The 115343-nt window shown below is 71.3% G+C and carries 103 protein-coding genes (1 of these 103 only partly in view); 61 read left to right on the top strand and 42 right to left on the bottom strand.

The features are described from left to right. Window positions 1-112: 112 nt before the first annotated feature. On the top strand, window positions 113-832 hold the full coding sequence (locus FXF51_RS22775) for a metal-dependent phosphohydrolase (protein WP_411268371.1): 720 nt from the start codon (window positions 113-115) through the stop codon (window positions 830-832). Between the two features lie 52 nt (window positions 833-884). On the opposite strand, the gene FXF51_RS22780 is transcribed toward FXF51_RS22775, so the two are convergent. From FXF51_RS22780 to FXF51_RS22800, 5 genes are all read right to left on the bottom strand, one after another. After that, window positions 885-1157, bottom strand: a complete 273-nt coding sequence (locus FXF51_RS22780) for a DUF4031 domain-containing protein (RefSeq protein ID WP_148436549.1) — start codon at window positions 1155-1157, stop codon at window positions 885-887. Continuing rightward, window positions 1154-1873, bottom strand: coding sequence for an HAD family hydrolase (locus FXF51_RS22785; protein WP_148436550.1), 720 nt, complete (start codon window positions 1871-1873; stop codon window positions 1154-1156). The genes FXF51_RS22780 and FXF51_RS22785 overlap by 4 nt, the downstream gene beginning before the upstream one ends. An 18-nt stretch (window positions 1874-1891) precedes the next feature. Further along, a complete protein-coding gene (locus FXF51_RS22790) occupies window positions 1892-3076 on the bottom strand; it encodes a cytochrome P450 (RefSeq protein ID WP_148436551.1) in 1185 nt (394 codons plus the stop codon). Between the two features lie 143 nt (window positions 3077-3219). Next, the gene (locus tag FXF51_RS22795) at window positions 3220-3495 is read right to left on the bottom strand and encodes a hypothetical protein (protein ID WP_148436552.1); all 276 of its coding nucleotides are present in this window, start codon (window positions 3493-3495) and stop codon (window positions 3220-3222) included. Window positions 3496-3607: 112 nt separating this feature from the next. After that, complete coding sequence (locus tag FXF51_RS22800; protein ID WP_148436553.1) at window positions 3608-4036, bottom strand: hypothetical protein; 429 nt, start codon at window positions 4034-4036, stop codon at window positions 3608-3610. Window positions 4037-4241: 205 nt separating this feature from the next. Between FXF51_RS22800 and FXF51_RS22805 the strand changes: the two genes are divergently transcribed. The 3 genes from FXF51_RS22805 (at window position 4242) to FXF51_RS22815 (ending at window position 7260) form a co-directional block, all read left to right on the top strand. Further along, entirely contained in the window at window positions 4242-5483 is a 1242-nt protein-coding gene (locus FXF51_RS22805) for a hypothetical protein (protein WP_148436554.1), read from the top strand. A 109-nt stretch (window positions 5484-5592) separates the two neighbouring features. Continuing rightward, on the top strand, window positions 5593-6294 hold the full coding sequence (locus FXF51_RS22810; protein WP_187414525.1) for a DUF2786 domain-containing protein: 702 nt from the start codon (window positions 5593-5595) through the stop codon (window positions 6292-6294). A gap of 201 nt (window positions 6295-6495) precedes the next feature. Next, complete coding sequence (locus FXF51_RS22815) at window positions 6496-7260, top strand: SDR family NAD(P)-dependent oxidoreductase (protein WP_148436556.1); 765 nt, start codon at window positions 6496-6498, stop codon at window positions 7258-7260. Window positions 7261-7266: 6 nt separating this feature from the next. Here the strand turns inward: FXF51_RS22815 and pgm are convergent, their stop codons facing one another. After that, the gene (gene pgm, locus FXF51_RS22820) at window positions 7267-8898 is read right to left on the bottom strand and encodes a phosphoglucomutase (alpha-D-glucose-1,6-bisphosphate-dependent) (protein WP_148436557.1); all 1632 of its coding nucleotides are present in this window, start codon (window positions 8896-8898) and stop codon (window positions 7267-7269) included. 140 nt (window positions 8899-9038) lie between these two features. On the opposite strand from pgm, the gene FXF51_RS22825 reads away from it, so the two are divergent. The 3 genes from FXF51_RS22825 (at window position 9039) to thrS (ending at window position 12572) form a co-directional block, all read left to right on the top strand. Then, entirely contained in the window at window positions 9039-9896 is an 858-nt protein-coding gene (locus FXF51_RS22825; protein WP_262379759.1) for a TIGR03564 family F420-dependent LLM class oxidoreductase, read from the top strand. Window positions 9897-9935: 39 nt separating this feature from the next. Beyond that, window positions 9936-10532 (top strand): glycoside hydrolase family 25 protein, encoded by a 597-nt coding sequence (locus tag FXF51_RS22830; RefSeq protein ID WP_187414526.1) that lies wholly within the window; start codon window positions 9936-9938, stop codon window positions 10530-10532. 66 nt (window positions 10533-10598) lie between these two features. Then, on the top strand, window positions 10599-12572 hold the full coding sequence (thrS, locus tag FXF51_RS22835) for a threonine--tRNA ligase (RefSeq protein WP_411268370.1): 1974 nt from the start codon (window positions 10599-10601) through the stop codon (window positions 12570-12572). 62 nt (window positions 12573-12634) lie between these two features. On the opposite strand, the gene FXF51_RS22840 is transcribed toward thrS, so the two are convergent. Beyond that, entirely contained in the window at window positions 12635-12838 is a 204-nt protein-coding gene (locus tag FXF51_RS22840) for a TM2 domain-containing protein (protein WP_148436560.1), read from the bottom strand. Between the two features lie 134 nt (window positions 12839-12972). After that, complete coding sequence (locus tag FXF51_RS22845) at window positions 12973-13695, bottom strand: PIG-L deacetylase family protein (protein ID WP_148436561.1); 723 nt, start codon at window positions 13693-13695, stop codon at window positions 12973-12975. A gap of 83 nt (window positions 13696-13778) precedes the next feature. Between FXF51_RS22845 and FXF51_RS22850 the strand changes: the two genes are divergently transcribed. Both FXF51_RS22850 and FXF51_RS22855 read left to right on the top strand, forming a co-directional pair. Continuing rightward, complete coding sequence (locus FXF51_RS22850; protein ID WP_262379762.1) at window positions 13779-14855, top strand: RNA polymerase subunit sigma-70; 1077 nt, start codon at window positions 13779-13781, stop codon at window positions 14853-14855. Between the two features lie 141 nt (window positions 14856-14996). Then, entirely contained in the window at window positions 14997-15422 is a 426-nt protein-coding gene (locus tag FXF51_RS22855; RefSeq protein ID WP_148436562.1) for a hypothetical protein, read from the top strand. A gap of 3 nt (window positions 15423-15425) precedes the next feature. Here FXF51_RS22855 and FXF51_RS22860 read toward each other — a convergent pair whose 3' ends face one another. Beyond that, window positions 15426-15920: an Asp23/Gls24 family envelope stress response protein gene (locus tag FXF51_RS22860; RefSeq protein ID WP_148436563.1), complete on the bottom strand. Its 495-nt coding sequence runs from the start codon at window positions 15918-15920 to the stop codon at window positions 15426-15428. A 76-nt stretch (window positions 15921-15996) separates the two neighbouring features. Here FXF51_RS22860 and FXF51_RS22865 point away from each other — a divergent pair, with 76 nt between their 5' ends. Further along, window positions 15997-16527: an HIT family protein gene (locus FXF51_RS22865; RefSeq protein ID WP_262379763.1), complete on the top strand. Its 531-nt coding sequence runs from the start codon at window positions 15997-15999 to the stop codon at window positions 16525-16527. Here the strand turns inward: FXF51_RS22865 and FXF51_RS22870 are convergent. Beyond that, window positions 16483-18576 (bottom strand): hypothetical protein, encoded by a 2094-nt coding sequence (locus tag FXF51_RS22870; protein WP_262379764.1) that lies wholly within the window; start codon window positions 18574-18576, stop codon window positions 16483-16485. The genes FXF51_RS22865 and FXF51_RS22870 overlap by 45 nt on opposite strands. A 341-nt stretch (window positions 18577-18917) precedes the next feature. Then, window positions 18918-19814, bottom strand: a complete 897-nt coding sequence (locus tag FXF51_RS22875) for a branched-chain amino acid transaminase (protein WP_262379765.1) — start codon at window positions 19812-19814, stop codon at window positions 18918-18920. 98 nt (window positions 19815-19912) lie between these two features. On the opposite strand from FXF51_RS22875, the gene FXF51_RS22880 reads away from it, so the two are divergent. Further along, on the top strand, window positions 19913-21283 hold the full coding sequence (locus FXF51_RS22880; protein ID WP_148436567.1) for a PLP-dependent aminotransferase family protein: 1371 nt from the start codon (window positions 19913-19915) through the stop codon (window positions 21281-21283). Between the two features lie 8 nt (window positions 21284-21291). Here the strand turns inward: FXF51_RS22880 and FXF51_RS22885 are convergent, their stop codons facing one another. The 3 genes from FXF51_RS22885 to FXF51_RS22895 all read right to left on the bottom strand — a co-directional run bounded on the left by FXF51_RS22885 (window position 21292) and on the right by FXF51_RS22895 (window position 26389). Beyond that, complete coding sequence (locus tag FXF51_RS22885) at window positions 21292-22461, bottom strand: PQQ-binding-like beta-propeller repeat protein (RefSeq protein WP_187414527.1); 1170 nt, start codon at window positions 22459-22461, stop codon at window positions 21292-21294. A gap of 101 nt (window positions 22462-22562) precedes the next feature. Next, window positions 22563-24119, bottom strand: coding sequence for a glycoside hydrolase family 10 protein (locus FXF51_RS22890; protein ID WP_148436569.1), 1557 nt, complete (start codon window positions 24117-24119; stop codon window positions 22563-22565). A 131-nt stretch (window positions 24120-24250) separates the two neighbouring features. Beyond that, window positions 24251-26389, bottom strand: a complete 2139-nt coding sequence (locus tag FXF51_RS22895) for an elongation factor G-like protein EF-G2 (protein ID WP_187414528.1) — start codon at window positions 26387-26389, stop codon at window positions 24251-24253. Between the two features lie 144 nt (window positions 26390-26533). Here FXF51_RS22895 and pgsA point away from each other — a divergent pair, with 144 nt between their 5' ends. The 22 genes from pgsA to FXF51_RS23005 all read left to right on the top strand — a co-directional run bounded on the left by pgsA (window position 26534) and on the right by FXF51_RS23005 (window position 50537). Next, the gene (pgsA, locus tag FXF51_RS22900; protein WP_148436571.1) at window positions 26534-27157 is read left to right on the top strand and encodes a phosphatidylinositol phosphate synthase; all 624 of its coding nucleotides are present in this window, start codon (window positions 26534-26536) and stop codon (window positions 27155-27157) included. Then, window positions 27154-28065 (top strand): phosphatidylinositol mannoside acyltransferase, encoded by a 912-nt coding sequence (locus tag FXF51_RS22905; RefSeq protein WP_148436572.1) that lies wholly within the window; start codon window positions 27154-27156, stop codon window positions 28063-28065. The genes pgsA and FXF51_RS22905 overlap by 4 nt, the downstream gene beginning before the upstream one ends. Next, a complete protein-coding gene (locus FXF51_RS22910) occupies window positions 28062-29192 on the top strand; it encodes a glycosyltransferase family 4 protein (RefSeq protein ID WP_148436573.1) in 1131 nt (376 codons plus the stop codon). Before FXF51_RS22905 ends, FXF51_RS22910 begins: the two co-directional genes overlap by 4 nt. Window positions 29193-29223: 31 nt before the next feature. Next, window positions 29224-29766 (top strand): hypothetical protein, encoded by a 543-nt coding sequence (locus FXF51_RS22915; protein ID WP_148436574.1) that lies wholly within the window; start codon window positions 29224-29226, stop codon window positions 29764-29766. A gap of 62 nt (window positions 29767-29828) precedes the next feature. Continuing rightward, a complete protein-coding gene (locus FXF51_RS22920) occupies window positions 29829-30845 on the top strand; it encodes a DUF3048 domain-containing protein (RefSeq protein WP_262379766.1) in 1017 nt (338 codons plus the stop codon). Between the two features lie 105 nt (window positions 30846-30950). After that, complete coding sequence (gene pdxS, locus FXF51_RS22925) at window positions 30951-31865, top strand: pyridoxal 5'-phosphate synthase lyase subunit PdxS (protein WP_148436737.1); 915 nt, start codon at window positions 30951-30953, stop codon at window positions 31863-31865. Window positions 31866-32093: 228 nt separating this feature from the next. Further along, complete coding sequence (locus FXF51_RS22930; RefSeq protein WP_148436575.1) at window positions 32094-33776, top strand: alkaline phosphatase D family protein; 1683 nt, start codon at window positions 32094-32096, stop codon at window positions 33774-33776. Window positions 33777-33880: 104 nt separating this feature from the next. Then, window positions 33881-34315 carry a MarR family winged helix-turn-helix transcriptional regulator gene (locus FXF51_RS22935; protein ID WP_148436576.1) on the top strand — a complete coding sequence of 145 codons (435 nt, stop codon included), beginning with the start codon at window positions 33881-33883 and terminating at the stop codon, window positions 34313-34315. A 58-nt stretch (window positions 34316-34373) separates the two neighbouring features. Continuing rightward, window positions 34374-35549, top strand: coding sequence for an MFS transporter (locus FXF51_RS22940; protein WP_262379767.1), 1176 nt, complete (start codon window positions 34374-34376; stop codon window positions 35547-35549). 14 nt (window positions 35550-35563) lie between these two features. Beyond that, entirely contained in the window at window positions 35564-36403 is an 840-nt protein-coding gene (locus FXF51_RS22945; protein WP_148436578.1) for an endonuclease/exonuclease/phosphatase family protein, read from the top strand. A 27-nt stretch (window positions 36404-36430) separates the two neighbouring features. Continuing rightward, complete coding sequence (gene pdxT, locus FXF51_RS22950) at window positions 36431-37045, top strand: pyridoxal 5'-phosphate synthase glutaminase subunit PdxT (protein ID WP_148436579.1); 615 nt, start codon at window positions 36431-36433, stop codon at window positions 37043-37045. A gap of 3 nt (window positions 37046-37048) precedes the next feature. Beyond that, window positions 37049-37801 (top strand): YebC/PmpR family DNA-binding transcriptional regulator, encoded by a 753-nt coding sequence (locus tag FXF51_RS22955; protein WP_148436580.1) that lies wholly within the window; start codon window positions 37049-37051, stop codon window positions 37799-37801. A 229-nt stretch (window positions 37802-38030) separates the two neighbouring features. Continuing rightward, a complete protein-coding gene (locus FXF51_RS22960; RefSeq protein ID WP_148436581.1) occupies window positions 38031-39683 on the top strand; it encodes a carbohydrate ABC transporter permease in 1653 nt (550 codons plus the stop codon). A gap of 11 nt (window positions 39684-39694) precedes the next feature. Beyond that, complete coding sequence (eis, locus tag FXF51_RS22965; RefSeq protein WP_262379768.1) at window positions 39695-40837, top strand: enhanced intracellular survival protein Eis; 1143 nt, start codon at window positions 39695-39697, stop codon at window positions 40835-40837. Between the two features lie 81 nt (window positions 40838-40918). Beyond that, entirely contained in the window at window positions 40919-41452 is a 534-nt protein-coding gene (ruvC, locus tag FXF51_RS22970; protein ID WP_148436582.1) for a crossover junction endodeoxyribonuclease RuvC, read from the top strand. A gap of 220 nt (window positions 41453-41672) precedes the next feature. Further along, window positions 41673-42293: a Holliday junction branch migration protein RuvA gene (gene ruvA / locus FXF51_RS22975; protein ID WP_148436583.1), complete on the top strand. Its 621-nt coding sequence runs from the start codon at window positions 41673-41675 to the stop codon at window positions 42291-42293. Window positions 42294-42593: 300 nt separating this feature from the next. Beyond that, window positions 42594-43628, top strand: a complete 1035-nt coding sequence (gene ruvB, locus FXF51_RS22980) for a Holliday junction branch migration DNA helicase RuvB (protein ID WP_148436584.1) — start codon at window positions 42594-42596, stop codon at window positions 43626-43628. Window positions 43629-43839: 211 nt separating this feature from the next. Then, complete coding sequence (gene yajC / locus FXF51_RS22985; protein ID WP_148436585.1) at window positions 43840-44232, top strand: preprotein translocase subunit YajC; 393 nt, start codon at window positions 43840-43842, stop codon at window positions 44230-44232. 92 nt (window positions 44233-44324) lie between these two features. Continuing rightward, a complete protein-coding gene (secD, locus tag FXF51_RS22990; protein WP_148436586.1) occupies window positions 44325-46223 on the top strand; it encodes a protein translocase subunit SecD in 1899 nt (632 codons plus the stop codon). A 1-nt stretch (window position 46224) separates the two neighbouring features. Then, window positions 46225-47223 (top strand): protein translocase subunit SecF, encoded by a 999-nt coding sequence (gene secF / locus FXF51_RS22995; protein WP_148436587.1) that lies wholly within the window; start codon window positions 46225-46227, stop codon window positions 47221-47223. Between the two features lie 388 nt (window positions 47224-47611). Continuing rightward, the gene (locus FXF51_RS23000; RefSeq protein ID WP_148436588.1) at window positions 47612-48130 is read left to right on the top strand and encodes an adenine phosphoribosyltransferase; all 519 of its coding nucleotides are present in this window, start codon (window positions 47612-47614) and stop codon (window positions 48128-48130) included. A 214-nt stretch (window positions 48131-48344) separates the two neighbouring features. Further along, window positions 48345-50537, top strand: coding sequence for a RelA/SpoT family protein (locus FXF51_RS23005; protein WP_148436589.1), 2193 nt, complete (start codon window positions 48345-48347; stop codon window positions 50535-50537). An 84-nt stretch (window positions 50538-50621) separates the two neighbouring features. Here the strand turns inward: FXF51_RS23005 and FXF51_RS62735 are convergent, their stop codons facing one another. The 3 genes from FXF51_RS62735 to FXF51_RS23020 form a co-directional block, all read right to left on the bottom strand. After that, window positions 50622-51713: a cupin domain-containing protein gene (locus FXF51_RS62735; RefSeq protein WP_262379769.1), complete on the bottom strand. Its 1092-nt coding sequence runs from the start codon at window positions 51711-51713 to the stop codon at window positions 50622-50624. Between the two features lie 69 nt (window positions 51714-51782). Then, on the bottom strand, window positions 51783-53012 hold the full coding sequence (locus FXF51_RS23015; RefSeq protein WP_148436590.1) for a DUF349 domain-containing protein: 1230 nt from the start codon (window positions 53010-53012) through the stop codon (window positions 51783-51785). A gap of 62 nt (window positions 53013-53074) precedes the next feature. Then, window positions 53075-53956, bottom strand: coding sequence for a peptidylprolyl isomerase (locus FXF51_RS23020; RefSeq protein ID WP_316247635.1), 882 nt, complete (start codon window positions 53954-53956; stop codon window positions 53075-53077). 138 nt (window positions 53957-54094) lie between these two features. Here FXF51_RS23020 and FXF51_RS23025 point away from each other — a divergent pair, with 138 nt between their 5' ends. The 3 genes from FXF51_RS23025 to aspS are packed head-to-tail and all read left to right on the top strand — an operon-like array spanning window position 54095 to window position 57832. Then, window positions 54095-54775, top strand: coding sequence for an MBL fold metallo-hydrolase (locus FXF51_RS23025; RefSeq protein WP_148436592.1), 681 nt, complete (start codon window positions 54095-54097; stop codon window positions 54773-54775). Then, window positions 54775-56037, top strand: a complete 1263-nt coding sequence (hisS, locus tag FXF51_RS23030; RefSeq protein ID WP_148436593.1) for a histidine--tRNA ligase — start codon at window positions 54775-54777, stop codon at window positions 56035-56037. The genes FXF51_RS23025 and hisS overlap by 1 nt, the downstream gene beginning before the upstream one ends. A gap of 43 nt (window positions 56038-56080) precedes the next feature. After that, window positions 56081-57832 (top strand): aspartate--tRNA ligase, encoded by a 1752-nt coding sequence (gene aspS, locus FXF51_RS23035; protein ID WP_148436594.1) that lies wholly within the window; start codon window positions 56081-56083, stop codon window positions 57830-57832. Between the two features lie 56 nt (window positions 57833-57888). Here the strand turns inward: aspS and FXF51_RS23040 are convergent, their stop codons facing one another. Continuing rightward, window positions 57889-58803, bottom strand: coding sequence for a peptidylprolyl isomerase (locus FXF51_RS23040; RefSeq protein ID WP_148436595.1), 915 nt, complete (start codon window positions 58801-58803; stop codon window positions 57889-57891). Window positions 58804-58972: 169 nt separating this feature from the next. On the opposite strand from FXF51_RS23040, the gene FXF51_RS23045 reads away from it, so the two are divergent. The 18 genes from FXF51_RS23045 to FXF51_RS23130 all read left to right on the top strand — a co-directional run bounded on the left by FXF51_RS23045 (window position 58973) and on the right by FXF51_RS23130 (window position 77500). Further along, window positions 58973-59452 carry a DUF2231 domain-containing protein gene (locus FXF51_RS23045; protein WP_148436596.1) on the top strand — a complete coding sequence of 160 codons (480 nt, stop codon included), beginning with the start codon at window positions 58973-58975 and terminating at the stop codon, window positions 59450-59452. Between the two features lie 83 nt (window positions 59453-59535). Continuing rightward, window positions 59536-60837, top strand: a complete 1302-nt coding sequence (locus FXF51_RS23050) for a replication-associated recombination protein A (RefSeq protein WP_148436597.1) — start codon at window positions 59536-59538, stop codon at window positions 60835-60837. Window positions 60838-60864: 27 nt separating this feature from the next. Further along, the gene (locus tag FXF51_RS23055; RefSeq protein WP_148436598.1) at window positions 60865-61599 is read left to right on the top strand and encodes a cyclase family protein; all 735 of its coding nucleotides are present in this window, start codon (window positions 60865-60867) and stop codon (window positions 61597-61599) included. Between the two features lie 126 nt (window positions 61600-61725). Beyond that, on the top strand, window positions 61726-62529 hold the full coding sequence (locus tag FXF51_RS23060; RefSeq protein ID WP_187414530.1) for an oxygenase MpaB family protein: 804 nt from the start codon (window positions 61726-61728) through the stop codon (window positions 62527-62529). 85 nt (window positions 62530-62614) lie between these two features. Continuing rightward, window positions 62615-63016: a DUF948 domain-containing protein gene (locus FXF51_RS23065; RefSeq protein ID WP_148436600.1), complete on the top strand. Its 402-nt coding sequence runs from the start codon at window positions 62615-62617 to the stop codon at window positions 63014-63016. Then, on the top strand, window positions 63013-63246 hold the full coding sequence (locus tag FXF51_RS23070) for a hypothetical protein (protein WP_148436601.1): 234 nt from the start codon (window positions 63013-63015) through the stop codon (window positions 63244-63246). Before FXF51_RS23065 ends, FXF51_RS23070 begins: the two co-directional genes overlap by 4 nt. Before the next feature lie 109 nt (window positions 63247-63355). Next, window positions 63356-66028 (top strand): alanine--tRNA ligase, encoded by a 2673-nt coding sequence (alaS, locus tag FXF51_RS23075; protein ID WP_148436602.1) that lies wholly within the window; start codon window positions 63356-63358, stop codon window positions 66026-66028. Between the two features lies 1 nt (window position 66029). Then, window positions 66030-66509 carry a Holliday junction resolvase RuvX gene (gene ruvX / locus FXF51_RS23080; RefSeq protein ID WP_148436603.1) on the top strand — a complete coding sequence of 160 codons (480 nt, stop codon included), beginning with the start codon at window positions 66030-66032 and terminating at the stop codon, window positions 66507-66509. A 142-nt stretch (window positions 66510-66651) separates the two neighbouring features. Next, entirely contained in the window at window positions 66652-67851 is a 1200-nt protein-coding gene (mltG, locus tag FXF51_RS23085) for an endolytic transglycosylase MltG (RefSeq protein WP_148436604.1), read from the top strand. 211 nt (window positions 67852-68062) lie between these two features. Continuing rightward, complete coding sequence (gene mltG, locus FXF51_RS23090; protein ID WP_148436605.1) at window positions 68063-69214, top strand: endolytic transglycosylase MltG; 1152 nt, start codon at window positions 68063-68065, stop codon at window positions 69212-69214. A gap of 81 nt (window positions 69215-69295) precedes the next feature. Further along, window positions 69296-70165, top strand: coding sequence for a shikimate dehydrogenase (locus tag FXF51_RS23095; RefSeq protein ID WP_148436606.1), 870 nt, complete (start codon window positions 69296-69298; stop codon window positions 70163-70165). Window positions 70166-70345: 180 nt separating this feature from the next. Further along, a complete protein-coding gene (gene infC, locus FXF51_RS23100; RefSeq protein ID WP_262379770.1) occupies window positions 70346-71023 on the top strand; it encodes a translation initiation factor IF-3 in 678 nt (225 codons plus the stop codon). A gap of 124 nt (window positions 71024-71147) precedes the next feature. Then, window positions 71148-71342 (top strand): 50S ribosomal protein L35, encoded by a 195-nt coding sequence (gene rpmI / locus FXF51_RS23105; protein ID WP_090761693.1) that lies wholly within the window; start codon window positions 71148-71150, stop codon window positions 71340-71342. Window positions 71343-71369: 27 nt separating this feature from the next. Next, window positions 71370-71753 (top strand): 50S ribosomal protein L20, encoded by a 384-nt coding sequence (gene rplT / locus FXF51_RS23110; protein ID WP_043622113.1) that lies wholly within the window; start codon window positions 71370-71372, stop codon window positions 71751-71753. Window positions 71754-71830: 77 nt separating this feature from the next. Next, window positions 71831-72634 (top strand): TrmH family RNA methyltransferase, encoded by an 804-nt coding sequence (locus tag FXF51_RS23115; RefSeq protein WP_148436607.1) that lies wholly within the window; start codon window positions 71831-71833, stop codon window positions 72632-72634. Between the two features lie 50 nt (window positions 72635-72684). Next, on the top strand, window positions 72685-73776 hold the full coding sequence (locus FXF51_RS23120; protein ID WP_148436608.1) for an ATP-binding protein: 1092 nt from the start codon (window positions 72685-72687) through the stop codon (window positions 73774-73776). Window positions 73777-73907: 131 nt separating this feature from the next. Then, window positions 73908-74948, top strand: coding sequence for a phenylalanine--tRNA ligase subunit alpha (gene pheS, locus FXF51_RS23125; RefSeq protein WP_262379780.1), 1041 nt, complete (start codon window positions 73908-73910; stop codon window positions 74946-74948). After that, window positions 74948-77500, top strand: a complete 2553-nt coding sequence (locus FXF51_RS23130; RefSeq protein WP_148436610.1) for a phenylalanine--tRNA ligase subunit beta — start codon at window positions 74948-74950, stop codon at window positions 77498-77500. Before pheS ends, FXF51_RS23130 begins: the two co-directional genes overlap by 1 nt. 48 nt (window positions 77501-77548) lie before the next feature. Here FXF51_RS23130 and FXF51_RS23135 read toward each other — a convergent pair whose 3' ends face one another. Next, window positions 77549-78154 (bottom strand): Uma2 family endonuclease, encoded by a 606-nt coding sequence (locus FXF51_RS23135; protein WP_262379771.1) that lies wholly within the window; start codon window positions 78152-78154, stop codon window positions 77549-77551. 63 nt (window positions 78155-78217) lie between these two features. Between FXF51_RS23135 and FXF51_RS23140 the strand changes: the two genes are divergently transcribed. Continuing rightward, a complete protein-coding gene (locus FXF51_RS23140) occupies window positions 78218-78466 on the top strand; it encodes a hypothetical protein (protein WP_148436611.1) in 249 nt (82 codons plus the stop codon). A gap of 82 nt (window positions 78467-78548) precedes the next feature. On the opposite strand, the gene FXF51_RS23145 is transcribed toward FXF51_RS23140, so the two are convergent. From FXF51_RS23145 to FXF51_RS23170, 5 genes are all read right to left on the bottom strand, one after another. Next, complete coding sequence (locus FXF51_RS23145; protein ID WP_262379772.1) at window positions 78549-79163, bottom strand: Uma2 family endonuclease; 615 nt, start codon at window positions 79161-79163, stop codon at window positions 78549-78551. A gap of 381 nt (window positions 79164-79544) precedes the next feature. Further along, window positions 79545-80822, bottom strand: a complete 1278-nt coding sequence (locus tag FXF51_RS23155) for an MFS transporter (protein ID WP_262379773.1) — start codon at window positions 80820-80822, stop codon at window positions 79545-79547. Window positions 80823-80967: 145 nt separating this feature from the next. Beyond that, on the bottom strand, window positions 80968-81321 hold the full coding sequence (locus tag FXF51_RS23160) for a nuclear transport factor 2 family protein (RefSeq protein ID WP_148436612.1): 354 nt from the start codon (window positions 81319-81321) through the stop codon (window positions 80968-80970). 115 nt (window positions 81322-81436) lie between these two features. Beyond that, window positions 81437-81844 carry a hypothetical protein gene (locus FXF51_RS23165; RefSeq protein ID WP_148436613.1) on the bottom strand — a complete coding sequence of 136 codons (408 nt, stop codon included), beginning with the start codon at window positions 81842-81844 and terminating at the stop codon, window positions 81437-81439. 221 nt (window positions 81845-82065) lie between these two features. Beyond that, window positions 82066-83727: a class I adenylate-forming enzyme family protein gene (locus FXF51_RS23170; RefSeq protein WP_148436614.1), complete on the bottom strand. Its 1662-nt coding sequence runs from the start codon at window positions 83725-83727 to the stop codon at window positions 82066-82068. Window positions 83728-84006: 279 nt separating this feature from the next. Here FXF51_RS23170 and FXF51_RS23175 point away from each other — a divergent pair, with 279 nt between their 5' ends. Both FXF51_RS23175 and FXF51_RS23180 read left to right on the top strand, forming a co-directional pair. Beyond that, the gene (locus FXF51_RS23175) at window positions 84007-85620 is read left to right on the top strand and encodes an endo-1,4-beta-xylanase (RefSeq protein ID WP_262379774.1); all 1614 of its coding nucleotides are present in this window, start codon (window positions 84007-84009) and stop codon (window positions 85618-85620) included. Window positions 85621-85761: 141 nt separating this feature from the next. Continuing rightward, window positions 85762-86577: a maleylpyruvate isomerase family mycothiol-dependent enzyme gene (locus FXF51_RS23180; protein ID WP_148436616.1), complete on the top strand. Its 816-nt coding sequence runs from the start codon at window positions 85762-85764 to the stop codon at window positions 86575-86577. 347 nt (window positions 86578-86924) lie between these two features. Here the strand turns inward: FXF51_RS23180 and FXF51_RS23185 are convergent, their stop codons facing one another. The 3 genes from FXF51_RS23185 to FXF51_RS23195 are packed head-to-tail and all read right to left on the bottom strand — an operon-like array spanning window position 86925 to window position 89985. After that, window positions 86925-87746 (bottom strand): carbohydrate ABC transporter permease, encoded by an 822-nt coding sequence (locus tag FXF51_RS23185; protein WP_148436617.1) that lies wholly within the window; start codon window positions 87744-87746, stop codon window positions 86925-86927. Beyond that, a complete protein-coding gene (locus tag FXF51_RS23190; protein WP_148436618.1) occupies window positions 87743-88660 on the bottom strand; it encodes a carbohydrate ABC transporter permease in 918 nt (305 codons plus the stop codon). Before FXF51_RS23190 ends, FXF51_RS23185 begins: the two co-directional genes overlap by 4 nt. After that, entirely contained in the window at window positions 88657-89985 is a 1329-nt protein-coding gene (locus tag FXF51_RS23195; RefSeq protein ID WP_222871419.1) for an extracellular solute-binding protein, read from the bottom strand. The genes FXF51_RS23190 and FXF51_RS23195 overlap by 4 nt, the downstream gene beginning before the upstream one ends. Before the next feature lie 120 nt (window positions 89986-90105). Between FXF51_RS23195 and FXF51_RS23200 the strand changes: the two genes are divergently transcribed. Beyond that, window positions 90106-91287, top strand: a complete 1182-nt coding sequence (locus tag FXF51_RS23200; protein WP_148436620.1) for an ROK family transcriptional regulator — start codon at window positions 90106-90108, stop codon at window positions 91285-91287. 9 nt (window positions 91288-91296) lie between these two features. Here the strand turns inward: FXF51_RS23200 and FXF51_RS23205 are convergent, their stop codons facing one another. Continuing rightward, the gene (locus FXF51_RS23205) at window positions 91297-94287 is read right to left on the bottom strand and encodes an alpha-mannosidase (protein WP_148436621.1); all 2991 of its coding nucleotides are present in this window, start codon (window positions 94285-94287) and stop codon (window positions 91297-91299) included. Between the two features lie 139 nt (window positions 94288-94426). On the opposite strand from FXF51_RS23205, the gene FXF51_RS23210 reads away from it, so the two are divergent. Continuing rightward, window positions 94427-95029, top strand: a complete 603-nt coding sequence (locus tag FXF51_RS23210) for a VOC family protein (RefSeq protein WP_148436622.1) — start codon at window positions 94427-94429, stop codon at window positions 95027-95029. Window positions 95030-95041: 12 nt separating this feature from the next. On the opposite strand, the gene FXF51_RS23215 is transcribed toward FXF51_RS23210, so the two are convergent. After that, on the bottom strand, window positions 95042-95851 hold the full coding sequence (locus FXF51_RS23215) for an alpha/beta fold hydrolase (RefSeq protein WP_148436624.1): 810 nt from the start codon (window positions 95849-95851) through the stop codon (window positions 95042-95044). A 157-nt stretch (window positions 95852-96008) separates the two neighbouring features. Between FXF51_RS23215 and FXF51_RS23220 the strand changes: the two genes are divergently transcribed. After that, complete coding sequence (locus tag FXF51_RS23220; protein WP_148436626.1) at window positions 96009-99701, top strand: S8 family peptidase; 3693 nt, start codon at window positions 96009-96011, stop codon at window positions 99699-99701. Here FXF51_RS23220 and FXF51_RS23225 read toward each other — a convergent pair. Beyond that, the gene (locus FXF51_RS23225; RefSeq protein WP_148436628.1) at window positions 99686-100264 is read right to left on the bottom strand and encodes a TetR/AcrR family transcriptional regulator; all 579 of its coding nucleotides are present in this window, start codon (window positions 100262-100264) and stop codon (window positions 99686-99688) included. The two genes, FXF51_RS23220 and FXF51_RS23225, sit on opposite strands and share 16 nt — an antisense overlap. A 72-nt stretch (window positions 100265-100336) precedes the next feature. On the opposite strand from FXF51_RS23225, the gene FXF51_RS23230 reads away from it, so the two are divergent. Next, window positions 100337-101146 carry an SDR family NAD(P)-dependent oxidoreductase gene (locus tag FXF51_RS23230; protein WP_148436630.1) on the top strand — a complete coding sequence of 270 codons (810 nt, stop codon included), beginning with the start codon at window positions 100337-100339 and terminating at the stop codon, window positions 101144-101146. Here the strand turns inward: FXF51_RS23230 and FXF51_RS23235 are convergent. From FXF51_RS23235 to FXF51_RS23290, 12 genes are all read right to left on the bottom strand, one after another. Further along, entirely contained in the window at window positions 101124-104357 is a 3234-nt protein-coding gene (locus FXF51_RS23235) for an ATP-binding protein (protein ID WP_262379775.1), read from the bottom strand. The genes FXF51_RS23230 and FXF51_RS23235 overlap by 23 nt on opposite strands. Then, on the bottom strand, window positions 104339-105031 hold the full coding sequence (locus tag FXF51_RS23240; protein WP_148436634.1) for a hypothetical protein: 693 nt from the start codon (window positions 105029-105031) through the stop codon (window positions 104339-104341). The genes FXF51_RS23235 and FXF51_RS23240 overlap by 19 nt, the downstream gene beginning before the upstream one ends. Window positions 105032-105034: 3 nt before the next feature. Then, window positions 105035-106042 carry an endonuclease domain-containing protein gene (locus FXF51_RS23245; RefSeq protein ID WP_148436636.1) on the bottom strand — a complete coding sequence of 336 codons (1008 nt, stop codon included), beginning with the start codon at window positions 106040-106042 and terminating at the stop codon, window positions 105035-105037. 47 nt (window positions 106043-106089) lie between these two features. Further along, window positions 106090-106788, bottom strand: a complete 699-nt coding sequence (locus FXF51_RS23250) for a sensor domain-containing protein (RefSeq protein ID WP_148436638.1) — start codon at window positions 106786-106788, stop codon at window positions 106090-106092. A 72-nt stretch (window positions 106789-106860) separates the two neighbouring features. Further along, entirely contained in the window at window positions 106861-107595 is a 735-nt protein-coding gene (locus FXF51_RS23255) for a carbon-nitrogen hydrolase family protein (protein ID WP_148436640.1), read from the bottom strand. A gap of 4 nt (window positions 107596-107599) precedes the next feature. Beyond that, a complete protein-coding gene (locus tag FXF51_RS23260) occupies window positions 107600-109192 on the bottom strand; it encodes an ABC transporter ATP-binding protein (protein WP_148436641.1) in 1593 nt (530 codons plus the stop codon). Further along, entirely contained in the window at window positions 109189-110205 is a 1017-nt protein-coding gene (locus FXF51_RS23265; protein ID WP_148436643.1) for a serine hydrolase domain-containing protein, read from the bottom strand. Before FXF51_RS23265 ends, FXF51_RS23260 begins: the two co-directional genes overlap by 4 nt. Next, a complete protein-coding gene (locus FXF51_RS23270) occupies window positions 110202-111413 on the bottom strand; it encodes an anhydro-N-acetylmuramic acid kinase (RefSeq protein WP_148436645.1) in 1212 nt (403 codons plus the stop codon). The genes FXF51_RS23265 and FXF51_RS23270 overlap by 4 nt, the downstream gene beginning before the upstream one ends. After that, the gene (gene murQ / locus FXF51_RS23275; protein ID WP_148436646.1) at window positions 111410-112309 is read right to left on the bottom strand and encodes an N-acetylmuramic acid 6-phosphate etherase; all 900 of its coding nucleotides are present in this window, start codon (window positions 112307-112309) and stop codon (window positions 111410-111412) included. The genes FXF51_RS23270 and murQ overlap by 4 nt, the downstream gene beginning before the upstream one ends. Further along, on the bottom strand, window positions 112306-113124 hold the full coding sequence (locus FXF51_RS23280) for an ABC transporter permease (protein ID WP_262379776.1): 819 nt from the start codon (window positions 113122-113124) through the stop codon (window positions 112306-112308). Before FXF51_RS23280 ends, murQ begins: the two co-directional genes overlap by 4 nt. Next, a complete protein-coding gene (locus FXF51_RS23285; protein ID WP_148436648.1) occupies window positions 113121-114086 on the bottom strand; it encodes an ABC transporter permease in 966 nt (321 codons plus the stop codon). The genes FXF51_RS23280 and FXF51_RS23285 overlap by 4 nt, the downstream gene beginning before the upstream one ends. Next, window positions 114083-115343, bottom strand: partial view of an ABC transporter substrate-binding protein gene (locus FXF51_RS23290; protein WP_148436650.1) — the 3' portion only. The gene runs 287 nt beyond the window's last position; 1261 of the gene's 1548 nt are visible here — the last part of the coding sequence; its start codon lies beyond the right edge, outside the window — the gene reads right to left on this strand; its stop codon occupies window positions 114083-114085. The genes FXF51_RS23285 and FXF51_RS23290 overlap by 4 nt, the downstream gene beginning before the upstream one ends.

The following is a 115343-nucleotide window of genomic DNA, read 5'->3' on the forward strand; positions in this document are numbered from 1 at the left end:
GGACCTTAACATCGCGGGGGCCGCGTACGGTGGGGTGGTGATCGACGAATCGGCGGCCGGGCCCGAACGCGGCGGCGCGCCCGCTCACGACGCCGCGCCCGCGCGCGGGGGCGTGGACGATGGCCTTCGTGCTGAGCTTGTGCGCGGCTGGGTCGCGCTGGTAGGGGACACGCCCGCCGCGCTCGCACAAGGAGCCGAGCTGATCACCCGCTGGGCGGAGCCGCATCGCCGCTACCACACCCTCACCCACCTCGCCGCCGTCCTGACCGCCATCGACGACCTCACCACCGAGCCCACCGAGCCCACCGAGCCCACCGAGCCCACCGAGCCCACCGAGCCCACCGAGCCCACCGAGCCCACCGAGCCCACCGTGCCCGGCGAAGGCGACCTGGCAGCCGTCCGCCTGGCGGCCTGGTTCCACGACGCGATCTACGACGGCCGCCCGGGCTGGGACGAGGAACGCAGCGCCCAACTGGCCCAGGCCCGCCTCCCACGCTGCGGCGTCCCCACCGGAGGGGTGGCGGAGACGGCCAGGCTGGTCCGCCTCACCGCCGCCCACGACACGCTCCGCCCAGGCGACCGCGACGGCGCCATCCTGTGCGACGCCGACCTGGCCGTCCTCGCGGGCCCCGGCTACGACGCCTACGCGCGGGCGATCCGCCAGGAGTACGCCCACGTCCCGGACGCCGCGTTCGCCGAGGGCCGCTCGGCGGTGCTGCGCCGCCTGCTCGCCACCCCCGCCCTGTACCGCACCCCGCGCGCCCGCGACCTGTGGGAGGAACGGGCCCGCGCCAACATGACGGCGGAGCTGCGCACCCTCCAGGACGGCTGACCGCGTGAAGGCCCGGGCACTCACCGCCGATGACAAGCCCGGCCGCGACCCGTCAGCGCGGCCGGTGCCGTTTGCGGCGCCGCAACCCCGCCTCCACCAGCCGCCGCAACAGCTCCCGCGAACTGACCGCCTCGGCCCCCAGCTCCACCGCCCGCGCGTGCACGGTCTCGGGCACGTCGTAGTGATCGCGATCGAACGCCCGCGACGGCACCCCCAGCCGCACCGCGAACTCGTGCAGCTCGTCCAGGGACCTGTCGCTGACAAGATGCGACCACATGAGCCCGCGCGGCCCCGGCCAGTTGGGCGGATCGATGAGAACGGTCACGACGTCAAGGGTAGAACCCTCCCACGCACCTCGATCGCCCCCAGATCGGGCACCGCCGCACGATCCTCCTCGACCACGACCACCAGCCCGAACCCGCCCTTGCCCACGGCCTCGATGGCGGGCAGCGCCGAGACCGCCACAGCGACCTTGGCCGCGGGCAGGTCCAGCCGCCGCGCCGCCTCCAGGAAGAGGGCCGGGTCGGGCGTGCCGGGGAGGTTGAGCAGGGCGGCGTCGTTGCCGTCCACCATGAGGTCGAACAGGTGCATGACGCCCGCGGAGCCCACCAGCCTGCGTCCGTGCAGGCTGGCGGAGACGGCGGCCGTGCGGGCGCCGCGGTGCCGCAGCTCGTGCAGGAGCGCCACGGTGGCGGGGAACGCGGCGACGCCGTACTTGTCCACCTGTTCCATGAACACGCGGTCCTTGGCCAGGCCCAGCCCGTGCACGGTGGGGGCGCCCGGCTCGTCGTCGGGCGACCCCTCGGGGACGCTGAGGCCGCGGGAGGCCAGGAAGGTGCGGATGCCGTCGAGGCGCGGGCGCCCGTCCACGTGGCGCAGGTAGTCGCCGCGGATGTCGAACGGCGCCGAGCGGCCGCGCAGGAACGCGTCGAAGACGTGTTTCCAGGCGGCCGCGTGCCCCCGAGCGGTGTCAGTGACCACGCCGTCGGTGTCGAAGACGACGGCGCTGATCGCGGTCAGGTCGATGACAGGCTCGTTCACACAGCGAACGTAACCGCTCTACCAGGCGACGGGTAGCTCTTTGACGCCGTAGACGATAGCGAGTTCCCTGAACGGCACCTCTCCGGCGACGTGCAGGTCCGGGAAGCGGCGCAGCAGCGCGGGGAAGGCGATGCGCATCTCCATCTGCGCCAGGGGCGCGCCGATGCAGCGGTGGATGCCGTGCCCGAAGGCCAGGTGTGAGCCGGCCGTCTCGCGGCCGGGCCGCACCTCGTCCATGCCGTCGCCGATCGCGGGGTCGCGGTTGGCGCCGGTCAGCGAGCACAGCACCATCTCGCCCTTCTTGATGGGCACGCCGTGCAGCTCCAGGTCGTCGCGGGCGAAGCGCGGGAAGGCGACCTGCACGACCGTCATGTAGCGCAGCAGTTCCTCGACCACGTCCACGACGTAGCCGTCCACCTCGCGCACCTTGGCGGCCTGCTCGGGGTTGCGCAGCAGCCACAGCGTGCCGAGCGCGAGCATGCTGGTGCTGGTGTCGTGGCCGCCGGTCAGCAGGCCGTCGGCCATGCTGGCGAGCGTGCGGTCGTCCAGCTCGTCGCCGTGCTCGCGCAGGAGCTGGCCGAGCAGCCCGTCGCCCGGGTTCTGCCGCTCCCTGGCGACGAGGTCCGTCAGGTACGCCATCGCGTCGTTGATGGCCTGCAGCGACGCCTCGGGGCCCGCGGTGAAGTCGAAGCGGTCCTTACTGAGCTTGACGAAGTCGGCGCGCTCGTCGTAGGGAACGCCGAGCAGCTCGCACACGACGAGCGACGGGATCGGCAGGCAGAACTCCTCGACCAGGTCGACCGGCATCCCGTCGGCTGCGCCCCTGGCCTCGATGCGGTCGAGGCACTCCGCGACCATGGCCTCGATGCGCGGCTCCAGCCTGCGCAGGCGGCGCATGGTGAACTCGGGCGTGAGGTACTTGCGCAGCCGCGTGTGCTCGGGCGGGTCGCGGAAGCCGAGACCGCCGGGGTCCTCCTGGTTGGAGCCGAGCCCGATCACGCCCGCGAAGTCGTTGCTGAAGCGCTCGTGGTCGCCTAGCACCGAGCGGACGTCGTCCCAGCGGGTGACGAGGTACACCGTCTGGTCGCCCGGGATCCGCATGGGGAAGACCGGGTGCTCGGCTCTGATGCGCGCGAGCTCGCCCACGGGGTCGAACCCGTCGCGCATGAACTGGACGAGCGGGAACTCTTCTGTCTCTGACATCGAAATCCGTCCTGGCTGGGATGCATCACACCATGTTGGGATAAATCCCTGCATAGATGGTCCCATCCGGAAAGGTGAATGGTGCCCTCCGAAAGGACGAATTTACATCTCACTCTCACCGCCCTTGGCGGCGCGGGTGACGATCATGTCCCGGCTAATGTGCTGGTCACCTCCTCCGGCGGCGGCAGCGTCCTGTCACGGGCATGAACGGGCGGATCGGGCGGCACCGCCTCCGCCGACAGGGCGGGCGGCGAGGGCTTGGGCCTGCGCGGCTCCCGCACCCCGCCCTTGCCTCCCGGCGGATCGGTGAAAGGCGGGTAGTCGCGTTCGGTCCAGTGAGGTTCGCCGGGGCCGAAGCCGGGCGGCCAGACGGGTGCGCCGCTGGAAAGAGCACGGCGCCGTCGCGATCGCTTGCTCACATTGCCCTCCTCCGCGTCCCATTGTGCGCCCGGCCACGGCCCGTGACCAGCCGGAATCGGAGCTGTCACCACGACGGCAGGGGCTGCGACGCCAGGTTCGCCGATCTCGCGGTCACGCCGGTGGCGGCGCGGCGTTCTCCGCTGTGGCCTGGCCCGGAGCGCTGTCCATGGCTGGAGGGGCGGAAGTGGCGACGGCGGCGTGAGTGGGCGCCGGGGTCGACTGCTGGCGGACGAGCACGGCGCCCAGCAGCGCGACGAACGCCATGATCGACGCCGTCTGCTGCTCCGTCAGCGACACCCCGAACACCAGCCCCAGCGTGACGAGCGCCTGCGCGAACCCCAGCGCCGCCGCCTTGACGCTCCTCCCGCCGTCCAGATCCCGCGTCGCGAACGCCGTCCACACACCGAGCCCCGCCGCCGCGATCGAGTTGATCGCCGCGACCTGCTCGGTCGTCAGCGGCAGGAAGAGCGCCGTCAGCATCTGCAGGCCCGCGCTCAGCAGGCCGAGCGCGAGCGCCGGCTCGCGGCCGAAGAACTTCATGGTCGGTTCCCCCTCCGGTGAATCGGGCCCCTGTGACGGCAGAGGGGGAGAGCCCCGCCCTGATACACCTCCGTGAAGTGCCCTGAACTGCAGTGAAAGCAGGGCAAACTGGGGCAGCAGACGGCGTTTGGCGTACAAGATGGCGACATTCTGCGATGATCTCGTCGCATAGAGCCGGAGTTTGAGCCATCACGGATAGTGACTGATGCCGACATTTGAGGAAATAGCAGCCTTCATCACCGAGAAGCCGCTCGCCACCGCCGTCATCGCGCTGCTGAGCCTGGTCGGCCTGGTGCTCGCGGTCCTGGCGCTCAGGGTCGCCTGGCGAGCCGTGGCCTGGTTGTTCACCAGGTACGTCGCGTTGCGACCGGTCGAGGACGTGCTGACCATCGTGGCCGCCTCCATCGCCACGGGCGTCTCCGCCCAGGGCATGTGGCGCTTCTCGGGAGACGTGCTGGGCCTCGACGGGCCGCTGCGGTTACTGCTGTTCGCGTTCATCGAGGTCGCGATCATCACCTCCGCCGTACGCGCGCGCCGCAACATGCGCGAGAACTTCTCGGCCGGCATCGACGGCATCGCCGTGTGGGCCCTGACCTGCCTGACCGCCGTGCTGTCCTCGATGGACGCGCGCAGCCTGCCCGAAGCCGTCTTCCGCCTGGCAGCCCCGCTCGTGGCCGCCTGGCTGTGGGAGCGCGGCATGGCCATCGAACGCCACCGCATCCGCGGCACCGGCCGCATCAACTGGCGGCTCACCCCGGAACGGCTGCTGGTCCGGCTCGGGCTGGCCGAGGTCAGCGACCGCACCGCCAGCGAGGTCGACGCCCACCGCAGGCTGACCAGGGTCGCGCTGGCCGCCAAGAAGGCCAAGGCGCTGCGCGAGGCCGGCGCCCCCGACCGCAAGATGCGCGCCGCGCTGGCCAAGCTCGACAAGGCCATGGACCAGGCCGTCGAGCACACCGGCCTGGCCGTCGACCCGGCCCGCCAGGAGGCGCTGCTGGCCCAGATCGCCGCCCTCTACAACACCTCCGCCCTCATCGACGCCGCCCCCCGCGTGCCCTGGGAGCCCGAGGCCGACCACCATCCCGTCCCGGCCAGGCCCGCCCTGCCGCCCGCGCTGGCCGAACTGGTCAACGACGAGGACGAGGACGCCGTGGTGTTCGACACCACCCCGCAGGTCGTCAGCACCGCCGAACGCGCCGCGCTCATGCGGGCCGCCCGCGAGTTCTGGGACCGGCAGATCGCCAAGGGCATCGTGCCGCGTACGGTGGACATCGCGCAGGAGATCGGGATCTCGCTGGGCACGGCTCGCGAGTACCGGGCGCTGTGGAAGCTGGAGCCGGCGGCGCACGCGCTCATCGAGGCGCTGTACCAGCAGCACGGCATCGTGGACACCGGCGCGTTCCCGGCCATCGCGGACGACGGGCGGGTGCTGACCACCAAGTCGTAAGCTGGTCCTCCGTCCCCGACCTCCGTCCCCCGGCCGGGTGCGGCGGGATCGGGACGCGCCCTCGCGATCGGGGCGCGGCACGCGGGCGGTGCGGGCCGGTGGAGACGGAGTGGGGGCGCGGGTGCGGGAGCGGACGCTCGAACGCGTCAGGAAACTGCTGGCCAAGGCCGAGCGCACCGACAACGAGCACGAGCGTGCCACGTTCATGGCCGCGGCCTCCGCGCTGATGGCCAAGCACGGCATCGACTCGCTGCCGCCCGCGGGCACCCGCCAGGTCCCCGGCGACAGGATCGTCACCCTGCCCGCCCCCTGGGCCAGGGAGAAGGCCCGGCTGGTCAGCCTGGTGGCGCAGGCGTCGCGGTGCCGGCCGCTGCTGATCGGGCGGGGCGACGGCGGGCAGCGGGTGCACGTGTTCGGGTTCGCGGCCGACCTGGAGCGGGCCGACCTGCTGGCGACGTCGCTGCTGCTGCAGATGGCCTCAGGGCTGGCCAGGGTGGAGCCGCCCGAGGACGTCACCGCCGTGCGGGCCTACCGCAGGTCGTGGCTGCTGGGCTTCACGGACGAGGTGTACCGGCTGCTGTGCGCGGCCGAGTCCAGGGCGGAGGCCGAGTCGGCCGGTACGGGCACCGCGCTCGTCCTGGCCGACCGCAACGCCGAGGTGGCGCGGGTGGTGGCCGCCCACTATCCCGATATCCGCATGAGCGTGCCCAGGACCAGCGGCACCGGCTACCGCGACGGGGTCGCCGCCGGGCGCGAGGCCGATCTGGGCCGCACGGGGATGGCCACGGCGACCGCGCCCGAGCTGACCTGAAAGGGCCGGCGCCGACACCATGTCTCCCGCGCGCGGACCGGCGTGCGTCCGGGGTTCGCGCCACAGGTGGCCGTGCGGCCGGTGTTCCACGCCGAGCCGTTCGGGGCACGGGTTCGGTACACGGGTCCGATATCCGGGGGTCGGTACGGCGGTGATTCTCGCGGCGTTCCACGCCTCGCGTGAGAGCAAGGAGACGGACATATGGACATGAACGGCACGGTCGCGGTGGTCACCGGAGGCGGCACGGGCATCGGCGCGGCCGTCGCGGAGAGCCTGGCCAGGAAGGGCGCGGCGGCCGTCGTCGTCAACTACTCGCGCTCGGCGGGCGAGGCGCAGGAGACGGTCGCCCGGCTGGAGAGCCTCGGCTGCAAGGCGGAGGCGGTGGCCGCCGACGTGTCGGACGACGCCGCCGTCCGCCGCCTGGCCGAACGCGTCAGGGCCGACTACGGGCGGGTGGACGCCCTGGTGTGCAACGCGGGCACCACGAAGTGGGTGCCGTTCCCCGACCTGGAGGGGCTCACCGACGAGGTGTGGCAGCGCGTCATGGGCGTCAACCTGATGGGCGCCTTCTACTGCGCCCGCGCCTTCGCTCCCGCGCTGCGCGCCTCGCGCGGCGCCATCGTGAACGTGGCCTCCGTCGCCGGGCTGCTGGCCACCGGCTCCTCCATCGCGTACGGCGTCAGCAAGGCCGCCCTGCTCCAGCTCACCCGCGACCTGGCGGTGGCGCTCGGCCCCGACATCCGGGTGAACGCGGTCGCGCCCGGCATCGTGGCCACCCGCTGGCACATCGACCGGGTGGGTGAGCAGGTGTACGCCGAGATGGCCGCCAAGGAGGAGCTGAAGGCGCCGCTGCGCCGCACCGCGCGTCCCGAGCACATCGCGCAGCTCGTCACGGCCCTGCTGGAGTCGGACCTGGTGACGGGCGAGGTGCTGGTCGGCGACGGCGGGCGGCACCTGCAGTACTGAACGAACTCAGCTCAGCGCGCCGGACACCAGCGAGCGGGCCTCCTCCTGCACCTGGGCCAGGTGGTCTGGGCCCTTGAAGGACTCGGCGTAGATCTTGTACACGTCCTCGGTGCCCGACGGCCGGGCCGCGAACCAGGCGCTGCGCGTCGAGACCTTCACCCCGCCGAGCTTGGCCCCGTTGCCCGGCGCCGACGTCTGCACGGCTTCGACGGGCTCGCCCGCCAGCGAGCCGGCCGTCACCTGCTCGGCCGACAGCTTGCCGAGCACGGCCTTCTCCTCGCGGGTGGCCGGCGCGTCCACCCGCGCGTACGCGGGCTCGCCGAACCGCTCGACCAGCCCCCGGTAGCGGGCGCTCGGCGACTCGCCGGTGACGGCCAGGATCTCCGAGGCCAGCAGCGCCAGGATGATGCCGTCCTTGTCGGTGGACCACACCGAGCCGTCGCGCCGCAGGAACGACGCGCCCGCGCTCTCCTCGCCGCCGAACCCGAGGGACCCGTCCAGCAGCCCCGGCACGAACCACTTGAAGCCGACCGGCACCTCGTACAGCCGCCGCCCCAGCGACTTGGTGACCCGGTCGATGATGCCGCTGCTGACCATGGTCTTGCCCACGCCCGCGTCGGACGGCCAGCCGTCGCGGTGGGTGTAGAGGTAGTCGATGGCGACGGCCAGGTAGTGGTTGGGGTTCATCAGCCCGCCGTCGGGGGTGACGACGCCGTGCCGGTCGGCGTCGGCGTCGTTGCCGGTGGCGATGTCGTAGGTGTCGCGGCCGGCGATGAGCGAGGCCATCGCGTACGGCGACGAGCAGTCCATCCGGATCTTGCCGTCCCAGTCGAGCGTCATGAACCGCCACGTCGGGTCGACCAGCGGGTTGACCACGGTCAGGGCCAGCCCGTGCCGTTCGGCGATCTCCCCCCAGTAGGCGACGCTGGCCCCGCCCAGCGGGTCGGCGCCGATCCGCACGCCGGCCGACCTGATCGCGTCGAGGTCGACGACGGACGGCAGGTCGTCCACGTACGTGCCGAGGAAGTCGTAACGCCCGGCCCTGCCGAGCGCCGCCGGGTACGGCACCCGGCGCACGCCCTTGAGCCCGTCCTGCAGCAGCCGGTTGGCGCGGTCCTGGATCCACCCGGTGGCGTCGGTGTCGGCGGGACCGCCGTGCGGCGGGTTGTACTTGAAGCCGCCGTCGGCGGGCGGGTTGTGCGACGGCGTGACGACGACGCCGTCGGCCAGGCCGCTGGTGCGGCCCTTGTTGTGGCGCAGGATGACGTGGGAGACGGCGGGCGTGGGCGTGTAGCCGTCACGCGAGTCGATGAGCACCTCGACGTCGTTGGCCGCGAACACCTCCAGCGCCGACACCCGCGCGGGCTCCGACAGCGCGTGCGTGTCGATGCCCAGGAACAGCGGCCCGCCGGTGCCCTGCGCCTGCCGGTACTCGCAGATCGCCTGGCTCGTGGCCACGATGTGGTCCTCGTTGAACGCCGCGTTCAGCGACGACCCCCGGTGCCCCGACGTGCCGAACGCCACCCGCTGCGCCACCTTACCGGCGTCGGGGTGCAGCGCGTAGTAGGACGTCACCAGCCTGGCGACGTCGACCAGGTCGGATGGCCGGGCGGGCTGTCCCGCGCGTTCATGCGTCATAGAGGTCACTTTACAAATCCGGTGCGGCCCGGCGGGTGACCGCATGGCCGGGTGGGGAGATACATTCGCGTCAGTCACCAGAACGGAGTTCTGTTCCCATGCGCTATGGATGTTTTCTCGCCGAACCTCAGGGATCCGACGTGATCGGCGGCCTGCGCGACCAGATCGCCCAGGCGGCGGAGGACGGCTTCACCTCCGCCTGGCTCTCCCACATCTTCGGGCTCGACGCCATCACCGCCCTGACGGCGGCCGGCGTCCAGGCGCCGCCGATCGAGCTCGGCACCGCCGTCGTGCCCACCTACCCGCGCCACCCGGCCGCGCTCGCCCAGCAGGCCATGACCGCCAGCGCCGCGCTCGGCGGCCGGTTCGCGCTGGGCATCGGCCTGTCACACAAGATCGTCATCGAGGACATGTTCGGCTACAGCTTCGAGCGGCCCGGCCGGCACATGAAGGAGTACCTCGACGTCCTGATCCCTGCCTCGCGCGGCGAGCAGGTGGCCTACCAGGGCGAGACGCTCAAGGCGAACGTGCGGCTCACCGGCCCCGGCGCGGGCTTCCCCGTGCTGGTCGCCGCGCTCGGCCCGCGCATGCTCAAGCTCGCCGGCACCGTCGCCGACGGCACCGTGCTCTGGATGACCGGGCCGAAGACGGTCGCCGAGCACATCGCGCCCACCATCAAGGCCGCCGCGGCGGAGGCGGGCCGCGAGGCGCCCAGGATCGTCTGCGCGCTGCCCATCAGCGTCACCGACGACCCCGCCGCGGCCGTCGCGCGCGCCGACGAGATCTTCAAGATCTACGGCCAGCTCCCGTCCTACCGTGCCATGCTCGACAGGGAGGGCGCGGCCACGCCTGGCGGGGTGGCCATCGTCGGTGACGAGGACACCGTCCTGGCCAGGCTCGACGAGCTGAAGCAGGCGGGAGTGACCGACTTCGTGGGCTCGACGTTCGCCAACCGGGAACGCACCAGAGCGCTGCTGATCGGCGCGGCGAAGGGCTGATCAGCGCACATCTCCATAAAATCCGGCAAGGTGAAGCGCGTGCTACAAGGCATCGATGTGTCGAACTGGCAGGGCACCGTCGACTGGGCCGGCCATGCGGACTCCGGCGTGGCCTTCGCCTTCGCCAAGGCGACCGAGGGCGGTGACTACACCGACAAGTGGTTCGCGCGCAACTGGAACGGCATGCGCGAGAGCTGGATCGTCTGCGGCGCCTACCACTTCGCCAGGCCCAAGGGCGATCCCATCGAGCAGGCACGGTACTTCCTGGGCGTGATCAGGTCGGCGGGCGGGCTGCGCCGCGGCGACCTGATCGCGCTCGACCTGGAGACCAACGACGGCCTGCGCCCGGAGCAGGTCGCCAGGTACGCCCGCCGCTGGTGCCACCACGTCGAGCGGCACGCCGGCGTGCGGCCGTTCATCTACACCTTCCAGGCGTTCGCGCGCGGCGGGCACTGCGCCGGGCTGGCCGAATACCCTCTCTGGATCGCCAGCCCCGAGAGCCCGCGCGGCAACCCGCCGGTGCCGCGACCCTGGCGTGACTGGACCATCCACCAGTACGCCAACAGCCCTCTCGACCGCAACCTCTTCCACGGCACCCGGCAGGAGCTGACAAAGCTGGGGTTTCACCCGCGATAGCATCGGGTGCCTACCGACGAACCTGCCTCGGTGCCGGGCATCGAGCGCGATACTCAAGGAGTCACCGTGTCAGCCGAGCTACGCATCACCCTCGCCGGAGCCGAGCGTGTGGTCGCGGCCGGCACGACGGCCGGGGACGCGCTGGAGGCCGACGGCCGCACCGTCATCGCCGCGAAGGTCAACGGCGAGGCCCGCGACCTGGCCTGCGAGCTGGCCGACGGCGACGCGGTCGAGCCGATCGAGGTCTCCAGCGAAGAGGGCAGGGCGATCGTCCGCCACTCCACGGCGCACGTCATGGCGCAGGCGGTGCAGGAGCTGTTCCCCGAGGCCAAGCTGGGCATCGGGCCGCCCGTCGAGAACGGGTTCTACTACGACTTCGACGTCGCCCAGGCGTTCAACCCCGACGACCTCAAGCGCATCGAGAAGCGCATGCGCGAGATCGTCAAGCAGGGGCAGCTGTTCTCCCGCCGCCCGGTCAGCGACGACGAGGCGCGCGCGGAGCTGGCGGCGGAGCCGTACAAGCTGGAGCTGATCGGGCTCAAGGGCGGCGCCGCCGACACCGATGAGCACGCGAGCGTCGAGGTGGGCGTGGGGCAGCTCACCATTTACGACAACCTCGACGCCAAGAGCGGCGAGCTGTGCTGGAAGGACCTGTGCCGGGGCCCGCACGTGCCCTCCACCCGGTCCATCCCGGCGTTCAAGCTGATGCGCTCCGGCGGCGCGTACTGGCGGGGCAGCGAGAAGAACCCGCAGCTCCAGCGCATCTACGGCACCGCGTGGGAGTCTCGCGACAAGCAGGACGAGTATCTCAAGCTGCTCGAAGAGGCGGAGAAGCGCGACCACCGCAAGCTGGGCGCCGAGCTCGACCTGTTCAGCTTCCCGCCGGAGCTGGGCAGCGGCCTGCCGATCTTCCATCCCAAGGGCGGGATCATCCGCAAGGAGATGGAAGACTACATGCGCAGGCGGCAGGCCGAGGCGGGCTACGAGTTCGTCAACACGCCGCACCTGACCAAGAGCTCGCTCTTCGAGACCTCCGGCCACCTGCCGTGGTACGCCGACGACATGTTCCCCGCCTTCGAGCTGGACGGCACCGAGTACCGCGTCAAGCCGATGAACTGCCCGATGCACAACCTGATCTACCGGGCGCGCGGGCGTTCCTACCGCGAGCTGCCGCTTCGGCTGTGCGAGTTCGGCTCGGTCTACCGCTACGAGAAGTCGGGCGTGGTGCACGGCCTGACCCGCGTGCGCGGCATGACGCAGGACGACGCGCACATCTACACCACCCGCGAGCAGATGGCCGACGAGATCAAGTCGCTGCTGCGGTTCGTGCTGAGCGTGCTGCGCGACTTCGGCCTGGAGGACTTCTACCTGGAGCTGTCCACCCGCGACGACTCCGAGAAGTTCATCGGCGACCCCGCCGAGTGGGAGGAGGCGACCGAGGCGCTGCGCCAGGTCGCCACCGAGTCCGGCCTGGCGCTCAAGGACGACCCGGGCGGCGCGGCCTTCTACGGCCCCAAGATCTCGGTGCAGGCCAAGGACGCCATCGGGCGCACCTGGCAGCTGTCCACCATCCAGCTCGACCTCAACCAGCCCAAGCGCTTCGGCCTCGAATACCAGGCGGCCGACGGCTCCCGGCAGACCCCGGTCATGATCCACCGGGCGCTGTTCGGCTCCGTCGAGCGCTTCCTCGGCGTGCTCACCGAGCACTACGCGGGCGCCTTCCCGCCCTGGCTGGCCCCGGTGCAGGCGGTGGGCATCCCGATCGCCGAGGCCCACGTGCCCTACCTGCAGGACGTCGCCAAGCGGCTGCGGGCCGCCGGCATCCGGGTCGAGGTCGACGCGGCCGACGACCGGATGCAGAAGAAGATCCGCAACGCGCAGAAGGCCAAGGTGCCCTTCATGCTGCTGGCCGGTGACGACGACATCGCCAACGGCGCGGTGTCCTTCCGCTACCGCAACGGCGAGCAGAAGAACGGCGTGTCCGTGGACGAGGCGATCGGCGAGATCGTCAGTGCCGTGGAGCGCCGCGTCCAGGTGTGACCCCCCGACGTCGCGGAAGCGGGCCGTGCCTGGTGGCACGGCCCGCTTTCCGTTTCGCCGGCTTACTTGGCGAGCGGCTGACCCTGCTTGTCGGTGAACTTGCCGATGAGGATCATGATGAAGTCGATCAGCACCCAGACGCCGAGGCCGCCGAGCGTGACGATCTGGAGGATGCCCGTCCCGACCTTGCCGACGTAGAAGCGGTGCACGCCGATCGCGCCGAGGAAGAAGCAGAGTAAGACGGCGACGATCCAGGACTTCTGCATGGGAAATGCCTTTCGCGTGAGGGGGTGGGCCGGGCGCGAGAACTGGCGCGTCCGGCCGGCTTCTGCGGGAAGGATCTCCGCAGGGCACGAAACCCTAGCAAGCTCCTGTGGCTCGCCGCAGACACTCGCGCAAACTAGCGGCTGAACAGGCGGAACGTCACCGCGGGGCGCCCGCCGAAGCGTTCCGCCTGCTCCCGGGCGAAGCCCTCGATGAGGGTGCGGGCGTAGGTCTCCGGGTCCTCGTCGGTGAGCGCCTCGATGTAGGCGCGGTGCTCCAGGAGGGATCGCACGCCCCGCTCCAGGCCGTCGGTGACGTCCACGGCGTGGGTGGGCTCGTCGGAGCCGGCGACGGCGATCCAGCGCACGCCGTTCCACGGCGCCGCCTCGGTGTCCGGAAATATCCAGCGATTTCCGGCGTCTCCGACCGCGTCCATCACGGCCCGGCCGACGGCCCGGTGGTCGGGGGTGTTCCAGTACGAGCCGCCCCAGGTGTCCTCGTAGTTGAGCGTGATCACCAGCTCGGGGCGGTGCCTGCGGATGGCGGCGGCCAGTTCCCCGCGCAGCGCGACGCCGTACTCGATCACGCCGTCGGTGTGGTCGAGGAACTCCACCTCCGTCACCCCGGCCACGGCCGCGCCGGCCCGCTGCTCCCGTTCGCGCACCGGGCCCGCCTTGGCGGGCTCCAGCGTGTCGATGCCCGCCTCGCCGCGGGTGGCGAGCAGGTAGGAGACGGCGCGTCCGGCGTCGGTCCAGACGGCCACGGCGGACGCGCAGCCGTACTCGAGGTCGTCCGGGTGGGCCACGATGGCCAGGGCGCGCTGCCAGTCGTCCGGCATGGGTTCGAGCTGATCCGTCATGCCTGTCATCCTGACAGCCGCCGCCACCGGCCGACAGCGTGCGGCGAGTGGGCTTCGCGGCGAGTGGGGTTCACGGCGGGCCGGTGCTCGTGCGACGCTTGCGCCGGGAGGGCGAGAGCGGCACGTGGGCCAGGGGAGGCGACGTGGGCGACGTGGGCGACGAGAGCGAGGCCGTCGCGGCCGTCAGGCAGGGCGGGCAGGCCGTGTTCGGCGAGCTGGTCGAGGAGCATCGGCACGAGCTGCACGTGCACTGCTACCGGATGCTCGGCTCGTACACCGACGCCGACGACATGGTCCAGGAGACCATGATGCGGGCCTGGCGGCGGCGTGAGACGTTCGAGGGCCGCTCCACGCTGCGGGCCTGGCTCTACCGCATCGCCACCAACGCCTGCCTGGACCTGCTGTCCGGGCCCGCCCGCTCCCGCGAGATCACGGTCGGCGTGGGCGGCGAGCCGCGATCGCCGTTCGCCGAGGTGCCGTGGCTGCAGCCGTACCCCGACCGGCTGCTCGACCTGGCCGCGCCGGGGGAGGGCGCGCCGGACGCGGTGGCGGTGGCCAGGGAGACGATCGAGCTGGCGTACCTGGCCGCGATCCAGCACCTGCCGCCGCGCCAGCGGGCGGTGCTGATCCTGCGGGACGTGGCCGGATGGTCCGCCGAGGAGACCTCGCAGGCGCTGGAGCTGAGCGTGGCGGCCGTCAAGAGCGCGCTGCAGCGGGCCCGCGCGACGCTGCGCATGCACCTGCCCGCCCGGCGCACGCAGTGGGGGCCCGCCACGGCGCCGAACGAGCAGGAGCGGGCCGTGCTGCGCCGCTACATGGAGGCCTCCGTGGAGGGCGACCTGTCGGCGCTGGCCGAGCTGCTGCGCGAGGACGCCCGGCAGACGATGCCGCCGGCGTCGCAGGTGTTCGACGGGCGGCAGGCCATCCTCGACATGTGGCGTCCCGTCATGGTCGGTCCGGAGGCGTGGGGCGACTGGCGGGCGCTGGCCACCCGCGCCAACCGGCAGCCGGCCGTCGCCAACTACGTACGCCGCCCGGGCCGGAGCCGCTTCACGGCGGTCAACATCGACGTGCTCCGCGTCGAGGACGGCCTGATCGCCGAGATCACCACGTTCGGCGCCGAGCTGCACGCCGCCTTCGGCCTGCCGCAAGAGCTCTGACCCGAAGAGCTCTGCCCCCGAGAGCCGCCGGAGAAGCCCCGATTCGAAGAGAAGGGAGATTTCCCGATCCCGACCGATTCCTTTCCCGCAGCCGCGCCGTCATATGGCCGTACGACCACTCACTAGAGAGGAAATCCCGCCATGACCGAGCACAACGACCCCAAGCTCAAGGCCCTGGACCGCCTCGTCGGCACCTGGAAGGTCACCGGCGCCGCCCCCGGCACCGTCACCTACCGCTGGATGGAGGGCGGCCACTTCCTCATCCAGGACGTGGACCTCACGCAGGACGGCGGCACGGTCAAGGGCACGGAGTTCATCGGCAGGAAGCGCCCGTACGGGGCGGAGGCGCCCAGCGAGGACGTGCACTCCTGGTACTTCGACAGCGACGGCAGCACCCTGGCCTACGTGTACGAGGTCGAGGGCGACACGCTGACGATCTGGGCGCACAAGAGGGATTCCGGCGCCTACTACCGCGGCACGTTCAGCGCCGACGGGGCGAGCGTCACCGGCGCCTGGGTCTACCCGGGAGGCGGCGGCTACGAGTCGAACATGACGCGGGTGGGCTGAGCCTCAGCCCGGCTCCCCGCCGTCGTCGAGGTCCTCGGCGGGGTCGCGGTCAGCGGCCCGGCCCTCGCCGGGGAGCCGGACGTCGTCGACGGTGACGTTCACCTCCATGACGCGCATGCCGAGCATGCGGCTGACGTTCCTGGCGACGTTCGTCTTGACCTCGGCGGCCACGTCCATGACGACGTGGCCGTACTCGACCACGATGGTCAGGCTGACCGCCACCTGGCGGTCCTGGATCTGCGCGCTGACGCCCTGGGTGCCGCGGCGTGAGCCGATGCCGATGCGGTCGCGTACGGACTCGAAGGCCCGCGCCAGGTCCCCGCCCATGTCGGCGACCCCCGCCACCTCCAGCGCGGCCAGCGCGGCGATCTTCTCGATCACCTCGTCGGCGACCTTGATCCGGCCCTTGACCACCGCGCCGCCGGTGGGCGCCTCGATGTACGAGGGAGTGGGCTCCTCGGTTGACGGTGCGGGCTGCTCGGCTAACGCTTCACTCATCGCGGCCTCCTGTAGGCAATGCTCAGGATTGTGCCGGAAGGGGACCCCGTTTGTCCGGGGTCCTATGCTGCTAGTTATGCACGATCAGGCAGGGGCCGGGGCCCCGGACAACTTCGACCGGCTGTGGACCCCGCATCGCATGGCCTACATCAAGGGCGAGAACAAGCCGACCGGCACGGGCCCTGAAGACGGCTGCCCGTTCGACGCCATCCCGAAGATGAGCGACGAGGACGGCCTGATCGTGAAGCGGGGGGAGACGGTCTACGCCGTGCTCAACCTGTACCCGTACAACTCGGGACACCTGATGGTGGTGCCCTACCGGCACGTGTCCGACTACGACGAGCTGGACACGGCCGAGGTGGCGGAGCTGGGCGAGTTCACCCAGAAGTCGCTGCGTGCGCTGCGCAAGGCCAGCGGCGCGCAGGGCTTCAACGTCGGCATGAACCTCGGCCACGTCGCGGGCGCGGGCATCGCCGCCCACCTGCACCAGCACGTGGTGCCCCGGTGGGGCGGCGACACCAACTTCATGCCGGTCGTCGCGCGGACGAAGGTGCTGCCGCAGCTACTTCGCGACACCCGCCAGTTGCTCGCCGACGCCTGGGACTGACTCGCTCTCGCGGCGCAGCGCGCCGATGCCGGTGGCCAGCAGCAGCGGCACGGCCAGCGCCAGGGCCATCGACAGCACGGCCGCGCCGGAGTCGTTGACCAGCATCCCGACCACGCCGCTGACGAGCGTGCCGATCAGCCCGGCACGCAGCGCGGGGGAGTGCTCGAACGCCGCGGGCACGACCCCGGCCGACGCCTGCTCGGGGCGCAGGATCGCGTACACCAGGAACGCCACCGCGGCGATCACGATCGGCATCAGGTTCGGGTTGGCCAGGGTGGAGATCATGGCGACGAACTTGCGCCAGATGACGTCGAACGCCTCCCCGGTCAGCACCTGCCCGACGAACCTGCCCAGGTGCGACTGCTCGGCGGGCGGCCGCAGGTAGTTGAGCCACGCGAAGCCCATCACGATCACGCCTCCGGCCACGCAGAACGCGCCCAGCTTCACCAGCGAGACCCGCCTGCCCGACAGAATCAGCGCGGTCACCGCGATGCCCGGCACGAACGCGATCACGCCGCCGAAGTCGCTGCCCATCCCGGAGCCGCCCAGCACCATCGCGAACGCCCCCAGCACCACGATCGCGGTCACCCCCACCTTGCCCGGCCAGCGGTGCGCGATCACCGTGGTGGCCAGCAGCGTGCCGGTCGCCAGCAGCGCGAACGGGATGTTGCCCAGCCCGAAGTAGCGGGCGCCCTGCTCGGCGCTGTATCCCATGAAGCTGTTGAGCTGCAGGGTGGTGCCGGTGAGCAGGTCGCCGACGAGCGTGAGCGCCGTGATCGCGGCGACCACGGCCAGCGGGCCGAGCGGCCTGCGCCGCCACGGCCCCGCCAGGGCCAGCGCGGTGATCGCCGCCCACCAGGCCGCCATGCCGCCGAACAGCTCCAGGTGGCTGTCCCACGGCAGCAGGTTGACCAGGAACGAGGTGACGGGCAGCGCCGCCAGCGCCACGGCGGCGCGGCGCACCCAGGGCAGGCTCCTGCGGCGGCGCAGCAGCAGGAAGGCCAGCACGTAGAACAGCACCTGGAACACCGCCAGGGCGGTGAAGTAGGCGGCCTTGGCCGAGCGCATGGTCTGGGCGGTGGCGTCGGCGCTCGCCAGCTGCTCGAAGGTGCCGGCCCTGTCGCCCAGCCTGTCTCCCAGCCGCAGCGGCGCCCCCACCACCGTGCTCGGCACGGCCACGCCGGCCTTGTCCAGCACAGTGGCGGTCAGGTCGGTCAGGATCGAGATGTCGTCGCGGCGGGTGGAGGCCGCGCCCAGCAGCCGCCCCTCGGCGCCGGGCTCGCGCAGCGCGGCCACCCGCAGGTGCGGCACGGAGCCGTGGTCCGACAGGCCAGCTAGCAGCACCGTCGTGTCCGCGGGCAGCTTCGACAGCAGCGCGCCCGCCTTCGCGTCCGCCAGCCGCAGCGCCTGGCGGCGCTCGGCGGCGCCGAGCTTCTCCGGCACCTTGGGCAGCTTGCCGGGCTCGCCCGCCAGGTAGGCCTGGACGAGGTCGTCCACGTCCATCGCGACCGTCCGGCACCTGTCCAGGTCGGCGGCGCCCACCTGGGCCGGCGTTGCGCGGTAGTGCGCCACCGCGCCCTGCTGGTCGGCCAGCGCCAGCGCCGCGCCCGGCCCGATCGCCACCGAGCACTGCCCGGCCGCCTTCAGCGCCTCGCCCAGCGTGCCCGCGGTGCGCTGACCGGCCACGTCGATGAGGTAGCGGTAGTCGGGGATGACGGCGCCGTCACCTTGGACCTCGGGCTTCGGCGGTGCGCCGCACGCGTACCCGGCCGCCGCCCTGGTGCCCGCCGACACGGTGAGCCACCCGTCGTAGGGGCAGGTCACGTTGCCGACCGTGCGGACGGACAGGGAGCCGACCGCGCTGGACCCGGCCAGCGCCCACAGATGAGGGGTGTCGGACGGGGTCAGGTCGTTCCAGTGCAGGCCGGGCACTCCGATGAGCGCCACCCGGCCCGCCTCCGCCCGCGCCCCGGCGGGGCCGGCGAACCAGGCATGACCGATAATCAGCTGACCGACCAGCACGGCCAGCACGACCAGCGCGCGCCTCACTCCGATGACCTCCCGTGATCGCAGAGTTCTGTGGCACGGCCGAGCTAGGTAGTGCTAGGTCATGTTCCGGCGCCACCAGACGCGACTACCCTCTCATGGGTGGCGAGCGCGGGGGGCCGTTCCGGGCTCGCCGGGCGGCGATCGTACGGATCGATCGCCGCCTTCCGGGCAGCGTCGCAGCCGGTGTGGTGGGCGGTCCCCGGGGCTGGGCCGCGGCCCGTGTGGCGGGCGGCCCCCGGGGCTGCGCCGCGGCCCGTGTGGCGGGCGGCACTCGGGGCTGCGCCAGCCGGTGTTGCGGGCGGCATCCGGGGGCTGCGCCTCGGGCGGCCGTGCAGGGGCCTTCAGGCGGTCACCGCGGTGAGCCAGTGGCGGTAGCGCTCGTCCCTGCCGTGCACCACGGCGTCGTAGGCGTCGGCCAGCCGGGCCGTCACGGGGCCGTGGCCGAGCTCCCGCTTGTCCACCGAGGTGACGGGCACGATTCCGGCCGCCGTGCCGCACAGGAACACCTCGTCGGCGGCGTACAGGTCGGACCTCATCAGCTCCCGCCTGACCGCCCGCACCCCGAGATCGCCGGCCAGCCGCTCGACGGTGTCCTGCGTCAGCCCCTCCAGCGCGCCCGCGCTGGCGGGCGGCGTGGCCAGCAGCCCGTCACGCACCACGAACAGATTGGCTCCCGTGCACTCGCTGACGTAACCGGCGGCGTTGAGCAGCACGGCCTCGTCGTAGCCGGCGTCGAGTGCCTCCTGCTTGGCCAGGACGGAGTTCAGGTAGGGGCCGGTGGCCTTGGCCGAGGTGGGCACCACCATGGGGTCGTTACGCCGCCACGAGCTGGTCATCAGCCGCACGCCCGACCCGAGCAGCGCGCCCCACTCCCAGGTGGCGATGGACACGGCGGTGGGGCAGTTGCGCGCCGCGATGCCCATCTCGCCGTAGCCGCGGTGCGCGAGATGGCGGATGTAGCAGGACGGCAGGCCGTTCGCGGCCACCGTGCGCAGCGTGGCCTCCCGCAGCTCCGCCAGCGTGTACGGCATCGCCAGCCCGATGATCCGCGCGCTGAGCAGGAGCCGCCGCAGATGCTCGTCGAGCCTGAACACGGCGGGCCCCCGCGCCGTCTCGAACGCCCTCGTGCCCTCCAGGACGGCGGTGCCGTAGTGCAGGGCGTGGGACAGCACGTGCACCCGGGCCTCGCCCCACGCCACGAGCTCCCCGTCCATCCAGATGAACTTGGCCTCCTCCACCCGCACTCCTTCCCTCAGTGGCCCTCAGTGGCCGATTCGGCGACATTCCGATGGGCCAATCGCACGGCGAGTGGCACATTATCTGGATAATGGTGGCTATGGGAAGGGAAGACACCCTCGTCACGCTCGTCCGCGACCGCCTCCGGCTCCACCAGGGCCCGCCCAGCCGCCGGCTGGCCGGCGCGCTCGCCGACCTCGCCCAGACCGGGCTCATCAGCCCCGGCACCCGCCTGCCCTCCGAACGCGACCTGGCCCAGGCGGTCGGGGTCAGCAGGGGGACGGTGGCGGCGGCGTTCAACGCCTTGTGCGAGGAGGGGCTGTGCGAGCGGCGGCACGGCAGCGGCACGTACGTGCTCGGCACCCCCTCCTTCGGCGGGCTCCTGCAAGCGGGCGCCGTCCGCGCGGACCTGTCCACCTCCGTGGTGCCCGACCCGTCGCACCTGGTGCTGCCGGCGGTCGATCCGGCGGAGTTGATGAGGGTGCCGAGCGGGCACGGCTACGACGCGATGGGCGACCTCCGCCTGAGGACCGTGCTGGCAGCGTCCGGGATGGCGGCGACCGGACAGCCGGGGAGCGGCACGGCGGGCGGCGGGGGCGCAGGTCCGAAGGACGTCCTCGTCACGGCGGGCGCGCAGCAGGGCATCGACCTGGCCGCCCGCGTGCTGCTGCGGCCCGGGGACCGCGTCCTGGTGGGGGATCCGGCCTACGGCGGCGCGCTGAGCGTGTTCCGCCGGGCGGGCGCGCACGTGGTGCCCGTCGATCTCACCGCACCGCGGGCCGTGGCGGACGCCCTGGCCCGCCACCGCCCGGCCGCCGTGTACGCGGCGGGCGTGGACAACCCGACGGGCGCGGTCGCGCCGCTGCGGCACGTCGCCGAGCTGGCCAGGGACGCCGACGTGACCTTGGTGGAGGACCGGGCGCTGGCGGCCCTCGTCCACGACGGCGCGCCCCCGCCCGAGCCGCTGGCGGCGGCGCATCCGTACGGGACGGTCACGGTCGGGTCGTTGTCGAAGGTGTTGTGGGGCGGACTGCGGGTGGGCTGGCTGACGGCGCCGGAGCCGCTGCTGGCCCGGCTGACCGAGGCCAAGGTGGACGCCGACCTGGCCACCAGCGCGGTCGCCCAGCGGCTGGCCACCGACCTGCTCGAACGCAACCCCGTGGCGCCCTGGCTGGCCGAGGCGGGCCGGCGCAGGGAGCACTGCCTGGCGGCGCTGTCCGCGCACCTGCCCGAGTGGACGTGGACGCGGCCCGCGGGCGGGCTGTCGGTGTGGGCACGGCTGCCCGGCGCCGATACCGACAGGTTCGCGGCCGTGGCGCGGGAGCACGGCGTGGCGGTCGCGCCCGGCTCCCTGTTCTCGCCCGACGGACGCCACCGCGACCGGCTGCGCCTCAGCTTCGCCCTGCCACCCGACCTCCTGGACCAGGCGATCGCGGATCTCGCCCAGGCCTGGCGGGCCTACGGAAGATGACGGGGGCGTCAGCCGACCACCACGTCGTCACCGTAGAGGACGCTGATGCCCGCCAGCCCGTCCCGCATCCAGATCGGGCTGATGTCGGCCTCGAAGCGGTGTCGGTCGATGAGGCGTCCGGTGCGGGCGTCGAGCTTGGCGAGCGTTCTGGTGTCCTCGGCGACGTAGGTGTGCACGCCGTCGGTCAGCACGGTGTCGTTCCACGCGTCCCCCAGGTCCCGGCGCCAGGCGAGGCCGCCGTCGGCGGCCCGGAAGGCGGACACCTCTGTACGTGTCCGCACGGTCACCAGCCCATCCGACACGCCCATCGACTCCCCGCCGGAGGCCTCGCCGCTTCCGGCCGGCGGCACTCGCCAGACGAGCTTCCCGTCCCCGGCCCCGCGGACGTTGAGCCGTCCCTTCTCGTCCACGTAGGCCAGGCGGCCGTCCCCGAGGTCGCGTGCGTGCCACAGCGCGCCGCCGTCGTGGCGCCACAGCGGCCTCCCGTCCGCGGCGCTGAGCGCGACGTCGGCCTCCGGGCCCGGGTTCGCGCAGTTGCTGGAGACGAGCACGACCTCGCCCACGCCCCGGGCCGAGCCGGGCACCTGGCAGGAGCCCGCCGGGCCGGGCGGGTAGGACCAGCGAATCGCCCCTGTACGGCCGTCCAGCACGTCGAGGCGCCCCTCGTGCAGGATCACCAGGACCGGGACGGAGCCGTCGCGGCCCACGCTGATCTCCCAGGCCGCCCCCCATTCCTCGTCGTAAACCCGGTTGGCCTCGTGGCCAGGCCCCGGCGGGATGTCGGTCTGCCAGACGATGCGGCCGTTCGGCGCGTCGACGAGGGTCACCCGGCCGTCCCGCCAGACGGCCGCGAGCCGGCGATCGTCCAGCGCCAGGTGGCCGACCAGGTCGTCGCCCCAGTCGTTCCGGTACGTCCAAGCCGTGGCCCCGTCGCTGATCCGCTTGCCGGACAGGGTGTCGCCGGTGAGCCCCCACCGCCCGGTCACCGCCACGCCGCCGACGACCTCACTGGTGGCGGCGACCCTGCCGACGACGTCGATCGGCGGCGTCCCGCGCCCAGCCGGGCGCCACGGCCGCGTGGCGTCCCCGGCCGGGACGACGATCTCTCCTGGGACGCCGACGAGGCCCAGAAGGAGGACACAGGCCACCGCGCTGGACAGCAAGTGAATCAGCCGCATGGGCCCCAGCATGGCCGACAAGACGGAGGAAATGGCGAAAGGCCGGTCGAATCGACCGGCCTTTCGTTGTCAGGCGATGGCTGGACCGCGTCAGGCGGTGGCTAGACCGCGTCCACCTTGACCTTCACGGCCTTGCTCTCGTGGTGCAGCCGGTCCAGCGAGGTGACCAGGTACGTCCCCGCCGACTTCACGGTGTAGGACGGGCCGCTCACCACGGCCACCAGGTTCCGCGCGTCGGTGGTGTGGCAGTCCTTGCCGGACTTCGGCACCTGGTACACGGCGTACCCGCGGGCCCCCTCGGAGGCCTTCCACGACAGCTTCGTGCCCTCGGCCTTGGCCCCGGCGGGCACGGCCGGCGCGGACCCGCCGAGCGAGTCCTTCACCGGCAGCAGCGCCGGGCGGCTGTAGTGGGTCTTGGCCAGCCGGTCGACCGACCCGAGCGGGTTGGCCACCAGGTTCTTGGCGCTGAAGTAGACGGCGCCGTCGACCTGCTTGCTCGCGCGGTTGACGCCCACCTGGGCGGCCAGCTCGCCCGGCTTCAGCCAGCTCTTGTCGTCCTTGGCGCCGACGCGGTAGAGGCCCTGGCCGATGTAGAGCTGCACGTCGCTGCCCTTGACCTCGTTGGACCACCAGCGGGTCAGCGTGGTGTAGTCGGCCAGCTTGTGGCCGCGCGGCCAGTAGAGCTGGGGCAGCACGTAGTCGACGGTGCCGGCCTTGATCCAGGCGCGCGCGTCGGCGTAGATCGAGTCGTAGGCGGACATGCCGGACGTGCTCGACCCCGTCGGGTCCTGGGCCTTGTTGCGCCAGATGCCGAACGGGCTGATGCCGAACTTCACGTGCTCCTTGGAGGCGTGCACGGCCTCGTCCACCTGCGCGACGAGCTTGTTGACGTTGCCGCGCCGCCAGTCGGCGAGCTTGTCGCCCTTGCCGTACTTGCGGAAGGCGGCGGTGTCGTCGAACTTCGCCCCTGCCACGGGGTAGGGGTAGAAGTAGTCGTCGAAGTGCACGCCGTCGACGTCGTAACGGTCCACGACGTCGGTGATGACCTTCGTCACGTGCTCGCGCACGGCGGGCAGGCCGGGGTTGTAGTACAGGCGGCCGCCGTACTTGACGGTCCAGTCGGGGTGCTGTCGTGCCGGGTGGTTGGCGGGAAGCGCGGCGGTGCTGTCGCCGTAGGAGGCGCGGTACGGGTTGAACCACGCGTGGAACTCCATGCCGCGCTTGTGCGCCTCCTCGATGAGGAACGGCAGCGGATCCCAGCCGGGGTCCTTGCCCGCGGTGCCGGTGAGGTACTGCGACCAGGGCTCCAGCGAGCTCTTGTAGAGGGCGTCGGAGGCGGGCCTGACCTGTACGAAGACCGCGTTCATGTTCCGCTTGGCGGCACTGTCGAGGATCTTGACGTAGTCGGCCTTCTGCCTGTCGGCGCTCTGCCCGGCCTTGGAGGGCCAGTCGATGTTCTGGGTCGTGGCGATCCACACCCCGCGCAGCTCACGCTTGGGATAGCGGGCGTCGGCCTTGCAGGCCGCAGCGGGGGGTGCGGCGACGGTCGTCTTCTTCTCGCTCGCTGCGGGGCTCTCGCCGGGTCCGAAGACGTAGGCGGCGGTCGTCGTGGCGACGGCCAGGGCAGCAGCGGCTAGGAGTGGGCGTCCAGTTCGCATAGTGCCACCCAGTGTGACAGCTGCTCCGGCATGCTCGGTACGAAAAACCGAAATCAAGTCGTGACACTTTTGTGACAAAAGCCTACGGCTGGGCCGGGAGGGACATATCCCTCCCGGTCCTCAGACGGGCCTCAATCCGTTGCCGTCACCTTGGTCGCGAGGTTCGGCGGCAGCGGTTCGTAGCGCAGGAACGTGCGGGTGAACGTGCCCGTCCCGTGTGACATGGATCTCAGATCGATCGCGTACCGCGTTATCTCCAGCTCGGGCACCTCGGCCTTGACCAGCGTACGGCCGGTGCCGACCGGCTCCGTGCCGAGCACGCGCCCGCGCCGCGACGACAGGTCGGACATCACCGAGCCGACGTAGTCGTCGGCCACCAGCACCGACAGCTCGTCCACGGGTTCGAGCAGCAGCGTCGAGACCTTCGCCGCGGCCTCCTTCAGCGCGAGCTGCCCCGCGATCTGGAAGGCCATGTCGGAGGAGTCGACGGAGTGCGCCTTGCCGTCGTACAGGGTGACCCGCACGTCCACCATCGGATAACCGGCGACGACGCCGCGCTCCATCTGGGCCCGCACGCCCTTCTCCACCGACGGGATGAACTGCCGGGGCACCACGCCGCCCACGATCTTGTCGACGAACTCGAAGCCCCCGCCGGACGGCAGCGGCTCGACCTCCAGGTGGCAGATGGCGTACTGGCCGTGGCCGCCGGTCTGCTTGACGTTGCGGCCCATCGCCTGGCACTTGCCGCCGAACGTCTCGCGCAGCGGCACCCGCAGGTCGATCCGCTCCACCTCCACGCCGTGGCGCTTGGCCAGGCGATCGAGCAGCACGTCGGTGTGCGCCTCGCCCATGCACCACAGGACGAGCTGACGGGTCTCGGCGTTGTTCTCCAGCCGCAGCGTCGGGTCCTCGGCCACCAGCCGGCCGAGAGCCTGCGACAGCTTGTCCTCGTCGGCCTTGGACTTGGCCCTGATCGCCACCGGCAGCAGCGGGTCGGGCATGGTCCAGGAGGTCATCAGCAGCGGGTGCTCGACCTCCGACAGCGTGTCGCCGGTCTCGGCGCGCGACAGCTTGGCCACGGCCACGATGTCGCCCGCCATGCCCTTGGCCGCGCCGCGCTGCTGCTTGCCCAGCGGGCAGGTCAGGGTGCCGATGCGCTCGTCCACGTCGTGGTCCTCGTGCCCGCGGTCGGCCAGGCCGTGCCCGGAGACGTGCACGGTCATGTCCGGGCGCAGGGTGCCGGAGAAGACGCGGACGAGGCTGATGCGGCCCACGTACGGGTCGCTGGTGGTCTTGACGACCTCCGCCACGAGCGGCCCGTCAGGATCGCACGCGACGCCCTTGACCGGCTTGCCGGACAGGTCGGTGATCTCGGGCATGGGATGTTCGAGCGGGGACGGGAAGCCCTGCGTGATCAGCTCCAGCAGCTCCTGGGCGCCCACGCCGATGCCGCTGCACAGCACCGGGTAGAAGCTGCCGCGGGCGACGGCCTTCTCCAGGTCCTCGATGAGCACCTTGGTGTCGATGGGCTCGCCCTCCAGGTATCGCTCCATGAGCGACTCGTCCTCGCTCTCCTGGATGATGCCCTCGATCAGCGTGCCGCGGTGCTCCTCGATCTGTGCCTCGTACTCCGCGCCGGGCTCCTTCACCGTGCGCTCGCCCGTGGCGTAGTTGTAGAACTTCTGTGTCAGGAGCCCGATCAGCCCGTTGACGTGGCCGTTGGTGATCACCGGGAGGTAGAGCGGCGCGACACCGTCGCCGAAGATGTCCTGGCAGGTCGCGAGCACCTCGTCGAAGTCCGCCCGCTGGTGGTCGATCTTGGTGATCACGACCGCCCGCGGCATGCCGACCTGCGAGCACTCCTCCCAGAGCATCTGCGTGAGACCGTCGACCCCGTCGGAGGCCGACACCACGAACAGCGCCGCGTCGGCCGCGCGCAGCCCCGCGCGCAGGTCACCGACGAAGTCGGCGTAGCCGGGGGTGTCGAGAAGGTTGATCTTGATGCCGTTGTGCACCAGCGGCGCCACGGCGAGGTTGACCGACCGTTGCTGCCGGACCTCCACCTCGTCGAAGTCGCTGACCGTGTTGCCGTCCTCCACCCGTCCCGGGCGCTGAATGGTGCCCGTCGCGGCCAGCAGCTGCTCGACGAGGGTCGTCTTACCCGCTCCTGAGTGGCCGACCAGCACGACATTGCGTATCGCATCCGCCCTGTCGGCCTCGGGTGCCCTGCCCGCGGCTCCCACGGCGCCACCAGAGTTTCTTTCCGCCACATCGGCCTCCCGCGTCGTCGGTTGTCGCCAACGCCGCGCCCGCGCGGAGGGAGTGAGAAACCGCATGGACGCGGTGTGTTCACCAAATACCCGTGTGGCGGATATCACAAGGGGGGCGGGGCAAAGAAAGTTGTCAGGCGCGTCATGGCCTACGATCGGACCGCGATGCTCAAACTCCTGCGCCCGGCCATGACCCGGATACTCACCCCGCTGGGCAGGGCCCTCGTCGGCCGCGGGATCGGCCCGAACGCCGTCACGGCGGTCGGCACCCTCGGCACCGTCGTGTCCGCCCTGCTCTTCTTCCCTCTGGGGCACCTCACCTGGGGGGCTCTCGCCATCACCGTCTTCGTGCTGTTCGACCTGCTCGACGGCGTGGTGGCCCGGCTCGGCGGGAAGGGGGGCAGCACCTGGGGGGCCTTCCTCGACTCCACGCTCGACCGGGTCGCCGACGCCGCCATCTTCGCCGGCCTGATCCTGTACTTCATCTCCGTCGACGACACCCTGATGGCCGCGGTCACGCTGCTCTGCCTGGTCGCCGGCGCCGTGGTCTCCTACGCCAAGGCCAGGGCGGAGGGGCTCGGGCTCACGGCCGACGTCGGGCTCGCCGAGCGGCCGGAGCGGCTGGTGGTGGCGCTGGTCGCCGCCTGCTTCGCCGGGCTGGGCGTTCCGTACATCCTGCCCGTGGGCATGTGGCTGCTCGCGGCGGCCAGCCTGATCACCGTGGGCCAGCGGGTGGTGGCCGTTTACCAGCAGACGAGGGAGCCATGAGCGAGAAGGTGTCCTTCGGCGACCGCGTGGTGGCCGCCGGGTTCGCGGCCGGGTGGAAGCTCGTGCCGCTGCTGCCGCAGCGCCCGACGGCCGCGGTCTTCCGCTTCCTGGCCGACCGGGTCTGGAGCAGGCGCGGCAAGTCCGTACGCCGCCTGGAGTCCAATCTGGGCAGGGTGACCGGCCTGGCGCCCGGCAGCCGGGAGCTGCGCGAGCTGAGCAGGGCCGGGATGCGCTCCTACTTCCGCTACTTCCACGAGATCTTCCGCCTGCCGTCGATGGACCGCGGCGAGCTGGTCCGCCGCACCCACGTGATCGGGGCCGAGCACGTCCACGACACCGTGGCGGCCGGGCGGGGCGTGGTGCTGGCGCTGCCGCACATGGGCAACTGGGACCAGGCGGGCGCGTGGCTGGTGGGGGTGGGCCACCCGTTCACCACCGTGGCCGAGCGGCTCAAGCCCGAGTCGCTGTTCCACCGCTACGTGGCCTTCCGCGAGGGGCTCGGCATGGAGGTGCTGCCGCTCACCGGCGGCGACGGGCACAACTTCGGCACCCTGGCGACGCGGGTGCGCAAGGGCGGCGTGGTCTGCCTGCCGGCCGAGCGCGACCTGACCAAGGGCGGCGTCGAGGTGAGCTTCTTCGGCGCGGCCACCAAGTACCCGGCCGGGCCGCCGCTGCTGGCCGTGCAGACGGGTGCGGCGCTGCTGCCCGCCATCGTCTACTTCGTGGGCGACGACTGGGGCATCCACATCCACCCCGAGCTGCCCGTCCCCGCCGAGGGCACCAGGCAGGAGAAGGTCGCCGCCGTCGCGCAGGGCCTGGCCGACGTGTTCGAGAAGGGCATCTCCGAGCATCCCGAGGACTGGCACATGCTGCAGCGGCTCTGGCTCGACGACCTGGAACCCCGATGAGGGTCGGCATCGTCTGCCCGTACGCGTGGGACGTGCCGGGCGGCGTCAAACAGCACATCGACGACCTGGCCCAGGCCCTGATCGCGCAGGGGCACGAAGTCTCGGTGATCGCGCCCGCGGCCGACGACGAGGAGCTGCCCCCGTACGTGACGGGGGCCGGGCGGGCGATCCCCGTGCCGTACAACGGGTCGGTGGCCCGGATGTCGTTCGGCTTCCTGTCGGCCGCGCGGGTGCGGCGCTGGGTGCGTACGGGCGGCTTCGACGTGCTGCACATCCACGAGCCGCTGATCCCCAGCCTGGGCGTGCTGGCCTGCTGGGCGGCCAAGGGGCCGATCGTGGCCACGTTCCACGCCTCGTTCACCCGCTCGCGCGCGATCGCGGTGGCCGAGCCGCTGTTGCGCAGCGCGCTGGAGAAGCTCAGCGGCCGCATCACGGTCTCCGACGCGGCCCGCAAGAGCCTGGTCGAGCAGTTCGGCGGCGACACCGTGCTCATCCCGAACGGCGTCACCGTCGCCCGCTACACCGAGGCCGAGCCGCTCGACGGCTGGGGCCCCCACGGGCGCACGCTGGGTTTCCTCGGACGCATGGACGAGGAGCGCAAGGGGCTGCCGATCCTGCTGGAGGCGTTCGGCGCGCTGGCGGCCGAGCGGCCGGACGTGAAGCTGCTCATCGCGGGCCCCGGCGACGAGAAGGACGTCTACGACCAGGTGCCGAAGCGGTTCCGCGACCGGGTGACCGTGCTGGGCATGGTGAGCGAGGCCGACAAGATCCGCGCGTACCACTCGGTGGACGTGTTCGTGGCGCCCAACACGCGCGGCGAGAGCTTCGGCATCGTGCTGGCCGAGGCGATGGCGTCCGGGGCGACGGTGCTGGCCAGCGACATCCCGGCGTTCCGCAAGGTGCTGGGCGACGGGCAGGCGGGCGCGCTGTTCGCCAACCGCGACCCGGCCTCGCTGGCGCGTGAGGCCGCCGCGCTGCTGGACGCGCCGGAGCGGCGTGCCAAGCTGGCGGCGGAGGCGCTGGTCGCGGTCAGGAAGTACGACTGGTCCACGGTCGCGCGCGACGTCGTGCGCGTCTACGAGACCGTCACCATGAGCGGCGCCGGGCGCGTGGAAGAGGACCTGTGACGAGCGGCGGCGGCCGTGCGGAGGAAGACCTGTGACATCCACGATGATCGTGCTGATCGTGGGCATCGTCGTGGTGCTCACGGCCGTCTACATCTCCTGGCGGGCGGGCCGGCTCGACCGCCTGCACATCAGGCTGGAGCTGGCCCAGGAGTCGCTGGACGCCTCGCTGATGGGCCGCCGCGCGGTCGTGCTGGAGCTGGCCGGGTCGCGCCTGCTCGACCCCGCCACGTCCCTGGTGCTGGCCGCGGCGGCCCACGAGGCCAGGTCGGCGGGGCCGGAGGAGCGCGAGCACGCCGAGAGCGACCTGTCGCGCACGTTGCGGGCGGTGGTGGACCAGGACCGGTTCAGGGAGAAGCTGTCGGAGTCGCCGGGAGGCCGCGAGCTGCTGGAGGAGCTCGACGCCGCCGTGGCCAAGGTGGTCTACTCGCGCCGCTTCTACAACAACGCGGTGGGGGTCACGCGCGCGGCTCAGGACCGCTGGCTCGCCAGGACGTTGCGCCTGGCCGGGCACACCGAATACCCACAATTCTTCGAGATTGATGACAATCCGCCCGCAGCTATGGCAACTGAATGACCTGATTTGGGGAAGCCAGTAAGCTTCATCCCGTTTTCGGGCTGAAGCGAGGAGAGTTACACGTGCGGCTACCCCGGATGATCACGGTCTACCTGGCCGGAGCGGCCGTGCTGCTGCCCGTGGCGGCCTGTTCCCCGGACGACCCGGCGGCCGGACAGGCCCCCGCGCCGTCCGCCACGGCGGCGCCCAGCGAGGAGCCGGAAGAGGTCAACGCCCATCCGTTCACCGGCAAGCCGTACGAGACGCTCAAGCCCGTACTGGCCGTGAAGATCGAGAACACCGCGGCGGGCAAGCCGCAGCTCGGGCTCAAGAGCGCGGACATCGTCTACATCGAGCAGGTCGAGGCGGGCCTGACCCGGCTCATGGCGATCTTCTCCTCCAAGCTGCCGGCCAAGGTGGGCCCGGTGCGCAGCGCGCGCATCTCCGACCTGCACATCGCCCCGCAGTTCGGCAAGCCGGCCTTCTCCTACTCCGGCGCGCAGACCAAGATGCTGCCGTTCATCGCCGAGGCCTCCCTGTGGGACGTCGGCGACACCCGCAACCCCGGCGCCTACTTCCGCCAGCCCGGCCGCTTCGCCCCCTACAACCTGTTCGCCAACACCAAGCAGCTCCTGGCCAAGGCGCCCAAGGCGAGCAAGGCCAAGGACGTCGGCTTCACCTTCGGCGACGCCCCGGCCGAGGGCGGCGTGGACAAGAAGTCGTACACCGTCAGGTGGCCCGCGGCCCGCTTCACCTTCGCCTGGTCGCAGGACAAGGAGCAGTGGCTGATCTGGCAGGACGGCAAGAAGGACATGGCGGCGGAGGGCGGCCAGCTCGGCGCGCCGACGATCGTCATCCAGTACACCAAGACCGAGCGCTCGGAGTTCCACGACAAGAACGACAGCTACACGCCGCTCGTGCACACCACGGGCAAGGGTTCCGCGATCGTGCTGCGTGACGGTAAAGCTTTCAAAGCGCGGTGGGAACGGGAATCGGAGGAGAGCGGCACGACGTTCACCACTGAGAGCGGCGAGCCGATGAACTTCGCCCCCGGCCAGGTCTGGGTCGCCCTCGCCAGCCGCAAGCCTGTCATTCCGTAGAAGTCGGAGCGCGAATCCTGACATCTTGGCATGTCGGGGGAGGGGTCCTCCAGGACCTACGATGGGCTTGAAAAACTTACCGAATCGCCGTGAGAGCCCGTGAGGATGACCGTGTCGACCAGCACGCCAGAAAGCACCCCCGTCACCGGAACCGCGCGCGTCAAGCGCGGCATGGCCGAGATGCTCAAGGGCGGCGTCATCATGGACGTCGTCACCCCCGAGCAGGCCAAGATCGCTGAGGATGCCGGCGCGGTGGCCGTCATGGCCCTGGAGCGCGTGCCCGCCGACATCCGCGCCCAGGGCGGCGTGTCCAGGATGAGCGACCCCGACATGATCGACGGCATCATCTCCGCCGTCTCGATCCCCGTCATGGCCAAGGCCCGCATCGGTCACTTCGTCGAGGCCAGGGTGCTGCAGGCGCTCGGCGTCGACTACGTCGACGAGTCCGAGGTGCTCACCCCGGCCGACTACGCCAACCACATCGACAAGTGGCAGTTCACCGTGCCGTTCGTGTGCGGGGCCACCAACCTCGGCGAGGCCATGCGCCGCATCACCGAGGGCGCGGCCATGATCCGCTCCAAGGGCGAGGCCGGCACCGGCGACGTCTCCAACGCCGTCACCCACATGCGCACGATCCGCGCCGAGATCAAGCGGCTCACCTCGCTGCCCGAGGACGAGCTGTACGTCGCCGCCAAGGAGCTGCAGGCCCCGTACGAGCTGGTCGTCGAGGTCGCCAAGACCGGCAAGCTGCCGGTCGTGCTGTTCACCGCGGGCGGCATCGCCACCCCGGCCGACGCCGCGATGATGATGCAGCTCGGCGCCGAGGGCGTGTTCGTGGGCTCGGGCATCTTCAAGTCGGGCGACCCGGCCAAGCGCGCCGCGGCCATCGTCAAGGCCACGACGTTCTACGACGACCCCGACGTCATCGCCAAGGTCTCGCGCGGCCTGGGCGAGGCGATGGTCGGCATCAACGTCGACGAGATCCCGCAGCCGCACCGGCTGGCGGAGCGCGGCTGGTAGTCAGCGCGTCGTTGCAGGTCACAGCGGTGGCAGCGTGAGACGATCACTTCCGGCAGGCCGACGGCGGCCTGCCGGGGGCGCCACCGCGCGACGGTGAAAATTGCCAAGTAAGGCGGCATCCGCGAAGGATGTCGCCTTTTTGGTGTTGTGTGGCGTTCACCACGTAGTCATGATCCTCAGTAAAGCTACGGGTCAACCCTCGTCCCCAGATCGTCCCGGGAGCCACACGTGTCCAAGCTGAACCGCAGGCATTTCCTCGTCACAGGGTTAGCCGCAGGCGCGGCCGCGGCGATCCCCGCGGGTGCCGCGCACGCCGACCCCGACCCGTCCGCCGAGACGGCCCAGACCCTGGGCTCGCGCGGCCTGACCACCGATCCGTTCACGCTCGGCGTCGCCTGCGGCGACCCCGACAGCGAGGGCTTCGTCATCTGGACCAGGCTCGCCCAGCAGCCGATGGCCGAGGACGGCTTCGGCGGCATGCCCCAGCGGCCCTTCCCCGTGCAGTGGCAGATCTACGCCGACGAGCGGGCCCGCCGCGTCGTCCGCACCGGCGTGTCCGTCGCCGCCCCCGAATGGGGCCACAGCGTGCACGTCGAGGTGAAGGGGCTGAGCTCCGACCGCGAGTACTGGTACCGCTTCCGCGTCGGCCCGTACGTCTCGCCGCTCGGCCGCGCCCGCACCGCCCCGCACCCACTCTCCTACGGCGGCGGCCTGGCCATGGCCTTCGTCTCCTGCGCCCAGTACGAGCACGGCTACTTCACCTCCTACCGCCGCCTGGCCGAGGAGCACCCGGACCTCGTCCTGCACCTCGGCGACTACCAGTACGAGTACACGAAGAACACCTACACGATCCCCGGCGGCAACGTCCGCCACCACGAGGGCCCCGAGACCGAGACGCTGGCCGGCTACCGCCAGCGGCACGCCCAGTACAAGGCCGACCCCGACCTCCAGGCCGCGCACGCCGCCGCGCCCTGGCTGGTCGTCTGGGACGACCACGAGCTCGACAACAACTGGGCCGACGAGGTGCCGGAGAAGCCCGAGATCCCCCAGCCGAACTTCCTGACCAGGCGCGAGGCCGCCTTCCGCGCCTACTACGAGAACATGCCGCTGCGCCGCACCTCGATCCCGCGCGGCATCGACATGCAGCTCTACCGGCGCATCCGGTGGGGCCGGATGGCCACCTTCCACATGCTCGACACCCGCCAGTACCGCGACGACCAGGGCTGCGGCGACGGCTACAAGGACTGCCCCGCCTCCGTGGACCCGGCCCGCTCGATCACCGGCGCCGAGCAGGAGGAGTGGCTGCTGCACGGCTTCCGCCACTCCCGCGCGCAGTGGGACATCCTCGGCCAGCAGGTCTTCTTCGCCCAGCGCGACAACAACGCGGGCCCCCTCAAGGTCACCTCCCAGGACTCCTGGGACGGCTACGTCGCCTCCCGGCAGCGGATCACGCAGGGCTGGATCGACGCGCAGGTGCGCAACCCCGTCGTGCTGACCGGCGACGTGCACGCCCACTGGGCCAGCGACCTCAAGCTCGACTACGACGACCCCACCGGGCCGACCGTGGGCTCCGAGCTGGTGGCCACGTCGATCTCGACCGGCGGGAACGGCGCCGACTCCGACCCGGCCCAGCACCCGTTCCTGGCCATCAACCCGCACCTGAAGTTCTACAACAACCAGCGCGGCTACGTCCTGACGAGGATCGAGCGGGACCAGATGTCCGCCGACTTCAAGGTCGTGCCGACGGTGCAGACGCCGGGCTCCGAGGTGTACACGCGGGCCACGTACGTCATCGAGGACCGGGTGCCCGGCGTGCAGCAGACGTACCTGCGGCCGCTCGACCCGACGATGCGCAGCGCGGCGGGGATGACCGTGGAGGACACGGTCCGCCTGGAGACCGAGCGCCCGTAACCCTCCCCCCACCTGGACCAGCGTGGGCACGCCGAACCTCCTGGGCGTGCCCACGCTTCTTTTGTGCCCGGAATATTAGCCAGGCTAAGTTAGTTGGGCTAAGCATGAGGGACGATCCCACCCGCCTGGCCGAGCAGGTCTCCACCGTGCTCCGGCACCTGGTCCTCCTGCTCAGGCGCACCGTCGCCGGCCAGCCCGTGACCAGCCAGCAGTACGGCGTGCTCGGCTCGCTCGAAGCCGGCCCCCGCCGGATGACGGAGCTGGCCGAGGAGCACGCCGTACAGCTCCCCACCATGACCGTGCAGATCAACCGCCTGGAGGACGCCGGCCTGGTGGCCCGCGGCTCCGACCCCGCGGACGCCCGCGTCAGGACGGTCGAGCTCACGGCGGAGGGCCGCGACCGGCTCGGAGCCGTCCGCAGGGCCAGGATCGCCCGCCTCACCACGGAACTGGCCGCGCTCACGGAGGACGAGCGCGCCACCCTCGCGGCAGCCCTGCCCGTCCTGGCCAAGCTCGGACGCGCCCAGGAACGCCCTTAGGAGAAGGAGCACCATGCAAACCGGCGTGCAAACCGGCGGCGGAATCCTTCGCCAGCCCATGTCCGTCTGGGCCACCGCGTTCGCCGCGGTCGTGGCCTTCATGGGCATCGGGCTCGTCGACCCCATCCTGCCTTCCATCGCCCAAGGACTGAACGCCACCCCCAGCCAGGTCTCACTGCTGTTCACCAGCTACTTCCTGGTCACCGCCGTGGCCATGTTGATCACCGGCTGGGTCTCCAGCCGCATCGGCGGCAAACGCACGCTGCTCGTCGGGCTGGTGCTGGTCGTCGTGTTCGCGGCGCTGGCCGGCACCTCCACCAGCGTCGCCGAGCTCGTCGGCTTCCGCGCCGGCTGGGGCCTGGGCAACGCGCTGTTCGTGGCCACCGCGCTGGCCGTCATCGTCGGAGCCGCCAGCGGCGGCGCGGAATCGGCCATCATCCTGTACGAGGCCGCGCTCGGCCTCGGCATCTCGCTGGGCCCCCTCGTCGGCGCCCTGCTCGGCGACTGGAACTGGCGGGCCCCGTTCTTCGGCACCGCCACGCTCATGGCGGCCGGCTTCGTGCTGATCGTCACGATGCTCCGCGCCACCCCCAGACCGGCCCAGAAGACCCGGCTGAGCGCCCCCATCAGGGCGCTGGCGCACGGCGGCCTGTCCACGACCGCCTTCACCGCGCTGTTCTACAACTTCGCATTCTTCACCGTGCTGGCGTTCACGCCGTTCATCCTGGGCATGACCGCCTACGGCATCGGCGCCGTCTTCTTCGGCTGGGGCGTCTGCGTGGCGCTGTCGTCGGTCTTCGCCGCGCCGCCGCTGCAGCGCAGGATCGGCTCGGTGAACGTGCTGCACCTGGCGCTGGCCCTGCTGGCCGTCTGCCAGATCGGCATCGCGCTGTCCGGCCACGCGGGCGTCATCGTGTTCACCATCCTGTCCGGCATCCCCATCGGCCTCAACAACACCGTCTTCACCGAGTCGGCCATGGAGGTCTCCGACGCGCCCAGGCCGGTCGCGTCGGCGGGCTACAACTTCGTGCGCTGGATGGGCGGCGCGCTGGCCCCGTTCATCGCCACGAAGCTGGGCGAGGAGATCGGGATCGCGGTGCCGTACGTGGTGGGCGCGCTCTGCTGCGTCATCGGCATGGCCATCCTGTACACCAGGCGGCACCACCTGCGTGCCCTGTCCCGCGTGGACGCCGACCACAAGGTTCACGACGCCGAGACCGTGCCCGCCACGTGATTGGATGTCCCACCATGGTGGGACACATCATCCTGCTCCTGTCCGCTCTCCTTCCCGTCCAGCAGGCGAACCTGGCCGTGATGACCTGGAACGTCTGCACCGGGACCAACGCGAACTGCCGCCTCTACCGGGCGACCGCCGTCGAGCTCGCCGGGCACGTCGGCGGGCAGGCGCTCGCGCGCCGGTCAGAAGTGATCTTCCTCCAGGAGTTCTGCACCGGCGCGACGGGCGCGCTGGAGCTGTGGCTCGAACAACGCACCGGGCGGTCCTGGACGGTCGGCTCCTGGGGCCTGACCAACCAGGACGGCACCCCGTACGCCTGCCATCCCGACCTGCTCGGCCGCCCGCGCGGCGCGCAGAGCATCGCGGTCGCGGTGGCGGGCGACGCGGCCGTCGAGGTCCACCCGCTGCCCGCCCCGCCCTGGTACGTCAAACGAGCCGCCATCTGCGCGGACCTGCCCGCCAGGAAGGTCCGCGCCTGCGGCGCCCACCTGTCCGCGGGCACCGCCTACGACGACCGCCAGCCGGGCGCCCCGTACCGCACCAGGCAGCTCCGGCGGCTGCTGGAGATCTCCGCCAAGCCCGGGTACCGCAGCGTCGTCGGCGGCGACCTCAACGTCTCGCCGCCCGACAGCGGCTACGGCAGCGCCGCCGGACGCCGGGCCGTCGCCCCCTTCTACCGCGCCTACCAGGAATGCGACCAGCGGGGGGCGCGGCGTACCGGCGGCTGGACCAGGGAAGGCAAGAAGCTCGACTACCTCTTCGCCCCCAAGGGCAGCGTGCGGCGCTGCCACGTGGCCCGCGAGGTCACTCTGTCGGACCACAAGCCCGCACACATCGAGGTGACCCTCTAGGAAGACTCCAGGCCATCCTGGTGTTGAATGTTCGGAACCCGTACACGGACGAAAGGATCGACTGTGCCCTCGATCGGTGTGCTCGCCCTCCAGGGGGACGTGCGCGAGCATCTGCGCATGCTCCAGGAGGCAGGCGCCACGGCCACCGCCGTGCGCCGTCCCGCCGAGCTGGACGCGGTCGACGCCCTGGTCATCCCCGGCGGCGAGTCGACCACGATGTGGAAGCTGGCCGAGACCTTCGACATGCTGGAGCCGCTGCGCCTGCGCGTCAAGGAGGGCATGCCCGCCTACGGCTCCTGCGCCGGCATGATCATGCTGGCCGACCGTATCGAGGACGGCATCGCCGGGCAGCAGACCATCGGCGGCATCGACATGGTGGTCAGGCGCAACGCCTTCGGCCGTCAGGTCGACTCCTTCGAGTCCGACCTCGACTTCGCCGGGGAGCAGGTACACGCGATCTTCATCCGGGCTCCCTGGGTCGAATCCCTCGGCGCGGACGTCGAAGTGCTGGGCAGGTGCGAGCCTGGGGATAGGATCGTCGCGGTCCGTCAAGGGCCGTTGCTCGCTACGTCGTTCCATCCCGAGCTCACCGGGGACGTACGCGTGCACCGTTACTTCGTAGACATGGTGAGGGAGCTCTAGGTAATGTCCGGCCACTCCAAATGGGCGACGACGAAGCACAAGAAGGCCGCGCTCGACGCCAAGCGCGGCAAGCTGTTCGCCAAGCTCATCAAGAACATCGAAGTGGCGGCACGGACCGGTGGCCCTGACCCGGACGCCAACCCCACCCTCTTCGACGCCATCTTCAAGGCGAAGAAGAACTCCGTGCCCAACGACAACATCGAGCGGGCGCGCAAGCGGGGCGGTGGCCTGGAGGCGGGCGGCGCCGACTGGCAGACGATCATGTACGAGGGGTACGCGCCCGGCGGCGTCGCCGTGCTCATCGAGTGCCTCACCGACAACCGCAACCGTGCCGCCTCCGAGGTGCGCGTCGCGCTGACCCGCAACGGCGGCTCGCTGGCCGACCCCGGGTCCGTCTCGTACATGTTCAACCGCAAGGGCGTCGTGATCGTGCCCAAGGCCGACGGGCTCGACGAGGACACCGTGCTGATGGCCGTGCTCGACGCGGGCGCCGAAGAGGTCAACGACCTCGGCGACACGTTCGAGGTCGTCTCCGAGGCCGGTGACCTGGTGCCGGTGCGCAAGGCGCTGCAGGACGCCGGGATCGACTACGACTCCGCCGAGTCGGGCTTCCTGCCGACGATGAGCGTGCCGCTCGACGAGGAGGGCGCCAAGAAGGTGTTCCGCCTCATCGACGCGCTGGAGGACAGCGACGACGTGCAGAACGTCTTCGCCAACTTCGACGTCTCGGACGAGGTGCTGGCGGCGCTCGACTAGCGCACGGACGCTTTTCGCAAGGGCCTGGCGCACGCCGGGCCCTCCGTCATGCCCGCGTCATGCCCGCTGCCCGCCGCATTCGGTGCATATCAGGCCGTATGGCGATCTTCCCTGCCCAACGCGTTTCATCGCGTGCGAGAGGGCGCAGGGCAGCGTAGGGTCTGGCGACGTGACTTCCCCCACCCCTCCTCAGACGTATGTGTCATCCGCTCTCGGCTGGCTTCTGGCCGTGCCTGCGCTGCTCGGCACCCTCATCACCCTGGTGCTGCCGACCGCCCAGACGATCTGGCTCAGCTTCCAGAGCGGCGGCGTGCTGCGGGAGAGCACCTACGTGGGGCTGGCCAACTACGGCGAGCTGCTGGGCGAGGCCGCCTTCTGGCGGGCGCTGGGCTTCACCTTCTCGCTGACCGTGATCCCGCTGCTGGTGGCCGTCGTGGTGGGGCCGCTGCTGGCGCTGGCGCTCGACAGGGCGGGCACCTGGACCCGCCGCGCCGGGCGGATCGTGCTCTCGCTGGCGATCGTCGCCTTCTCGCCGGTGGCGGTCGCGGGGGCGTGGCTGCGCGGCTCGATCGGGCAGGCGTCCGGGCTGGTCAGCCTGGCGGAGGGGCTGCGCGAGCCCGCGACCGCGCCGGGCACGCTGCGGCTGATCGTCGCGGCGGCCACGTTCGGGCTGGTGTGCGCGCTGGCCGTGATCGCGTTCCTGCCCGCGCTGCGCGGCGGCACCCCCGGCCCCGCGACACTGGTCGTCGGCGTGCTCGTCGGCCTCGCCGTGGTCGCCGTGGGGCTCCAGACGTTCTCGATCGGGCTGGTGCTCACGCGAGGCGGCCCTCAGCGGGCCACAGAGACGCTCGCGGGGCTGCAGTTCGACTACGCCTTCCGGCTGGCCGAGTTCGGGCCTGGGGCGTCCGTGGCGGCCCTCACGGGGGTGATTCTCGGCGTGCTGGGGATCGTCGCCACGGTCGTCGCGGCGGCCACCCGGCTCAGTATCACGCTGACCCCGCACACCCCTGCCCCGCACACCCCGGGCGCGCACACCCCTGCCCCGCACACCCCGGGCGCGCACACCCCGGGCGCGCACACCCCGGGCCCGCACACCCCGGCCCCGGACAGCCTTTCTTCGGGCACCAGGGCCCCGGCCGCCGGGCTGACCGCGGTGGGCGTCGCCGCGCTCGTGCTCGTCACCGCGGTCGGCATCGTCCTCACCTGGCCCTGGATGGACGGCGTCCTCGCCTCGCCCGCCACCCCGGCCGGCACCGTCACCGCCCAGGTGAACACCTGGGCGCCCGCCATCGCGGGCGCGATCGTCTCGGTGGGCGTGGCCTACCTGGCGGCCCTCGGCATCGGCGGCCTGCGCCCGCTGGGCAGGGCCAGCGAGTGGCTGCTGCTGCTCTTCGCCCCCTGGCTGTTCGTCGGCCCCGGCCCGCTCTCCGTCGCCAACTGGCAGAACGTCCACAACCTCGGCCTCATCGACACCTTCCCCGCGCTCCTCCAGCCCCTCCTGGTGAGCGTCCCCGCGCTGCTGGTGCTCACGCTCCTGTGCAAGGGCCTGGCCGAGCGGGCGCGCCCCGGCGACTTCTTCGGCGGCGTGCTGCTGCCGTCCCTGCCCATGGCGGGCGTCCTGACCGGCGCCGCCGCCCTCCTGAACGCCCACGACCTGCTCTGGCCGATGCTGGTCGTGCAGAAGCAGGACCTGTTCACCACCCCGCTGGCCCAGGCGAACCAGCTCACCGGCTTCGCCGTGACCTCGCCCGACGTGGCCGCCGCCACGCCGCTGGTCGTCGTCGCCGTCGCGCTGGCCGCGCTGGTGGCCGCCCAGCTCCTGTACCTGGACCGGCTCGCCATCCGGACAAACGGCTCGCACCTTCGCACACCGGGTGCGTAGGGTGGCCGCTTGTGGAGATACGCGACCTGACTGCCGAAGACCTCGACGACGTCCTTGACCTGCGTAAGCGCTCGTTCGGCCCGCTGTCGGCCGACGACAGGGAGAAGTGGCGCAAGGCCGTGCTCCCGGCGCTGGGGGAGGGCCGCTACCTGGGGGCGTTCGACGGCACCCGGCTGGCCGCCGCGGCGCGGCTGCGCCGGTTCACGCAGTGGTGGCACGGCAGGCCGCAGCCCATGGCGGGCGTCGCGGGCGTCACGGTCAACCCGGAGGACCGCGGGCGCGGCGTCGGCAGCGCCATCATGCGCGCGGTCATCGGCCGCGCGGCCGAGCTCGGCGACGCCGTCTCCGCGCTCTACCCGGCCACCACGGCGATCTACCGCGGGGTCGGCTTCGAGCACGCCGGAGCCCAGTACAACGTGCGCCTGCCGGCCGAGTCGCTGCGCGGGATCCGGCCGTCCGGGCAGGTCAAGCTGCGCAGGATGGGGCCGGGCGACGGCGCCGAGCTGATGGCGGTGCTGCACCGCGTGCACGGGGCCGCCCGGTCGAGCGGGCCGATCTCGTGGGACGAGGACACCTGGAACCTGTGGCTGGCCAACGAGGACGACTTCCTCTACCTGGCCGACGACGGCTACGTCGTCTACCGGTGGAGCGGCGACGACGTGGAGGTCGAGAACCTCGTCGCCGCCTCCTCCGACACCCTGCGGGCCCTGTGGTCCATGGTCGGCAGCGCCTCCACGATCGCGCGCGAGGTCGTCGCCTCCGTGGCGCCGGACGACCCGGTGCTGTGGCTGCTGCGCGAGCGGACGAAGGAGCAGGTGCAGCAGGTGCGCTGGATGTTCCGGGTGCTGGACGTGGGCGCGGCCGTGGAACGCAGGGGCTTTCCTTCGAACGCGTCCTGTGAGGCCGTCGTCACCGTCGACGACCCGATCAGGGGCGGCGGCACGTGGCGGCTGTCCGTTTCCGAAGGATCCGGCGCTGCCACGCCTTGCGGGGAGCCCGGCGTCAAGCTCTCAGTGAACGGCTTCTCCGCCCTGTACGCCGGCGTTCCCACCCGAACCCTCCGCCTCGCCGGCCTCATGTCCGGACATGAACGATACGACGGCGCACTCGACGCCGCCTTCGCCGCCAAGCCCTACATGCTCGACTACTTCTGATCCCCGCTTCCGCTGCACACCCCTCCCAGCCGGGGTAAAGTCTCATGCCGAACAGATGTTCGGCGACGGGATGGTGGGCCGGTGCGGGTGATGGGCGTCGATCCGGGGCTGACCCGGTGCGGCCTCGGTGCTGTCGAGGGGCGCCCAGGCGCGCCACTGAGCCTGGTGGCCGTCGGGGTGGTGCGCACGGGGGCCGACGAGGAGCTCGGCGCCCGGCTCGTCGGCATCGAAGCCGGCATCGAAAGCTGGCTCGACGAGGTCCGGCCCGACGCGGTTGCGGTGGAGCGCGTCTTCAGCCAGCACAACGTACGCACCGTCATGGGCACGGCCCAGGCCGCGGGCATCGCGGTGCTGTGCGCGGCCCGGCGCGGCCTTCCGGTGGCCCTGCACACGCCGTCGGAGGTCAAGGCCGCCATCACCGGCAGCGGCACGGCCGACAAGAAGCAGATCGGCGCCATGGTCACCCGGCTGCTGCGCCTGTCCGAGATGCCCAAGCCCGCCGACGCCGCCGACGCCCTGGCGCTGGCCATCTGCCACGTGTGGCGCGGCGGCGCCCAGCATCGCCTTGCCGAAGCCCTGGCCCGCGCCACCAGCCGAAGGAACCCGGCCCGATGACGGCGCGGCCCGCCGTGCGTGGCGCGAGTGGGCTCTTCGGCACCGGATGCGCTATGACAGGAAGCCGGAACGTGGTGCGCTCCTCGGCAGTAGGCCGGGGCACGGCACGATCTTCGATGGGACGCCGGACCGCGATGCGGCCAGTGGCTGGCCGCCGAATCGTGACGCGGCTTTCGGCTGGCCGCCGGGTCGTGGCGCGGCTGACGACAGGAGGACGGGTGTGATCGCTTCGGTGGCGGGCAAGGTGGCGGCGATCGCGCCCGACGGGGCCGTGATCGAGGTCGGCGGCGTGGGCATCCTCACCCACTGCACCCCCGGCACGCTCGCGACCCTCAGGATGGGCGAGCAGGCGCGCCTGGCCACCTCGCTGGTGGTGCGTGAGGAGTCACTCACCCTGTACGGCTTCGCCACCGACGACGAGCGAGCCGTGTTCGAGCTCCTGCAGACCGCCAGCGGCGTCGGCCCCAAGCTGGCCCTGGCGATGCTCGCCGTGCACACCCCCAACGCGCTCCGGGTCGCCGTGGCCAGCGCCGACGTCAAGGCGCTCACGCAGGTGCCGGGCATCGGGCAGAAGGGGGCGCAACGCATCATCCTGGAGCTGAAGGACCGGCTCGGCACGCCTGAGGAGGCCGTGGACGCCGCCCTCAACGGCCGGCGCCGGGCGGCGGCGTGGCGCGACCAGGTGCACTCGGGGCTGGTGGGGCTCGGCTATTCCGGCAAGGACGCCGACGAGGCCGTCGCCGCCGTCGAGCCGGACGCCGACGCCGAGCTCGCCGCCGGCCGCCAGCCGCAGGTGGCCGCCCTCCTGAAGGCCGCCCTCCGCTCGCTGAGCGTCCGATGACTTCCACGCCCGCCGCCCCGAAGCCCGCCGGGCGCCTGACGGCTGCCGCCCTCCACGCTCGAAGGCCCGCAGAGGGGCGAACGATCCCTGCGCTCTGCGCGGAAAGGCCCGCCAAGCGGCTCTGCGCCCGTGAGCCCGCCGGGCGTCCGATGGCTTGCGCGTCCTCGGCCCAGAAGCCCGCCGGGCAGGCGAGGGCTCGCGTGCCCTCCCCCCGCGACCCGCACCCGTACAGCGCCGGGGTGAGGGCTGCGGGCGGCAGGGTGACATCTTCGGATCCCGAGACCCAGAGGAGGTGCGGGCGTGGGGCTTGAGCGGGAGGAGATCCTGTCGTCCACGGCCGACGGCGACGAGCTGCAGATCGAGGCGGCCCTGCGTCCGAAGCGCCTGAGCGAGTTCATCGGCCAGGGCCGGGTGCGCGAGCAGCTCTCGCTGGTGCTGGAGAGCGCCCTGCGCAGGCAGAGCACTCCCGACCACGTGCTCATGAGCGGCTCGCCTGGCCTCGGCAAGACCACCCTGGCCATGATCGTCGCAGCCGAGCTGAACGCCCCGCTGCGCATCACCTCAGGGCCCGCCCTGGAGCGCGCAGGCGACCTGGCGGCGATCCTTTCGACGCTGTCGGAGGGCGAGGTGCTGTTCATCGACGAGATCCACCGGATGGCCAGGCCCGCCGAGGAGATGCTGTACCTGGCGATGGAGGACTTCCGGGTCGACATCGTCGTCGGCAAGGGCCCCGGCGCCACCGCCATCCCGCTGGACATCGCCCCGTTCACGCTGGTCGGAGCCACCACGCGGGCTGGGTTGCTGCCCGCGCCGCTGCGCGACCGCTTCGGCTTCACCGCGCACATGGACTTCTACGAGAGCTCCGAGCTGGAGCAGGTGCTGCGCCGGTCGGCGAGGCTGCTCGGGGTGAGCCTGCCCGACGACGGCGCGCACGAGATCGCCAGGCGTTCGCGCGGCACGCCCCGCATCGCGAACCGGCTGCTGAGGCGGGTGCGCGACTTCGCCGACGTGCGGGCCGACGGTGTGATCAACCAGGACGTGGCGGCGGCGGCGCTCAACCTGTACGAGGTAGACGGCGAGGGGCTCGACCGGCTCGACCGGGCGGTGCTCGGCGTGCTGCTGAAGAAGTTCGGCGGCGGCCCGGTCGGGCTGTCGACGCTGGCGGTGGCCGTGGGGGAGGAGCCGGAGACGGTCGAGGTGGTGGCCGAGCCGTTCCTCGTCCGGCAAGGGCTGCTGGCCAGGACGCCGCGCGGCCGGGTCGCCACGGCGGCGGCATGGGTGCATTTGGGGATGACACCGCCACCGGATGCGTTCGGAGCGTCACTTTTCGAGTGATCACAGATCGGTTGCAACCGTTTCAAAATGGGAACTTCCCCGCGCGCCGGAACGCTGCCTCGTTGCCGCGTTTCATAACAAGCGCCTACACTCCGTGGCTTGGCTGGCTGTGTAGGCTGACGGGCTGAGCGGCGCGGCCCGACGCAACGCACGGAATTTCCGGCGCGAGGCCGGTGTCAACTTCTTGTACGACAATGGAAGGTCGCCCCTTATGGACATGGGACAACTCGGAAGCATCCTGCCGCTGATTCTTCTGGTGGTGGTGTTCTACTTCCTGCTGATCCGCCCCCAGCGCAAGCGCCAGCAAGAGGCGGTCCAGATGCAGAACTCCCTGACGCCGGGCAGCCGGGTCATGACCACGACGGGCCTGTTCGCCACCGTCGTGGCGGTCGACAACGAGGACGTCGTCCTCGAGGTCGCGCCAGGGATCGAAACCCGCTGGGTCAAGGCCGCGATCGGCCGAGTCGTCACTCCTGGCGACGCCCCGGTGAGTGACGACGAGTCGGCCGCTGACCAGGTCGAACTCGACGAAGAGGGCAAGAAGGAGTCCGAGGCCACCGTAGAGCGTGACGGCGACCAGGGCTCCAGTACCAAGCAGTCCTGACTAAGCTCTGCGACACAACCTCTATCTGAAAGAACTGACGACCAGTGGCCCGACCGACCAGCCGCCACAGCCGACCGGGGCGTACGCTCCTCGTGCTTCTGGCGCTCATCCTCGCCCTGGGCGGGACGATGTTCCTGCAGCAGGCGTACACGCCGAAGCTGGGACTCGACCTCGCGGGCGGCACCACGGTGACTCTGACACCCGTGACCCAGAACAACGCGTCGCCGCCTGAGGAGATCCTCGACCGCGCGGTCAACATCATCCGCGACCGGGTCAACGGCACCGGAATCTCCGACGCCGAGGTCGCCAAGTCCGGCGACAACATCATCATCTCGATCCCGGGCGTCGGTCAGAACGAGGCCATCAAGCTGGTCGCGACCACCGCGGAGCTCCGCTTCCGCCAGGTGCTGGCCGTGGCGGCCACGCAGGTCCCGCAGAATCTGGCCACCAACGCGCCGACGCCGAGCGGCTCGCCCTCGGGCTCCACGAGCCCGTCGGCCGGCACCTCCACCTCTCCGACGGCCCAGCCGTCCACGCAGCCTTCCAGCTCGCAGTCGATCACGACGCCCAGCGCCTCCCCGACGGGTAAGGCGCTGTCGTCGGCTCTGACCGCCCCGACGCCCGCGGCCTCGGGTGCCGCGGACCCGTCGGCCAAGCCGGCCGAGACGCAGAAGACCGGCCAGGACGGCAAGACCCAGACCGGCCAGGACGGCAAGACCCAGACGGGCCAGGACGGCAAGCAGCAGACCGGCCAGGACGGCAAGCAGGAGCAGGGCGGCAAGAAGGGCCAGGAGGCCAAGACCTCCCCGACGGCCAAGGCCACCCCGACGGGCAAGGCCACGCCGAGCGCGCAGGCCAGCACGCCTCCCGCGCAGCAGGACCCGAACGCCGGCATCGACACCACGGGCATCGACCCGGCGGTGCTGGCCCAGTTCAACAAGCTCGACTGCTCCGACCCCGCCAACCGCGGCCAGGGCGTCCAGGACGACCCGGCCAAGCAGTACGCGGGCTGCGAGACCGACGGCAGCTACAAGTACGTCCTCGACGTCGCCAAGGTCGTCGGCACCGACATCGACACGGCCTCGGCGGGCGTGCGCCAGGGCACCACCGAGTGGGTCGTCCAGCTCGACTTCAAGAGCAAGGGCGCCGGCGAGTGGGGCAAGCTCACCACCACCGCCTACAACTCGCCCGAGCCGCGCAACATGGTCGCGGTCGTGCTCGACGGCGTGGTCATCACCGCCCCGGTCATCCAGAGCCCGATCCCCGGCGGCCGCGCAGAGATCACCGGCGGCTTCGACCAGGCCAGCGCCACCAACCTGGCCGACCAGCTCAAGTACGGCGCGCTGCCGCTGAAGTTCAACCGCAGCTCCGTCGACACGGTGTCCTCGACGCTGGGCCAGGACCAGCTCGAAGGCGGTCTGATCGCGGGCATCATCGGGCTCGGCCTGGTCGTGCTCTACTGTCTGCTCTACTACCGGGGCCTGGGCATCGTCGCGGTGCTGAGCCTCGTGGTGGCGACGATCCTGACGTACACGGCGGTGGTCGTGCTCGGCCACAACGCCGGCTTCCGGCTTTCGCTGCCGCACATCATCGGCCTGGTGGTCTCGATCGGTATCACCGCCGACTCCTTCATTGTGTATTTCGAACGTATTCGTGATGAGATGAAGGAAGGACGGCGGACGCTCCGCGCGGCCGTCGAGGTGGCCTGGGTCCGTGCCCGGCGCACGATCCTGATCGCCGACGCCGTCATGTTCATCGCCGCCATCGTGCTGTACTTCCTGGCGGTGGGCGGTGTGGCCGGGTTCGCGTTCGCGATGGGCCTGACCACGCTGATCGACATCGTGGTGGTGTTCCTGTTCACCAAGCCGTTCATCGCTCTGCTGGCGAGGATGAAGTTCTTCGCCAAGGGGCACCCGCTGTCGGGTCTCGACGCCGAGCGCATGAGCGAGACGTCGTCGACCGGCCGCACGACCACTCCGCAGGAGGCCTGAGATGGGACTTGCGCGTCGCCTCTACCGCGGCGAGATCGACGTCGACTTCGTCGGCAAGTGGCGGTTGTGGTACAGCCTGTCCGGCCTGCTGCTGGTCGTCTCGCTGGCCGGTCTGCTGTTCAACGGGCTCAACCTGGGCGTGGAGTTCAAGGGCGGCACGATCTTCTCGTTCAAGGCCACCCAGACCTCCGTCCAGGAGGTGCGTCAGGCCGTCCTCGACGAGGGCGTGCACCAGGTGATCGTCCAGCAGGCCGGCACCGACGGCTGGCGGGCGACCACCGAGAGCCTGTCGGAGGACACCCGGGTCCAGGTGCAGAGCGCCATCGCCAAGGACTTCAGCGTCCCGGTCGACCAGGTCAGCATCCAGGCCATCGGCCCGTCCTGGGGCGGTGAGGTCTCGCAGAAGGCGTGGATCGGCCTCGGCGTGTTCATGCTGGCGATCATCCTGTACCTGTCGATGGCGTTCGAGCCGAAGATGGCGCTGGCCGCGATCGTCGCGCTCGTGCACGACCTCGTCATCACGGCCGGCATCTACGCCTGGTCGGGCTTCGAGGTCACGCCCGCGACGCTGCTGGGCTTCCTGACCATCCTCGGTTACTCGCTCTACGACGCGGTCGTGGTGTTCGACATGATCAAGGAGGTCACGGCCAAGCTGGGGCACACGTCCAAGCAGACGTACTCGATGGCCGCCAACAACGCGCTGAACCACACGCTGATCCGGTCGCTGAACACCTCGCTGGTCGCCATCCTGCCGGTGGCGGCGATCCTGTTCATCGGCACCACGGTGCTCGGCGCGGGCACGCTGAAGGACCTGTCGCTGTCGCTGTTCGTCGGCATGATCGTCGGTACGTACTCGTCGCTGTGCGTCGCCACGCCGCTGCTGGTGACGCTGAAGGAGCGCGAGCCGAAGTACCAGGCCATCGCCAGGCGGCTGGCCTCCACCGGAGGTGGGGGCAAGGGGTCGAAGGGCTCCAAAAGCGCGGCGGTAGCCAAGGGGTAGCCGCCCCGAGGCTCCGTACGGCGCCCTCGCCCCTCGAACGGGGCGGGGGCGCCTTCGTGTGCGCCCGAACGCCGTGCGCGCGCTTGCGGGGCGCACAAGGTCCGCGGGACGCTGTTCGCGCGTGAGGGGCCGCCCCAGGCTCGCGCGCGCGACGCTGTTCGCGGGCGCGCCGGCCGCGCCAGGCTGGCGAGGCGCTGTTCGCGGTCGCGCCGACTGCGCCAGGCTGGCGAGGCGCTGCTCGCGTACGTGTGGCAGGGGCGCGCCAAGCTTGCTCGCGTACGTGTGCGGAGCCGCACGGGCTCGCGGGGGGCGGTACGGGGTGGCGCCGGGATGCACCATCATGGAGCCCGGCAGACGGCCGGCTGGATGAAATGCGAGGGAAACACCGATGACCGAGCTGAGCGCGCTGATCCTGGACCGGATCAGGGACGTGCCCGACTACCCCAAGCCGGGCGTCATGTTCAAGGACATCACCCCGCTCCTGGCCGACCCGGTCGCGATGGCGGCCGTGGTGGACGAGCTGGCCGGGCTCCGGCAGGTGGACAAGATCGTGGGCATCGAGGCGCGGGGCTTCATCCTCGCCGCGCCGGTGGCCTACCGGGCGGCGGCCGGGTTCGTCCCGGTGCGCAAGAAGGGGAAACTGCCCGCCGCGACCCTCGAAGAGTCCTACGATCTGGAGTACGGCTCCGCGACCATCGAGGTGCACCGCGACGCGTTCGCGCCCGGTGACCGGGTGCTGGTGGTCGACGACGTGCTGGCCACGGGCGGCACCGCGAAGGCAGCGGTGGAGCTGGTGCAGCGGGCCGGGGCCGAGGTCGTCGGCATCGCCGTGCTGATGGAGCTGGCGTTCCTCAAGGGGCGTGAGCGGCTGACGGGGGTGGACGTGCACTCCCTGCTGATCGTCTGAGCCCGGCCCCCGGCGGTCCAGGTTCGCCACCTGGATACACTGGGGGATCTGGACTCGAAACGTGAGGAGCTTTACGTGGGGAGTCAGTGCGGGAGGAGTCTGAGTGCCCCGTGATGTGGTCGTGCCCGAGGTAACCGAAACCGGCGGTGCAACCGGCAGCGCCGAGGCGCCCGGCGTGCCCGCGGTGCGTCGCAGGCGGTTTGGGGGTGGGGCCATGAATCCGGTGCTGGAGCCGCTGTTCCGTACGGTCAGAGCCACCCATCCCAAGGCCGACCTGCGGCTGATCGAGCGCGCCTACGACGTGGCCGCCTACCACCACCGTGACCAGAAGCGGAAGTCGGGAGACCCGTACATCACGCATCCGCTGGCCGTGGCGACGATCCTGGCCGAGCTGGGCACCGACGACGAGACGCTGTGCGCGGCGCTGCTGCACGACACCGTCGAGGACACCGCCTACAGCCTCGACGAGCTGCGCGGCGACTTCGGCGACACGATCGGCTCCCTGGTCGACGGCGTCACCAAGCTCGACAAGGTCAAGTTCGGCGACGCCGCGCAGGCCGAGACCGTCCGCAAGATGGTCGTGGCGATGTCGCGCGACATCCGCGTGCTGATCATCAAGCTGGCCGACCGCCTGCACAACATGCGCACCATGCGGTACCTGCCGGAGCACAAGCGGCACCAGAAGTCGCGCGAGACGCTGGAGATCTTCGCTCCGCTGGCGCACCGCCTGGGCATGAACACGATCAAGTGGGAGCTGGAGGACCTCGCGTTCGCCATGCTCTACCCCAAGCGGTACGACGAGATCGCCCGCATGGTGTCGGAGCGGGCACCGCGCAGGGACCTGTTCCTCCAGGAGGTCATCGAGAAGGTCCACGGCGACCTGCGCGAGGCGAAGATCCGCGCGGTGGTGAAGGGCCGGCCGAAGCACTACTACTCGGTCTACCAGAAGATGATCGCCAGGGACGTCGCCTTCGACGACATCTACGACCTCGTGGGCATCCGCGTGCTGGTCGACAGCGTGCGCGACTGCTATGCGGCCCTCGGCACGATCCACGCCAGGTGGAACCCGGTGCCGGGCCGGTTCAAGGACTACATCGCGATGCCCAAGTTCAACATGTACCAGTCGCTGCACACGACGGTGATCGGTCCCGAGGGCAAGCCGGTGGAGCTGCAGATCCGCACCCACGCGATGCACCACAGGGCCGAGTACGGCGTGGCCGCGCACTGGAAGTACAAGGAGGAGGTCGGCGCGCCCGGCCCCACGGGCAAGGTGAAGCCGGGCAGCGACATGGCCTGGCTGCGCCAGCTCCTCGACTGGCAGAAGGAGACCTCCGACCCGGGCGAGTTCCTGGAGTCGCTGCGCTTCGACCTGTCGGTCTCCGAGGTCTACGTGTTCACGCCGAAGGGCCAGGTCATCGCCCTGCCCGAGAGCGCCACGCCGGTCGACTTCGCCTACGCGGTGCACACGGAGGTGGGCCACCGCTGTATCGGGGCCCGCGTCAACGGCCGCTTGGTGCCCCTGGAGTCGCGGCTCGGCAACGGCGACACGGTGGAGATCTTCACCTCCAAGTCGCCGGACGCCGGGCCGTCGCGCGACTGGCTGAAGTTCGTCAAGTCGGGCCGGGCCCGCAACAAGATCCGTCAGTGGTTCTCCAAGGAGCGCCGCGAGACCGCGATCGAGGCGGGCAAGGAGGCCATCGGCCGGGCGATGCGCAAGCAGGGCCTGCCGCTGCAGCGCCTGATGTCCGGCGAGGCGCTGCTGGCGCTGGCCCGCGACCTGCGCTATCCCGACGTGTCCGCCCTGTACGCGGCCGTCGGCGAGGGCCACATCGCGGCCCAGGCGGTCGTGCAGAAGCTGGTGGCCTCGATCGGCGGCGTCGACAGCGCCGAGGAGGACATCGCCGAGACCTCGCTGCCGACGCGGCTGCGCGGCCGTCCGCGCGGCGGTGGCGGAGCGGGCGTGGTGGTGGCCGGCGACGCCGACGTGTGGGTGCGCCTGTCGAAGTGCTGCACCCCGGTGCCGGGCGACGAGATCGTCGGCTTCGTCACCCGGGGCCACGGCGTGTCGGTGCACCGGGCCGACTGCACGAACGTGCAGTCGCTGAAGTCGCAGCCGGACCGCCTGGTGGAGGTGAGCTGGTCGCCCAGCGACGACAGCGTCTTCCTGGTGGCGATCCAGGTGGAGGCGCTCGACCGGCCGCGGCTGCTGTCGGACGTCACCCGTACGCTGTCGGACCAGCACGTCAACATCCTCAGCGCGTCGGTGACGACGTCGCGCGACCGGGTGGCGATCAGCAAGTTCACGTTCGAGATGGGCGACCCGAAGCACCTGGGGCACGTGCTCAAGGCCGTGCGCAACATCCAGGGCGTCTTCGACGTCTACCGGGTGAGCGGCGCCGGCGGCTGAAACGTTCAGCGTCCACCGGGTGAGCGGCGCGGGCGGCTGAAACGTTCAGTGTCCGCCGGTGAGCGGCGCCGACGGCTGAAACTTTCAGTGCTGGCGCAGGTCGGGCAGGTTGACGACGATGGCCTCCTGGGTGCTGCGCGCGATGACCACGACCGCCTCCTGTGACGGGTCGGGGTTCTCCTCGCGGTGAGGCACGTAAGGCGGCACGAACACGTAGTCGCCGGGGCCCGCGTCGATGCGCCGCTCCCGCCCGTCCTCCAGGAACACGAACGACGGCGCGCCGCTGACCACGTAGATGGCGGTCTCGGAGGCGCCGTGGTGGTGGTCGGACGAGCGGGTGGCGGGGGAGACGTGGGTCTGCCCCATCCACAGCCGCGACGAGCCGGTGGTGACGCCGCTGACGGCGGCCAGCCGCCGCATTCCGGTGCTTTGGGCTGTTTCGCCCGAGAGCGTCCCTGCGGGCACGTGGCGCAGCGGCTGGTGGAAGGGGTCCCCCTGGGCCCGGTAACCCTCCCAGAGGCGCCCTCCGGCCCGCTCAAGGACGTCCGTGGCCACCGCGGCCAGCCTGGCGGGGTCGTCGCGGACGGCCAGCAGCTCATCCGCCAGCTTCACATCGTAGGCGCGCAGCTCGCGCAGCAGCCACTTGCCGTTGCCCTGCCACGCCCGCCCCAGGCCCAGCGCCGTCCGCGCGGTCGCCTGGACGACCTCCCAGCCGATGAACGCCTGCTCGCCGGGGTCGGTCGCGCCCGACAGGTCGTCCAGCAGGTCGGACAGCACGTACCTGAACCGCTCGGCCTGGCCGGTGGTCAGCCCCGTGGGGCCGTCGGCGAGGCGCTCGGCCAGCTCGTTCTGCAGGTCGCTGGCCCGGCCGCCCGTCCTGTCGGTCACCACCGCGCCCTCGGCGCAGATGCGCGCCAGGACGGGGCGCCGCTGCTCGAAGCCGTCGCCGACGTAGACGGCCAGGCTGGTCTCGCTGTGCGCGAACAGCTCCACCGGCCACTCGCGCCAGCGCAGCGACTCCCTGTAAGGGGTGGCCAGGCCGTCGAGCACCACGATCACGTCGAGGCCGGAGGTGCTGGTGCGGTGCCCGGTGAGCACGCTGCCGCCGACGAAGGCGTACAGGGCGCCGGGGAACAGCTCTTCGACGAACGCGCGCGCGGCCGAGACGGGGTCCATGCCCGCCAGCCTAGATCCCGGGCCCCGTCGCGCGCCGCCCGATCGGCGACGGCGACCCGGGGGAGAGGCCTAGCTGAACTCGGTGAGCGTGCGCTCGGCCTCCGCCAGCCACGAACGGCGGGCGATCAGCGCCTCCTCGGCCTCCTTGACGTCCTTGGCGCGCCCGGCGGCCTGCGCCTTGGACAGCCGCTTCTCGAGCTGCTCGATGGAGGTGCGGAGCTGGTCCACCGCGCTCTGGGCGCGGGCCCTGGCCTCGGGGTTGGAGCGCTTCCACTCGGCGTCCTCGGCCTTGCGCACGGCCTCGTCCACCTTGCGCAGCCCGCCCTCCAGCCGGTCGCGCTGCTCGCGCGGCACGGGGCCGGCGGCCTCCCAGCGCTCCAGGATGTGCCGCAGCGCGCCCCTGGCCGTGCGCACGTCGGTGACCGGGAGGATCTTCTCGGCCTCGGCCAGCAGCTCCTCCTTGACCTCCGCGTTGGCGGCCAGCGAGGCGTCACGCTCGGCGAAGACCGCGGAACGGGCCTGGAAGAACTGGTCCTGGGCGGCTTTGAAGCGCCCCCACAGCTCGTCCTCGGCCTCGCGGGAGGCCCTGCCGGCGTTCTTCCACTGCTGCATCAGGTCGCGGTAGACGGCCGCGGTCTGGCCCCAGTCGGTCGAGTCGGCGATCGCCTCGGCCTCGGCGACGATGCGCTCCTTGGTCGCGCGGACGCCCTCGCGCTGCTCGTCCAGCCCGGCGAAGTACTGCTTGCGCCGCTTGGCGAACGCCGTGCGCGCGGCCGACAGCCGCTTCCACAGCGCGGCCTCGGTGACCCGGTCGATGCGGTCGGCGGCCTTCCACTCCTCGACGAGCTGGCGCAGCCGTTCGCCACCCGACTTCCAGTGGGTGGTCTCCTCGGCGATGCGCTCGGCCTCGCCGACGATCCGCTCCTTGACCGCCCTTGCCTCGGCCCTGGCGTGCTCGCGAGCCGCCTTGACCTCCTCGCGGCGCTGCGCGACGAGCTCGGTCAGGCCGTCCAGCCGCCGCGTCAGCGCGTCGAGGTCGCCGATGGCGTGCGCTTCGGAGACGGCCTCGCGCAGCTTGGTGATGCTCGCCTCGGCCTGCGCCGGAGCCAGATCGGTGCCCCTGACACGCTGTTCGAGCAGCTGCACCTGACCGGCCAGCTCGTCGTACTTGCGATGGAAGTAGGCCAGTGCCTCTTCGGGTTCACCGGCCTGCCAGGAGCCGACGGCCCGCTCTCCCTCAGCCGTACGCACGTAGACGGTGCCGTCGTCGTCTACCCGGCCCCACGGGTCGGTGCTCACCGTGTCCTCCCGCACTATCCATCAGACCCTTCGGGACTACTTCGTCCCTAGTTTGTATTACGTCAGCTCTTGCCGGCGATTGTCACGTCTTTGATTTCGACGGTTTGCTTCGGTGCTCCGGTCCCATCTCCCATGGCGCTAGGGATGTTGCCTGCTTTGTTCACCTTGTCCAGGATGTCGAGCCCCTTGGTGATCGTACCCACCGGCGTGTAATCCGGGGTGAGTCCGATGTCCCCGTAAACGAGGAAGAACTGGCTGCCCGTGCTGCCGGGGGCGGAGGTCTTGGCCATGGCCATGACGCCGCGCTTGTACTGGGCGCCCTCCAGGTTCTCCTCGGCCATCACGTAGCCGGGGCCGCCCTGGCCGTCGGTCTCGTTCTTGCCGTCCGCCTTGGCGGTCGGGTCGCCGCACTGCAGCATCGGGAACTGGTCGCCGCCGAGACGGTGGCACTTGCTGCCGTCGTAATAGTTCTTCTCCGCCAGGAACTCCAGCGAGTTCGTCGTGCACGGAGCCTTGGCGTTGTTCAGCTCGACCACGATGTCGCCCTGGTTCGTCTTGAACGTCATCGTCTTCGTGGCGGGCTCGGTCTTGACCTTCGCCGGCGGCATGCCGACGTCCTTGACCGTGCCGCCGGAGGTGTCCTTCACGTAGTCGCACGTGCCCGTCTTGGCGTCGTACGGCTTCGGGCCCGTGCTCGCCGATGCCTGCGCGGTGTCGGCGGGCGAGGCCGAGGCCGACGGCGACGCCGCGGCCTCCGTGCCCGTGTCGTTGCCGCCCAGCAACGCGACCGCCGCCACGATGCCGCCGACCACGATCACCACGCCCACGGTGGAGCCGATGATCGCCGTGCGCTTGGCCTTCTGCTCGCGCTCGATGCGGCGCTGCATCTGCCGCTCGTAGTGCTCGCGTGCCAGCTGCTTCTGCCGGTCCTTCCCCGTGGCCACCGCTTTGCCTCCCATAGTCAATCAACTGAGGTGGGCGAATCGTATCGGCCAACGGGTAATGATTCGCAGCCCGGCGACCCGCACCGGTACCCTTCGGTTACATTCCCATTGGCTTTTCGACGAGATCACCTGAGGCAGATGCTCATCGCCGGCTTCCCCGCAGGGGCCTTCCAGACCAATTGTTACGTCGTCGCGCCCGCCGCCGGCGAGGAGTGCGTGATCGTCGATCCAGGTCAGGACGCGACGGAGGGCGTCGAGGAGCTGCTGCGCGAGCACCGGCTCAAGCCCGTGGCCGTCCTGCTCACCCACGGTCACCTCGACCACGTCTGGTCGGTGGCCCCCGTGTGCGGCGCGCGCGACGTGCCCGCGTGGATCCACCCCGACGACCGCCACCTGCTGAGCGACCCCGCCGCGGGCTGGTCCGACACCAGTGCCTCGCTGTTCGGCGGCATCACGCTGAGCGAGCCCGACGACGTGCGCGAGCTGTCCGACGGCGCCGTCCTGTCGCTCGCCGGCCTGGAGCTCGTGGTCGACCACACGCCCGGCCATACCAGGGGGTCGGTGAGCTTCCGCACGCCCGGCGACGAGACCATGTTCTCGGGCGACCTGCTGTTCGCCGGCTCCATCGGCCGCTCCGACCTTCCCGGCGGCGACTACCCGACGATCCTGCGCAGCCTGGCTACCAAGTGTCTGCCGCTGCCTGACGATACGGTCGTCTTGCCGGGCCACGGACCACAGACCACGATCGGCCGCGAGCGCGCGACCAACCCGTACCTGAAGGAAGCAGCGCCGCACGCCGGTCCCACACGAGGGATCTAATGAGCTTCCAAGCACCGAAAGGCACCTTCGACTGGCTGCCTCCCCGCTCCGAGCGGGTCCTCGCCGTACGCGAGGCCTTGGCCGAGCCGCTGCGGCGGGCGGGGTACGGCTACATCGAGACGCCTGTCTTCGAAGACACACAGTTGTTCGCCAGGGGCGTAGGCGAGTCGACCGACATCGTCACCAAGGAGATGTACACCTTCTCCGACAAAGGCGGCCGCTCCCTGACGCTGCGCCCCGAGGGCACGGCCTCGGTCGTGCGCGCGGTGCTCCAGCACAACCTGCACACCGGCCAGCTCCCGGTGAAGCTGTGGTACTCCGGCAGCCAGTTCCGCTACGAGCGCGCCCAGCGGGGCCGCTACCGCCACTTCTGGCAGGTCGGCGCCGAGGCGCTCGGCTCCGAGGACCCGGCGCTCGACGCCGAGCTCATCGTGCTGGCCGCGCGCGGCTTCGCCTCGCTCGGGCTGAAGAACGTCACGCTGCTGGTCAACTCGCTCGGCGACAAGAACTGCCGGCCCGCCTACCGCGCCGCGCTGCAGGAGTTCCTGCGCGGGCTCGACCTCGACGAGGAGACCCGGGCGCGCATCGAGATCAACCCGCTGCGGGTGCTCGACGACCGGCGGCCCGAGGTGCAGCAGCAGCTCGAAGGCGCGCCCCTGGTCGTCGACCACCTGTGCGCGGACTGCCGGGCCTACCACGAGGAGGTGCGCGCCCTGCTGAGCGCCTCTGGCGTGGCCTTCACCGACGATCCGCGTCTGGTGCGCGGGCTCGACTACTACACGCGCACCACGTTCGAGTTCGTGCACGGCGGGCTCGGCTCGCAGTCGGCCGTGGGCGGCGGCGGCCGCTACGACGGGCTCAGCGAGATGCTCGACGGCCCGCCGCTGCCCAGCGTCGGCTGGGCACTCGGCGTCGATCGCACCCTGCTGGCGATGGAGTCGGAGGGTTTGCTCGGCGAGGAGAGCGCACAGCGGCGCGTGCAGGTGTACGGTGTCCCGCTGGGTGACGACGCCCGCCGCCGCATGTTCCTGCTCGTGGGCGAGCTGCGGGAGGCGGGCATCAGCGCCGACATGGCCTTCGGCGGCAAGGGGCTCAAGGGCGCGATGAAGGGCGCCGACCGTTCGGGCGCCGCGTTCGCGCTGATCCTGGGCGAGCGTGACCTGGCGGCCGAGGCCGTGCAAGTGAAGGACCTGGCCACCGCGGAGCAGATCCAGGTGCCGCTGGCCAAGGTCGCCGACGTCTTGAAGGAGAAGGTGAAGTGATCGGCTCGCCTTCCTCCCCCTATCCGTACGAAGGGATTGTGCAGTGATCCGCACGCATACGGCCGGGTCGCTCCGTGAGGAGCACGCCGGGCAGCAGGTGACGCTCGCGGGATGGGTGGCCCGCCGCCGTGACCACGGCGGCGTCGTCTTCATCGACCTGCGTGACGCCTCCGGCTCGGCGCAGGTGGTCTTCCGCGAGGAGGACCACGCCCACGACCTGCGCGCCGAATACTGTGTGCAGGTCGTCGGCCAGGTCAGGGTCCGCCCCGAGGGCAACGAGAACCCCGACCTGCCGACCGGCGCCATCGAGGTGGTGGCCGACAGGGTCGAGGTGCTGAGCGAGTCGGCGCCGCTGCCGTTCCCGATCGAGGGCAACGTGGGCGTGTCGGAGGAGGCGCGGCTGAAGTACCGCTACCTCGACATCCGCCGCCAGCAGGTCGCCAACGCGATGCGCACCCGCTCCAAGGCCACCTACCTGGCCAACGAGGTGATGCACGAGCTCGGCTTCGTCTACGTCGAGACGCCCACCCTGACCCGCTCCACGCCCGAGGGCGCGCGCGACTTCCTGGTGCCGGTCCGCCTGCAGCCCGGCAACTGGTACGCCCTGCCGCAGTCGCCGCAGCTGTTCAAGCAGCTCCTCCAGGTCGCCGGGCTTGAGCGCTACTACCAGCTCGCCAAGTGCTACCGCGACGAGGACCTGCGGGCCGACAGGCAGCCGGAGTTCACCCAGATCGACGTCGAGATGTCCTTCGTCGACCAGGAGGACGTCATCGAGGTCGGCGAGAAGCTGATCAGCCGCCTGTGGCGGGAGATCGCCGGCTACGAGCTGCCGCTCCCGCTGCCGCGCATGACCTACGCCGACGCCATGGCCCGCTACGGCTCCGACAAGCCGGACCTGCGCTTCGGCCAGGAGCTGGTCGAGATGACCGAGTACTTCTCGGCCACCTCCTTCCGCGTCTTCCAGGCGGCCTACGTCGGCGCCGTCGTCATGCCGGGCGGGGCCTCGCAGACCCGCAAGGAGCTCGACGGCTGGCAGGAGTGGGCCCGCTCGCGCGGCGCCAAGGGCCTGGCGTACGTGCTCGTGCAGGAGGACGGCACGCTCGGCGGCCCCGTCGCCAAGAACCTGTCGGAGGAGGAGCTGTCCGGCCTGGCGGCCAAGGTCGGCGCCGTGCCCGGCGACGCGATCTTCTTCGCGGCCGGCGCCAGGAGCGCCTCCCGCGACCTGCTCGGCGCGGCCCGCCTGGAGATCGGCCGCCGCTGCGGCCTCATCGACGAGTCGCAGTGGTCGTTCCTGTGGGTCGTCGACGCCCCCATGTTCGAACCTGTGTCTGATGAGTCTGGCGGCGAGGGCGGCTGGACGGCCGTGCACCACCCGTTCACCGGCCCCAAGCCCGAGTGGGCCGACAACTTCCAGGACCACCCGGGCGAGGCGCTGGCCTACGCCTACGACATGGTCTGCAACGGCATGGAGATCGGCGGCGGCTCCATCCGTATCCACCGGGCCGAGATGCAGCAGCGCGTGTTCGACGTGCTCGGCATCTCCAAGGAGGAGGCGGAGAGCAAGTTCGGCTTCCTGCTGGAGGCGTTCAAGTACGGCCCGCCCCCGCACGGCGGCATCGCCTACGGCTGGGACCGGATCTGCATGCTGCTGTCCGGCGGCGACTCGATCCGCGACGTGATCGCGTTCCCGAAGACGGCGTCCGGCTTCGACCCGCTCACCGGGGCGCCGACGCCGATCACGGGGGAGCAGCGCAAGGAAGCGGGCGTGGACGCCAAGCCCAAGTCCGAGGTCTAGCGGTCATGACGAAGGGCCGGGGCGATCGCCCCGGCCCTTCGTCTGCGCGCGTCGCGTCAGGAGAACGTGATCCGCTTGATGATCACCGGGTTCTTCGGCGCGGTGGTGCCGCCGTCGCCCGTGATGTCCGCCTCGTTGACGATCAGGTCCTTGCCGCTGGAGGCCAGGCCGACGAGCATGTCCATGCCCTCGCTGACCATGCCGACGACCGAGTAGCCCGCGCCGATCTGCACGTTCTCGTCCGACAGCGAGATCGCGAACTGGCTGTTGTTCTGGCCCGCCGCGTCACCCGGCTGCGTCATGAACACCACGCCCTTGCCGAGCGGGATGTCGATGTTCTCGTCGGCGTAGACGTACCCGGCCGTGCCCTGGCCGTCGGTCGGGTTCTTGCCGTCGGCCTTGGCCTGCGGGTCGCCGCACTGCAGCATGTGCACGCCGGACACGTCGGGGGTGACCAGGCGGTGGCACTTGTTGTTGTCGTAGAACTTCTTCTTCGCCAGGAAGTTCAGCGAGTTGATCGAGCACGGCGCCGCGTCCGTCATGAGGTCGACGACGACCGTGCCGCGGTTCAGCTCGATCGTCATCTTCTTCAGCTTCATGTTCGGCTTCTTGCCGGGCAGGCCCACGAACTTGTTCGGCACCGACTTCTCGCGCTTGTAGGTGCAGCTCACGGGGGCGGCCTTCGACGGGCTCGTGGACGGCACGGGGACGGACGCCGATGCCGACGGCGACGCCGATGCGCTGGGCGAGGCGCTGCTCTGCGCCGCCGCCTCCCCGGAGTCGTTGTTGACCAGGGTGGTCGCGGCGAAGATGCCGCCCGCGACCACGACGACGGCCACGGCCGCGCCGATGAACGTGTTCCGCCTCGACTTGACGCTCTGCTCAGCGGCGCGCTTCGCCTGCCGTTCCTTGTGCTCCCGCGCCAGCTCGCTCTGGCGGTCCTCTTCGTTCTGGCGGTCGTCGCCGCTCACCGCTATGTCCTCTCGTCTTTGCCAAGGGATGACCAAACAACTCCGCGCATGCTACCGGCCTCCGATATGTGACGGACGTAAGTGGCGAAAGCCGCGGGTGCGACGGTTGTGGTCGCGAACCTTATGGTGTCGGCAAACGTAGTTGAAACAAGCACTAAGGAGGCGTTCCATGTTCGACGAGATCATGGGCCTGCCGGCCCACCCCTTGATCATTCACTTCGCCGTGGTGCTGACCCCGCTGCTCGTCGCGGTCGCGATCGCGTACGCGCTGTTGCCGCGCTGGCGCGCGAACGTCGCATGGGCGGTGGTGCTGCTCTCCCTGGCCGCCCCGGCGGCGGTCTTCGCGGCCAGGCAGAGCGGTGAGAGCCTCAAGGCGGCCCGCTTCGGGTCGGCGGAGGGCGAGATGGCCGCGCGCATCTCGGCGCACCAGAGCTTCGCCACCCCGCTGCTGATGTCGGTGCTGGGGCTCGGCGTCGCGGCCCTGCTGCTCGTCTACGCCACCCGCCCCGCCCGCGACTCCGTCGGCCGCGACCGCTTCGGCCGGGCCGTCACCGTCATCCTGTCGGCGCTGACGGTGGTGCTGGCGGCCGTCTCCGGCTACTACGTCTTCCAGGCCGGCGACTCGGGGGCCAGGGCCGTGTGGTCGTGACGCGGACCGGCCGGCCTGGAGGCGGCGGGTCGTACGGTCGTCAGGCGGACCGGTGACGGCGGCGCAGCGTGTAATCTCGCGTTGTGGATAGCCTGTTCGACTCGGCGGCTGAGGAGGCCACCCCGCAGCCTCTCGCGGTGCGCATGCGCCCGCGCACGCTCGACGAGGTGATCGGCCAGCGGCACCTGCTCGGCTCGGGCACCCCGCTGCGGCGCCTGGTCGAGAGCGAGGCTCCCATGTCGCTGTTCCTGTGGGGGCCCCCGGGCACCGGCAAGACCACGCTCGCCTACGTCGTCTCCAACGTCACCAAGCGCCGCTTCGTCGAGGTCTCGGCCGTGTCCGCGGGCGTCAAGGACGTCCGCGCCGCCATCGACAACGCCCGCCGCGAGCTCGGCATGTCGGGCCGGCAGACGGTGCTGTTCGTCGACGAGGTGCACCGCTTCAACAAGGCCCAGCAGGACGCCCTGCTGCCCGCCGTGGAGAACCGCTGGGTCACCTTCATCGGCGCCACCACGGAGAACCCCTTCTTCTCGGTCATCTCGCCGCTGCTGTCGCGCTCGCTGCTGCTCACGCTGGAGTCGCTGACCGACGACGACGTGCGCGCCGTCCTCCGGCGTGCCGTGGCCGACCCGCGCGGCCTGGCCGGGCGCGCCACCCTCGCCCCTGAGGCGCTGGAGCATCTCGTCCGCCTCGCCGGCGGCGACGCGCGCCGCTCACTGACATACCTGGAGGCGGCGGCGCTGCTGGCCGACGACATCACGGTCGAGGTGGTGGAGAAGGCCGTCGACAAGGCCGCCGTCCGCTACGACCGGCAGGGCGACCAGCACTACGACGTGATCAGCGCGTTCATCAAGTCGATGCGCGGCTCCGACGCCGACGCCGCCCTGCACTACCTGGCCCGCATGATCGAGGCCGGCGAGGACCCGCGCTTCATCGCCCGCCGCATCGTCATCTTCGCCTCCGAGGACGTCGGCATGGCCGACCCGACGTGTCTGCAGACGGCGGTGGCGGCGGCGCAGGCGGTGCAGCTCATCGGGCTGCCCGAGGGGCAGATCAACCTCGCGCACGCCGTCATCCACTGCGCGATGGCGCCCAAGTCCAACGCCGTGGTCAAGGCCATCGGCGCGGCGATCGGCGACGTGCGCAAGGGGCTGATCGGGCAGGTGCCGGGGCATCTGCGCGACGCCCACTACCCGGGGGCGGCCAAGCTCGGGCACGGCGACGGGTACAAGTACCCGCACGACTTCGAGCACGGGCTGGTGCGCCAGGACTACGCGCCCGAGCAGGTGCGGGAGCGGCGCTACTACGAGCCGACGCGGCACGGGGCCGAGGCGCCGGTGGCCGAGCGGTGGGCGAAGATCCGCGACTTCCTGCGCAAGTCCTGACGGTCGCGGCGGTAAGTTGAGCGGGACATGATCGAGTACCGCGCCTCCTTCGACGCCCGCATCGCCTTCAGCAACGGCGGCGACCTCACCGTCCACGGCTTCCGCGTGGACCTGCCCGGCCCCGGCGCCTCCGAGAACGACATCGCCGTCCTGTTCGTGGCATCGCTCGGCCTGCTCATGACCGACACCGTGGAACTCACGAACGTCCAGGTCTTCCCCGAGCCGCACAAGGGCACCAGAGGCGGCCCGTCGGACCACCGGCGGCCGGAACCGGGCGAGGGCCGGGGCGGGCTCGTGGAGCTCGACCACCTCCCGCAGGAGGGCGGCACCTACCTGGAGGCTCCCGACCTGGCGGTCGTCGAGCTGGCGCGCGTGGTGGACCTGCCCGCCGTGGTGGTGCGGGTGACGGGCGCGCGCCGCAGCCCCGTCGGGGTCGGCTCGCTGGCCCCCTTCGACGTACGCGGCCACGCCGTGCTCCTGCACACCGGCGTGCGCGAGGGCCACTGCCTGGCCCCCGAGGCGGCCACCTGGCTCGTGGAGCACGGGGCGGTGCTGGTCGGCACCGACGCCGACGGTCTCGACGACTGCGCGCGCGAGGGGCGTCCCGCGCGGGAGGCGCTGCTGGCCGGCGGTGTTCCCGTCGTGGAGAGGCTGACGGGGCTGGAGCGGCTGCCGCCGACCGGCGCGCTGTTCACGGCCGCGCCGCCGCGCCTGCTGGGCGTCGGCCGCGTCCCGGTACGCGCCTACGCCCGCCTCCCCTGAGTATCGCTTCGCTGACGAATCGTGCAATGTCGTACTAAGCAAGCGATCGCTGGGAATCACCATCATGTGAAGGCAACGGTTACCCCCGGCGGCGGCCTTTTCGGCCCCCGGTCGATCAGCTGGCGAGTGCATACCGAGACGCCCGGCTGGCCGGCCGCCGTACGCGCCTTCCAGCTCCAGTCCCTGCACCCGCGCACGATCCGCGGCATCGCCCAGAACTGCCTCCTCGACGACCCCGAGGTCTCCAGGGCCCGGCTGCGGCGGCAGCTCGACTACCTCGCGGTGCGCACGTTCGGCACCCGCGAGCAGGCCGAGCACGCGGCCGAGCGGGCACGGCGCGTGCACGCCAGGCTGATCGGCCTCGACACCGACACCGGCACCCTGTTCCGGGTGAACGAGGAGGAGAACCTGCGCTGGGTGCACTGCGTGGAGGTCTCCTCGTACCTGGAGGTGGCCGGGCGCGCGGGCGTGCGGCTCAGCGCGGCCGAGCGCGACGCGTACGTGGCCGAGCAGTGCCGCAGCGCCCGCCTCGTCGGCCTCGGGGACGTCCCGTGCGACGCGGGTGAGCTGGACGACTACCTCGACGGCATGCGCCCCTACCTGTCGGCCACGCAGGAGGCGCGCGACGCGCTGCGCCGCAGCGTCAGCCCGCAGCTCTCGCTCAGGCTGGCGTTCATCGCGCCGCCGCTCGCGCTCGGCTCGCTGCCCGCCGTCGGCGCGCTGGCGTTCGCGACGCTGCCCGCGTGGGCCAGGCAGATGTACGGCTGCCGCGGCAACAGGGCGGCCGAGTTCGCCGCGGACGCGGCGCTGAAGGCGCTGCGCGCGGCGGCCATGGCGCTGCCGGAACGGCTGGTGGCGCCGGAGATCAGGGCGGCACGAGGGCTCATGCGGGCGGTCACGGAAGTGCCAGGGGCCGACGTGGCGGCCTGAACGAGGGGGCATTCGCCACTAACGTTGTCACTCGAACGCGATAGGGTCTTGCCGTTCCGGCCCAGCGTACGAGGGAGATGCGCGGATGCTTACCGCTGGAGAGGTCGCCGGGCTGATCGCGGCCACGGGCTGGGTGGTCCTGGTCTGCGTCATGGCCATGGTGCTCGTCAAGCTCGCGAGGCTGCTCACCGAGACCACCAAGGCGGTCTCCGACCTGAACAACCGCCTCGCGCCGCTGCTCGACGACATGAGCGTCACGGTCAACGAGACCAACAGGCAACTGGTCGCCGTCGAGGCGATCGCCAAGGACGTCAAGCAGGTCAGCGCGCACGCGGCCAAGCTAAGCGCCGTCACGCAGACCATCTTCACCGGCCCCCTGATCAAGGTGTCCTCGCTCGGTTACGGCGTGCGCCGCGCCATCGAGGCCCGCCGCGTCAGCCGGCCCCGGCCTCGCGTGAGACGGCCCGAGCAGGGGCGAGTGCGATGATAAGAAGGCTGTTCTACCTGTCGCTCGGCGCGTTCCTGGCCTTCTGGGTGATGCGCAGGCTGCAGGCGCTGCATCCCGACCACGTCGCGCGCAGGACCGCCCACGGCGCGGCGGGGATGCTCCGGAGGGTGAGAGACTTTACTACCGACGCGCTCGGCGAGGCCGCGGAGCGCGAAACGGAGTTGCGGGCACGCTTCGGGCTCGACAAGGCTGAGGACAGCAACCGCTGACCGCCTGAGTCCGGTCGTGCCGCCGACGGCGGCGCCCGCCGCAGGCGCGCCGCCACGTGCGGCGACCGGCAACGCTACAGACAACTGACTACAGCAAAGGATGGCCACAATGGAGTCGGCAGAGATCGCCCGCCGCTTCCTACGCTTCTTCGAGGAGCGTGGGCACAAGGTAGTGCCCTCGGCCAGCCTGATCGCTGAGGACCCGACGCTTCTCCTGGTCAACGCGGGTATGGTGCCATTCAAGCCGTACTTCCTGGGGCAGCGTAAGCCTCCGGCGCCACGGCTGGCCACCGCGCAGAAGTGCGTGCGCACCCCCGACATCGACGAGGTCGGCAAGACGACCAGGCACGCGACGTTCTTCCAGATGCTGGGCAACTTCTCGATCGGCGACTACTTCAAGTCCGAAGTGATCCCGTTCGCCTGGGACCTGCTCACCAAGTCCGAGTCCGACGGCGGCTTCGGCTTCCCCGAGGACAAGCTGTGGGCGACGGTCTACCAGGACGACGACGAGGCGTTCGGCATCTGGCGCGACAAGGTCGGCCTGCCCGAGCACCGCATCCAGCGTCGCGGCCTGGAGGACAACTACTGGCACATGGGCGTGCCCGGCCCCGGCGGCCCCTGCTCGGAGATCTACTACGACCGCGGCCCCGAGTACGGCAAGGAGGGCGGCCCCGTCGCCGACGAGGACCGCTACCTCGAGGTGTGGAACCTCGTGTTCATGCAGTACCAGCTCAGCCAGGTCCGCTCCAAGGTCGACTTCGACATCGCGGGCGAGCTGCCGGCCAAGAACATCGACACCGGCATGGGCCTGGAGCGCATGGCGGCCATCCTCCAGGGCGTCGACAACATCTACGAGATCGACACCACGTACAAGATCCTCGACAGGGCGGCGGAGCTCACCAAGACCCGCTACGGGCGCGACCACCGCTCCGACGTCAGCCTGCGCGTGATCGCCGACCACGTCCGCACCGGCACCATGCTGGTCGCCGACGGCGTGCTGCCCGGCAACGAGGGCCGCGGCTACGTGCTGCGCCGCATCCTGCGCCGCTCGATCCGCAACCTGCGCCTGCTCGGCTCGGGCGACGAGCGCTACATGCACGAGCTCACCGACGTCGCGATCAACGTCATGGGCGAGCAGTACGAGCAGCTCAAGACCGACGCGCCGCAGATCCACTCGGTCATCGACGCCGAGGAGGCGAGCTTCCTCGGCACGCTGCGCACCGGCACGGCGATCTTCGACGTGGCCGTCGAGGAGACCAAGCGCAAGGCCGGCACCACGATCTCCGGCGACCAGGCGTTCAAGCTGCACGACACCTACGGCTTCCCGATCGACCTGACGCTGGAGATGGCCTCCGAGCAGGGGCTCAAGGTCGATGAGGAGGGCTTCCGCCGCCTCATGGCGGAGCAGCGGCAGATGGCCAAGGCCGACGCGGCGGCGAAGAAGACCGGCAACGCCGACATCTCCGTCTTCGGGCAGCTGCTGGAGTCGGCGGGCAAGGTCGAGTTCCTCGGCTACGACGAGACCGAGGCCGACACCAGCGTGGTCGGCATCCTCGTCGACGGCGTGCCCGTCCCGGCGGCGGGCGCGGGCACCACGGTCGAGGTCGTGCTGCAGCGCACGCCGTTCTACGCGGAGGGCGGCGGCCAGCTCGCCGACCAGGGCGTGATCCGCACCAGCGGCGCCGAGGTCGAGGTGAGCGACGTGCAGACGCCGATCGCCGGCCTCGTCGTGCACCGCGGCAAGATCCGCACCGGCGAGCTGAAGGTCGGCGACGAGGCGCAGGCGGAGATCGACATCGAGCGCCGCCGCGCCATCTCGCGCAGCCACAGCGCCACCCACCTCGTCCACCGCGGCTTCAAGAACGCGCTCGGCGAGACGGCGGCGCAGGCCGGCTCGGAGAACTCGCCCGGCCGCTTCCGCTTCGACTTCACCTCCGCCGGCGCCGTGCCGCCCAGCGTGCTGCGTGACGTCGAGGACGAGGTCAACGCCGTCCTCATCAACGACCTCAAGGTCAACGCGTTCTACACCTCGCAGGCGGAGGCCAGGGCGATGGGCGCGCTGGCGATGTTCGGCGAGAAGTACGGCGACGAGGTCCGCGTCGTCGAGATCGGCGACTACTCGCGCGAGCTGTGCGGCGGCACCCACGTTCACAGCTCCGGCCAGCTCGGCCTGGTCAAGGTGCTGGGCGAGCAGTCGGTCGGCGCGGGCGTGCGCCGCGTCGAGGCGCTCGTCGGCATCGACGCCTTCCGCTTCCTGGCGCGCGAGAGCGTCCTGGTCGCGCAGCTCACCGAGCAGCTCAAGGCGCGCCGCGAGGAGCTGCCCGAGCGCATCGACGGCATCGTCACCCGGCTGCGCACCGCCGAGAAGGAGCTGGAGCGGCTCCGCTCGGCCCAGGTGCTCGAAGCGGCGGGCGAGCTGGTGTCCCAGGCTCGCGACCTGCAAGGTGTCTCCGTGGTGACACACCGCGCGCCTGATGGCACGGGCGCCGATGACCTGCGTAAGCTCGCGCTTGATGTGCGTGGCAGGTTCCCGGCCGACAGGCCGGCGGTCGTCGTGATCGCCGGTGCCCCCTCCGACCGGCCGGTGGTGGTTGCCGCGGTCAACGAGGCGGGGCGCGAGCGGGGGCTCAAGGCCGGACGACTGGTCGGCGTCGCCGCCAAGGCTCTTGGGGGTGGCGGTGGCGGCAAGGACGATGTCGCGCAAGGCGGTGGCACGCGGCCGGAGGCGATCGGCGACGCGCTGCGACTGGTCGAAGAGGCGATTTCTGGGCAGCTCGGCTGACATGAGGTTCGGTTCACGGATCGGCGTCGACGTCGGCTCCGTACGCGTCGGCGTGGCCCGCAGCGACCCGAGTGGGCTGCTGGCCACGCCGGTCGAGACCGTCAGGCGAGGCAAGGGCGACCTCGACCGCATCGCGGCGATCGTCGCCGAGCACGAGGCGATCGAGGTCGTCGTGGGGCTGCCCACCTCGCTGTCGGGGCGTGAGGGGCAGGCGGCGGGGCTGGCGCGCGAGTTCGCCGCCAAGCTGGCCGCCAAGCTGGCTCCCACGCCCGTACGGCTGTTCGACGAGCGGCTCACCACGGTCGCGGCGCAGCAGGGGCTGCGGGCCAGCGGCGTGCGGGCCAAGAAGCAGCGGGGGGTCGTCGATCAGGCGGCTGCCGTCGTGCTGCTGCAGGACGCGCTCGATTCCGAGCGTGCAACGGAAAGACCACCGGGCAGGCCCGTCGAACCGCCATCCGCGGCCGACGGACCTGCCTCATGAGCGGGCGTCCGACGGGGGGTCGTCCCGCTGCGGGCCATGTCACCCAGGCCGAGGGCCGTGTCGCGCGAGTCGCGGCACGCGCCCTGGGCCACGCACCGGACGCCGCCGATCGCGCCGCGCACGCCGAGGGTGGGGTGGTCGCATGACCGGGACGCCAGAGGACGAGGACGACGTCGGTGACGTGATCCCGTTCCGGCAGAGCGAGGGCCAGGGCCAGGGCGAGGGCCAGGGCGACCAGCCCGGCCCGCAGCCGGCCGCGAAGGAGACCGTTCCCGACGCGGAGGTCATCCCGCTGCCGGCCGCCCCGGGCAAGCGGGCCGTCCGGAAGGTGGGCCTGCTCTCGGCGGGCCTGCTGGCCGGCGTGCTGGCTCTGGGCGGGGGCGCCATCGCGGTGCTCAAGCCGTACCTGAGCCCCGACGACTTCGACGGCCCCGGCAGCGGCGCGGTGACGGTGCGGATCGCGCCCGGTTCGAGCGCGGAGGCGATCGGCGCGGTGCTGGCCGACGCCGGCGTGGTGGCCAGCTCGGGCTCGTTCGTGAACGTGACGGAGGACCGCGCGGTCAGCGACCGGCTGCGGCCCGGCCACTACCGCCTGCGCAAGGGCATGGCGGCGGGTGCGGCGCTCGACCTGATGCTGAGCCCGGCCGCGAGGATCGTGCGGCGGGTGACGTTGCCGGAGGGCATGCGGGTGGCGGAGGTGCTGGCCCGCCTGTCGAAGCAGGCCGGGCTGTCGCTGCAGGCGCTGAAGAGCGTGGACAAGGCTCTGGTGGGCCTGCCGGAGTACGCGGGCGGCCTGGAGGGCTTCCTGTTCCCCGCCACGTACGAGATCGAGCCGGGCGACACGGCCGTGGACGTGCTGGCGGCCATGGCGGAGCGGTTCGCGGCGGCGGCGCGGCACGTGGGCCTGGAGGATCTGGCGCCGCAGGTGAAGCTGACGCCGCTGCAGGTCGTCACGCTGGCGAGCCTGATCCAGGCGGAGGGCGGCACGGACGCCGACTATCCGAAGATCTCGCGGGTGATCTACAACCGGCTGGCGAGGAACATGCCGCTGGAGATCGACAGTACGGTGCTGTACGCGCAGAACAGAAGGACACTGAAGGTCACGGAGCGTGACACCAAGGTGAACTCTCCCTACAACACCTATCGCCATAAAGGACTGCCGCCAGGGCCCATCGCCAATCCTGGAGAGAAGGCGCTGATGGCGGCCCTGAACCCTGCCGAAGGTGATTGGCGGTGGTTTGTAACGACGGATCCAGCGCATAGAATCACCAAATTCACCAGCAAAGAGAGCGAGTTCGTGAGATACCGGGAAGAGTTGAACAAGAACCTCGGGACGAGCTGATGTTCGACGGAACCCCCTCCGTTCGCGACCAAAGGTCCCAAAGTGGGGCGTGTGTCCTCTTTCCGTCCCCTAGCATGGCTACCCAGAGTGATTCCCGCCGTGCGGTGCAGAGCGCACGGCGGCTCCCCCAGTTTCGCTCGGTGACACCAGCCGATTGGGCAGTTCCGCTTGACGTCCGACCGGCGGTACCGGGAGATTGGCCAGCGCACCTATGAACGATCTCGATCTGAACACCCTGCTCGGTCCCGAGGACGACGAAGGCTCTCCCCGGCGCCGCTCCCGCAATTCCGGCAAGCGCGGCGGCGGTCGCAGGCGGCGCCGCAGGCGCAACCGGGGCGGCTTCATCGCCCCGCTGCTGGCGTTCGTCGTCCTGGCGGGCATCATCGGCGGCGGCGGCTACTACGGCTACATGTGGCTCAACGACGCTCTCGTACCCGACGACTACACCGGCCAGGGCACCGGCGAGGTCGTCATCGAGATCAAGATGGGCCAGAGCGCGTCGGAGGTGGCGCAGGAGCTGGAGCGGCAGGGGGTCGTCGCCAGCGCCAGAGCGTTCACCAACGCCGTCTCCAACGCCAACATGAGCGCCTCGCTGCAGCCCGGTGAGTACAAGCTGCGCAAGCAGATGTCGGCCGCCGCGGCGGCCGCGGCGCTCGTCCCGGGCAACAAGCTGCTCGCCAAGGTACGTCTCGCGGAGGGCCTGCGCCTCAGCCAGATCTACAACGAGCTGGCCAAGCAGACCGGCAAGCCGGCCAAGGAGTTCGCCGCCGCAGCGAAGGACGCCGACGCGCTCGACCTGCCGTCGTACGCCAAGGGCAAGCTGGAGGGGTACGTCTTCCCCGCGACCTACGAGTTCCAGCCCAAGACCGAGCCCAGGCAGATGCTGGCGGCGATGGTCGACCGCTTCAAGCAGGCGGCCGAGCAGGCTGATCTCGAAGCGGGCGCCAAGTCGCTCGGCTACACGCCCCACCAGATCATCGTGATCGCGAGCATCGTCCAGGCCGAGGCGGGCCGGCAGGAGGACATGGCGAAGATCGCCAGGGTCATCTACAACCGGCTCAAGCTGCCGATGAAGCTGCAGATGGACAGCACGACGATGTACGCGCTCAACAAGTTCGGCACCGCGGCCACGCACGCCGAGACGGAGACCAAGCACCCGTACAACACGTACTACGTGGACGGTCTGCCGCCCGGCGCCATCACCAACCCCGGTGACCACGCCATCGAGGCCGCGCTGAACCCGGCCAAGGGCAACTGGCTCTACTTCGTCGCCACCGACCCGAAGAGCAACGTCACGAAGTTCGCCAACACGGAGGCGGAGTTCAACCAGCTGCTGGCGGAGTACCGCGCGAACGGCGGCTGACACGCGACCGACCTGAGGCGGCCGTCCGGATCTCCGGGCGGCCGCTCGCTGTAAGGTCGTCTCGTTCGGAAGGAGTGGGGGATGCGGGCTGCGGTGATGGGGTCGCCCATCGGCCATTCGCTCTCGCCCTACCTGCACAGGGCCGCCTACCAGGCGATGGGGCTCGGCGGGTGGAGCTACGAGGCGTTCGAGTGCGACGAGGCGCGGCTGCCGGGGCTGCTGGCGGAGCTGGGGCCGGTGCGCGGCCAGGCGGGCGCCGGCACGGACGCCGGCACGGGCGCCTGGGCGGGCCTGTCGCTGACGATGCCGCTCAAGCGGGCCGTGCTCCCCCTGCTCGACACGGTCTCCGACCTGGCCGTCGAGGTGGGCGGGGCCAACACCGTGGTGTTCCGCGACGGGCGGCGGCACGGCGACAACACCGACGTCTACGGCATCGGGCAGGCGCTGGCCGAGGCGGGCGTGCCGGCGCCGCGCTCGGCCACCGTCCTGGGCGGCGGGGCCACGGCGGCCTCCGCGCTGGCGGCGCTGCGCGAGCTCGGGCTGTTCTCGGTCACGCTGCTGGTCCGCGATCCCGCGCGGGCGGGCGAGACGGTCGCGGTGGCCGAACGGCTGGGCGTGGCGCTGGCGGTGGAGACGTTCGACAAGCTCGACGCGTTCACGGGGGTGGACCTCGTGGTGTCCACGCTGCCGGGCGGGGCCGCCGACGTCCTCGCGGGCCGGCTGGCGCGGGTGCCGGCGCTCTTCGACGTCATCTACTCGCCCTGGCCGACCGAGGCGGCGGCGGCCGTCACGGCGGCGGGCGGCATCGTGGTCGGCGGGTTCGCGATGCTGCTGCACCAGGCGGTGCGGCAGGTGCAGCTGATGACAGGGGAGACACGGGTGCCGGTGGCGGCCATGCGCGCCGCGGGCGAGGCCGAGATCCTCCGCCGGGCGGCCGCGCGAACGGGATGATTCGAGCGGGCTCGGGCGTTGTGGTAATGTAGCTCTCTGATCGGTCCGGCATGCCTTGCTGGACGCGCAAGCGGAGGTCTCCTCCCACCTGAGTCACCGCGAGGTGGCCGGGTCCAGGATCACGCCGGACTACTCCGGGGAGCTCGAGGCCACGAAAGCCACAGAGCTCAGTGGCCCCGCATGCGCGACGTGCGGGGCTTTTCGCATTCGGGGGAATGCGTCAAGCTCCGATACGACGAGCACGTAGGGATCGCAAACCTAGGAGGCCCCATCAGCACTGAGCCCCGCATCAACGAGCGTATCCGAGTTCCCGAGGTTCGCCTCGTGGGCCCGAACGGCGAGCAGGTAGGCATCGTCTCGATTCACGACGCCCTCAAGCTCGCCCAGGAGGCCGACCTCGACCTCGTCGAGGTCGCGGCCACGGCTCGACCGCCCGTGTGCAAGCTCATGGACTACGGCAAGTTCAAGTACGAGTCCGCGATGAAGGCGCGCGAGGCGCGCAAGAATCAGGCGCACACGATCATCAAGGAGATCAAGCTCCGGCCGAAGATCGACCCGCACGACTACGAGACCAAGAAGGGTCACGTGGTGCGGTTCCTCAAGGCGGGGGACAAGGTCAAAGTCACGATCATGTTCCGCGGACGTGAGCAGTCCCGGCCGGAGCTCGGCTTCCGGCTGCTGCAGCGGCTGGCGGACGACGTCCAGGAGCTCGGCTTCGTGGAGTCCCACGCCAAGCAGGACGGCCGTAACATGATCATGGTGATCGGTCCGCACAAGAAGAAGGCCGAGGCCAAGGCCGAAAAGGCCGCAGCCAAGGCCCAGCGTGGCGGCGAGGAGCTCTCCGAACCGGAAGAGTGACCCGCGGTTGGGGTTAGCCTTACAGCACCCCAGCAGCAGCCACCGGCAGACGTAAGACGCCGCGACCGGGCCGGCCAGCACCGGCCCGGCCACCGGCACGACCGAAACGAGGAGAGACGGCGACATGCCGAAGATGAAGACGCACAGCGGTGCGAAGAAGCGGTTCCGGGTCACCGGCACCGGCAAGATCAAGCGTCGCCGTGCCAACCGCGCGCACTACAACGAGTGGAAGTCGTCCACGCTGACGCGCCGTCTCAAGAACGAGGTCGTCCTTTCCGACGCCGATTCCAAGAAGATCAAGAAGCTGCTCGCCAAGTAGCGCGAACTTTCCCCGGGGAGAAGAAACATGGCACGCGTGAAGCGGGCGCTCAACGCCAAGAAGAAGCGCAGGGTCGTCCTCGAGAGGGCGAGCGGTTACCGTGGCCAGCGGTCGCGTCTCTACCGCAAGGCCAAGGAGCAGATGCTCCACTCGATGACGTACGCCTACCGGGACCGCAAGGACCGTAAGGGCGCCTTCCGTCGTCTGTGGATCCAGCGCATCAACGCCGCCGCTCGTCAGAACGGCATGACCTACAACCGCCTGATCCAGGGTCTGCGGCTGGCCAACATCGAGGTCGACAGGAAGATCCTCGCCGACCTCGCGGTGAACGACAGCCAGACCTTCGCCACGCTCGTCGAGGCCGCCAAGAAGGCGCTTCCGGCGAACGTGAACGCTCCGGCCGCGAGCTGAAGCGGTCGAACTGACCGAGGGGCCCACCGAACGACGGTGGGCCCTTTGTTGCTGTCTGCACGAGTTGGGGGAAGTTTGTGGCCGGGTCTGAGCTGACCAACGTCAGGTCGCCGCGGGTGAAGGCCGCCCGGCGGCTCACCAAGCGCGCCTTCCGCGAGCAGGACAGGAAGTTCCTCGCCGAGGGCCCGCAGGCGGTGCGCGAGGCGCTCAGGCTGGACGACGTGGCGCTGGAGCTGTTCGTCACGGCCGAGGCCGAGCTGCGCCACCCCGAGCTGGTCAGTGAGGCCGCGCACAAGGACGTCCCCGTGCACCGGGCCAGCGGCGAGGTCATGTCCGAGCTCTCCCAGACCGTGACCCCGCAGGGCATCGTGGCCGTCTGCCGGCTCGTGCACGTGCCGCTGGAGCAGGCGCTGAGCGGCGAGCTGAAGCTGGTCGCGATGCTCGCGCACGTGCGCGACCCGGGCAACGCGGGCACCGTGATGCGGGCCGCCGACGCCGCCGGGGCCGACTCGGTGATCTTCACGGACGCCTCCGTGGACCCGTACAACGGCAAGTGCGTGCGCGCCAGCGTCGGCAGCCTGTTCCACCTTCCCGTCACGATCGGTGCACCGGTGGGCGCCGCCGTGCGTCAACTCAGGGAGCGGGGCCTGCGCGTGCTGGCGGCCGACGGCGCGGGCAAGCACACGCTCGACGATGTCGATCTGTCAGGACCCACCGCGTGGATCTTCGGCAACGAGGCCTGGGGACTGCCTGAGGAGATACTCGCCGAGGCGGACGATGTGGTCAGAGTGCCCATCTACGGACAGGCTGAAAGTCTGAACCTGGCCACCGCCGCGGCGGTATGCCTTTACTCCTCGGCCAGGGCTCAGCGAGTGCCCTAGGCGGCCGGAAACCCGCTATTGTCGGCGTTGTAGGCGGAGGAGGCGAGGTCGTGCACGGCGCAGACACCGACGGGCGAGTTGTGGCCGCCGCGTGCACGATAGCCATCGACGATCTTCCCGACGGCCTCATCGTGACCGACCGATATGGGTGCGTCCTGGCCGTCAACCGGGCCGCGGCGCGGCTCACCGGCGTCGCCATGGAGCGCGCGGTCGGCCGGCACATGACCGACGTGTTCCCCTTCCGCGACCACGACGGGCGCGACTGGTGGAAGGCGCTCGACCCCGAGGGCGGGCTGCGTACCAGGAGCCGGGTCCCCGAGCGTCCGCTGCACCTGCCCGGCGGGCAGGAGCTGTACGTGGCGGCCAGGCTCGTGCGCGAGCCCGAGCGCGCCGGCGAGGTCGAGCGCGTCACGATCACCCTGCGCGACGGCGGCGCCCGCGCCCGGCTGGAGCGCAGCCGCGCCGACCTGGTCTCGACCGTGGCCCACGAGCTGCGCTCGCCGCTGACCAGCGTCAAGGGCTTCACCGCGACGCTGCTGGCCAAGTGGTCCCGCTTCACCGACGAGCAGAAGCGGGTCATGCTGGAGACGGTCAACAACGACGCCGACCGCGTCACCCGGCTCATCACCGAGCTGCTCGACGTCTCGCGCATCGAGTCCGGGCGGCTGGAGGTGCGCCGCCAGGTCGTCGACCTGCCCTCCAGGGCGCGCAGGCTCATCGCGGGCCGGGTCGCGGCAGGCGAGGCGGAAGACCGGTTCCGGCTCATCGTGGGCGACGACCTGCCCGAGATGTGGCTCGACCAGGACAAGGTCGACCAGATCCTGGGTAATCTGGTGGAAAACGCGCTGCGCCATGGGCGCGGCACCGTGACAATGGAAATCGAGTCCGTCGGATGGGGAGTTGCCGTGTCGGTGCGCGATGAGGGCGAGGGCATCGAGCCCGAGCTGGCCCCGCGCGTCTTCAGGCAGTTCTGGCGGGGCGGCAACAGCCGTCGCCGCGGTGGCACCGGGCTCGGCCTGTTCATCGTGAAAGGCCTGGTCGAGGCACACGGCGGCACGATCACGGTGCAGCGCGCGCCCGAGGGCGGGGCGGAGTTCCGATTTACCGTGCCCACCGGCACGCCCGACTTCGCCAGCGTCTAGTTGCCGAATGCGGGCCCGGTGGGCGGGCCCCACTAGACTCTTTTCCGCTCAAGCCCTGGATACGGAGCCCACTCTTGTCTGACTACGATCCCGTCGAGGTGACACCGTTGCACGCCGACGAGCTGTCCCGGATGGAGGCCGACGCCATCGCGGCGATCAAGGCGGCCGGCGACCTCGACGCACTCAAGCAGGCCAGGCTGGCGCACGCGGGCGACCGCTCGCCCATCGCCCTGGCCAACCGTGAGATCGGGGCCCTGCCCCCGGCCGCCCGCGCCGAGGCGGGCAAGCGGGTCGGCGGCGCCCGCAAGGCGATCAACGAGGCGCTGGCCGCTCGCCAGGCCGAGCTCGAGGCCGAGCGCGACGCGCGCGTGCTCGTCGAGGAGACCGTCGACGTCACCCTGCCGTGGGACCGCCGGCCGCGCGGCGCCCGCCACCCGCTGACCACCCTCCAGGAGCGCATCGCCGACGCGTTCGTCGCCATGGGGTACGAGGTGGCCGAGGGGCCCGAGCTCGAAGGCGAATGGTTCAACTTCGACGCGCTCAACATCGCCAAGGACCACCCGGCCCGCTCCGACCACGACACGTTCTTCGTCGGGTCCACCGGCTCCGGCATGGTGCTGCGCACGCAGACCTCGCCGGTGCAGATCCGCGCGCTGCTCCAGCGCGAGCTGCCGGTGTACGTGATCTCGCCGGGCAAGACGTTCCGCACCGACGAGCTGGACGCCACCCACACCCCGGTCTTCCACCAGACCGAGGGCCTGGCCGTCGACGAGGGCCTGACCATGGCCCACCTCAAGGGCACCCTCGACCGGTTCGCCGAGGTGATGTTCGGCAAGGGCATCACCACCCGCTTCCGGCCGAACTACTTCCCGTTCACCGAGCCGTCCGCCGAGATGGACCTCAAGTGCTTCGTCTGCCGCGGCGCCTCGGCGATCCCCGGCAACCCGCCCTGCCGCACCTGCAAGTCGGAGGGCTGGATCGAGTGGGGCGGCTGCGGCATGGTCAACCCGCGCGTGCTCGTCGCGTGCGGCGTGGACCCGTCGCGCTACTCCGGGTTCGCCTTCGGCATGGGCATCGAGCGGACGCTGATGTTCCGCCACAACGCCGAGGACATGCGTGACATGGTCGAGGGCGACAACCGGTTCACCCTCCCGTTCGGAATGGAGATCTGATGAGGGTCCCGCTCTCCTGGCTGCGGGAGTACGTCGATCTCCCGGCGGTCACCGCGCACGAGGTGGCCGAGAAGCTGACCGCGGCCGGGCTCAAGCTCGAGTCGATCTCCTCGCACGGCTACGACGTCAAGAACGTCGTGGTCGGCGAGGTGCTCGAGATCGAGGAGCTGACCGGCTTCAAGAAGCCCATCAGGCACTGCAAGGTCGAGGTGGGCGAGGCGACGCCGCGCGAGATCGTCTGCGGCGCCACCAACTTCGCCGCCGGTGACCGCGTGCCCGTCGTGCTGCCTGGCGGCGTGCTGCCCGGCGGGTTCGAGGTCGGGGCGCGCAAGACGTACGGGCGCATGTCGGAAGGCATGATCTGCTCCGAGCGCGAGCTGGGCCTCGGCGAGGACCACAACGGCATCATGGTGCTGCCCGCGGGCACGCCCATCGGCACCGACGTGGTCGAGCTGCTCGGCCTGCGCGACGACGTGATCGAGCTGGAGATCACGCCCGACATCGGCTACGCCCTGTCGATCCGCGGCGTCGCCCGCGAGGCCGCGACCGCGTTCGGGGTGGCCTTCCGCGACCCCGCCGACATCGAGCTGCCCGCCGAGACCGCGCCGGCCTGGCCCGCCTCGATCGCCGACCCGACGGCGTGCGACCGGTTCGTGCTGCGCGAGGTCAGCGGCTTCGACCCGGCCGCGCAGAGCCCGCTGTGGATGCGCGTACGCCTCACGCGGGCCGGCATGCGCCCCGTGTCGCTGGCCGTCGACATCACCAACTACCTGATGCTGGAGCTGGGGCAGCCGCTGCACGCGTTCGACCGCTCGAAGCTGCGCGGCGAGATCGTCGTGCGCAGGGCCGCGGCCGGCGAGCGGCTGGAGACGCTCGACCACGTGGTGCGCGAGCTCGACCCCGACGACATCCTCATCACCGACCAGTCCGGGCCCATCTCCATGGCCGGCACGATGGGCGGGCTGGAGACGGAGATCTCCGGCGTCTCCACCGACATCGTCATCGAGGCCGCGCACTTCTCCGCGACCGGCATCTCCCGCGAGTCGCGCCGCCACGGGCTCGTCTCCGAGGCGTCCAAGCGGTTCGAACGCGGCGTCGACCGCGAGCTGCCGCTCGTCGCCTCCTGGCGGGCCGTGCGCCTGCTGGCCGAGCTCGGCGGCGCCACCGTGCAGCCCGGCGTCACGCACGCCGAGGTCGAGGTGGAGCCCGCGCGCATCGCGATCCCGTCCGGGCACCCAGGCCGGGTCGCCGGCGTCGAGTACTCCCGCGACACCGTCATCGCGCGGCTGGAGCAGATCGGCTGCGTCGTGGCCGACGGCGACGACCCGGCCGTGCGCAAGGGCGGCGTGGCCCCCACCGGCGTCGTGACCGGCGGGGCCCTGGCCGCCAGGCTGGCCGTCACCGGCGACGACATGATCACCGTGACGCCGCCGTCCTGGCGGCCCGACCTCACCGACCCCAACGACCTCGCCGAGGAGGTCATCCGGCTGGAGGGCTACGAGAGCCTCCCGTCGGTGCTGCCCTCCGCGCCCGCCGGCGCCGGGCTCACCGAGGGCCAGCGGTTGCGCAGGCGGGTCGGCAGGGCGCTGGCCGAGGGTGGCTACGTCGAGGTGCTCAGCTACCCGTTCATCAGCGGCGACGACTTCGACCGGCTGCTGCTGCCCGCCGACGACGCGCGGCGCGTGGCCGCCCGGCTGGCCAACCCGCTGTCCGAGGACGAGCCGCTGATGCGCACCACGCTGCTGCCCGGCCTGCTGAAGACCCTCGTCCGCAACGTCGGGCGCGGCTTCACCGACGTGGCGCTGTTCGAGACCGGCGCGGTCTACCGTCCCCGCACGGGCGCGCCCGACGTGGCGCCCGTGCTCGGCGTCGAACGCCGGCCGACCGCCGAGGAGATCGCCTCCATCGAGGCGGCCCTGCCCGACCAGCCGCTGCGGGTCGCGGCGGTGCTGGCCGGCGAGTTCGAGCGGTCCGGCTGGTGGGGCGGCGGGCGCGCCGCCTCCTGGGCCGACGCCGTACAGGCCGCACGCCTGGTGGCGGGCGAGGCGCGGGTCGAGCTGTCCATCAGCGCCGACCAGCACGAGCCATGGCACCCCGGCCGGTGCGCCGCCCTCTACGTGGGCGACACGCTGGTGGGGCACGCCGGTGAGCTGCACCCGCGGGTGATCGAGGCGTACGGGCTGCCGCCGCGCACGGCTGCCATGGAGGTCGAGCTGACCCGGCTGGAGGCCGTCATGCCGGGGCCGGTGCAGACGCCCGCGGTGTCGGCCTATCCGGTTGCCACGCAGGACGTCGCGCTCATCGTGCCCGACTTCACGCCGGTGGCCGACGTGGAGGCCGCGCTGCGCGACGGGGCCGGGGAGCTGCTGGAGTCGATCCGGCTGTTCGACGTTTACGCCGGGGCGCAGGTGGGCGAGGGGAACAAGTCGCTCGCTTACTCGATGCGGTTCAGGGCCGGCGATCGCACGTTGACCGTGGAGGAGACCACGGCGGCGCGGGATGCGGCTGTGGCGATGGCGGCTGATCGGGTGGGGGCTCAGCTTCGCGGGTGAGCGCCTGGTGGGGGCCGGTGCGGCGGGTGCTGTGCCGGCCCTTTCGCGTCACATGCGGTCGATCTCGGTGAGGTCGATGTCGACGTCGAACGGGACGGTCAGCTTCAGCCTGTCGTGGTGAACGCCCGTGGGGACGTAGCTCCTCGTCACGGGGTCGAGCTCGAAGACGTGGACGTCCGGCTTGCCGGAGTCGTTCTCGACAAGCCAGAAGTGGCGGATGCCGGCTTCGGCGTAGAGCTCCGGCTTGCGGCGACGGTCGCGGGTGCGGGACTCGGGGGAGACCACCTCGATGACGAGCAGGACATCGCGCGCGTGGTAAAAAGTCTGCCTGCCGCTTTCGACGGCGGTGGCTGAGATCACACAGAGGTCAGGCTCCGGGCGCTGGTCCTTGTCGAGGATGACGCTCATCTCACGGCGCACACGCAGGTCTCCCGGGGCGGCACGCCGGAGCTCGTTCTCCAGGAGCGAGATGACGAGCATGTGGAAGGAGGCTTGGGGACTCGCGAAGACCAAGCTTCCGTCAATCAACTCTGTGTGCGCAGGCAAATCCGGAATGTGGTCGAGGTCCTCGGCGGCGAAGCCTTGCGGCGGCGGGAAGACCCGGTCGGGGAGCGAGGGTGGTGTCATCTCAACGATCACCGCTTCGGCAGTCATGGCGCAACGCTACCAATCTATTGTTCTCACGCCTGGTGAACGTCACGGAATGGAGGGTGATCGATGACCCAGTTGCTCGTCTTCAGCGAGAGGGACGACGCCGAAGAGGTCGCCGAGACGCTGGGCGAGTGGTTCCCCGCGCTGGGCGTGCCCAGGGTGGTGCGGGAGACGCTCGCCGGCGAGGACGACGCCGAGGACGCGCAGTGGCTGGTCGTGCTCGAAGGCCTGGACGGGGAGGCTCTGGACAAGGTGGATGAGCTGGCCGAGCGGTACGACGGGTGGCGGGAGGCGGCCGGCGGGTTCGCCGGGTAGCGGCACGGGCCTCCGGTGCGCTACGGCGCGGGAGAGTGCAGTGCCGGGCTGGAGCCGGTGCGGCGGGGTGCTGTGTCGGTCCTCAACCGGTGCGGGGCGTGTAGAGCTTGGTGAGGTCGATGTCGATGTCGAACGGAACCGTGAGCTTCAGCCACTCGTGGAAGACGCCGGCGGGAGCGTAGGCCTTGGTGGCGGGGTCGAGTTCGAAGACGAAGACCGCCGGCTTCTCGTTGATCTCCTTGATGCGCCAGAAGTGCGGGATTCCGGCCTCGGCGTAGAGGACGGGCTTGCGATGCCTGTCCCGCAAGTCGGACTCCGCTGAGACGACTTCGATGGCGAGCACCACATCCGCGGCGTCGAAGCAGGTGACATCGGGAGCGATTCTTGCTTGAGGTCCCACGACCATGAGGTCAGGCTCTGGACGTTGCCGCGGACCCAGCTTGACGGTCATCTGCGAGAGCACCTCATGACTCGTGGGTGCCAGGGTCTCCAGCAGGTTGTGCAACCGATGAATGACCGCCTGACGGAAGTGTCGCTGTGGGCTCGCGAAGACCAAGCTTCCATCAATCAACTCTGTGTGCGCAGGCAGATCCGGAATGTGATCGAGATCTTCTGCTACGAAGCCCTGCGGTGGCGGGAACACCCAGTCGGGGAGCGAGGAAGGCGTCATCTTAACGATCACCGCTTGGGCAGTCATGGTTCAACGCTAACAATCCATTGTGCTCACGCCATGTGAACGTCAGGACACGGACGTGGAAGTTTCGGGGGTCGCTCCATGTCGCTGTGGCTGGTCGTGGCCGAGTGGGCGCGGGAGAGTCTGGGCATGCGAGTCGCCGTGCTGTCCGGCATTCATGCGGTGCTGCCCGGGCTCGAAGCCGTGCTGCCCGAGCCCGACGTGGCCGGGGCCGAGCTGATCGTGCTGACCGGTGACATGGCCGCGGGGCCGATGCCGGTGGAGACGCTCGATCTGCTCGTCTCGCTGGGGGAGCGGGCGCTGGGGTTGAGCGGGAACGCCGATCGGGAGCTGGTCGAGGTGGCGGCCGGGGCTGAGCGGGCGGGGCTGGGCCTGCGAATGCTGTCAGGTGGTGGCTTCTGCCGCTGCCTGGGTGGCCTCGGCTGCTGCGGCGGCCTCGCGGCGGGCCTTCTCCCGCAGCGCGTGCTCGTCCGTCCTGGCGTCGTACCGCAGGAACTTCGGCAGTGCGGCGGCCAGCCCCAGGACGGCGGCCACGCACAGGATACCGCCGCTGGTGAGCGAGAAGCGGGTGCCGCCGAAGTTGGCCATCAGGCTGGCCCTGGCGTTGCCCAGCATCGGGCCGCTGGCGTAGGAGAGCAGCTCGATGCCGGCCAGGCGGCCGCGGTACTCCGGCGGGATCGTCTGGTTCCACATCGTCATGCGGAAGATGCCGCTGATCATGTCGGCGGCGCCGGCGAGGGCGATGCAGATGAAGACCAGCCAGACGTTCGGGGCGAGGCCGGTGAGGGCGACCGCCACGCCCCAGAGCACGGCGGCGACGATCACGCCGAGGCCCTGGCGCTGCACGCGCGCCGTCCAGCGGCCGGTGAGTGAGGCGATCAGGGCGCCGGCGGCGGCGGCCGAGTAGAGCAGCCCGAGCGCTTGCGGCGCGCGCAGCTCGTCGGCCAGGAACGGGTACAGCGACGTGGCCATGGCGAACACCATGGCCGCGATGTCCACCAGGTACGTGCCCATCAGGTCCTTGCGGCTGACCGCGTACCGCACACCCTCGACCAGCGACCGCAGCGACGCCGGCGCGGCGTCCTCGGCCGGCGGGATGGACCGGACGCGCCACAGCAGGACGAGCGACACCACGAACGTGAGCGTGTCCAGGCCGTACGCGGCGGCGGTGCTCCAGGTGACGAGCAGGCCGCCGAGGGCCGGGGCGACGATGGCGCCGAAGTTCCAGCGCAGGCTCGACAGCACGGCGGCCGCGGCCTGCTGGTCGTGCTTGACGACCTGCTGGATCACGGCTTCGAGGCTCGGGCGTTGCAGGGAGGCCAGGCCGGTGGACAAGGCGCCGACCACGTACAGGACCCAGATCTGCGGGGTGGGCAGCAGCGCGTTGACGAACAGGGCCGCGGAGGTGACCAGCAGGCCGAGCTCGCTCAGGAAGATGATGTTGCGGCGGTCGAGCGCGTCGGCGATGGCGCCGCCCCACAGGCCGCACACCACCATCGGCACGAACTCCGCCAGGCTGACCAGGCCGACCGCCAGGTAGGAGTCCGTCAGCTCCTTCATCTGGTACGGCACCGCGACCATGGTGATCATCGTGCCGAACATGGTGATGACGCCGGAGCCGAAGAGCAGCCGGTAGTCGCGCGAATCGCGCAGCGGGCTCAAGTCCAGCGAAAGGTGACGGAGAAGGCGTTTCACGGCAGGTAGCACGAAGTGCAATTGTCCGTGAGCGGTGGACCGTTGAGCAAATCGTTTTCGGCGGCACGCGAAACGGCCCTCCGGAGGTCCGGAGGGCCGTTTCGCGTGGGATTCAGGCGGCGGGAACCTTGTCCAGGAAACCGAGGACCTTGCTGATCCTGCCGTCCTCGGCCAGCTCGATCACGTCGAACCCGACCGCGACCGGCTCCCCGCCCGCCGGCCCCAGGTGCCAGGTGAAGCGGGCGAGGTGGTGGTGGGCGTCGTACAGCTCGCCGGGGGTGAAGACCAGGCCGGGGAACATGCCCTGCGCGCCCTCGATCACCGCGGCGATCCCGGCGTGGCCGGCGACGTCGGCGAGCGGGTCGGTGTAGGTGGCGTCCTCGGTCCACAGCTCGGCGACGGCCTTGGCGCGGGTCTCCGGGTCGGTCTCGTTCCAGCAGGCGACGTAGCGCTCGACGATGTTCATGGGATGTCTCTCCTCAGGTCGTTCGGTCGGTGCGGCTCTTGCGCGAGGTCGTCTCGGCTGGCGCGGCTCTTGCGCGAGGTCGTCTCAGTTGGTGCGGCTCTTGCGCGAGGTCGTCTCAGTTGGCGCGGCTCTTGCGCAGGCCGGTGATCTGGAGCTCGGCGAACCCGGCGACCACCAGCGCCTGGGCGATGGCCCAGACGGCGCCGATCGTGGTGAAGCCGGCCGCGCCGGTGACGACGGCGGCGACGCTGGCCAGGGTCCAGATGATGTTCAGGGCGATGACGGCCTTGGTGGCGGCCGGGCTGATGTCGCGGCGGGTGGCCAGGAGGCCGACGGCGGCGCCGTACACGAGCAGGAAGACGCCGATGCCGCGCAGCAGGCCGGTGTCCGGGCCGAGCAGGTCGCCGACCGGGCCGGCGAAGGCGAGGTAGACCAGCCCGTTGCCGCCCGTGACGACGGCGTCGGCGGCCAGCGCCAGGCGCAGGAACTTCATGCGGTCGGTGGTGACGGTCAAGGCGGTCATGTCGGGCTCCTCGTGGATGGCCTCGTTTGTGCGGACATCTGAAAGATGCCAGGCCAGGAGTAGGGGCCGCGATTACGCGCCAGGTAAAGCGGGGCGGCGATCCCCACGTCGAGCAGGGGAAAGTGACCATATGTGACGGTGGTCACAACGGCAAGCCTGAGGCCGTCACGGCGACGGCCGCCGTCCGGAGGCGGGCGGCGGCCGTCGTGTGGCGGAGGGGGTCAGACGCCCAGGACCTCCCGGCGCAGGTGCGTCTTGAGGATCTTGCCGCCGGGGTTGCGGGGCAACTCGCCGTCCCGGAACCACACGTGCACCGGGATCTTGAACTTGGCGATCCGCTCCGCCAGGAACGCCTGCAGCTCCGGCACCTCGACCGTCCTGCCGGGGGCCAGCCGGACCACCGCGCCGACCTCCTCGCCCAGCTCGTCGTGCGGCACGCCGATCACGGCGGCGTCGTCCACGGCCGGGTGCTCGAACAGGGCCGCCTCCACCTCGGCGCAGTAGACGTTCTCGCCGCCCCTGATCACCATGTCCTTGGCGCGGTCCACGATGTAGACGAAGCCCTCGTCGTCGATCTTGGCCAGGTCGCCGGTGTGCAGCCAGCCGCCGACGAACGTCTGCGCGGTGGCCTCCGGTTTGTTCCAGTAGCCGAGGATGACGTTCGGGCCGCGTACGCACAGCTCGCCGACCTCGCCCGGCGGCAGCTCGTTGCCCATCGGGTCCACCACGCGCACGTCCACCACCGCGGACGGCAGGCCGATGCTGTCGGGTTTGGCCTGGTAGTCGGCTCCGCCGTTGCCGATGGCCAGGGCGGAGGTCTCGGTCATGCCGTAGCCGTTGGAGGGGGCGCGGTTGGGGAGGTTGGTGGTGATGCGTTCCAGCAGCTTGGGCGGGGCGGGGGCGCCGCCGTAGCCGAGGGTGGCCAGGGACGACAGGTCGTACTTGCCGAAGTCGGGGTGGGACATGAGCTGCCAGGCGTTGGTGGGCACGCCGATCATCGCGGTGACGCGCTCCCGTTCGATGAGGCGCAGCGCCTGCTCGGGGTCCCACTTGTACATCAGTACGAGGCCGCCGCCGCTGAACATCGTGGTGGTCATGGCCGAGAAGCAGCCGGTGACGTGGAAGAGGGGGACGGTGAGGAGGGTGATCCTGCGGGTGCCCGCCGCGGCGCCGACGTCCTTGCCGGCCATGGCGACGGCCTTCATGAGGCCGAACGCGACCGTCATGGGCGACTGGCCGATGTTGCGGTGGCTGCCGAGCGCGCCCTTCGGGTTGCCGGTCGTGCCGGAAGTGTAGAAGATCGTGGCCGGGTCGTCGGGGGCCAGCTCCACGTCGGGCAGCTTCACGTCCGCCACGACCTCGCCCATGACCTCGTCGAACGTGCGCGCCCCCGCCGGCGCCTCGCCCCTGGTGACGATCATCGGCACGCCCGTCGCCGCCAGCCGGACCGCGCGCTCGCCGTCGGCGATCAGCACCTTGGCTCCGGAGTCGCGCACGCCGTAGGCCAGCTCGGCCTCCGTCCACCAGGCGTTGAGCGGTACGGCGATCGCCCCCGCCGCCAGCGCGGCCGAGAACGCGACCACCCACTCGGGGTAGTTGCGCATCGCCACGGCCACCCGGTCGCCCTTCGTCACGCCGTACTCCTCGACCAGGCGGTTCGCGAGGGTGGCGGCGCGGCGGAAGTGCTCCTCGAACGTGATGTGCTCGTCCTCGTAGACCAGGAACACCTTCTCGCCGTGGAACCTGCTCATCTCCAGCAGGGCGCGAAAGTGGGCGGGAGCATGCTTCCATGTGCGTACGCCGGTGTCGCCGATCTCCTCGATCTCGAAGAGCTGGCCGGGGGCGGTGAGCTGGGCCTGGACCTGGGCGTGCGAAAGAGACATACGCAGAACTCCCGCAATGGACGATTATTCCGGAGATTTCACAGTACCGACCGGCCGGTACGTCGCGCTAGACGGTCCTCTGCCGATGAAACTTTCATTACTAGACCGATAGTTTCTGGCTTCCAACTGCTGATATAGCGTCGCCGTGAGCTTGCCATTGACCGTTCGCGCGCATGTCAATACCGTCTGCGATGCGATCTCCAACCGGCCGAAACTTTCGTGCGGAGGTAGATGTCCGTGCATTCGTCCAAGCTTCTTCGACTCCTCACGTTAGTGGGGATGTTCGCCGTCTTCCTCCTGCCCGCCACCCCGGCACAGGCCTCCGCGCCGCTGCGCACCCACGCCGCCGCCAGGAGCAAGTTCATCGGCGCGGCGCTGGCCACCGGCCCGCTGTCCGGCGAGACCTCCTACCGCACGATCGCGGCCACCGAGTTCAACCAGGTGACCGCCGAGAACGCGATGAAGTGGGACGCCACCGAGCCCAGCCAGAACCAGTTCAACTTCTCCGGCGCCGACGCCATCGTCAACTTCGCCACCCAGAACAACCAGCAGGTCCACGGCCACACCCTGATCTGGCACCAGCAGACGCCCGGCTGGGTGCAGAGCCTCGGCGCCACCGCCATGCGCTCGGCGATCCAGAACCACATCAGCCAGGTCGTCGGCCGCTACGCCGACAACGCGACCGTGGTCTCCTGGGACGTGGTCAACGAGATCTTCGACGACAACGGCGGCTGGCGCACCTCCTTCTGGTACAACACGCTCGGCCAGAGCTACGTCGCCGACGCCTTCCGCGCCGCCCGCGCCGCCGACCCCAACGCCCGGCTGTGCATCAACGACTACAACGTCGAGGGCATCAACGCCAAGAGCACCGCGATGTACAACCTGGTCTCCTCGCTGCGCCAGCAGGGCGTCCCGGTCGACTGCGTGGGCTTCCAGGGGCACCTGGCCATCCAGTACGGCTTCCCCGGCGACATCCAGCAGAACATGCAGCGCTTCGCCGACCTCGGCGTCCAGGTGCGGGTCACCGAGCTGGACGTGCGCATGCAGATGCCCAGGGACACCACCAAGGACACCACCCAGGCCACCTACTACCGCAACGTGGTCAACGCCTGCAACGCCGTCACCGCCTGCGCGGGCGTGACGATCTGGGGCTTCACGGACAAGTACTCCTGGGTGCCGGACACGTTCTCCGGCCAGGGCGCCGCACTGATCTACGACGAGAACTACCAGCAGAAGCCGTCCTACACCGCGGTGCACGACGCGCTGGCGGGCGGCACCACCACCGACCCCACCCCGCCGACCACGCCGGGCACGCCGGCGGCGAGCAGCGTGACGTCCAACTCGGCCACGCTGACCTGGACCGCCTCCACCGACAGCGGCGGCAGCGGCCTGGCCGGTTACAACGTCTACCGCGAGCAGGGCACGACGGACACGCAGCTCGGCCAGAGCACGACCAACTCGATCAACCTCACCGGGCTCACCCCGAACACCCAGTACCAGGTGTACGTGCGCGCCCGTGACGGAGCGGGCAACCTGTCCGCCAACTCGGCGCTCGCCACGTTCACCACGCAGTCCGGCCCGGTCGGCGGCGGCTGCACCGCCGTGGGCACCGTGCAGAGCCAGTGGAACAACGGCTACGTCGTCCAGCCCGTCACCGTCACCAACAGCGGCTCGTCGGCGATCACCGGCTGGACCGTCACCTTCACCCTGCCCGCAGGCCACACGCTCGCCGGGTCGTGGAACGCCACCCTGACCGTCAGCGGCCAGACCGTCACCGCCAGGAACGCCTCCTACAACGGCAACCTGGCGCCGAACGCCGGCACCTCGTTCGGCTACCAGGTCAACCGCCCGACCGGGAACACGCAGACGCCTTCCGGCTACACCTGTGCCTGATCGAGGCGCCTGAAACGGGGATCCCCTGGGGCCTGCCCGCCTGCCCGCCCGGCATCGGCACCCGCCCCAGGGGATTCTCTCCGCCCGGAATATTGACATTTAAACCGTCGAGGTCTGTCGTTCGCCTAGGAGGTGAACGGCATGAACGAATGGGATGCCACCTCGTACGCGGGAAAGGACACGATCCTGCGAGTCGTCCGGGAGGAGGCCGAGCGGCTGTTCGCGCTCGCCGAACCGGAGGAGGCCTGGGAGGCGCCGACCGCCTGCACGGGCTGGACCACGCGCGACGTGGTCGCGCACATCGTCGACACGACGGAGGGCTACTTCGCCGCCTTCGACGCCGCTCGCGGCGGAGGGGACCTCGGGACGGCGTACGGGCTGCCCGGCATGGGGGACCGGGTCAACGCCCAGGCGCTCGCGCTGCGCGGAGTGCCGCAGAAGGAGCTCCTCGACCGGCTCAGAGCGGACTTCGAGCGGATGCAGACCATCCTGCGCGGGCTCGGCGAGGACGAGTGGGCCGGGCTGACCGTCCCGCACTTCTACATGGGGCCGCTGCCGGCGTACTTCTACGCGGCGGGGCAGCTCATGGACTACGCGGTGCACTCGTGGGACGTCCGGCAGGGGAGCGGGCGGGCGCACGGGCTGCCGGGGGAGGCGGCGGACCTGCTCGTGCCGTTCATGTTCGTGCTGTGGCAGTCCACGATCCGGCAGGGGGCGGATCTGACGCCGTTCGAGATCGGGATCCGGGTCGGCGGGGTCAACGGGGGTGACTTCCGGGTTTCGGTGGGGGCGCGGGGGATGACGTACGAGCCCGGGAAGCTGGACGGGCTGCCGGCGGTCATCGAGTTCGACGCCGGGAGCATGGTGCTCACGACGTTCGGGCGGAGCAACTCCGGCACGGTGCGCGGTGATCTGCGGGTCGCCGACCGGTACCTGAATCTGTTCTTCCGGATCTAGCTTCGAGCCGTGGCGCAGTGGCTTGCTGGTGGGGTGGCCGGCAGGCCGCTGCGCCGCGGGATCCCGCGGGGCGATCGTCGCGACGTGGGCGGATGGGGCAATGCTCCGGATCGTCTGCGTCTTCAGCGCGCGGACCTTCGACCGGATCTTCAGCGGCATGGTGGCGAAGAACGCCGAAGGCATGCTGGAGTTGCCGTCCCCGCGCCGCCGCGCGACCGGCAGCTTCCAGGGCTGGCCTCTGGACGAGGAGACAGTCGGGCGTTGCCTCGCGGACGTCACCTTGGTCGAGGGCGGGCGTACGTGCATAGCCAGGGCGTGGCAACATCGCCACGCTCTCGGCCTCGTCCCTAGCCCTTCACCGAGCCGCCGAAGTTGAACGACCCCGCCAGGTACTTGTTGACCGCCACGTAGAGCACCACCGCTGGCGCCGTGTACAACACCGAGAACGCCGCCAGCTGCCCATAAGCCACCTGCCCGTACGTGGAGAAGAACGTGTAGACGGTGACGGCCGCCGGCTGCTTCTCCGGCGTGTCGAGCAGGACGAACGGCGCGAAGAAGTTCCCCCACTGCCCCACGAACACGAAGATCGCCACCACCGCGATCCCCGGCGCCATCAAGGGCCCCACCACCGCGCGCAGTGACCGCACCCAGCCGGCGCCGTCCACCCAGGCGGCCTCCTCCAGGCTGACCGGCACCCCGTCCATGAAGTTCTTCATCATCCAGATGGAGAACGGCAGCGAGCTGGCCGTCAGGAACAGCACCATCGCCAGCACGGAGCCGTACAGGTTGAACCGGAAGAACATCGCGTAGACGGGCACGAGGATCGCCGTCACCGGCAGACCCGTGGTGAACAGCAGCGTCAGCATGAAGTGGCGGCGGTAGCGGAGCTGGTAGCGCGACAGCGGGTACGCGGCCAGCCCCGCCACCAGCACCGTGAGGAGGGCCGTGGAGCCCGAGATGACGACGGAGTTGATCAGCGGGAGGATGATCGTCTCCCAGGTGAGCACGGCCTGGAAGTTGGCCAGGGAGAAGGCGAAGGTCGGGGTGGCGGAGAGCGACGCCTCGGGCTGCACCGAGGAGAGGAGCACCCACAGGAAGGGCCCGAGGAAGGCCAGCGTGATGACGAGCAGCGACAGCAGGGCCGCGCCCCTGGCGGCGATCCGGGTCATGCGTCCTCCACCTTGATCAGACGCAGGTATACGAGCGAGAACAGCGCCCCGATGACGAGCATGACCAGCGCGATGGCCGAGCCGTAGCCGATCTCGAAGTAGCGGAAGGCCTGCTCGTACATGTAGAGCGGAGTGGTCTGGCTGGCGGTGCCCGGTCCGCCGCCGGTCAGGGCGTAGATGAGGCCGAAGCTGGCCAGCGTCTGGAGGGTGATCAGCATGAGGTTCGACATGATCGAGCGGCGGATCAGCGGCAGGGTGATGTGCAGCAGCCGCCGCAGGGGGCTCGCCCCGTCCACCGCCGCGGCCTCCACCAGGTCGGGCGGCACCTCCGACAGGGCGGCCGAGTACACCAGCATGGAGAAGGCGGTGCCGCGCCAGACGTTGGCCAGGATGACGGCGAGCATCGGCGCGGTGTAGAGCCACTCCTGCGAGATGCCGAGCACGGTGTTGAGCGTGCCGTCCTCCGACAGGAACGAGAACCAGCAGGCGGCGGCGACGATCTCGGGCATCACCCAGGCGCCGATGACCACGCCGTTGACGACGCTGCGCGTCACCCGGCCGCGGCCGCGCTGGAGGAGGGCGATGATCAGGCCCAGCGTGTTCTGGCCGATCACGGCCGAGCCGATGACGAAGACGAACGTGAGCAGGAAGGAGTTGACGAAGTTCGGGTCGTCGAACATCCGCGTGAAGTTGTCGAAGCCCACGAACTGCGAGTTCACCGAGGCGGAGCCGGTCAGGGTCTCGTTGGTGAAGGCGATGTAGACGCTCCACAGGATGGGCCCCGCCAGGAACAGCGCCAGCAGCACCAGCGCGGGGGCCATCGGGAGCAGCCAGCGCAGTACCCGCCGCCGCCGTGCCGGGCCGCCCGGCGGCGTGCCCGTCACGGCCGGCGACGGTGCTGTGGCGATCGTCATCGGGCCAGGACCTTGTCGGCGCCTCCGACGGCTCCCGGCAGCGCCTTGACGTAGGCGGCGGTGGCCTCCTCAGGGCTGCGCGAGCCGGTGGTGACCGCCTCCATGGCCTCCTGGACCTGCGCCGACACCTTCGGGTACGCCTCGTAGGCCGGCCGGTAGTGCGTCACCTCGGCCAGGTCGGTGAAGAACTTCACGCTCGGGTTGTCGGCGGTGTACTTCGGGTCGGCCGCGACGTCCTTGCGCGGCGCCAGGTCGCCGGTGCTCACGGAGTACGTCAGCGAGTTGTCCTTGTTGGTGGCCACCGTGATGAAGTCGAACGCCTCCTGCTTGAGCTTGGCGTAGGAGCTCATCGCCATCACCCAGCCGCCCGACATGCTGACCGCGCCCGGCTCCTCGCCGTTCTGCGTCGGCATGGCCGTCCAGCCGGCCTTCTGCTGCCACTCGGGCCACGGCTTGGTGCTGGTCGGCTTCCAGGCCGCCGCCGTCCACGCGCCGTCGAGCGAGATGCCGACCTTGCCGGCGGGGAACCACTCCAGGTTGACCTTGTCGGCGAGCTTGGCGTTGTGCGCGTCGGCCTGCTTGGGGCCGAGCTCCTCGCGGTAGACGGTGTTGATGAAGGTCAGGGCGTCGGTGAAGTTCTTGCCGCCGGCCACCCACTTCTGCTGCGTGTCGTCGTAGAGGGTGCCGCCGGGGGTGCCGTACAGGAGCATCTCGAAGCCCTGCATGGTGGACGCCTCACCGTGGATCTTCGTGGAGTACATGCTGAACGGGACGGCGTCCGGCACCTTCTGCTTGATCGTGCGGGCGGCGGTCAGGATGTCGTTCCAGCTCTTCGGCTCCCAGGGGACGGGCAGGCCGGCCTTGGCGAAGACGTCCTTGTGGTACCAGAGGCCGCGCGTGTCCGTGCTGATGGGCACGCCGTAGATCTTGCCGTCGACGCCCTTGGCCGCCTCCTTGACCGAGTCGGGGAACTGGGCGGTCCAGTCGGGCCACTTGGTCAGGTAGTCGTCGAGCGGGGCCAGCTTGCCCGCCGCGACGTCCGCGTTGACCTGGAACGTGTCGTGCAGGTAGACGTCGGGCGCCGAGTCGGGCGAGCGGTTCAGCAGCGCCAGTTTCGTGTAGTAGGCCTCGTTGTTGCCCTGCACCGCGGTCAGCTTGATCGTGACCCCGGGGTGGGCGCTCTCGTACTGCTTCTTCGCGTCGCGGAGCATGTTCTCCAGATGCGGCCACGTCGGCTCCACCTTGTAGAGGACTTCGAGCTCTTTGGCTCCGGACGCCTCCTGCGCGGCACCGCCACCGCAACCCGCGGCTGTCAGCGCTGTCAACAACACGAGGGAACCAGCCAGGCTCCGTCTCATCACGGCCTCCCCTTGTTTCCTTGGGTTGCTGGAGAACGTAAATCTTTTTGATTTACTAAGTCAACACTCTGTGGTGACATTGCTCACATGCAGCAGGGCACGAACCTGCCCAAGGTAGGCAGCTACAACCGCGCCGTCGTACTGGAGGCCATCCAGGCGTCCGACGGCATCAGCCGGGTGCAGATCGCCGCCGTGACCGGACTCACCGCCCAGACCGTGTCGGTGATCGTGCGCAGGCTGCTGGAGGAAGGACTGGTCGTCGAGGACGGCTCCGCGCCGTCGCGGAGCTCGAGCGGCGGAAAGCCCCGCACGATCCTGCGCGTCGAGGCCCGCGCCGGCTACGCGGTCGGCGTGCACTTCGACCCGCAGGAGCTCTCGTTCGTGCTGGCCGACCTGGCGGGCCGCCCCGTCACCCGCCTGCACCTGCCCTTACGCCCGCGCGCCAGGCCCGACGCGGTGATCCGCGGGATGGCCAGGACGGCCCGCAGGATCCTGCGGGAGGCGGGGGTTCCCGACGGCAAGGTGCTCGGCGTCGGGCTGGCCTGCCCGGGGCCGCTGGACGCCGACGGCGTGATGGTGTCGCCGCCGAGGCTGCCGGGCTGGGACCGGGTGCCGATCAAAGGGCTGCTGCAGGAGTACACCCGCTTCCCCGTGACCGTCGACAACGACGCCACGGCGGCGGCCATCGGCGAGCGCTGGGCGGGCATCGCCCGCTCCGCCCGCGGCTTCGCCTACCTCTACCTGGGCACCGGCATCGGCGGCGGGCTGATCCTGGACAACCAGGTCTACCGGGGCAGCTCGCTCAACGCCGCCGAGTTCGGGCACATCACGGTGGAGCCGGAGGGGCCCGAGTGCTACTGCGGCAACCGGGGGTGCGTGGAGGCCGTGTGCTGCCCGAGCGCCATCGAGGCCGCACTCGGCAGCGGCGCCGGCCACGCCGCCATCTGCGCGGCGGCGGCCGGCGGGGAGCCGGAGGCCCGCCGGGTGATCGAACGGGTGGCGCAGCGGCTCGCCGACGCCGCCGTGAGCGTGGTGAACATGCTGGACATCGACCTGCTCGTGCTCGGCGGGCCCGCGCTGCGGGAGGTCGGCGAGATCTACCGTGAGGTGATCGCGCGGGCCGTGGCGGAGCGGCCGCTGGCCAGGCGGCTGCACGGGGTCAGGGTGGAGACCTCGCCGATCGCGGCGGACGCCGCCGCGATCGGCGCGGCCTCGCTGGTCTTCCACGCCACGTACGCGCCCCGCCTGGGCACCCTCGTCAGCGGCTGAGGCGGATCATCAGGCGCGCTTCAACCTGAGCGTCACCAGTTCGAAGGGCCGCAGCGTCAAGGGAATCTCCTCTCCCTGGCTTCGCGGCTCGCCCGTGGGCCGCTCCAGCAGGTCCGTCGTGACGACCTGCGCCACGGGGAACGCGGCACGCAGGGTCGCCCTGACCCGGCCGCCGCGCGACTCGTGGAAGCGGACGATCACGTCGCCGCTCTCGTCGTCGGCCAGCTTCACGGCCGTCACCACCACGGCGTCGTCGTCCACCGTGACCAGCGGCTCGACCGGCGCCGCGCCGGGCACGCGGCGCTCGGGCTGGTTGATGAACCAGCCCTCGCGCACCGCGTCGCCGATCGCCGCGCCCGGCACCAGCGCGTGCCGGAAGCGGTGCGTCCCCTGGTCGGTCTCCGGGTCGGGGAAGCGCGGGGCGCGCAGCAGCGAGACGCGCAGCGTCGTGGTCGTGCCGTGCTCGTCCACGTCGCGGGTCACGTCGTGGCCGTAGGTGGAGTCGTTGACCACCGCCACGCCCCAGCCCGGCTCCTCCACGTGCACGAAACGGTGGTTGCACGCCTCGAACTTGGCCGCCTCCCAGCTCGTGTTCGTGTGGGTGGCGCGGAAGGAGTGGCCGTACTGGCTCTCGGCGGCGTACCGGTCGGCGCGCACGTCCAGCGGGAAGGCCAGCTTGAGGAACTTCTCCGTCTCGTGCCAGTCGACCTCGGTGCCGATCTCCAGCCGCCCGCCGGTGACCGTGAGCCGCTGCGTCACCTTCGAGGCGCCGAACGAGCGCTCGACCACGACCGTGCCGCCGTCCAGCCGGAGATCGCCGGCCTCGGTGAGGTCGGTGACCGTGTGGCGGTAGAACTCGTCCACGTCCCAGGCGTCCCACTTGTTGGGGAAGTCCTGGTGCAGCTGGAGCAGGTTCGCCGCGCGTCCCGGCGCGACCGTCTCCCTGCCCGCCCGCAGGTCGAAGGCCGACACGACCAGCCCGCGCCCGTCGATCTCCACCCTGATCAGCTCGTCCTCCAGGACGAAGCCGCCGCCCTCGCGGGCGCGCGCCACCGCGGCGGGCGGCCCGGAAGCGGGCGTGGCGCCGCCCGCGGGGACGCCGTCGCGGGCGTGCGGGGCGCCGTTGAACGTCAGCTCGCCCGGTCCGTCCCCCGCCAGCGCCCGCTGGGCGCCGTCGATGATCTCGTTCAGCTCGCCCGCCACGATCTCGTACGTCCTGCGCGCCTCCCGGTGCACCCAGGCGATCGACGACCCCGGCAGGATGTCGTGGAACTGGTGCAGCAGCACCGTCTTCCAGAGCCGGTCGAGCCGCTCGTACGGGTAAGGGCGGCCCGTCCGCACCGCCGCCGTCGCGGCCCACAGCTCCGCCTCGCGCAGCAGCGACTCGCTGCGCCGGTTGCCCTGTTTCGTCTTGGCCTGGCTGGTCAGCGTGGCGCGGTGCAGCTCCAGGTAGAGCTCGCCGACCCACACCGGCGGCTGCGGATACTCGGCCTCGGCCTTGGCGAAGAACTCCGCCGGCGTCTCCCAGGTGACCTTGGGAGAGCCCTCCAGGTCGCGGACCCTGGCCGCCTTGGCCACCATCTCCCGCGTCGTGCCGCCGCCGCCGTCACCCCAGCCCGTCGGGGCCAGGGAGTGGCGGGCCACGCCCTTGTCCTTGAAGTTGCGGGCCGCGTGCGCCAGTTCCCCGCCCCGCATCGAGCAGTTGTAGGTGTCCACCGGCGGGAAGTGCGTGAAGATGCGCGTCCCGTCGATGCCCTCCCACAGGAACGTGTGGTGCGGGAACGTGTTCGTCTGGCTCCACGAGATCTTCTGCGTGAGCAGCCGCTTCGACCCGGCCGCCTTGATGATCTGCGGCAGCCCGGCCGCGAACCCGAACGTGTCCGGCAGCCACACCTCCTCGTTGTCCACGCCGAACTCGTCGATGAAGAACCGCTTGCCGTGCACGAACTGCCGGGCCATGGCCTCCGAGCCCGGCATGTTCGTGTCGGACTCCACCCACATGCCGCCCGCCGGGACGAACCTGCCCGCCGCCACCGCCTTGGTCACCTTCGCCCACACCTCGGGCCGGTGCTCCTTGACCCACGCCCACTGCTGGGCCTGCGACATCGCGAACACGAAGTCCGGCTCGTCCTCCAGCAGCGCCGTCATGTTGGACGTCGTACGGGCCACCTTGCGCACCGTCTCACGCAGCGGCCACAACCACGCCGAGTCGATGTGCGCGTGCCCGACCGCGCTGATCCGGTGCGCCGACGGCACGGCCGGCGAGGCCAGCACCCCGGCCAGCTCCGCCCTGGCCGCCGCCGCCGTACCGCCGACGTCCTGCAGATCCACCGCGTCCAGCGCCCGCTCCACGGCGCGCAGCAGCTCCCAGCGGCGGGAGCCGTCGACCGGCAGCTCCGGCATCAGCTCGCCGAGCACCTCCAGGTCCATCACCAGCTCCCACACCGTCCTGTCGAAGACGGCCAGGTCCATGCGGGTCAGCAGGTACAGCGGATCGCCGCCGGCCGTCGCCTTGTCGCCCATCGCCGTCGGCCGGAAGTCGTTGTGACCCAGGATGATCGGGTTCGACGCGGCCTCGACGTGCAGCCGAACCTCCTCGCCGCCCTCGACCGGCTCGCCGATCCGCACCCACTGGTTGCGCGGGTTGAGCCCCTTCACCGGCGTGCCGTCGGGCCGGTAGACCAGCCCCTCGCACTGGAAACCCGGCTTGTCCGCGTCGAAGCCCAGATCCAGGATCGCCTCCACGATCCGGCCGCTCCACTCCAGCGGGACGGTGCCGGTGACGGTGAACCAGCTCGTCCCCCACGGCCTGCCCCACGCCCGGCCCACCGCGATCGGCTCCGGCTCGGCCGCCAGCCCCTCCGCCACCGGCACCGGCTCGTCGGGCGCGTGCCAGACGGCCACCTCCAGGGGGACGGACTCGGGGTGGATCGCCGGGCGGATCCGCTCGTCCAGAACGCGCTTGAGCCGGGCTTCGACCAGGTCGCGGTCGTCATGCATCAGGGAGGGCTCCTCATCAGTCAGGTAGTGGCCAACAGCACGTTAGGCACGCTGTCGGCGCCAGGGCAATGGATCGGAACGGTCGTACGGCAGGGATGTGTCTCTTAACGGGGATAGTTGAAAGGCGTACGTTTGACGCATGGCTGCGACCCCGGAAACGGTGCACTGGCGCGGCGTGCACCACCTCGCCCTGGTGACCTCGGACATGGACGCCACCGTGCGCTTCTGGCACGGCGTGCTCGACGCCCGCCTCGTCACCACCCTCGCCGTCCCCGCGTTCAAGCACTACTTCTTCGAAGTGGGCACGGGCAACACCGTCGCCTTCTTCGAATACACCGACCAGGAGCTCGACAGCTTCGCCAAACCGGCCGGCGTGCCGTACGCGAAGGCGGCGCAGTTCGACCACCTGGCCCTGCACCTGCCGGACGAGGACGCGCTGCTGCGGCTGCGCGACCGGCTCAAGGCGCACGGCTGCGAGGTGACGGACGTCATCGACCACGGCTTCCTGCGCTCCATCTACTTCAGCGACCCGAACGGCATCGCGCTGGAGGCCTCCTGGTGGACCGTCGACCCGACGGGCCGGCCGGTGGACTACTCCGACGAGCGGCTGTTCGCCGACCCCGACCCGGTGCCCGCCGTACGGGAGCTGCGCGACGACGGCCGGCTGCACCACACGGTGGCCACCCGGCTGGTGGACGGCATCGTCGAGGACCTGCGCCGCGAGGGCATCACCCTGGACTGAGCGCCACGCGCGTCAGGCTGCCAGGCAGGCGTGCAGGGCCTCGGCGAAGGCGGCCGGGCCGCGCAGGTAGCCGACGTGGTCGCCGGGCAGCTCCACGGCCTGCCTGCCCAGGTGCCCGGCCACGGCCAGCGTGGTGCGGTGGAAGAGCGTGCCCTTGTCCTCGGCCCCGTACGCCACCACCAGGGGAGCCTCCCGCAGCGCCGCCGCGTCCGGAAGGTAACGGCTGAAGGCCCGCAGCTCGTGGCGCAGGTTCGGCTCGGCGTTGGCCGCGATCCTGGTCAGCATGTCGCGCAACCACTCCGGCAGGCCGGGACCGGGCGGGCCGGGAGCCGCCATGCCGGTCTCCTCGCCCATCAGGCGCATGGCGGGCCCGGTGCCCTCGCGTTCGAACAGGTCGAGTGTCTCGGCTGTCAGGCGGCGCCAGCGTTCGGCGTCCGGCAGCAGCTCGTAGACGGGCGGTTCGTGTGCCACGAGCCGCCGCACCCGCTCAGGACGGCGGGCCAGCAGGTCGAAGGCGATCAGCGCGCCCGCGTGGGTGGCGAAGAGGTGAGCGGGGGCGGGCCCGGCGGCGTCCAGGAGGCGGAGGGCGTCGTCGGCGTGCTGTTCGACGGGCCGTTCGCCGAACGGCTGTGACAGGGGGCTGCGGGAGTAGCCGCGCCGGTCGTAGGTGATGACGGTGTAGCGGGCGGACAGGATGTCGGCCAGCGGGGCGGCCATGGCCGGGTCGGTGCTGCCGCCGAGCATCACCAGGAGCACCGGGCCGGAGCCACGGACCTCGTAGTAGAGCCTGGCGCCGGGAACGTCGAGCATTCCTGTGTCCATGGTGGGATCACTGTAAACGGGGCGTGTTCGTTAGCCAACTCAGGCGTGGCGGCTTTACGACAAGTCTGGATGTAGCCACCCGAAAGAGATGGACACCGCCAGCTCAGGGTGACTAGGAATTCGGTATTCGTGCTTACCGATGCTCTGGAGGTCGTCCATGCGTGGCTTAAGGCGGGGGATGGTGATGGCCGTCGTGGCGGCCATGGCGGCCTCGCCGCTCTCGGTTCCCGGCGCGTACGCCGCTGCCGCTGCGGCGGTGGCGTTCACGGCGGAGGCGGAGGGCGGCGAGATCACCCTGATCACCGGTGACCGGGTGCTGGTGCGGGCCGTGGACGGCGGGCACAGCACGGTGACGGTCACCCCCGCGCCCAGGGCCGACGGTTCCGTGCCGACGTTCCAGGTGCTGGAGACCGGGCGCGGCACGACGGTCATCCCCGACGACGTCGCCGCCCTGGTGCCCGAGCGGCTCGACTCCGAGCTGTTCAACGTGACGGCCCTGGCCGAGCAGGGCTACGGGGCGGCCATCCCGCTGATCCTCACGTACGCGTCGCCGAACGCCACCAAGGCCGCGCTGCCGGGCGTCGAGCAGGTGCGCACGCTGGAGAGCATCGGCGGCGCGGGCGTGCGGGTGGCGGCGAAGGACGCGGCGGCGTTCGGCGCGGAGCTGGCCAAGCTGGCCGCCCCGGCGGCGCAGCGGGCCGCGGCGCCGCTGGCCGGGGTGGCGAAGGTCTGGCTGGACCGCGAGGTGCGGCCGGTGCTGGAGGAGAGCCTGCCGCAGATCGGCGCGCCCGAGGCGTGGGCGGCAGGCTACGACGGCGCAGGCACCACCGTGGCGGTGCTCGACACCGGCGTGGACGCCGCCCACGCCGACCTGGCCGGCAAGGTCGCCGACCAGCGCGACTTCACCGGCGAGAACACCACGGGCGACCCGCACGGCCACGGCACCCACGTGGCGGGCACGGCGTCCGGCGTGGCGCCCGGCGTGAAGCTGCTCAACGGCCGGGTGCTGGCCGCCGACGGCTACGGCCAGCTCTCCTGGATCATCGACGGCATGGAGTGGGCGGCCGGCGAGAAGCACGCCGAGGTCGTCAACATGAGCCTGGGCAGCCAGGAGGCGGGCGGCCCGCTGACCGAGGCGGTCACCCGGCTCACCGAGCAGTACGGGACGCTGTTCGTGGTGGCCGCGGGCAACGACGGCTGCGACTCGTGCGTGGGCACCCCCGGCGACGCCCCCGAGGCGCTGACCGTCGGCGCGGTGGACAAGCAGGACCAGCTCGCCCCGTTCTCCAGCAGGGGCCCGGTCGTGTCCGACCAGGCCGTCAAGCCCGACGTCACCGCGCCCGGCGTGGACATCACCGCCGCCAAGCCGGGCGGCGGCCGGGTCGCGATGTCCGGCACCTCGATGGCCACCCCGCACGTCGCGGGCGCGGCGGCGCTGCTGCGCCAGGCCCGACCGGGCATCACCGCGAACGAGCTGAAGTCCCTGCTCATGGCCACCGCCGAGCCGGGCGGCGACATCCCGGTGGACGCGCAGGGCGCGGGCCGCATCGACGTGGCCGCCGCGATCAAGGGCACGGTGGTGGCGTCGGCGGGCTCGCTGAACTTCGGCAGGCTCACCACCGGCGAGCAGAAGACGCTCACCATCGGCTACCGCAACCTCGGCCAGACCCCCGCCGAGCTGCCGCTGACCGCCGGCGACGCGTTCACCGTCGAGCCGGCCACGCTCACCGTCCCGGCGGGCGGCACCGCTGAGGCGAAGGTCACGCTGAAGGCGGGCGAGGAGGGGATACTGCGCCAGGAGCTGACCGCGGCGGGCGTCCGCACGCTGCTGACCGCGAGCGTCCAGGAGAAGCGGGTCGAGCTGCGCGTACGCGGCGTCGCCAGGGACGGCCGCACCGGCCGCGGCGGCTTCACGGTGCTGAACCTGGACGAGGGCACCCTGGTCGGCCGCGTGCTGCCCGGCGACCCCGCCCAGCCCTGCACCGACGCCAAGTACGGATCGGGCACCTGCCTGCTGGTCAAGCCGGGCACGTACTCGGTGCTCGGCCACATCTTCACCATGCCGGCCACGCAGGACAGCACCACCGGCGGCAAGCCGCTGCACGAGAGCCTCGTCGGCGACCCGGAGCTGCGGATCACCGGGAACACCGAGGTCGTGCTGGACGCCCGCGAGGCCGTCGAGGTCAAGATCGAGACCCCCGACCACGAGACCAAGCGCAACACCGGAGCCGCCGCCGCCCTCATGTGGTACCGGGCGGGCGAGCAGGGGACGGCGCTGCGCGGCGGCACCACGATCACGCCCGGCGGGCAGGTCGAGGAGCGCCTGTTCGTCCAGCCGACCAGGAAGGTCACCAAGGGCACGTTCGTGGTCTCCACCCGGTGGCGGCTCAAGGCCCCGGAGATCGCCTTCTCCACGCTCGGGCTCAAGCTGAACCCCGAGTACGTGGACCCCGTCCAGTTCAGCGACTTCGCCACCGAGTACCCGCGCCTGGACGGCACCCGCCTGCTCCTGGCCGTGGACGCCGGCCGGGGCAGCGCCGGGGAGCTGAAGGGCCGCGACCTGCGCGGCAAGCTCGCCGTGATCCGCCGCACCGAGGGCGTCGCGGTCTCCGCCCAGTCGAACGCCGCCGCCGCGGCCGGCGCCGCCATGGTGGCCGTCTACAGCGACCGGCCCGGCTCCGACGTCACCACCGGAGGCAACGGGGTCAAGCTGGCCGTGCCGACCGTGCGGCTGACCCACGAGGAGGGGCTCAAGCTGGTCGAACGGCTGCGCCGCCTGCCGGTGCCGATCGTCGCCAAGGGCATCGTGGCCAGCCCGTACGTGTACGACCTGCTGCTGCGAGAGCAGGGCAGGGTGCGCGACTCGCTGACGTACGTGGTGCGCGCCAGGTCGCAGGCCAGGGTCGAGACCGGCTACCACAGCCAGCTCGCCGACGACGTGACGGTCAACGAGGCCCGCTACGTCTTCGAGCCGTGGGACAACGTGTCGATCTCCACGAACCACCCCATGGCGCGCACCCCGCGCACCCGCGTCGACTACGTCACCCCGGACCCCGACCTGCGCTGGAGCACGTCGGCGGTGACGCCGGAGCGCCCCTACAACAACCTGTGGCCGCACGAGGACACCGTCAGGGTGGGCGTCGCGGCGCCGGAGATGCGCTCGTACGAGGCGGGGGAGCGGGTCAGCCGCACCGTGTTCAAGCAGCCGCTGCTGCCCGGCGTCAACCCGCGCAACCCGCTGCGCAGGGAGGGCGACAAGCTGCGGGTGTCGATGCAGGGCTTCGTGGACGCCGGCGGCAACTACGGCGAGGCCTACACGAGCCTGTTCGAGCACGGCCTGAAGACCGACTTCCGGCTCTACCAGGGCGACGCGCTGCTCTGGCAGACGAACTACCTGCCCGCCGGGTCGGGCACGCTGGCGCCGGAGAAGGCGTCGTACCGGATCGAGTACGACGTGGCGAACGAGTCGCCGTGGGCGAAGCTGTCCACCCGCACCCGGGGCGTGTGGACGTTCGCCTCGCAGCGGGGGACCGCAGTGATCCCGCTGCTGGTGGCCTCGTTCGACGCGCCCGTGGATCTGACGAACCAGGCCAGGTCCCGCACGCTCGATGTGCGCGTGCGCCACCAGGAGGGGGCCGATCGCAGCGCGATCGAGGACGTCTCGCTGGAGGTGTCGTACGACGACGGCGCCACCTGGAAGCCGGCCCGCCTGCGTGACAGGGGCGAGGGAACCTACCGGGCGACGCTCGACCGGGCCCGCTCCGGCTTCGTCTCGCTGCGGCTCAACGCCTCCGACGTGAACGGCAACACGGTGACGCAGGAGGTGATCCGCGCCTACGCCGTCCGCTGAACGCCGTGCATGAGGGTGTCGATCACCTTCTTCGCCACCGCGTCAGCGTCCTGACCTGGGGGAGTGCCGCCGTGCGCGGCCTCCCCCAGCAGCGCGCCGCCGTGCGCGGCCTCCCCCAGCAGCGCGAGATAGACCTGCCTGGCCCAGACGATGTCGGCGCCGGGCCCCAGCAGCTTCGCGAAGACCTCCTCGCACACCCCCATCACCTCCGCCTGCACGGCCTGGGCCCGCGTGCTGAGCGGGATCTGCCTGGCCAGCGTGAAGTGCCAGGCGGGCTTGATCTGCAGGATGCCGGCGGTGGCCTGGTGCAGCGCGACCAGCGGGGGAGCGGTGTGCGGGCGGGCGGCGTGCACCGCGTCCAGGATCTCCTGCCAGGCGGTCACCTCCATGGCCTCGATCAGCGCCTCCCTGCTGGCGAACCTGCGGTGGACGGTGGCCCTGGCGACGCCGGCCGCCTCCGCGATCTGCTCCATCGTGGCCACCGGGCTGGCGCTCAGCACGTCTTCCGCCGCCGCCATGATCGCGCGCATGCTGCGCTCGGCGTCGGCCCGCAGTCTTCCCATGGGAAGGAACGTTACCGCCTCGAACTGCGACAAAGTGTTGCAGTTTGGTGAGAATCTGCTACTTTCTTGCTCATGAACACCAAGGGAACCGCTCTCGTCACCGGCGCGTCCTCCGGCCTCGGCGCCGAGTTCGCCCGCGCGCTCGCCGCCCGCGGGCACGACCTCGCGCTGGTCGCCAGGTCCGCGCCGGCCCTCCGGACGCTCGCCGCCGACCTGCGCCGCGACCACGGCGTCCGCGCGGAGGTCATCGTCCAGGACCTGTCCGCGCCCGACGCGGCCACCCGGGTCGCCGAACAGAGCGCCGGCCTCGGGCTCACCGTCGACCTGCTGGTCAACAACGCCGGCTTCGGCACGGCCGGACACTTCGACCGGATCGCCGCCGAACGCGAGCACGACGAGCTCATGGTCAACGTCGTGTCGCTGGTGGGGCTCACGCACGCGTTCCTGCCCGAGATGCTCAGGCGCGGCACCGGCGGCGTGATCAACGTGGGCTCCACGGCCGGGTTCAACGTCGCGCCGTACTTCGCGACCTACGCCGCGTCCAAGACGTTCGTGCTCAACTTCAGCCTCGCCCTGTGGAGCGAGCTGCGCGGCAGCGGCGTGAAGGTGCTCGCCGTCACGCCCGGCCCGGTCGAGACGGCCTTCTTCGACCGTATCGGCACCAGGAAGGCCGCCATCGGCGCCACCCCCGCCACCCCCGCGTCCGTCGTCGCCGACGCCCTGCGGGCCTACGACCGCGACCGGGGCTACGTCGTCCCCGGCCGCGGCAACTTCGCCATGGCCCACCTCATGCCGCGCCGGCCGCGCAAGCTCGTCGCCCTGCTCGGCCGGCGCGTCACCCGGCAGGTGGCCGACGAGCTCACGCCCAGCGTGGCCCGGTGAGCGGCCGGCTCCTGCTCCTGTCGATGACCTCCTCCGTCGTCAGCGGAGAGCTGGGATGCCAGGTCAGGCACATGGGCACCCGCGTCTTGGCGAACGCGGCGCCCTCCCGCGCCACGTAGAACTCACCCGAGCTCAACCGCGACACGTCAGGCACGTCACCGCCCTTCGACCGGGCCATCTCCCTGGCGGCGGTGATCTGGATCGGCGCGTTGAGCAGGCCGAAGAACTGCGTGGCCGAGTTACCAGGGATGTGGTTGTGCAGGCCCTTGGGCGCCTGGGTGGCGAAGACCAGGCCGAGGCCGTACTTGCGGGCCTGCGACGCGAGCAGCACCGTGCTGCGGGTCGAGGCCGACGGGCCGGTCGCCGGTGCGAACGTCTGCGCCTCGTCCATCACCAGCAGCGCGCCCAGCGGCCGGTTCTGCGCAGGATGCCGCTTGAACCAGACGAACAGCTCCATCTGCAACTGGCTCACGAAGCTCTGCCGCTGCTCCACGGAAGGCAGCCCGACCAGGCTGATCACCGACACCCGCGCCCGCTTCCCCTCAGGCGGCGTCACCAGCAGGCCCGGATCCACCGGCGTGCCCGCGCCGCCGAACAGCGGATCGTTGTCCATCGCGGCCGTCAGCGACTGGGCCAGCTCGGCGGCGATGCGCGGCGCGTTGGCCAGCTCGCTCACCCCGTCAGGCAGGTCGGCCAGCAGCGCCGCGAACCCCTTGAGGCTCGTCGCGCCCCGGCGGCCGTAGTGCGCCAGCGCCTTGCGCAGCACGGCCTGGCCGAGCTGTGCCTTGCCGGTGTTGGCGTCCAGGCGGATACGCGGCGCGATGAACGCCACCGCGGCCTCGACCGCCTCGGTGAACTCGTCGGGGTCGTCGGCCAGGCCCGCGAAGTCCGGCAGCGGCTGGAACGCCAGCGGGCGGCCACCCGCTCTGCCGGGCGTCCAGATCACCACGTCGGTGCCGGTCAGGTACGTCTCGGCGCGGCGGGCGTCGTTCTCCATCCAGGTCGTGGGCGGGTGCGGCCAGCGTTCTCCCAGTCTGGCCAGGTCGTTGTTCGGGTCGAGGACGATGGCGGAGACGCCGAGGAGGGCGCACTCCTCGATCAGGCGCCTGATGAGCACCGTCTTGCCGGAACCTGAGCCGGCGAAGATCGTGACGTGCTTTCTGAGTGCTTCCAGGGCCAGGGTCACGGGGGCGCCGTCGGCCGTCCTCCTGCCGATCACGAGGGACGGGGTGCGCGTCGCGGGGGCCTCGGAACCGGGGTGCGGCGAGCGTGCGGGTGGGGGTGCCGAGTGCGGGCTGACGGGCGAGCGTGCGGGTGGGGGTGCCGAGTGCGGGTTGGCGGGCGGGAGCGCGGGTGGGGGTGCCGTACGGGGCTCCGGAACGCTCCACGCCTCGGCCAGCGCCTCCCGCAGGAACCACACCCCGGACGTCGGCCGGCGTCCGGCCAGCCAGGCCGCCAGGTGCGGCGGGTTCTCCGCGAGCAGCACCCGCAGCGCGGCCAGCACCCGGAGATCCTTCTCGCTCACCGGCAGGGTCCGCCCGCCCGCCTGCTCGAACTCCCGCAGGGCCGCCCGCGTCGCCGCGCCCTGCGACCACGGCGTGTTCCGCAGCAGGAACAGCCGCCGCTTCGGCACCGCCGCGTCCAGCCCCGCCGCCACGGACGCCCGCCGGATCCGGTTCAGCGCCGCGTTGCCGTGCCCGGCGGAGACCGCGCGGAAGGCCCAGTGGATCTCGTCCTCCCTGGACTCGTCGAGGGTGCGGCGCAGCCGCGCGTGCAGCGGCGGCTTCGGGCTCGGCGGCGGGTCCACGCTGAACGCCAGGCCGCCGCCGCCCCGCTCGGCGATCCACGCCGACAGCCCGGCGGCCAGCAGCGCGGGCATCGTCGCGTCCTCGGTCGTCTGGTCGAAGCGCGGCGCCGGGCCGCCGTCCCGCAGCTCCGCGAACCGCGCGTCGATCACGCTCAGGTCCTCGGGCGGCAGGTGCGGCGCCACCGTCGCGACGGGCTCGGCGGGCTCCTGCTCGGCGGCGAAGCCGGTCAGCTCCCTGACCTCCTCGTCCAGCAGGCAGGCGCGGACGTGCTGGTCGATGCGCCGCAGCAGCTCGCGCGGGGTGAAGCCGGGCGCCTGCTCGAAGGCCTCGGGCCGCACCGGCCACGTCGGGTAGGGCGGCTTGACGCCCGCCTCGCCGTACTGGACCTCGAAGCGTCTGGTGACGATGGCGCGGGCGGTCTCCGCGTCCGGGATGGTCATGAGCTGGACCGCCTGCCTGAAGCGGTCGCGCACCGTGTCCACCGCCACGTTCTCGATCAGCGCCCAGGTGGCGGGGATGCAGGTCACCACGGTCAGCGTCCTGCGGGTGACCTCCCGCAGCGCCATGAGACCGCCCGCGATGCGCTCGATCATCAGCGCCTCGCCGTGCTCGTGGACGGCCCCCGCGGTCGCGGTCGAGGACTGCGCCACCAGGGGGTCGATCTGGTCCACCGCGATGATCGTCGGCCCGGTCAGCGCCAGCAGGCGGGAGACGTCCCTGACGATCTCCTGCGGCGACCTGCCGAGCTGCCTGATGCCCCACCTGGCGCGCTCGCCGGCCTCCCCCTCCGGAGCCGACGACAGGAACGCCTCCCCGAGATCCTGAAGGCCGAGGTCGTCGCCGGCCAGCAGCACCAGGGCGCGCACGGTGTCCTGGCACTCCCGGCCGGCCTGGGGCTCCCTGCGGCGCAGCGCCACCACGAACGCGTCCAGCTCCTCCCGGGTGACGGGCCGCTTGCCGGTGATCGCCCGCCTGGCCATGCGGGTCAGGCCGGTCTCCGTGGCCAGCCGGTCGAGGAACAGCGTGAGCTGCGCCTGGCCGTCCGGGCCCCGGCGCGACAGGCTGTCCAGGATCGACACCATGGTGCTCTCCCAGAAGCCCCTGGCGTCCAGCAGCCCCACGAGGACGAAGTAGCCGCCCTGGCTCTGCACCTGCTCCCGGACCCAGCCGAGCAGGTGCGTCTTGCCCGTTCCCCGCTGACCCTGGATCACCACGCCGATCGGGCTGGCCTCCGGACGGTGCGCGGCCTCGGCCAGGCCGTCGCGCAGGATCCTGGTGGAAGCGCCGTGCAACCCCGCCACGTGGTACGCCGAACGGCGCCACACGTCGTCGGCGCTCTCCGTGTAATTGAAGGTCAGCGCGGCGAGGTCGGGCACGCCGCCCGTCATGCGGGGCCGATCCACAGCAGGTGCTTGCGCTGGCCGCCGATGAGGACGGCGGCCTCGCGATCGGCGGGCGTGAGGGTCTTCTGGTTCGACTCGGGGACGAGGTTGACGTCCGGGAGGCGTTCCATGCGGGTCAGCGTCTCGTCCACCTGCGCCCTCGGCAGGTCCGCCAGCAGCGCGCGCAGGCCGGCCAGCCCCACCCAGGCGCCGGGGCTCTGTGCCAGTTCGGCGTACGCGCCGCGCACTCGCGCCTCCAGGCCGCCCGTCGCCAGGCCGCCCGTCGCCAGGTCGCCCGTCGCCAGGTCGCCCGCCTCCAGGTCGCCCGTCTCGTCGCTTTCGTCGTCCGGCTGGAAGACGTCGGCGAGGCTCTGGTCCGTGCGCCGCATGTAGCGGGGCAGCCAGTCCAGCAGCGCCCGCGCCATCGCCCCTGACGAGCCCGTCTGCGGCGGGATGTCGCCCGTGCGCAGGTCCTCCGCCAGCCGCGCCCAGCCGGCGTCCGTGAGCACGTGCAGGAACACCCGGCCGGACTTCCTGCTCTCGACCAGCTTCAAGGCGTTGAGCCGGTGCCGCCTCTGGCCGTCGATCGTCAGTTTGTGTCGTTGCTTGAGCTCGGTGTTGGAGACCTCACGGGCCTCGACGGCCAGCACTACCAGGGCCGAGAAGTCGGGGAGTGAAAGCCCGTTGTGCGGCATCTCTTATCCTTCCGTCCTGCGGCGGCTCCGCAGGAACTGTGCGATCTGGCGGACCACGGTTTCCGTGTCGGTCAGTACCTGAACATCGAGGAAGCGCAGGACGGCGTAACCATCGAGCTGGAGGCGCACGTCCCGCTGCCGGTCGGCGGCGAACTTGGCGGCGCCGCGGTGGTCGGGGCCGTCGATCTCCACCACGCACCGCTCCGCCTCCCAGAGCAGGTCCAGGCGGATGGGGGTGGCCAGCGGGTGCGGCTGGTACGTCTGGTTCCAGGCGCGGCCCGACGCCCACGCGCGTCCGGTGAGCGCCGCCTCGAGTGCCTGCTCGGCGGGGCTGCCGGGGTGCGGCCTGCCCGCGATCGCCGGGTACAGCAGGCGGGGGGACGTATCGGCCGGGATGGCGGAATCCATCCGTGGAAGGTGTGGTTTCACCGTCTCCACGCGGTCGACGGCGTCCAGCGGGGCGCCCGTGAGCCACACCCCGGCCGGCGCCCGGTGGGCCAGCCACTCGCAGCCCGCGACGAGCACCTCCTGCGCGGCCGGCGCCAGGCCCGCGGGGACGCGGACCAGGACGGCCAGCCCTGACCTGCCGAAGCTGCCGGCCAGCACCCGGGCCAGGCCCGCCACCCGCACCTCCGGCCCGAACACACTAGACGGCGCCGGTGACGCCAGCGCCCGTGCCGCCAGTTCGGCGAGGAACGGGCCGTAGTGCTCGCTGGCCGCCGCCCTGCGCAGCGCCAGCGACCGGACGGCCGCCACGTTCGCGCCGCCGGTCCCCTCGATCCCGGAGGCCTCCGGCAGCCAGGCCGGGAACAGCGCGATGGCCGCCTCGTCCAGCGAGCGCAGGACCGAGGCGACCAGGCCGGTGAGCGATCGGACCTCGCCGGGAAGGTAGGTGAGGACGGCCGGGGCGTCCGGCGGGAGCGGGTCGACGCTCAGGGCGACGGCCTCGGCGTCCGCGTCCAGCCGGACCACCCGGCCGGGAGGGAGCTGCGACCACGACCGCACGAGCACCGCCCCAGATGGACCTGATGATCAACATCTGTGACGTTATAGGCCCTTCAGCCTGCTGTCATGCGATCGGCGAAAGGGGCAGGGGCGCGGGTGAGCATGGCCTGGGCGAGGCTCGCCTTGACCAGGGCCGCGCCGCGCACCACCGGGACGAGGGTCAGCGCGAACACCACGCCGATCGCGGTGTTGAAGACGACGAACGTCGTGTCGTCGCCGCCGAGGCCGAGCAGCTCGGGCAGGGTCTGGTCCACGCCGGGCAGGGCGGCGATGATCCAGCCGTACAGGGGGAAGGTGAGGCCGGCCAGGGCGCCGGTCCACCAGACGGCGGCGACGACGGAGGCGGCCAGCGAGATCGGGAAGGCGATGACGCCGTACAGGAGGTCGAGCGCGGCCTGGCCGTTGGCCAGCGGGTTCATCGTGCGGCGGAACCAGCCCGCCCACGCGGGGGCGGGCGGGTAGGGCGGGCGGGCCACGGGGCGGCCGAGCACGCCGGGGAGCGCGACGCGTTCGAAGTCGGCCAGGTTCCTGGCCGCGGCGGCGGTGGCGGCCAGGATCGGCAGGCCGATGAACACCACCGCGGCGCCCAGCCCGGCCGAGACGCCGGCCACGACGACGGCGAAGTGCAGGAGGGCCGCCGGCAGGCCGAGCAGGGTGTAGCGGGTGTCGGTGGCGAGGCGGTGCCAGAGGCTGTGGCCGCGCCGGAGGTCGTAGGGGGCGTCGGGGGCGGGGCTGTGCCGGAGGGCTGTCATGGGGACGACGCTACGGGCGCGCCCCCGGCCCGCTCGATCCCGCGTGCGGCCCAATGCGGGGTAGGGCTGGCACTACTGCCGGAAGCCGCGCTCGCCCCGGTCGTGGCGGAAGGCGTCCAGGCGGTCGAAGTCCAGCTCGTGCGGCGAGACGGGCGCGTCAGGCGGGCCGGTGAAGAAGCCCGTGTGCGTCTGCGGGCACGGGTTGGCGAAGCCGGTGACCCCGGCGCACGGGTGGCCCAGGTAGGTGGTCTCGTGGTGCCAGTCGCTGACCGCCACGTACGTCATGAACTCGTAGGCCCGCGCCACGCTCATGTGCTGCCACAGCTCGCGCGCGGGCGCGGGGCCGTCCCAGCGGGTCACGGAGAAGGCGGGCACGAGGACGGCGTCGAGCCGGTCGTGCCCGGCCAGGCTGGCGGAGTACCACAGGTCGGCGCAGAGCAGCACGTGCAGGCGGCGGCCGTCCAGCTCGAAGCCGCCGCTCGGCCGGCCGGGCCGCACGCCGGAGCGCAGCTCCAGCCCGTACGGATGCACCTTGTCGTACTCCAGCAGCAGGTCACCGCGCCCGTCGTAGACCGCGCCCCGGTTGACGGGGCCGTCGTAGTGGGAGCCGCCGACGACCGTCATGCCGGAGCCCTCGGCCAGCGCGCGGACCCTGGCCAGGTAGTCGGCGCGGGGCAGGCTGGAGCCCGCCAGCTCGGGCAGCAGCACCACGTCCCCCGAGCGGGGGCGGAGCAGCTCTTCGACGGCGTCGAAGTTGGCGTGACCGTCGGGGGACCAGTGCGGGGGTTGAACCAGGAGGATCTTCACGTCTCTACTGTGACCGGCCGGGGATGGCGGCGAGCAACTCGCGGGTGTAGTCGTCGGACGGGTGGTCGAAGATCTCCTCCGCGGTGCCGCTCTCCACGATCCGGCCGCCGCGCATGACGTGCACGGCGTGCGAGATCATCCGTACGACGGCCAGGTCGTGGCTGATGAACAGGTAGCTGAGCCCCAGCTCCCGCTGCAGCTCGGCGAGCAGCTCCAGGATCTGTGCCTGCACCAGCACGTCCAGCGCGGAGACGGCCTCGTCGAGCACGACCAGCTCCGGCGACAGGGCCAGGGCGCGGGCGATGGCCACCCGCTGGCGCTGGCCGCCGGACAGCTCGTGCGGCAGCCGCCCGGCCAGCGACGCGGGCAGCGACACCTTCTCCAGCAGCTCGGCCGCCGTCTTCCTGCGCTCGGCCGCGGTGCCGACGCCGTGCACGCGCAGCGGCTCGGCGATCGACTTCTCCACCGTGTAGCGGGGGTCGAGCGAGGCGTACGGGTTCTGGAAGACGGGCTGCACCCTGCGGCGGAAGGCGAACAGCTCCTTCCTGCCCAGCGCGGTCAGGTCGGTGCCGTCGAAGCGGATGCCGCCCGCGGTCGGGGCGTCCAGGCCGAGCAGCAGGTTCGCGGTGGTGGACTTGCCTGAGCCTGACTCGCCCACGATCGAGACGGTACGGCCGCGCGGGATGGCGAACGACACCCCGTCCACCGCGGTGAACTCCTCCCCGCCGCCCCTGATGGGGAACACCTTGCGCAGCCCGTCCACGACGACCAGGTCCGGCGCGTCGCGGGGCGGCTCGCTGACGCGTACGGACGACAGGCTCGGCACGGCCTGGAGCAGGCGCTTGGTGTACTCGTGCGCCGGGTCGGACAGGATCCCGGCCGCCGGGCCGGTCTCGACGATCTCGCCCTGGTACATGACGGCCACCACGTCGGCCCGTTCGGCCGCCAGCGCCAGGTCGTGCGTGATGAGGAAGACGGCCGTGCCCATCTCGGCGGTGAGCTCCGCGAGCTGGTCCAGGATGCGCCGCTGCACGGTCACGTCGAGGGCGGAGGTCGGCTCGTCGGCGATGAGCAGCCTGGGCCGGCAGGCCAGCCCCATGGCGATCAGCGCCCGCTGCCGCATGCCGCCGGAGAACTCGTGCGGGTACTGCCCGGCCCGCCGCCCTGGGTCGGGGATGCCGACCATGTCGAGCAGCTCGGTCACGCGGGCCCGCGCGGCCCGGCCGGTGGCCACGCCGTGCACCTCCAGCGCCTCGGCGATCTGGTCGCCGATGCGCATCAGCGGGTTGAGGTTCGACATCGGGTCCTGCGGCACCAGGCCGATGCCGGCGCCGCGGATCGCGGTCAGCTCGCGGCGGCTCGCCCTGGCCAGGTCGCGGCCCTCGAACAGCACCTGGCCGCCGGTGATGCGGCCGTTGTCGGGCAGCAGCCGGTTGACCGCGGCGGCCGTGGTGGACTTGCCGGAGCCGGACTCGCCCACGACGGCGACGGTCTGGCCCGGCAGGATGTCCATGGAGACGTTCCTGACGACGGTGACGTCCCGCTTGCGGGTGCGGAAGGCGACGGAGAGGTCGCGGATCTCCAACAGCGGGCTCATGCGGTTTCCGATCGGTGTGCGATGTCCTGCAGCAGGGCGTTCCAGAGGTCGCCGGTGGGCGTGGGCTCGCCCTCGACGAGCAGGCGGTTGCTCGCCAGCGCCAGGGCGACGTCCCGGCCGGGCACGAACCCGACGGCGCAGCCCACGTAGCCGGGGTGGCCGAGGACGGTGACGGTCTCGCCGGGCAGCTCCAGCGCGTACCTGCGGAAGCCGAGCGCCTGCTCCTGGTCGGGGCCGGGGGTGAGGAACTCCTTGACCACCTCCGGCCGCCACAGATGGTCGTACTCCTCGTACCTGGACATCGCCAGGCCGTACCTCAGCAGGTCGGGCACCGTGGAGAACAGGCCCGCGTGCCCGGCGACGCCGTCGAAGGCGTGGTGGGCGTTGCCGTCGGCGACCTCCCCGAGCACCGGCCCGGACCGCCAGCGGCCGAAGTCGCCGCTGCGGTAGGGCACCGGATAGGGGCGGCCGGTGTCGAGCATCGTCATCTCGGCCCGGTCGTCGAACGCGCTCATGGCCGCCTCGGACCCCGCCGGGCGGGCGTAGGTGGTGGACGTCAGGCCCAGCGGCCGGGTGACCAGCTCGGCCAGCGCCCGGTCCAGGCGCAGCCCCGTCACCTGCGTGACGATCCTGCCCAGCAGGATGAAGCCCAGGTCGGAGTAGTGGCGGGCGCGGCCTGGCCGGTAGCGGGGCGGCGGGAACCGCGGCTGGATGTACAGCGGCCACCACTCCCACAGGCCGCCGCGGTGCAGCAGCAGGTCCCGCACGGTGATCGCCTCGTACGACTTCGGCAGGTACGCGCTGAGCGGCGCGTCCAGGTCCACCAGCCGGTCGGACACCAGGCGGATCAGCATCGTGGTGGTGGCCACGACCTTGGTCACCGAGGCGAGGTCGTGGTAGGTGTCCATGGTCATCGGCGCCTCTGGGAGCACCGTCCGGTGGCCGCCGCACTCGTCGAGGTCGAACCAGGGAGTGCGGGCCGCCGTGATCAGGCCGGGTGGTGGCGCGTTCATGCCAGCCTCAGGGCGCGGGGCGGGGCGGCGACCGGCTCCGGCAGGACCAGCGGCCCCGCGCCCGGGGTCAGCGTGCCCAGGATGCGGGCGCCCGCCGCGCCCGTCCCGCCGGGCGCCGTGCCGGGCAGGCCGTGCGCGGTGAGCCAGCCGATCAGCGCGAACGCGATGGCCTCCTTGTCGTCGGAGGGCGCGCCGAAGTCGTCGGACGGCGACACGGTCACGCCGGGCAGCGCGGCCCGCAGCCCGTCCATGACGACGGGGTTGCGGCATCCGCCGCCGGAGACGACCAGCGTGCCGACCCCGGCGGCCCGCACGTCGTGCGCGACCGTGCGCACGGTCAGCTCGGTCAGCGTCGCCACGAGATCGGCGTCACCGATGCTCACCGCGGCAGCCGCTGTGCCGCCCGCCACCGGGCCAGGGTTCGCGACGCGGAGGCCCGCCCTGGCCAGGGCCGCGTCCACGTACGCCAGGTGGAACAGCTCCTTGCCGGTGCTCTTCGGCGCGGCCAGCCGGTAGTACGGCTCGTCCAGCAGCACCTCCAGCAGCGGCTCGGACACCCGTCCGGACGCCGCGATCCGCCCGTCCTCGTCGAAGCCGCGCGGATGCAGCCCCCGGCTGGTCACCACGGCGTCGATCAGCGCGTTGGCGGGGCCGATGTCGTAGGCGTACAGCGTGTCGCCGCGCACCACGGTCATGTTCGAGATGCCGCCCAGGTTGAGCGCCCCCGCGCCGCCCTCGTACCCGCCGAGCAGCAGCCCGTCCAGCACCGACACCAGCGGCGCTCCGTGCCCGCCGGCCGTGATGTCCCTGATGCGCACGTCCGACAGGACGGGCGCGCCGGTCCGCTCGGCGATCCAGGCGGGCTGCCCGATCTGCAGGGTGCCGAGCGCGTGCGCGCCCTCCACCCAGTGGTAGACGGTCTGCCCGTGCGAGACGACCAGGTCGACAGGCCCGCTCGCGTCGATCGCCGCGGCGGCGGCGCCGGCGAAGCTCTGCCCGATGAGCGTGTCGAGCACGCACACCTCCGCCAGTGTCGCCGGCGCGGGCGGCAGCGCCGCGATCAGCCGCGCCCGCAGCTCCGCCGGGTACGGCGTGCTCGCGGAGTGCGCCAGCCGGCCTTCGAGCACGCTCCCGACCAGCTCGAAGTCCACCACGGCCACGTCGATCCCGTCGTGCGAGGTGCCGGAGATCATCCCGAGTACTCTCATGACAGCTCCCCCAGAGCGGCGCGCAGCCGCCCGCCGGCCGCGGCCAGCCGGGCCGCCGCCTCCCGTGGCGTCACGTCGAAGCGCGTGGCCACGACCGCCTGCTTGACGTTGAACCCGTTCGCGTCCAGCGCGGCCAGCGCCTCGTCGGGCCCGGCCCCCGTGATCGTCCGCACCATGCGCACGGCTCGCTCGCGCAGCTTGCCGTTGCTGGCCTTCACGTCGACCATCAGGTTGCCGTACGTCTTGCCCAGCCGCACCATCACGATGGTCGAGAACATGTTGAGCACGAGCTTCTGCGCCGTGCCGGCCTTGAGCCTGGTCGAGCCGCTGATCACCTCGGGCCCGACGAGCACCTCGATCGCGTGCTCGGCCGCCTCGCTGAGCGGCGCGCCCGTGTTGCACGACAGCCCGACGGTCAGCGCGCCCAGCTCGCGCGCCCGCCGCACGGCGGCCAGCACGTACGGGGTGCGCCCGCTGGAGGCGATGCCCACCACGGCGTCGAGCGGCCCGATCAGGGCGGCGTCCACCGCGGCGGCCCCGGCCTCCTCGTCGTCCTCGGCCCCCTCGCAGGGGGAGACGATCGCGCTCTCGCCGCCCGCGATGATCGCGAAGACCTGCTCGGGCGGCGTGGAGAAGGTCGGCGGGCACTCGGAGGCGTCCAGCACGCCGAGCCGTCCTGGCGTGCCCGCGCCCACGTAGACGAGCCGGCCGCCGGCCTCCATGCGCGCGGCCGTGGCCTCGATCGCCGCCGTGATGCTGGGCAGCGCCGCGGCGACGGCGGCGGGCACCGTGGTGTCGGCCGCGTTCATGGCGGCTGCCAGGTCGCCCACGCTCATCGTGTCGATCTCGGCGAAGCGCGGATCGGCCGACTCCGTGGTCAGTTCTGAGAGGTTCACCGGTTACCTCGGTTCCGGGGGTCGAGAGTGTCACGCAGGCCGTCGCCGAGCAGGTTGAGCCCCACCACGAGCAGCACGACGACCACGCCGGGCGCGATCAGCGTCCACGGCGCGATGAACACCAGGCTGCGCGCCTCGAAGATCATCGAGCCGAGCGACGGCGCCGGCGGCGGGGTGCCGAGGCCGAGGAAGCTCAGCGACGCCTCGGTCAGCACCGCCCACGACAGCGACAGCGCCACCTGGACGACGATGATCGAGGTGATGTTGGGCAGCACGTGGCGGAGCATGATCTGCCAGCGGCTCTGGCCGGTGGAGACGGCCGCCTTCACGTACTCGATCTCCCTGAGCGAGAGCACGGGGCCGCGCGTGACGCGGATGAAGATCGGCACGTACACGATGGCGATGGCCACGGCGATGGTGAACCAGTTGCGGTCCAGCACCGAGGCCAGCGACAGGGCCAGCAGCAGCGGCGGGAAGGCGAACAGCACGTTCGTCACGCCGCCGATCGCGCCGTCGGCCAGGCCGCGATAGAAGCCGGACACCAGCCCGCCCAGCGTGCCCACCACGGTCGCGAACGCCACCGCGACCACCGCGATCAGCGCCGAGTTGCCGACCCCCGCCGCCACGCGGGAGAAGACGTCCCGTCCGAACTGGTCGGTGCCGAACAGGTGCGCGCCGGACGGCGGCTGGAAGCGCGACGGCGGATGTTGCGCGATCGGGTCGTACGGCAGCATCCCCAGGTACGACAGCACCGCCACGACCGCCAGCAAGGCCAGGATCACGATGCCCGTCACCGCCGCGGGGCTGCGCCTCACGATGCCCTCACCCGCGGGTCGATCACCCGGTAGAGCAGGTCGGTCAGCAGGTTGACCAGCACGAACGCCAGCGCGATCACCAGTACGGTGCTCTGCACCACCGCGTACTCCTTCTGCTGGATGCCCAGCAGCACCTGCCGCCCGATGCCCGGCACGGAGAAGATCTGCTCCACCACGACGGCCCCGCCCAGCAGGTAGCCGAACTGAAGGCCTGTCATGGTGACGATCGGCACGAGCGCGTTGCCCAGCACGTGCCTGGCCTGCAGCCGCCGCTCCGGCACGCCCTTGGCGCGGGCGGTGCGCACGAAGTCGTTCGAGCGCACCTCCAGCACGGCCGTGCGGGTGGTGCGCAGGATGGGCGCGGCGATGCCGAAGCCCAGCACCAGCGCGGGCAGCAGCATCTGCCGCAGGTTGAGCAGCGGGTCCTCGGCGAGCGTGGCGAAGCCCTGCCCGTTGGGGTTGAACCCGAACGACGCCGCGAAGATCGACAACAGCGTCGTGGCCAGCAGGAACGCCGGGATCGACAGCCCCGCCAGGCTCACCACCTGGCCGGCGGCGTCCCTGACGGAGTTCGTCCGGGAGGCGGCCAGCATGCCCAGCGGCACCCCGATCAGCAGCGCCAGCAGGATCGACAGCACGGCCAGCTCGAACGTCACCGGCAGCGCGTGCAGGGTCAGGTCGAGCACGCTCTGCTGCGAGCGGGCCGAGTAGCCGAAGTTGCCGGTGAACATGTTGCCCAGCCACGAGAAGAACTGCGTGACCAGCGGCTGGTCGAGGCCGTAGTACTGCTCCAGGGCCTGCCGCTGGGCGGGGGTGAGCGCGGCGGCCTCCGTGCCCAGCCCGGCCGTGATCTGGTCGCCGGGCAGCGCCCGCAGCATGACGAAGACGACCACGGCCACCCCGAACAGGATGCCCGCCGTCTCCGCCACGCGGCGGACGACCCGGTTGCGCGCGAACCTCATCCGACGGCGGTGGTCCGCAGGTACTGCAGCGAGCCGCTGGCCATCGGCGTGAAGCCGCTGACGTTCGCCGTCGTCGCGGTGTAGGTGTAGCCGGAGAACAGCCAGATCCAGGCCGCGTTGTCCTCCAGGTGCGCGCCGACCTTGTCGTAGATCGCCTTGCGCTCGGCCTGGTCGGTCGTGGCCTTGCCCTGCGCGAACAGCTCGTCCAGCTCGGGGGAGCTGTAGCCGGCGACCTTGTTCAGGTTGCCCTTGCTGGTGAAGTAGCGGCCGTAGGAGCCGTCGGGGTCGGGCCGCCCGCCGTTGAGCGCGACGGCCGCGTCGAAGTCGGCCGCCACCCAGCGGTCCACGAACGCGCCGGACTCCAGCACCTCCAGCTCCAGGTTGATCTTCGCCTCGGCGAGCTGGGCCTTGAGGTTCTGGGCCTCGTTGACGGAGGTCGCGTACTCGCCCTGCGAGACGATCGCCTTGACCGTCACGCCGCCGGACTTGCCGGCCTTGCCGAGGTACTCGGCGGCCTTGGCCAGGTCGCGGTTCGGGCAGGGGCGCTTGTTCGGGTCGGACTTGAACGCCGGGGCGGTGATCGGCCCGGTCACCTCGCCCTCGCCGAGCGCGGCGGTGTCGAGCACCTGCTTGCGGTCGATCGCGCACTGGATCGCCAGCCGCACGTTGACGTCCTTGAGGTCGCCGTGCTGGGCGTTGAGCTGGAGCGCGTGGTAGTTGAGCTGCGGCGTCTTGGCCACGGTGATCGTGCCGCCGCCCTCGGCGGTCTGCGCGACGAGCGGGTCGTTGAAGACCGCGAGCTGCACGTTGCCCGACTGCATGGCCGACACGATGGACGACTCGTCGGGGATCACCCGGAACTCGACGGCGGCGACCTTCGGCTTCTCCGCGCCCCAGTACTTGTCGTTCCTGTTGAGCGTGATCGACTGGCTGGCCACCCGCTTGCCCAGGGTGAACGGCCCGGTGCCGTTGGGCGTGGCGTTCAGCTTCTCCTCGGTGTCGTCGGAGGAGATGATCGCCATGTTGACGGTGGCGAGGTTGGCGGGCAGCGCGGCGTCGGGGCCGGTCAGCTCCAGCACCACGGTGCTCGCGTCGGGCGCCTCGACGGACTTCACCGACGCCAGCGACGCCCGGGCCACGGCCGCCGTCTTCTCGTCCATGATCTTGTCGAGGGACGACTTGACGTCCTTGGAGTCGAACGCGCTGCCGTCGGCGAACGTGACGCCCTGCCGGAGCTTGAGCGTCAGCTTCTTGCCG

The organism is Nonomuraea sp. PA05, assembly GCF_008086045.1.
GTDB classification, from domain to species: domain Bacteria; phylum Actinomycetota; class Actinomycetes; order Streptosporangiales; family Streptosporangiaceae; genus Nonomuraea; species Nonomuraea monospora.

Bases quoted from the DNA above. Each gene is read 5' to 3' on its own strand.
- FXF51_RS22790 (WP_148436551.1), bottom strand. From the start codon at position 3,076: ATGTCAGAGACAGAAGAGTTCCCGCTCGTCCAGTTCATGCGCGACGGG.
- FXF51_RS22800 (WP_148436553.1), bottom strand. From the start codon at position 4,036: ATGAAGTTCTTCGGCCGCGAGCCGGCGCTCGCGCTCGGCCTGCTGAGC.
- FXF51_RS22805 (WP_148436554.1), top strand. From the start codon at position 4,242: ATGCCGACATTTGAGGAAATAGCAGCCTTCATCACCGAGAAGCCGCTC.
- FXF51_RS22815 (WP_148436556.1), top strand. From the start codon at position 6,496: ATGGACATGAACGGCACGGTCGCGGTGGTCACCGGAGGCGGCACGGGC.
- pgm (WP_148436557.1), bottom strand. From the start codon at position 8,898: ATGACGCATGAACGCGCGGGACAGCCCGCCCGGCCATCCGACCTGGTC.
- FXF51_RS22840 (WP_148436560.1), bottom strand. From the start codon at position 12,838: ATGCAGAAGTCCTGGATCGTCGCCGTCTTACTCTGCTTCTTCCTCGGC.
- FXF51_RS22845 (WP_148436561.1), bottom strand. From the start codon at position 13,695: ATGACGGATCAGCTCGAACCCATGCCGGACGACTGGCAGCGCGCCCTG.
- FXF51_RS22855 (WP_148436562.1), top strand. From the start codon at position 14,997: ATGACCGAGCACAACGACCCCAAGCTCAAGGCCCTGGACCGCCTCGTC.
- FXF51_RS22860 (WP_148436563.1), bottom strand. From the start codon at position 15,920: ATGAGTGAAGCGTTAGCCGAGCAGCCCGCACCGTCAACCGAGGAGCCC.
- FXF51_RS22865 (WP_262379763.1), top strand. From the start codon at position 15,997: ATGCACGATCAGGCAGGGGCCGGGGCCCCGGACAACTTCGACCGGCTG.
- FXF51_RS22880 (WP_148436567.1), top strand. From the start codon at position 19,913: ATGGGAAGGGAAGACACCCTCGTCACGCTCGTCCGCGACCGCCTCCGG.
- FXF51_RS22885 (WP_187414527.1), bottom strand. From the start codon at position 22,461: ATGCGGCTGATTCACTTGCTGTCCAGCGCGGTGGCCTGTGTCCTCCTT.
- FXF51_RS22890 (WP_148436569.1), bottom strand. From the start codon at position 24,119: ATGCGAACTGGACGCCCACTCCTAGCCGCTGCTGCCCTGGCCGTCGCC.
- pgsA (WP_148436571.1), top strand. From the start codon at position 26,534: ATGGCCTACGATCGGACCGCGATGCTCAAACTCCTGCGCCCGGCCATG.
- FXF51_RS22905 (WP_148436572.1), top strand. From the start codon at position 27,154: ATGAGCGAGAAGGTGTCCTTCGGCGACCGCGTGGTGGCCGCCGGGTTC.
- FXF51_RS22910 (WP_148436573.1), top strand. From the start codon at position 28,062: ATGAGGGTCGGCATCGTCTGCCCGTACGCGTGGGACGTGCCGGGCGGC.
- pdxS (WP_148436737.1), top strand. From the start codon at position 30,951: ATGACCGTGTCGACCAGCACGCCAGAAAGCACCCCCGTCACCGGAACC.
- FXF51_RS22935 (WP_148436576.1), top strand. From the start codon at position 33,881: ATGAGGGACGATCCCACCCGCCTGGCCGAGCAGGTCTCCACCGTGCTC.
- FXF51_RS22940 (WP_262379767.1), top strand. From the start codon at position 34,374: ATGTCCGTCTGGGCCACCGCGTTCGCCGCGGTCGTGGCCTTCATGGGC.
- FXF51_RS22945 (WP_148436578.1), top strand. From the start codon at position 35,564: ATGGTGGGACACATCATCCTGCTCCTGTCCGCTCTCCTTCCCGTCCAG.
- pdxT (WP_148436579.1), top strand. From the start codon at position 36,431: ATGTTCGGAACCCGTACACGGACGAAAGGATCGACTGTGCCCTCGATC.
- FXF51_RS22955 (WP_148436580.1), top strand. From the start codon at position 37,049: ATGTCCGGCCACTCCAAATGGGCGACGACGAAGCACAAGAAGGCCGCG.
- yajC (WP_148436585.1), top strand. From the start codon at position 43,840: ATGGACATGGGACAACTCGGAAGCATCCTGCCGCTGATTCTTCTGGTG.
- secF (WP_148436587.1), top strand. From the start codon at position 46,225: ATGGGACTTGCGCGTCGCCTCTACCGCGGCGAGATCGACGTCGACTTC.
- FXF51_RS23000 (WP_148436588.1), top strand. From the start codon at position 47,612: ATGACCGAGCTGAGCGCGCTGATCCTGGACCGGATCAGGGACGTGCCC.
- FXF51_RS23005 (WP_148436589.1), top strand. From the start codon at position 48,345: ATGAATCCGGTGCTGGAGCCGCTGTTCCGTACGGTCAGAGCCACCCAT.
- FXF51_RS62735 (WP_262379769.1), bottom strand. From the start codon at position 51,713: ATGGACCCCGTCTCGGCCGCGCGCGCGTTCGTCGAAGAGCTGTTCCCC.
- FXF51_RS23025 (WP_148436592.1), top strand. From the start codon at position 54,095: ATGCTCATCGCCGGCTTCCCCGCAGGGGCCTTCCAGACCAATTGTTAC.
- hisS (WP_148436593.1), top strand. From the start codon at position 54,775: ATGAGCTTCCAAGCACCGAAAGGCACCTTCGACTGGCTGCCTCCCCGC.
- FXF51_RS23045 (WP_148436596.1), top strand. From the start codon at position 58,973: ATGTTCGACGAGATCATGGGCCTGCCGGCCCACCCCTTGATCATTCAC.
- FXF51_RS23055 (WP_148436598.1), top strand. From the start codon at position 60,865: ATGATCGAGTACCGCGCCTCCTTCGACGCCCGCATCGCCTTCAGCAAC.
- FXF51_RS23065 (WP_148436600.1), top strand. From the start codon at position 62,615: ATGCTTACCGCTGGAGAGGTCGCCGGGCTGATCGCGGCCACGGGCTGG.
- FXF51_RS23070 (WP_148436601.1), top strand. From the start codon at position 63,013: ATGATAAGAAGGCTGTTCTACCTGTCGCTCGGCGCGTTCCTGGCCTTC.
- alaS (WP_148436602.1), top strand. From the start codon at position 63,356: ATGGAGTCGGCAGAGATCGCCCGCCGCTTCCTACGCTTCTTCGAGGAG.
- ruvX (WP_148436603.1), top strand. From the start codon at position 66,030: ATGAGGTTCGGTTCACGGATCGGCGTCGACGTCGGCTCCGTACGCGTC.
- mltG (WP_148436604.1), top strand. From the start codon at position 66,652: ATGACCGGGACGCCAGAGGACGAGGACGACGTCGGTGACGTGATCCCG.
- mltG (WP_148436605.1), top strand. From the start codon at position 68,063: ATGAACGATCTCGATCTGAACACCCTGCTCGGTCCCGAGGACGACGAA.
- FXF51_RS23095 (WP_148436606.1), top strand. From the start codon at position 69,296: ATGCGGGCTGCGGTGATGGGGTCGCCCATCGGCCATTCGCTCTCGCCC.
- infC (WP_262379770.1), top strand. From the start codon at position 70,346: ATGCGCGACGTGCGGGGCTTTTCGCATTCGGGGGAATGCGTCAAGCTC.
- rpmI (WP_090761693.1), top strand. From the start codon at position 71,148: ATGCCGAAGATGAAGACGCACAGCGGTGCGAAGAAGCGGTTCCGGGTC.
- rplT (WP_043622113.1), top strand. From the start codon at position 71,370: ATGGCACGCGTGAAGCGGGCGCTCAACGCCAAGAAGAAGCGCAGGGTC.
- pheS (WP_262379780.1), top strand. From the start codon at position 73,908: ATGGAGGCCGACGCCATCGCGGCGATCAAGGCGGCCGGCGACCTCGAC.
- FXF51_RS23130 (WP_148436610.1), top strand. From the start codon at position 74,948: ATGAGGGTCCCGCTCTCCTGGCTGCGGGAGTACGTCGATCTCCCGGCG.
- FXF51_RS23135 (WP_262379771.1), bottom strand. From the start codon at position 78,154: ATGACTGCCGAAGCGGTGATCGTTGAGATGACACCACCCTCGCTCCCC.
- FXF51_RS23140 (WP_148436611.1), top strand. From the start codon at position 78,218: ATGACCCAGTTGCTCGTCTTCAGCGAGAGGGACGACGCCGAAGAGGTC.
- FXF51_RS23145 (WP_262379772.1), bottom strand. From the start codon at position 79,163: ATGACTGCCCAAGCGGTGATCGTTAAGATGACGCCTTCCTCGCTCCCC.
- FXF51_RS23160 (WP_148436612.1), bottom strand. From the start codon at position 81,321: ATGAACATCGTCGAGCGCTACGTCGCCTGCTGGAACGAGACCGACCCG.
- FXF51_RS23165 (WP_148436613.1), bottom strand. From the start codon at position 81,844: ATGACCGCCTTGACCGTCACCACCGACCGCATGAAGTTCCTGCGCCTG.
- FXF51_RS23170 (WP_148436614.1), bottom strand. From the start codon at position 83,727: ATGTCTCTTTCGCACGCCCAGGTCCAGGCCCAGCTCACCGCCCCCGGC.
- FXF51_RS23175 (WP_262379774.1), top strand. From the start codon at position 84,007: ATGTTCGCCGTCTTCCTCCTGCCCGCCACCCCGGCACAGGCCTCCGCG.
- FXF51_RS23180 (WP_148436616.1), top strand. From the start codon at position 85,762: ATGAACGAATGGGATGCCACCTCGTACGCGGGAAAGGACACGATCCTG.
- FXF51_RS23185 (WP_148436617.1), bottom strand. From the start codon at position 87,746: ATGACCCGGATCGCCGCCAGGGGCGCGGCCCTGCTGTCGCTGCTCGTC.
- FXF51_RS23190 (WP_148436618.1), bottom strand. From the start codon at position 88,660: ATGACGATCGCCACAGCACCGTCGCCGGCCGTGACGGGCACGCCGCCG.
- FXF51_RS23200 (WP_148436620.1), top strand. From the start codon at position 90,106: ATGCAGCAGGGCACGAACCTGCCCAAGGTAGGCAGCTACAACCGCGCC.
- FXF51_RS23205 (WP_148436621.1), bottom strand. From the start codon at position 94,287: ATGCATGACGACCGCGACCTGGTCGAAGCCCGGCTCAAGCGCGTTCTG.
- FXF51_RS23210 (WP_148436622.1), top strand. From the start codon at position 94,427: ATGGCTGCGACCCCGGAAACGGTGCACTGGCGCGGCGTGCACCACCTC.
- FXF51_RS23215 (WP_148436624.1), bottom strand. From the start codon at position 95,851: ATGGACACAGGAATGCTCGACGTTCCCGGCGCCAGGCTCTACTACGAG.
- FXF51_RS23220 (WP_148436626.1), top strand. From the start codon at position 96,009: ATGCGTGGCTTAAGGCGGGGGATGGTGATGGCCGTCGTGGCGGCCATG.
- FXF51_RS23225 (WP_148436628.1), bottom strand. From the start codon at position 100,264: ATGGGAAGACTGCGGGCCGACGCCGAGCGCAGCATGCGCGCGATCATG.
- FXF51_RS23230 (WP_148436630.1), top strand. From the start codon at position 100,337: ATGAACACCAAGGGAACCGCTCTCGTCACCGGCGCGTCCTCCGGCCTC.
- FXF51_RS23240 (WP_148436634.1), bottom strand. From the start codon at position 105,031: ATGCCGCACAACGGGCTTTCACTCCCCGACTTCTCGGCCCTGGTAGTG.
- FXF51_RS23250 (WP_148436638.1), bottom strand. From the start codon at position 106,788: ATGACAGCCCTCCGGCACAGCCCCGCCCCCGACGCCCCCTACGACCTC.
- FXF51_RS23260 (WP_148436641.1), bottom strand. From the start codon at position 109,192: ATGAGCCCGCTGTTGGAGATCCGCGACCTCTCCGTCGCCTTCCGCACC.
- FXF51_RS23265 (WP_148436643.1), bottom strand. From the start codon at position 110,205: ATGAACGCGCCACCACCCGGCCTGATCACGGCGGCCCGCACTCCCTGG.
- FXF51_RS23270 (WP_148436645.1), bottom strand. From the start codon at position 111,413: ATGAGAGTACTCGGGATGATCTCCGGCACCTCGCACGACGGGATCGAC.
- FXF51_RS23285 (WP_148436648.1), bottom strand. From the start codon at position 114,086: ATGAGGTTCGCGCGCAACCGGGTCGTCCGCCGCGTGGCGGAGACGGCG.